This window comes from Paenibacillus sp. PL91 (genome assembly GCF_012935325.2).
Classification (GTDB): Bacteria; Bacillota; Bacilli; order Paenibacillales; family Paenibacillaceae; genus Pristimantibacillus.
Genome location: NZ_JABBYG020000001.1, coordinates 346,029 through 461,371, shown reverse-complemented (window position 1 = coordinate 461,371; position 115,343 = coordinate 346,029). Strand labels below are relative to the sequence as shown.

Here is a 115,343-nt window from a genome sequence, read left to right as displayed (position 1 = left end):
CTTTGAGAGGATCCTTACTATCACGATCTGCCTGATTATCTAGCTGAAGGCTATTAAGCCTTGATTGCTCTGCTAATTCATATAACTCGTCGATGTCTTCTTTTGACAATAAGTTTCTGACAATTAAGTAGCCTTCTCTGTGATAGTGGGAATAATCCTTCACGCTTACTAAATATCTGTTATCCCTCGCACGTGATTTAGGTACATAAAACTTCCCCATAACCAGTTCACTCCCTCGATTTATATGCCTACCCCTAATTGTAGCGTGATGAAGCAGCACTCTCCATAGTCTAAAACCGGCAAATGATGTGTTTATTTGACCAAGGAATTCACCAAAATATTTCGATTTAAAAGATAAGGCGTGTACGGGTCCAATACGGATACCGTATGGCGAAATAAGGGATCCTGGCACCTTTTTATGTAATCCGATGCCGTTATTCCACGCATCGGGAAACCCGTTTTTTTATGATCGGTTTATCCTTTTATGCCGGACAGCGTTACCCCTTCAATAATATAACGCTGTCCGATCATGTAAACGACCAGTACCGGGAGCAGAGCGATTGAAGCACCAGCCATCATCAGCGTCCAGTCCGTCGCATACATGCCGCGGTATAGATTCAGCATCATAGGTACCGTAAATTGCTCCGGGCTGTTGAGAAAGATAAGCGGATAAAAGAAATTGTTCCACATGCCCAGAAACGTGAATATGCCGAGCGCTGAAAGCGCAGGCTTGACAAGCGGAAGCATGATGCGCGTATAGATCGTAAATCGATTGGCACCATCCACAATGGCTGCTTCTTCCATTTCCTTCGGGATGCCTCTAAAAAATTGGCGGAGCAGAAAAACGCCAAAGGCATTTAATAAGGCAGCAGGCACGATGATCGACTGATGCGTATCGAGCCAACCGAAATTTTTCATCATCAAGTACAGCGGGATGATTGTCACTTGTCCGGGCACCATCATCGTTGCAAGAAACAATATGAACAACGGTTCCCGGAATGGGAACCGGATTTTGGCGAAAGCGTATGCAGCCATGGAGCATGTTATCAGCTGCGCGAATACGACGATGACATTAATATAGAAGCTGTTGAAGTAAGCTCGCCCGAAAGGCAAGGCCGTTAACGAAGCTTTGAAATTGGACCATACGAACGGTTCTGGAATCCATTTAGGCGGAACGACGAATACTTGGGACAAATCCTTTAGCGCGCTGAGTATCATCCATAGGAATGGCAGCCCCATGACGCAGGCCCCAATGATCAGCACGACATGAAGCACTATCGTAGAGGGGTGAAGCTTTTTCGAATTCATGAGTTTTTCTCCTTCCCGGTCATCCTTATTCTTCGTAATGAACCCAACGTTTGGATATTTTCATCTGCAGCAAGGTCAGCGTCAAAATCATCGCAAACAGCGTGACAGCGGCCGATGTGCTTGTACCGAAGGTAAAATCAACAAATGCCGAGTCATAAATGTGGTATACAAGTGTATAACTGGCTTTTGCCGGTCCACCCGAGGTCATGACAAAGGATTGATCAAACACCTGGAAAGATCCGATCACGGACATGATGGTGACAAAAAAAGTAGTCGATGACAACAAAGGAACCGTAATATGCCGCAGCTGCTGCCATTTGCTGGCGCCGTCAATTTGTGCAGCCTCGTAATATGTCGCCGATATTCCCTGTAATCCGGCAAGAAAAAGCACCATACTGCCTCCAAGCCCCATCCATATGCTAAGAAGCGCAATGGAAGGCATTACGAACCGCGTGTCTGTCAGCCAACGGGGACCTTCAATGCCGAACCAATCTTTTAAGTATAAATTAATCAGCCCGAAATCCGCGTTAAAGAGCCACATGAAAACGACTGCTACCGCTACGGACATCGTAATGTTAGGCATAAAATAAATGAGCCGGTAAAGTACCTTTCCTTTTACTTTATTTAAGCCAATAGCAACAAGCATAGCCAGAATGATGCCGGTCGGTACGGTGAGAACGGTATAATACAGCGTGTTAACAAGCGCGGTCCTGAAATCGGGATCTTTAAACTGCCTCACGAAATTGTCCAGTCCGACAAAGGTCCGTTCACCGAAGCCGTCCCAGCTCATTAGACTGATGGCAAAAGCCAATATAAGCGGAGTCAACGAAAAGATAACCAAACCGACCATTTGCGGAAAGATGAAAAAATATCCCCAAAGGTTGTCCATCGTCTTCGTCCTCATGAAATGACGTTTCGTATCTGTTTGGTCTATTGACGGGGAGGGCCCATTATTAACGGCCGTTTTCATATCCATGTACGCCACGCCACCCTTCCTCTATTATAGTAAGAAGGAAGGGATTTCCGAATGTTCGGAAGCCCCTTCCATTTCCTTGTGAAAGGACTGCTGCCTGCTTATTTTTTTCCTTTGTATTCCTCAATCTTCTTGTTCGCCAACTTCTCGATTTCCTTCATTGCTGTATCCAAATCCTCATTTTTCAGCCAAAGCGCCTCAAAACGGGAGTTGATGTCATTACTCAGACCGGGAATACTCGCTTCAAACGGGGTTAATGCATAGCCGATTTCACGGGCATCCAGGAAAAACTGCGCATGCTCGGGAAGGTTCCCTTCAAGCACCACTTCGTCTGCTCCCGATACCGAAGGAACTGCATTGCCGCCTCCTTGAAGACGGTATGTTTGACCTTCCTTATTGACGAATTCCGACAAGAAGGTGTAAGCCGCCTCTTTATGCTTGGTAGTCTTATTCAGTACCATATAGGCTGTCGGGATACCTGCGGGCTCGATTTTGTTGCCGGTATTTGTCGGCCACGTGACGATATCGTACTCGAGGCTAGCGTTTTTCTTGAACAGCGGCAGGTACCAGCGTCCTGCGCCGACAAAGCCAACCTGATTGGACATAAACATCGCATCGCCGCCTTGTCCTTTTGGAAGCGTGCCGGCAAATGTAATGTTTTTACTCTGGACGTTATCATATAAGAATCGGAATGCTTCGACCGCTTTCGGATCCGTGTAGCCGATATATTTGCCGTTGTCGTCATAAACCTTTCCGCCGTTAGAGGTTACCCAACTGTGTGTGCTGTTCCATGCATTATCAAGTACGTAACCATATTTGCCGCTTTCGCGGATTTTATCGGTCATTTCCTTAAAAGCGTCCCAGTTCCACTGACCATTTATCTGCAAATCGGCGGGCATTTCAGTAATGCCTGCATCCTTTAACACCTTCTTGTTATACCAAAGCACCATCGGGTTATTGTCTACCGTGGCCCCGTATATTTTACCGTCGCGCTCAGCGGCTCCCCATAGGCCCGGGAAGAAATCCTCCTTCTTAACCGCGCTTCTTGCATCATCCATTAACGGTGTGAGCTCCTCGATGCTGCCGTTTTCAATCAGTTTTACAATAAAAGCGTCACCGGCATAGAAAATGTCTGGGGCCGTTCCGCCACTCAATTGCGTTAAGATTTTTTGATCGTACTCCCCCGGGATCGGGATTAACTCCGCTTCAATTTCAGGATGCTTCTTATTAAAATCATTTGTGAAATCTTGAAACCTTGTTAATTCTCCCGGATTTCCCCATGTAGCCCACTTGATTTTTACTTTCCCCTCTTTTGGACCGTTTGTTCCGGCTTCTTCCCCATTAGACACCCCGTTGTTGCCGCCGCTGCTCGTTCCGCAGGCTTGAATCAAAGCAGACACAGCAATAATCATGATGAGTAGAGACCATTTGAGCTTTTTCATTCTCTTTTTTCCTCCCTCAAGATATCTATTTTTCAATCAAAAGCTTTTGTAAACGCTTTAATTATAGTACTTTGTCAAAGCGGGTTTGAACGGTTTATGTTCCGAAAGAGTGTCTTGTTTTCCGCAATTTGCGTTATTTTATTTTCGCAATAAACCTTGATATTCGGCTGGAGATAATCCTACGATCTTTTTAAATTGCTTGCTAAAATATTTTACGTCGTTAAAACCGGACTGCTCGGCTACCTCATACACCTTGAGCGATGATCCTTGCAGCAGCTCCTTCGCTTTCTTTACGCGCAAGGCGATCAGGTGATCGATGAATTTCTCTCCTGTCACACGTTTGAACATTTCGCTGAAATAATTCCTGCTTACATTTACCGCATCAGCCACTTCCTGCAGGGAGATCGATTCCCTATAATGGTTCTTGATATAGGCAGCGGCCTCCATTACGATCCTTTGGTGCAATGTTTTATCCGGCCGCGGAAAGTCTTCACCGCCCACGATTGTTTGGTAGCCATCTTTCACATGTTGAATGACCTCAGTGACATAACCCAGCCTGCCGAGCTCCCGAATTTTCCGGATGATGGAAGAATCCGCGTCTTTGAATACGGCAAACAGGCTAAGCAATTCCTCAGCCTCCTGCAGCACTTCCTCTTTCGATCGATATTGCGGTAACCAATGATTCATGATTTCATTTATCATTTGTTCCGATCTGGAATGAAAGCCCATCGTTAGCGACTCTTTGAGTTCGTGTAAGGCTGCCGCAAAAGGATAGGGCGATGCCGAAATGGAATCCGTTTGCTCCTCAGCAGCAAGCAAGCGGCACGGTCCTCGGAAGAAACCGACCGCGAGCACTTTTTCCGCCTCCATGCAGGCATTCTGAAGGTCAAGATAATTCTCATACACGACGCTGAGTCCTATGGATACGTGCAATAGGTTCGACTCCGTATGCTGCGAAAACTGCTCGATAAGCTCATAAAACGTGACATGCGGGTTTGGGTGTACAGGAAGAGCAGCCAAAAGCAAGTCCGGACGAAGCATGACAGACACAAAGGAACCAAAGGCTTGATAGAGAACCTGTTTGAGCACTTCTCCCAGCTCCGTTAGGAGATCATTCCTTTCAGCATCCGTTTTGCCAAATACGTTGATCCCCAAAGCGGCAATACGGTAGCTTTCTTCCGGGCATTCTGTCTTTATTCGTTCGATAGCAGCCGGGTCACCGCATAGCGCCTTGCAGAATGTCTTCTCGAGCATTTTTAGCTTATTAGCAAGCTGTTGGTCTTCAAACTGCTGAACGATTTGTCTGTTCTCGCTTTCATCCTGAAGCTTTTTTTTCATTTGATTCAGAACCGTTATGAGCGAATCCGAGTTAAGTGTCGGCTTCAAGATGTAATCGCTGGCCCCTAACCGGATTCCTTCCCGTACATATTCGAAATCATTATGGCAGCTGAGCAGCAACACCTTGACCCAAGGACATAATTCTTTGGTCTTGCGCGTGAGCTCGAGTCCATCCATCACAGGCATAGCAATGTCAGTGATCAATATATCAATCTCTTGATTCTGAATCCATTTCATTGCATTTTGCCCGTTTGACGCTTCACCAACCAATGTAAATCCGTGTCTCTCCCAATCAAAAGTGGTACGAAGCCCGATTCGCGCTATCTTCTCGTCATCAACCAATAGCACTCTGTACATAGGTTTCCTCCTTTGAATCGGCAATCGTAATAAGCACGCGTGTCCCTTCGTTTTTGATGCTTGAGATGCTGAGGCCGTATGTATTTCCGTAATATAACTGGATGGTCTGATGAACATGATTCAGTCCGATATTGGTCATCCCTTTATTGCTGCGTTCTTTATCGTTCATCTGCAGTTGATGAAGCCTTCCCTCATCTATTCCGATACCGTCGTCGGTTATTTTGACCAGGATATTTTGTCCGTTTTGTTCGACTTCGATATCAATCGATCCATCTGAATCCTTTGGAGCTATCCCATGGAAAATGGCGTTCTCGACGATGGGCTGAAGCAGCATTCGTGGAATTTGTATTTTTTTGAGCTCCTCCCGGCAATGGATATTTAAGCTGATTTTGTTATCATAGCGGTATTCCTGAATGATCATATATTTCTGGAGCAGTTCAAGCTCCTCCCCGAGCGGAATGAAAACGCCATTCCGTTCAAGACTGCCTTCCAATATTTGAACCAGCGTAGTGACAGCGTTGTCTACATCATTGGTCCGGTTCAATTTAGCCATCCACCTTATCGAGTTCAGCGTATTATAAAGAAAGTGAGGGTTAATTTGATAGCGAAGCGCTCGTACCTCCGCCTTTTTTTTCTCCGATTCCTCCTTGGCGATTCGGGCGATTAACAGATCGATCTGTTTGATCATTTTATTAAAGCTGCGGCCCAGCTGCCCAATCTCGTTCCGGCCGACGCTCTTGCTCCGGACGCTCAGGTCGCCGTTCTCGCCTTTACGCATCAATCGGCTCAAATTAACTAACGGATTACCGATTTTACGGGTAACGAAATACCCCATGCCCATTGCAGAAAGGATGCAGAAAAGTGCAATCCACATCGTGAATTTCCGGATACTGGCCGAATCGGCTGTCAGTTCCTCGAGAGGTACAACCCCAACCACATCCCAGCCGTTATACAGGCGTTCAGGAATCACCAGCGTGCTTTTGTTGTCTTTGTTATATTCCGTCGCTTGCGAAGGAAGGATGAGCTTGGACTCTTTTCCATACTGCTTGGAATCCGGATGATAGAAATAACGGTTCTTGTCATTGGTGACGTAGATGTAACCCGTATCCCCAAATTGAACGCGGTTAAGCTCATCGATCAGAACCTCGCCCATAATCTCAAAGAACATCACGCCGATAATGTCGCCGGTTTCCCAGCTTCGTATGGCGCGGCCAAGGCCGAATACAGGAAACCCCATTTCCGTTTTCTTTAAATAAGAGTTTTGAGAGAGTCCGAACCAAACGCTATTACCGTTTGCTTCCAATATCGCTTTATACCAGTCGGAATCCCATTGATCCAGAGACACCAAGGAGTCCGAGCTTAATACCGAATTGTTGCGGTTCACATCGAATATGTAGATATCGAGGATTTCTGACGAATTAATCATGATGGATGTTAGGATGTCTTGTCCATCTTGAATCTTGAGCGTGGTTTCATACAACTTCTCTTTCGATTGTTCCTTCAAAATATTGTGGATGACCTTACTGTTTAACACCATCATGGACGAATCATCAAGCTTTTTGAAATAAAGGTTCAGCTTGTCACTCACCTGTGTAATAGTAAGCGAGGCTACCTTACTGACTTGTTCCTCTACGATAGAGGACGATTTATGATAAGACAAAAAACCCATGACCAGAACGGGAAGCGTCATGCCGATAAAGCAGAACCAAAAGAGTTGGACTACAATGGAATGAAAATGACGGAAACGCATGGTCGTTCCTCCTTTATAATCAACATTAGTTAGCTGAATCTCTATATTACTTAAACTATAACAGCGCTTACAATAGTTCATATTAAAAAAATATATTATCTTCTACTCTTTCTCTTTTTTTATGAATGAGCATTTTGCAATAATCAAAGCCCTTGAACCACAAGGTTTTCTGAGCATAATAAAGAGACTTCACCCTGACTTGGAGAAGTTTTCAAGTAACCAAACAACTACGCGAAAAATGGTTAACAGATATCACCTATATTCCTACCATTGAAGGTTGGCTATACCTCGCGGGAGTTATGCACATCTGCATGGCCGCGCTATCGTAGGGTGGGCAATGGACAGCCGTATGAAGACCGAGCTAGTCTCTTCTGCATTAAAACAGGCCATATGGCGCGCAGGCGCATCAAAAGGTTTAATCGTCCATTCTGATCGTGGCGTCCAATATGCTAGCAAGAAAAATCAACGACTTCTGAAGAAACATGACTTCGCCTGCAGCATGAGTCGAAAAGCAATTGATACGACAACGCGCAGATTGAGACCGGTTAGAAATCCCGGGAACGAAAAGATCAGCGAGTAATTATTGAACGTCAGGTGGCGGGGAAATAACGTACAAATTGTCACCAGGAGGACGACCGCATAGGCAAAAAATTACCGAAAACCCGGTCCGGCAAGCTCGTTCTTATTGGGCTCTGTTTGCCCATCTAACATATTCTCCTTACATGATACTTTCTTTCGTCATTTTCTTAAAATGCCGTTCGAAACAAAGAGTAGGATTAAACTGATAAGGGAGTTGAGAATATTGATTGCTGTCCCGAAGGAGTAGAGTCCAATACCGAGACCGTGATTTAATGCGTAAAGATCGAGCACCTCGAACTTCTCAGCGACCAGACTGTTTCCGAGAAGTAATTGCTTCTCGAAGCCGATACTGAGCAAGTGTCCGATCGACATGATCAGTAAAATAATGATGGTCGGACGAATCCCCGGCAGCGTAATGTGCCAGATCTGCCGAATCCGGCCGGCCGCGTCTACACGAGCCGCTTCGTATAAATCGGCGCTGACGCCTGTTATTGCAGCCAGATAAATGATCGCGTTCCAGCCCGTCTCTTTCCAGACATCCGCGCTGGTGACGACATATCACAATAGATTCTCACTGGCCATGAACTGTATGCGTTAATCGATAATGTTCCAGCCGACCATAACAGCTCCCTGTTGGAAGGAACCGGGATATCGTCCCAACGGGACGCGTCATATTCCGGATGATAGAACGCATTGGTTACAACATCCGGAGGCGAAAAAATTTTAAATTTCCACGAGCCGTTTAAGCATTACGTATTTTGACTTTCTGCGGTCACCGCTTTGCTCTTCCTTCATCCAAAAAATTCAATTTTTATCTGATTTTTAAGTCATTTTTTGTTGTATGATCAGGAACTTCACACAGTTATAATTTAAAATGTTACCGCTTACAACAAATATTCATAAAGGAGATGCATGAAAACAACATTGAAGAACTGTCTCAAGTATCGCTGTAAGCCGATTTACTCGAAAGACAGCAAGGCGGTGTTATTAAAAAGCAAAGGAGATTTTTCATGCGCACAAAAAGATCATATCTGTCCGTCTTAGTGGTCGTTGCCCTGCTGATGGCGTTGTTTTCATCCGTCGGTTCGGCCGCTGCTTCCCCGAAAGAAAGCAAAATGCAGTCTTATGTCAGTGCAATGCAGCCCGGATGGAACCTGGGCAATACATTTGATTCATTTGATATGAATGAACCAAATAATGGTGACGAGACATCCTGGGGCAACCCGATCGTGACCAAAGAATTCCTTACGGAAATTAGGAAGCAGGGCTTCAAAAGCATCCGTATTCCGATTACATGGAACGGGCGGATGGGCGGCGCACCGGACTATACGATCGATCCGGCCTGGATGGACCGGGTTCAGCAAGTCGTCGATTGGTCGCTCGAAGAGGGTCTGTATGTCATGATCAACGTTCACCACGACGCTTGGATGTGGGTCAGAACGATGCCAACGGATCATGACGAAGTAATGGCCCGATATACCGCGTTATGGACGCAGATCTCCGACCGCTTCAAGAATCATCCCGACAAACTGATGTTCGAAAGCATCAACGAACCGGAATTTTTAAACGTTGATATCACGACGCAGCTCGAATTTCTTGATGAGATCAACACAACCTTCGTGCATATTGTAAGAGAGTCTGGAGGCGCTAATGCCGATCGTCCGCTTGTGCTGCCGACGTTATACTGCAATCACGAGAAAGTGCGTGTGGATTCGCTTGCAAGCACGATTGCCAAGCTGAACGATCCGAATTTAATCGTGACCATTCATTTTTACGGCTTCTGGCCGTTCAGCGTAAACATTGCGGGCTACCCGAAGCTTGAGGCCGATACGCTTAAGGATGTCGATACATTGATTGACAATGTATCTAATGAGTTTGTATCAAAAGGAATTCCCGTTATCGTAGGCGAATACGGACTGCTAGGCTGGGATGCCAGTGAAGGTGTGCCCGAGCATGGCGAGATGTTGAAGTTTATCGAGTATTTCACCTCTAAATCCGTAGAGAACAAACTTGCCCTTATGCTGTGGGACAACGGCGGGCGTTTTGACCGCGGAACGCTTCAGTGGAACGATCCGGAGCTTTACAATCAGATCATGGCCAGCTTGAAAGGCCGCTCTTCCACTGGCGAATCCGATCTGATCTTTGTCAGGAAAGACGCGTCGGCTCAGGACACTTTAGTGCCCTTGCACTTGAACGGCAATAAGCTGACCGGCATCCGGGCCGGAGACTATAAGTTGAAAAAGGGCAAAGATTATGAGTTGAACGGCGAAGACCTGACCCTCAAAGCAAGTTTTACCGCCAAGCTGACTGAATCGGCCGCACTCGGCGAGGTAGCCGTATTGAAAGTCCAATTTAACAAAGGCGCCGATTGGACCTTCCATGTCTTGTACAATGACACCCCGGTGCTTCAAAACGCGGAAGGCACCACCGCAAATTTCGCGATTCCGACTGCCTTCAACGGCGACCGTATTGCCACGATGGAGGCCGTATATGTTGAAGGGGGCAATGCCGGTCCGCATAACTGGACTTCGTTCAAGGAGTACGGCCGGACTTTCAAACCATCTTATGCTACGAATGAAATCGCTCTTACACAGAGCTTCTTTAACGAAGTGAACGACGGAACGGTGATTCTGAAGTTCCACTTCTGGAGCGGCGACATCATCGAGTACACGATTACGAAGAACGGCACGAACATCACGGGCACAGCACCGTAGAACTGAAATCGTTTCGGTAAAAAAGGAGTCCTGCCATGCGCCCGTGCGCTGGGGCAGTACTCCTCTGCTTTCATCCGGCATGAAAGCCGCCTATGGGGCTAGGGCTGACAAATGCCATGACGACAATCGGTTACCTAAACATGAGGAGTTCATTTGTTTCTGCGCTCAACGGCCAATAGTTATATCATGACAAACGTTGAACTTTTTTATTGCAGCTTCATCTTCTATTTGACGATGGCTTTCCCCTGTAGTCCCCGCGGTCATTGTTCAGCACGTTTCCTGTCTGTCCACCGGGCCCTGCCTGTTGCTCCAAAGGGAAAGGTGAGTCATTGTCTACAACTGGCTTGAGGAGGATGAAACGTTCAAGCTTAAAGCAACAAATTTAATATAATTTATAAAAAAAGCAACCTGACTGCTGAACTGCAGCCCGGTTGCTTTACTGGAACGCGTTGTTCTGGTAGGCGCTAAGTGCGTCGTCTTTGGCATTCTCATCTCTTCCTCGAGATTGCTCGATGGCCTCTTTTGTATCCCCAAGACCTCCGCTTTGGGGAAACCATTCCTGCTTCAACGGCGGATTGACCAAGCACGAGTGCGCCGACGGTAGATATCGCTTGTCCGGTAGTTCGTGGCATGCGAATTCCGGCTTCGCGCAATAATTCAAACGTGATCTCCATCATCAACGCTTCGACAAAGGTCGGAAAAGGGATTCCCTCTCTCTGCGAGGGCAATTTTCAAGATGTCTAGGAACATCCAATATTAATCTCTCGGCTCATAGTCGAACCAATCAAAGAGCGCCGACGAACCCTGCCCCGTATCACAAACGGCATACATCGCAATGAGTATTCCCGTAAAGCCGCCCGCAACTTCCGTTGAGAGCAGATGAGTTTCTCCCGAGCCCAATTCAAGAACACTGGATCCCTCTTGCTGAATGGCAAAACCAAATGATTCCGGACGAGCCTCAATCTGGAGTACGACATTACCCTCTGCGCAGTCCAGCGTGCGCTCCGTTCTCAATGACCCCACCGTGCGCCGGAGTACAATTACTTTACGTCCTTCTTTACACGTTACGGACAGATCATAATGATACCTTTCGTTCATAAATACGGTAAGTCCGGCTTCCTCACCATCGTTTACCGGCTCGAAATTTAAAAGGGCGGCAATGTTGCATGACATATGGCTCAGGCGGCGCCCCACAAAGGCGGGTGCGCTGGCATCGTCGAGCGACGTCTTGTTTCCACGAAGCGCAAGATGCCCCGGACATTCGCGAAGTGACCAGCTGTCCGGCGCCGGATTACGCAGGAAGACCCAGTCGAAGCCTAGCATTGTATCGTCAAAATCATCTCTGATTGCCTTAGGCGGCCACCGGACTTCAGTTAACTGCGGTGCCTCCATAACGGACTCGATCCTGCCGCCATCACCGATGATCGGCCAGCCATCAGATGTCCATGACACGGGCGCCAGAAACGTCTCCCGACCCAGATGATGCCGGTAGGGATAGGAGACAGGCCTGATGCCCAGGAACACCGCCCACCAGCTTCCGTCATGCGCCTGTACCAGATCCGCATGCCCGGTTGCGTGTATGCTGCTGTTCAAGCTTCTGTGAGACAAGATCGGATTCTCGGGACATGGTTCAAAAGGACCGTAGGGATCGCCGCTTCTCGCAATCGTCACCATATGCCCGTATTCCGTGCCTCCTTCGGCAATCATTAAATAATAAAGTCCGTTGATCTTGTAAAGGTGAGGAGCCTCCGGGTACGCTCCGCCCGTTCCCTTCCAGAGTAGACGGCTCTCAGTCAGCATGCTTCCGGTCGATATGTCGATCTCGCATTGATAAATGCCGTAGCCTTCATTGCCTTTACAATTGGATTGAAAGTATACGCGGCCGTCCTCATCGAAGAACAGAGAAGGATCAATACCGCCCTGCACGATAGGTACCGGATCGGACCATGGACCGGTCGGCTGCTTACTGCGGACAAAGAAGTTGCCGAACCCGCTCACATTCGTCGTCACCATATAGAACCAGCCGTCGCTATAGCGTATCGTCGGAGCGTAGATCCCTCCCGAGATCCAAGTGTTTGCCAGCGGCAACTGCCGCTCGGTTGTGAGACAATGTCCGATCTGGCGCCAATTGACAAGATCCTTGCTGTGAAACATAGGGACGCCAGGAAAATAGGCAAAAGTGCTTGTCACCAGATAATAATCATCATCGACCCGGCAGATACTCGGGTCGGGATAACATCCAGGAATTATGGGATTGGTATACGTCACAATGCTGCACTCCTAATCGTTCAAAAGTTTTCATACGTTTCAAAAAGAGAATCACTTTTGGTGATCTCTCTTCATTTTCGATTATATAACACCGATTCACACCTTGATTATTAGGTTAGTGAATAGCATGATATAGACATCTGTCCGATTATGGATGATTCATTCCACAAAAATACCCACAAACCATTGCGGTTTGAGGTATATAAAGCTTGAGTGCATGCTGAGCATGAACGAATCAGCGAATCGCCAGCTGACTATTTTGAACGACCGACAACCATTCGCGGGCTATAAGCTCATGACCGGCTGCCGTCGGATGAACGCCGTCCCATAACCAATAAGCGGCATCCTTGCCTGACGCTGCCTTGTCGAACGCCGCCTGCAGAGGAACGAACACTGCATTAAATTCCTCGGATAACCGGCGCGATATGCCGCTATATTCATCAAGCTGTTTTTGCCACAGCTCCCATTTCTCCACCGTACAGCCCGTTTTTAAAGCAAACGGCTCGCATATGACCAGCCCGGTATGCGGCAGCACCTCTTTGGTCTCCTCAAGCAAATGCCGATACGCTCTTTCGAATCGGTCGGTAGCGCCGCTTGGCAGCCCTTCAACAATTCGCCAGGCATCGTTCACTCCGATCAGCATGCTGATCAGGTCCGGTTTCAGGCTGATTGCGTCCTCGTTCCAACGCGCGTACAAATCCGATACCCGATTACCGCTGATGCCTCTGTTGATAAAATGCGGCCTCTCTCCTGCCAGTTCATATCCAAGCTTCCCTGCCAGGATAAAGACGTAGCTGTGACCCAATATATGATTGGGATCTTCGTTGCGGCCCCGACTACCGTCGGTAATGGAATCGCCTTGAAATAAAATCGTTCTGGATTGCTGGTTCATTGAGAAAGCCTCCTATTTTATACAAAAGACGTCGTCTTCAACAAGCTTGACGATTTCCACCGCATACGGGTCCAAGTCTATAGCAGGACCAACCGACTCCTCTCGCAGAAGGCTCAAATACGCGCCCCCCAACTTGACAGTCTGTTTCTTCCGCGTGAGATTCAATACGAATAAATAACGCGCCGTTCCCTTCCGGCGTATCGAAATCTGAACCCCCTCCGGCAAACCGGTAAATCGGGTTAGACCGGCCTCATCGGCAGCCTTCCCGAATAAATCCAGGTAGAAGCTTTCCTCGGCAACGGTGCCTATATAGTACACTTTGCCCTCACCCCATGCATGAACCGTTACAGCCGGTTTCCCCGCGAAGAAATCGTTCTCATACCAAGCAATCGTCTCGGCGCCAGCAGGTTCCAGAATATCGCACCACTGACTGCAGGTATGCGTTTTCCCATCTGTCATCCGGATAGTATGAACGTCGTTGCCGACCGGATCGTATTCGGTTACGGTTACCCCTGCCGCCTCGGCCAACTGACCAGGCAGCGGATGAATCCAACATACGTTATTCAGGTTTTTCACGCCGGTACGATTCGTCAAGATTAAGATGGCTCCGTTCTTCACGCAATTCTTCAGCTTATCCGCCAGGTTTTCATCCAATAAATAGAGTGACGGCGCAATAATAAGGCGATACCTGTCAAGATCGTCCGTTGTATTCACAACATCCGTCAGAATGCCCGATTTGGTCAGAGCCCGATGATAAAGCTTCAGATTATCGAAATAATCCATTCCTTCTGCCTGAGGCTGAATCGCGAACGCATTGTACAAGTCGTGCGAATGGAGAACGGCAGCCTCGCCAAGCACCTCCGAACCCGCCAAGACAGGAGAAAGCCGGTTCACTTCATCGCATAACATCCGATATTCCTCGAATCGTCTGCCGGGTACATTGCTGTGGTCGATTAATCCGTGCCAAAATTGCTCAGCGCCGAACGGAGCGCTTCGCCACCGGAAATGAACGAGCGTGTCGGCACCGCGGGCAATGCACTGCCATGCATATGCGCGAATGAACCCCGGCTGAGGCGTCCGCCACATCGGAAACCAGCAGCCGGGCGGCCCGCTGATCGTTTCCATGATCCAGAAAGGGCTTCTCTTGATTCCGCGTGTCAAATCAAGTGTCAACGCGCCGCTGTAACCGCTCGAAACGGCTTTCTCCGGACTCGTGTTCGGGTAATAATCGAGGGAGGCAAAATCCAGCCGCTTGCAGAGCTTGTAATAATCCAGCGACATCGGATAGCTCCATATATTATGTGTCACAAAATGTCCCGGACAATATTGCCGCAATATATTGCCCTGCAGCTGTTGGAATTCGACGACGGAGTCGGTTTCGAACCGTTTATAGTCGAGCAGATACGATGGATTCTTGTATGCCGTTCCGCCAAGTGGGGTCGTAATCTGGTCCCAGCTGCTGTATTCGCCGCTCCACACGACCGTCCCCCAGGCCTCGTTAATGGCATCAAGCGAACCGTATTTGTCCGAAAGCCATCGACGAAATTGCTGATTGCAGCTCTCGCAATGACATTCGTTCAGGCTGAACTCGTTGTCAATCTGCCAGCTGATAACGGCCGGATGATTGGAATAGTGCATGGCAAGCTTCTCTACAATTCGCTCTGAAAATAATCGCATGGACGGACTATTGTAGCAGCGATGTCCCCGTATCCCGGGATAGCGTGGATGAAGTACCGCATCTACAGGAATCACATCGGAAAACCGATTCACGAGCCAATTCGGCGGTGTACAAGTCGGCGTGCCGATAACGACCTTGATCCCCTGGCGATCGAAGACGTCTATCGCTTCATCCAACCACGAGAAATCATAGCCTCCTTCTTCCGGCTCCAGGCGTGACCAAGCAAACTCGGCTACCCGAACAAGGCTTACGCCTGTCTCGCGCATCAATTTGGCGTCCTGTTCCCACATGGTTTGCTCCCAATGCTCGGGATAATAATCGACTCCCATTTTCATGTAAAAACAACCTCCGATTTTAAGCGATTGTCATTCGTTTTGGGCGGCTTTGCCTTGAAACGAGACGGTTTTTCTTTTGTAACGGGACGGTTTTTCCCCTAAATATTTTTTGAATTTCATATGGAAGTAGTCGACGTTGGAGATTCCTACCCGGGAAGCAGCCTGGTGGACCTTGAGACCGCTCTCAAGCAAAACTTTGGCATTTCGTATTCGCACTTTATCCAGATAGGTGCGGAAAGTGTCGCCTGTAGCATTTCTAAATAATCGGCCCAAGTATGCGCTATTATAATGAAACAGCTCTCCGAGCGTTTCCAACTTCAAATTCTCGGCGTAATGACGTTCCACAAAGTTCAATACTTGCTTGATGACCGGGTCCCTGCAATCTGATCCTATCCGATCGAGAAGAAGCATCAGCCTGTCTTCGAGCAACCGCTGTAGTGTCCGGTAATCGGGCTGCTCATAAATGTCCGAAGTCATAGGCAAAGCGTCTTGTACGAAGAGATATGCAATTTCATTTGTTTTCGACAGCTTGGTGAGCGCGAGCGAAATCCACTGTGAGGTCACCGTTTTGATAGCCTGCTCTGCTCCGTCGTATTGTGCGATCGCAAGCAGCCCTTCCTCAAGCACACGACAAAGCAAGGATCGATTCCCGATATCAATGGCATAACACAGTTTGTCCGATAATGTACCGATATCAGGCACCTCTTGCGGCATAATCTTTGCGTTGCTGTCGATAATTCTCCTCTCCCCCCGGTACAAAAACTCTTTCTTTAACAGCTCTGCAGCTTCGGAATAAGATTTCCCGATTTCCGTGATCGCTTCGACGGCTCCCCCCGCGACGGCAATAAATGGTGTATTCACTGCATCAAGCGCATCCTCTATCTCGTCAAATAAACGTACTGCATCAAATTCCTCCCCCACTTCTCGTAGAACTATTCCTACTTTCGAGTCAATGATGAATACTAGCCCCTTCTCACGCTCTTCAAGATGGCTCACTATTTTCCGCTTCATGATTTCGATTAAACCACTACTGTTGCCCTCCGGAGAATTCGGCTTTACAAGCAGTATCCGGTACCTCGGCCAATTGAACAACCGAAGCGAGTCAGCCAGATTGCCTTCTCCATGAGCAACAAGCAGCGAGACCATTTCGCGCTCCCGTGACTCTCTTGGATACAGCCTGAAGCACCTTTGCATTCGTATTCCGATTCGCGTCAATTCCTTCTCGATCTCATTTGTATCTGCCGGTTTCAACAAATATGCGGCTACCCCCAATGAAATCGCACTCTTGGCATGGTAGAAATCAGCATGGCTGCTCAAGATGATGATTTGGCACTCCAAGTCGGTCTGACGAATGGTTTCAATGACTTGCAAGCCATCCATTTCAGGCATGCTGATTTCGACAACCATAAGATCAGGACGTAATTCAGCATGCAAGAGCAAAGCCTCCCTGCCATTTCCTGCTTCACCAATGACTTCGAAACCGTGACGTTTCCAATCGACCGTCTCTTGCAATTGTTGACGTATTCTCTCTTCAGGATTAACGAGAATGACCTTATGCAATGAGAATCCCCCTCTCCTTCAAATTGGAAGAAAAGTAAAGGACGCTGCCCATGCCATCGCTCGGGCAACGTCCTTCATATTTCCACTCAAACAGCCAACTTGATAGGAATCGCCATATACTAAATCGCCGGATTATAATCGAACCAATCAAAGCGTGCCAGCGTACCTTGCCCCGTTAGCTCACGGCATACATCGCGATCATGTTTCCTGTAAAGCCGCCCGCTACCTCCGTTGAGATAAAATGAGTTTCTCCCGATCCCAATTCAAGGTCGCCGAATCAGCAAGGCAGCTATGCTGCATGGCAAATGGTACAGTCGGCGGCCGACAAAAGCGGAGGCGCCAGCGTCGTGTCAAGCGACGTCTTATTCCCGCCCAGCACAAGATTCCCCGGACTCTCGTGAAGCGACCAGCTTTCCGGCGCCGGATTTCGCAAGAAGTTTCAGTCGAAACCCAGCAGAGCCGGTTTTATATGTTCCTTATATGCCCATTTTCTCCCTGTTCTTCTTCCATACCTCAGTCTCATGCGCAATCAGATCCATGTAGCCTGAGGCGTTCAAAGCATCTTCATATTGCTTGAATACGGAATCGAACTCCGCTTGGTCTTTCGCAAAAACAAGCTTCGCGTCGTAATCCTTAACGATCTGCTTCATCCGCGCAAAGTCGATTCCCAGCTTGGACTTGGAGTCAATATTCATAATTCCATTGAATTGATCGTTATTCGTTTTGACGAATTTACCATAGAACAAACTTGCTACAACATCCCATTCGGCCTTCCCAGGGTCCTGCTTAACCCGTGCTGCCCCAATCTTATGGAATTGCCAAGTGCCGAGCGGATTCCAACCAAGCTTGAGGTTGGCTTTCTCTTCCATAGTCATTGTCTTGCTCTTCTCGTTGTCGATCGGTGCGCCGTTCTCGTCAAAAGTGTCCCACAATATTCCCGGAGGCCCATATGTTGAAATTCGTTGACCTTCTGCGCTAGCCCACCAGTCGAAGAATTGGAAGATTCGCTCCGATTCCTTGGCACTAGTCGTAATTACCGTTTGGTTCCAGCCCAACTTACCAAAGCCGATAGGCGCTACTGTAGCCGGATCCACGCCATCATCGTATAGGTAGGGGATAAAATCATAACCTGCCGCAGGGTCCTTCGCCTGCAAAATGTTGTTCGCTGCTCGCCCTATTGAAGTTATGCTGTTAGCGGTTTGTACGGCAATTCGACCAGAGTTAAGCTTTTCGGTTGCTTGCTCGCCGCTTTGAGTGAGGAAATCCTGCGAGACCAGTCCTTCTTGATATAACTTGTTTGTCATTTCCTTCATTTTCTTGAAGGCCGGATCCGTGAATATGGATTCGATCGCGTTCGTCTTGAAGTTCACATACACTGGAACTTCTTTAAGAGAATCCGACCAGCGCAAATCGCCGTAGCCGCCGTAAATCATCATTTCCGATGGATCTTGCATCGGTATGATATCCGGATACTTATCTTTGACGAGCTTCAAATACGCATACAAATCATCTAACGTCTCAAGCTTCGGCTTACCTAGCTCGGCATAGATCTTACGGTTGACAATCCAGCCGAAGCTGGCCATTTGATTTTCATTCCTGGAACTGCCGAACCAACTAGGCATACCGTAGACATGGCCGTCGGTAGCTCGCATCATATCCATCGTATCCGGATCGATCAAATCTTTAAGGTTCGGATACTTATCATAGTATGCATCCAATGGAACGATCTTTTTGTTTTTCACCAAGTTTTCGAATTCCGGCGTGTTCGGGTCCAAAGCTATAACGTCTGGCAGTGTATCCGACGCAACCATCGTCCCGAATTTCTGCTTTGCATTGCCATTGGAGCCAATTTCAATCAAATTCATTTTTTTCTCTTCTTTTAACCATTTGGTAACCGCATCATTGGTACCATAACCACTTGGAGAAGCCCAGTCATAATTCATATAGTAGCTGAACTCTAATGGCTGTTCCCCAAATGCAGGCAGCGCCTCTACAGTCACTTCCGGCGTGTTTGTTCCTGTGCTGTTCCCCGGGTCGTTACTATTGCTGCTGCAAGCACTCAGAACCAAACTGCAGGCGAGGATAAGAGATAATCCCCCAAACAGCCGCTTTCTTATTTTTTTCAACACATGATAACCCCTCTCTAGCTTGTTTTATATATTTAAAGGCACGTGGCCTCTAAATCATTCCTTCAACGAACCAATCATGACACCTTTGACAAAATACTTTTGCAGGAACGGATACACCATGATGATGGGCAGAGTGACCACCATAACGGCCGTCATCTGAAGCGATTTTGGCGTGACCGTCTGAGTCACCACATTGACCCCGTTGCCCATTTGGCTAAGCATCTCCGCGGTCGAGCTGGTATTGATCATGTTCATCAAATAGTTTTGAACAGGAAGCAGCTCTGCATTATTGATGAAAATACCGGCATTAAACCATTCGTTCCATAAACCGACCGCCGTGAAAAGAGACAATGTGGCGAATACAGGTCCCGATACGGGCAGCACGATCCGAAAGAAAAGACCATAGTAATTGCAGCCGTCCAGCTTGGCCGATTCTTCAAGCTCATCCGGCAGCCCCTGGAAAAAGGTGCGGAACACGATCATATTCCAGATGCTAAGGATCCCGGGGATAATCAATACCCAGAAGTTATTGAACAACCCGATCTCACGCAGCCACAGGTAAGTCGGAATTAGCCCGCCTTGAAAGTACATCGTAATGATGCCGGCAATCATGTAGAACCGCTTGCCCTTAAGCTCTTTTTTCGCTAGCGCAAAGGCCATTAAAGCCGTAATCAGAACAGAGAGGAACGTGCCGGATACTGTTCTTGCAATGGATATCCCCATCGCTCGGAAGAAGCGTTCATCGCTGAATATCACTTCGTAATTCGAAATAGTAAATTCGCGAGGCCAAAAGGTCAGCCCCCCCATGGAGGTGTCCTTTCCTTCATTCAGAGACATGACGAGCGTATTCCAGAATGGGTATATGGCCGTAAAAGAGAGCACCGCTAACAGCGTATAGATGATCATGTCGAAGATGCGGTCATTCCAGCTGTTTCTTACCATAGGGAATTACCCCCTACTCTCTTGGCTATCGTATTTGCAGCGACCAATAATACAATGTTAATGATGGATTTGAACAAACCGACCGCCGTTGCGAACGAGTACCTCTGCTCGCTTAGACCCACACGATAGACGTACGTATCGAGCACTTCCGCCACATTGGTCAAGGTCCCGTTCTTGCCGTTATTGGTTAGCGTTAAGATGTCTTCAAAACCGGCGCTTAGCAGGTTGCCAATCGACAGGATTAGGAAGATGATAACGACAGGTGCGATACAGGGCAGCGTAACACTGAACATCTTGCGGAATCTGCCGGCTCCGTCTATCTCCGCGGCTTCGTACAAGCTGGGGTTAATACCGGCTATGGCAGCCAGGTAGACGATGGAGCTGAACCCGATTTCTTTCCACATACTAGCACTGAGCAGAATACTGTAGAAATATTTCGGCAAAGATAACCAGTTAATCGGCTTATCAATGATCCCAAGCTTCTCAAGAAGATAATTCAAGCTGCCGCTTTCCACCGACAGGAGGGAGAATACTAATCCTGAAACGATAACCCAGGAAATAAAATGCGGCAGATAGGTTGCCGTTTGAATGAAGCGCTTGAACCCGTTATGCCTGATCTCATTAAGCAGGAGCGCCAACATGATCGGAGCGGGGAAAATCAAGACCAGCTTCAATGTCGAGATGATGATCGTGTTTCTCATGACCATATTCAGCTCGGGAGATTCAAAAAATAGATTAAAATGATAGAAACCAACCCAGGGACTCGCCCCTATTCCCTGAAATATGTCAAATTCCTTAAATGCTATAATGACTCCATACATCGGAATATAGCTGAAAAGAATTAGACAAATGAACCCCGGCAAAACCATTGACTGGAGATCCCATTGTCGTATTATGCCTCGTAATCCGTAACCGGATCGGGGTGTTCTTACTTTGCGTATGTCCGCCTTTAATGCGATATGTTCTTTCATTGCGATAGGTTGATCCTCCCTCTTTTTCTTAATGATAACTATTAAGGGATGATCATGGGATTGAGGTGAGCAACGAAAACTTTACTTTTTCAACGATTTCAAACGTAAACGGCTGTCGTTTCGCACGAACATTTAGCGATTTTGGAGTTGTAAGCGACAAAGGAGCGTTCCTTCATATAGTTTGTTAAACGGCTCCTTACCGCTTATTTGGTGTGGCTACGTTAGTAGATATCCCGCACGCTACCTATTAATCGAAGCAATGAAAACCCTCCCTTGAAATTGTTAATCAACTTGAATCTTAATTGACAGTATCTTTTTGGTTATTTTTCAATCAGACCTCGTGTTTGTCCTTGTTATCGCATCATTCCAGCATTCTCGAGTAGTTTCAAGAATATCGAAAACAGTTCCAAATTTCCAAGAGTACACTGAAATCGTATGAAAAATACATTGGAAAGTTGTTCTTAGAGAGGCACGGTGTTTTAGATCTCTCCCAAATAACGCATTCTGGATACACCAACATTTTCGCTGGCTATTCATCCGCAACCAGCCATAATTCTCTTTCTGCACTCCGCGTGGTTCAATGATCTGTATAAGTGATAGTCCGGGATAGCATGTTATTTGCAATATATAAATTACATAGAAGAGTAGGTATTCGAAATTCAGCAAGCTGTGGAAGAGTACATTTACTTTTCTAACTACCAGCGGTTTCAAGCCAAACTAAAACAGCGCGCACCAATTGAATACCGATGCGCGCTCATTGCATAGCTTTTTTCTAATATCTGCTTGACAGGAGTATGACCATTATAGTAAAAACCACAGCTTTTTCTTTTAGATTGGGGTTTCACATAATATATTGTTAAATACTGAGCCGCTTTCGGTATTCGCCGGGCGACATGCCCGTTACCTGTTTGAACTGGCGGTTGAAATAAACAATATTCTTATAGCCAATGCTTTCGGATATTTCATAAATTTTGACCTTCGGGTTTTGCAGAAGTTGGCAAGCCTTCTTGATTCGCAGTTCATTAATATATGCGCTAAAGTGCTGTCCTGTCTCTTGCTTGTACACATACCCCAAGTAATTAGTGGAAAAACCAAAGTAATCCGCTGCTTTCTTGAGCGTAATTTTCCTGTCAATCTGCTCCTCCACATATTGCATGATTTCAAGTATTAGTTTTCTCTTCTGATTTTGTTTCTTGAGGTACCATTTTTCTGAGAATGCAAAAAACTTTCGTCTCAGCCAGGACTTCATATCCAGTACGGTTTCAAACCCCAGCAGATTGTTCGGAAAGGGGGTTTCCCACTCCATCAATTCGTCAAAGTTCTCGTTCAATGTCGAAAATTGCTCGCTCAATTTGATAATGGAATGGACAAGGTGCTGGAAGACCGTGCTTTTGGTTTCCAACGGCTGCAACTGATGAAAGATCAGCTCGATCCAATCATCGATCGCCTTTAAATTGTAATCCGCAAGCGCCTGCACGATTTCTGGCCATTGCTCGTCCGGATTATGCGCAAACGTATTTATCGGCCCACCGCTATCACCAGAAGTAAGTGTCTTATTCTTACCTGCATGCCACTTAGTACCAAGTGCTTTTTTGGCCGCTTCATAAGACTGGGGGAGCTCCAATTGATCATCCGTGTGAAAGCCGAGTCCGATCGAAATCGTTAGCGGAAACAGCTTGCCCACTACTGCAATAAGCTCATCCATCCTTGTGCTGTGCGTATGCTCATCCCCGAATAGAAGCAGCGTCCGGCGCTGATGTTCTCCCTGAATACAATACCCCCATCCCCGTTCCTCTACATACTCCTCGACAAACCGGGTGATCTGTTGATATGAAGTTTGCCAATCGCTCACGTCATCCTTCCCCGTCCGCCAATCTACTTGATCAACCTCAACTACCGCAGCAGCCGTTCCGTAAGCTTGCACTTCCTCTTCAAGTACGGATGCAGCCTTTGCAATCAGCTGCAGGTTATCACCTTCCAGCCATCTGAAAAGCATCTCCTGCTTTACAAGCGAGAACGTCTCTTTTAACTGCAGCGTCTCTTCATTGCGTTCCCGCTCCTTGTCCAAATCAGCGATAACAGCATCCAGCTTATCTGACAACTCCTTATCCTCCACCGGCTTCAGGAGATAACCAAAGGCATTGAAATCAACAGCCTGCTTCGCATATTCGAACTCCTTATGACCGCTGACGAACATAACTCTGATATGCGGGCGGGATTGCTTCACCTTCCGGATAAGTTCCATTCCCGTCATAATCGGCATCTGTATGTCCGAAAGTATAATATCAATCTGCTCTTCCTTGACGACGTCCAGAGCGGCATATACGTTATCCACAGCTGCAGCTACCTCAAGCCGTTTGCCGCTGCTTTGTATCCTTCTTCTCATCCACTCTAAATCCACCGATTCATCATCGACAATTAATATCCGATAGGTCATGCCTCTTCCCCCCGCATCTTTCGTATATCTTTTATGCCCGTCTTCGGTTGCTCATAGGGGAGAATAAGTAAAACCGTGGTGCCCCCTCCATAGAAGCTTGATACCTTAACTCCGTAATCACCGCCGTATCTCAGCTTGATCCGGTCATTCACGTTGCTGATCCCGCAACTTGAAATCATCGGCTGATTGCTGTTAATCTCGCGTATCCGGTCTCGATGTATGCCGATTCCGTTATCAATAACCGATATGAAGATATGATCGCCCACTCGTCTCCCAACAATTTTGACGGTTAGACGATCAACATGCCAAGCATATTTTAATGCATTCTCGACAAAAGGCTGCAAAATAAGTTTTATGACCTCGCATTCGAGCAATTCCGGCTCAACCTCTATATATGTATCGAAGCGGTTGGCATATTTGATCTTCTGAATTTCGATATAGGACTTCACCTGTTCCAGCTCATTGACTAGCGGTATCATGATACGTCCATCATTAAGCGTCAACCTGTAGAATTTCGCCAAACCGGTTACCATGGCGCTGACCTTGTCCGTTTCCCCCATGTTGGCAAGACTATTAATCGAGGAAAGCGTATTATACAGAAAATGAGGACTAATCTGGGCCTGCAGAGCTTCCAACTCTGCTTCCTTCACATTAATTTTTTGCAAATATACAGTTTGAATTAAATGATCAATATTGGAGGCTGTTTGGTTAAAAGCGACCGCGATTTGTGCAAATTCATCATGACCTGAAATAAGGATACGTTTGCGAAACTCGCCGGATCGTAGTGAACGGACGTACGAAATGATTTTCTTCATCTTCCTATTAGACAAACGGGCCACAAGAATGCCGATGAATAGCATAATGAGGAAACTGGCGATACATACGGTTAGGGTGACATTTCGAATATCTTGAGCATCCTTGAGGAAATATTGATCTGAAACCAATATTTCCAAGCCGTAACGAGTCCCCGGTATGTCCTGCTTGACGGTTAAGTAGGATTCGTTGATCTTCTCTTCACCGCTTGTATTTACTTGGTATAAAATGTTGCTCGTCGTTTTATCCCTCACCTGAACGATTGAATGCTCTCCAACCCTAATGCTATTCAAAGATTGAAACAATTCCTCCAAGCGAATGGATATTCGCAAGTAACCTATTTCTGTTTGATAATCGTTAAACGAGATCAGCTTTCGAATAAGAGAAATGTTATGTTGCTCTAAATCGGTATCCACCTGTAGCCATTGATTATCTAGATTTTTTACGGTTAGCTGTTTAAACCATTCTTCATTTTCAATACGCGAGAAATAGAGCAGATTGTATGCTTTCTCTTGAATGTTGCCTTTCAAATCCTTGAAAACCTCTTGATACTTCTCATTTTTGACATACAGCATGATTTGAATATTGTTTCTCGTCGATTGCAAAGGAGCAGCAAGAAGGGGGAGCAATTGATCTCTTGTAATTATGTAAATATCAAAGGGGTCTTCTTCTGAATCCAAATATTTTTGAATTTAAGTTGACTGGAACAGTGAATCCGATATTTGCTGTACGTCTTGTAACTGATACAAGATATTGTTCGTGATTTGCTGAAACGTCATCTTCATATTCATTTCCGTTAATACAGAGCTTGAATTCGAAAGTCTCGTATAGGTATAGGATCCGATGAAAATTTCGGTAAGCATGATGAGCAGCAAATAAGGAATCATGATCTTATAGGAAAACGGCACATAAGTTCTCGATTGATTCATCAAGCTTCCTCCTTAGCCACAAAAAAAAGCAAACCCCACCACTATTTGTAATGCGGTTCAGCGTATTATTCTAACAGTGAATTTTTAGAGTTATTCCTATACCTTGCCGGGGGAATCCGATTCCATTTGCGAAACATTTTTCCAAAATGCTGCTCATCGGAAAATCCGCAGGCATCAGCGATGGATTTCATAGGCTCGACAGTGAACGTCAAATACTTCTTCGCATGTTCATTACGAACTTGGTTCAAGTACTCCTTGGGCGGGATTCCCAGTTCCCTTAGAAACCAACCGCGAAGATGCGATGTAGAAATACCGAATCGATTGGCAAGCTCGACAATTTTCAAATCCTCGCTATAATTTGTATCGATCCATTTTCGAACACCCCTATAGGCTTCTTGGAAACTGTCCGTGATTTGAGCGAAGCCTGACATCCTTGTGATAAGGGATGACACTTCGTATTGCATTTCAACTTTATGATCCGATTGGCTTTGTGTCCAGTTGCGGGCAATATATCGTATTCTTTCATTAATTTGCTTTTCTTGCTCCGGTGAAAATAATTGGACATACGGCAAGTCCAACCTCGCAACCATCTCCGTTTTATAGTGCATACCGTTATCATCGGAAGAGATTCTCACGACAAACGGACATGGTAACTGATTATAAAATGACCAATAAGGAGCTGTCAATCACGCATCGTTCTTTTTCAGGAGCATTTAATCCTTAAGGAACGGCAGCTCTTTGTTCCACCTGCTGGATTAATGAAATGGGAGTATACAATTATCAGGGAGCCGCCTGTTATCGTACCTATATTCGTACCTATCTCGAAGCAACTCATCTGCGCATCATTTGCCACGGGGGTTTGCATCACGGAGACGTATACTTAAACGGCGTTCATCTTGGATACCATTTCAGTGGGTTCACTCCCTTCTCTTTGACAATTCCATCTGTACCCAAGGGCCGTCACGAATTGGTCATAAGAGCAGACAGCACAGTTGATTGGCTAACGCTTCCTACGGATATAGCAGATTGGTTTCTTACGGGGGCATTTACCGTTCGGTGGAGATTCAACAATTACCCGAGGCCTGCATTGACCAAATGAAAATACGTTATTCTCTAATCAGAAAACAACACTAACGTTCATATTTAAGTCGATTTAGCTTCCTTCAGCGATGAAGGAAGAGAGTTTTCGTTTACCGTTCTCTTTGAGGACTACCTCTTCGGCAAAGCACAAGTGTGGCTGACGGCAGCCCAATCGGTTATTTGCTCTCTTGACGGTATAATCCCTAATATCAAACAATCGTTTTTTAAACATTAGGCAGCCACTCTTATCTTTCAAGATTCAGACATAGCTTATCTTATGTATCGAATAAAACCACAGCCTTTTAAGGAGTGGTCTATATTGGGGTACAATTTTGGCGCCGGCGTACACTTTCCCGTTTCGGAAACGCCATACATCGCGATGAATATCCTCATAAAACCGCCTACCACCTCTGTGAACCTGCCAAGTCATGCGATCCATAAAATATATACCCTGTTTTCTAATACTCTAGGTTCACCATCAGGTATATAATCCCAATTTCGCAAGAATGGATCTACTATAATCATTCTCCCCTTTGTTCTAGTTCGTTGGCAATTTTCTCATTTGTGACAACCAATGGCGGACCCGACTAATCACGGATATAACGTCCCGGAGAAATTCCTTCCGATTTCGTAAATTGTTTGGTAAAGGAATAAATATCTCCGTAACCAAGGCTAACGGCTACGTGTTTGATGGGGAGACCAGAGAGCAGCATCATTTTTGCCTGCTTCATGATCTGTTCAATATGATACCGCTTAGGGGACAACCCGGTTGTTTCTTTAAATAACTTTCTGAAATTCTCGTAGCCCATATTTACGACTGCTGCCGCTTGTTTAATGTCATAATGAATATTACTGGAACCGCCGATTAGCTGGCAGGCCTTCGTTATCTTACTTTCATTTTGCTCGCTCTGAGTATTATTAATGCTTCCGTGCAATCGGATAATGAGCTCCTGTGCCCTCATCAGCAGATAGGGCAGCTTTTCATCCGTCGCGCCTTTGAGGGTGTTTAGCAAGGCAACAAAATCATAAATAAAATCGGTTGTAAGCTGGGCCGCTTGCACCTCTTTATCGGAAATTATTATTCCAAGCTCCCTCAAGTAATGATAGACAGGATACCCAACGCTGATGTAAAACTCTAGCCATCCCCCATTTGGCTCAATTTCTGTGGAGTGTAAGCGGTCGGGCAAACGTTGAACCAGATCGCCTGCTTGCATAAGAGTAACGGTACCGTCCTTAGATATAAAACGTCCATTGCCCTGCAGGATCAAAAAACAGCTGTAATAGCCTATCTTAAAGTCATATTGAGAACGCTCCGCCGTTCTTTTTCTCATAAAGCCGCATGACAAAATGCCTTGGTCGAAATTGTCGCCAATACACCGGTATATGACATCATTTTCCTTAATATCTTCATAATTCATATCGTCGCCACTCCTACCAAAATGGATAAATGAAATACCAGTCTAACCATTTCACATAAAGAATTATCCTTATATTATAACGGTGTCGTTATTTTAATCACAACCAATTAGAACAATGGATGGGAGTGTTACTCATACGTATGAAGCTGAACAGAGACTGGGAGAATCCGCACGTCACTCAAGTAAACCGTTACCCCATGCATGAGCCGTACGGCGTTTACGAATCCGTGGAACAGGCGTTAAGCGGCGATCGCAGAAAGTCAAAATTTGTACACTGTCTAAACGGTACATGGAAGTTCAAATTGTTTTCGAGACCTGAAGCCGTAACCGATGAATTCTTTCATCCTGATTATGATGTATCCCGGTGGGATGACACCTTGGTCCCTTCAAACTGGGAACTCTCCGGATATGGAAAACCTGTGTATACAAATATTTTGTATCCCTTTCGTCGGGAGGGGGCGGGCTCCTATCACGAAATCCAGTTAAAAAATGATGAATATGTCTTGAATCCGCCATTTGTGCCGGATGATAATTTAACCGGGTGTTATGTAATCTCCTTCGACATCCCCGAACATTTTGACAGCCGCGATGTCTACATTGATTTTGCCGGAGTGGAATCCTGTTTTTATCTGTGGTTAAACGGCAAGTTCGTGGGCTATTCCCAGGATAGCAAGCTTAACGCTTCTTTCGAAATTTCGGATTACATCCAAAGTGGACAGAACAGTTTGGCTGTTCAGGTGATGCGATTTGGCGCCGGAACTTATCTGGAGGATCAGGACTACTGGCATCTATCGGGTATCTACAGGGACGTTCTGATTTATGCGAAACCTCGTATGCGCATCCATGATTATAAAATCGAAACGCAATTCGCCGGGAATTATGAGAATGCCGAATTAGCTGTGACGGTTTATCCTAATAAACAAGCGAGTTGTTACGGGGAAGCTTATGTACGCCTTTCTCTATATGATAGCGGTCAAAAACTGGTCACTCAGTTTGAAACGCCGAAGTTTGCGGATTGCGTATCCTATTTACAAGACAATTATGTGGCGAAGGTTAAAAAAACCATCACAAACCCCCAATTGTGGAGCGACGAAAAGCCTTATCTTTATAAATTGGTATTGGAAATGATCGATCCAGCTGGGAATGTCGTCGATATCGAGAGCGCGAATGTCGGCTTCCGTGAAGTCAGCATCGATCAAAAAGGGATTTTGAGAATCAACGGCAAACGACTTATCATTCGCGGAGTCAATCTTCATGCTTTCTGCCCTGAAACAGGGCGCGTGGTATCTACGGAGTATATGCGCGAGCAAATCAAGATCATGAAATCGCTAAATATCAATGCGGTAAGAACAAGTCATTATCCCCACGCAGTCGAATGGTACGACCTATGTGATGAACTGGGCATTTATTTGGTGGATGAGGCCAATCTTGAAACGCACGGCATCGGCGGCCAGTTAAGCTCATCTCCCGAATGGACACATGCCTATATGGAACGGGCAACGCGGATGGTGCTGCGAGACAAGAATCATCCTTCGATCATTCTCTGGTCTCTGGGAAATGAATCCGGATTCGGAGTGAATCATGCCGCAATGTATGGCTGGATCAAGGAATATGACAAGACAAGGTATGTTCAGTATGAGTCTCTGAATCCTCCGGCGAATATTTCCGATATTATTGCGCCCATGTATCCCCAAAAGGGTTGGATCCTGGATGTCATGGCCAACAGCGAGGACTTGCGGCCGTTTATTTTGTGTGAATACGCGTATGCAAAAAGCAACAGCAACGGTAATTTCAAGGAATTTTGGGACTTGATTTATAAGTTCCCGCGGTTTCAGGGCGGATTTATTTGGGATTTCCAGGATAAAGCACTCGTCAAGTATGATAAAAAAGGGAACAAAAAATTTGTCTATGGCGGCGCCTTCGATGAAGATATCATAGATTCTGCGCCCGATATGTGCCTGAATGGCATTGTATTCCCGGATTTAACGCCGAAGCCGGCTGCAAATGAAATCAAATATGTGCAATCGCCCGTCCAAATCGAATACTTTGAAATGCCTTACGATCCTGGAAGGAAAGGTTATCAAATTTATAATCATTATACGCATCGAGATTTAAGCCACCTGGATATCTGCTGGGAGTTGCTTTGCGATGGATGTGTTGTTGAAGGCGGCAAATTACACAAATTAACCACACCGGCCGGATCCAGCGATAGTATTCATATGCCTTACAATCCATCCAAGGTCTATGGGGAAGCGCACCTTAATTTCTATGCATATCAGGACGAGGACACCTTTTATGCGAAAAAGGGAACCTGTATTTATGCATGTCAGATAGAAATTAAAGATTCTGTCTATTATTTGCACTCTGGAGACATTGAAAATGATTCCTTGGAGTATGAAGAAACACCGAATCAAATTCATATCTATAATGAAACTACAGATATTGTCTTCTCGAAAGAAACTGCAGAATTCATCTCTGTGAAATACAATGATCAGTATTATTTTACGGGCGGAGCAAACAACTTCTATCGTCCGCCAACGGGGATAGACTCCGGTGTGCATCTTGAGTCGCCAAACTATGCAGATGAATGGAGAGCCCTCGGGCTGAGTGCCAATCAGAAGGAGATCAAGAAAATACGGGTATATGCAGTGCCTGCTTCCATCATCATTCAAGTTCATTGCCTATATCATGGATGCATTGAAACACGAACAAACTATGCCGTAGGAGGGAAAGGCATCGAAATCACGAATACAGTCGTGAACAATGCCATGGTCGATTCCATTCCGAGAATCGGTCTAAGCTTTACATTCTCTGATGCATGGAAGAATATCAAGTGGTATGGACGCGGACCTTGGGAGAACTATGCAGACCGTAAGACGTCGGCGTTCGTCGGGATCTATGAAAGTTCAGTAGAACAGCAACACGCGCCTTACATCGTGCCAGTCGAATGCGGCGGCAAGGAGGATGTCCGTTATTTAAATTTATCCACCGACGACGAACGCAAAGTAAAAATTACCGCAGCGGGCAACTTCCATTTCGATATTCATCATCATAGCATAGAGGAATATGACAATGCCGCCTATGCTGACGAGCTTAGCCCTTCTGATGCCGTTTATCTGAATATCGACCACAAGCACGCTGGTCTTGGCGGAGACAACGGTTGGTCCAAAAACATTCACGATGAATATAAAATTGTTAAAGGTATCTATGTTTACAAGATAACCTTAGAGGTCATGAATTAAACAGCAGCTCGGCGAAACCGGTCAGTTAAGACCTACTCGTGGTTCCCATCGGAATCAAAAAATCCACTGCCATTCCCAGTTAAACGCGGCAGGAAGAACCCAAGCCCTCTACCTATTAAAGGCGAGGGCTTGTACCGATATACGAATATCTGTTGAAGAAACATATCTGCTAGGCGGCATCATCTAAAGCGTTTTCATATTTATGTCCTTCTTTGGATGGTCTTGCCTTATAGTAAGAGGGGGCTTCCCAAAAGTATTTTTTAAATTTCATGTGGAAATAGTTGACGTTGGAGATTCCTACCCGAGTGGCGGCTTGATGAACCTTAAGACCATTCTCAAGCAACATTTTAGCTTTGCGGATTCGCACTTTATCCAGAACGTCCGGAACGTATCACCCGTGTAGCACTTAAATAATTTCCCTAGATAAGCACTTTTGAAATGAAACAGGCTACCAAACGTTTCTAGCTTCAAGTTCTCGGAGTAATGCTGTTCCACATATGCCAAAACCTGCTTTATTACCGTGTCCCTGCAGTGCATTTCTAACCGGTCAAACAAACGTAGTCATGTATAACTGTCCGGTAGCTTAATAAAATGAGCAGGCCACTGCGGTTCCTGATCATCCATGTGTTTTATTGAACTATCGTTCCCCGTTAGCCATCCATGACGCTCACGCGACACCACAGGTTATTGAAGTAATTGCGTTCTTCCATGGGAGTTTAACGATCGAAATAGAACTTGATTCAGATTAATCGGGCCAAGAATCTCCTTCTCTTCTGCATACCCAATCATAATGCATACCTGATTCATATGGTTCAACTGCCATACTAATCCCATGATTGAAACTCATCCTTTAGTATAGAGTACATTTTTAAATCCTGATGTTTCCCTTTTATGAAGAGCCCCTTCCTAATAATTCCTTCAAATGACATTTCCGCCTTTTCCATGACTCGTGCAGAACCGATATTTTCTAAATAGCATTTTGCTTGAATACGTACCAAGTCCATATTGGTAAAACCGAATTTAATAACTTTTCTTGCGGCTTCCGTTGCGACACCCTTTCCCCAATAATCCGGTGATAAGGCATATCCAATTTCGGCAATTTTATGCTGTCTATCCCAAGTGGCGAACTCTATTGTACCAATCAACCTACTATTTTCTTTATATTCAATACCCCAATGAACCAAGCTCTTATTATTCCACTGGATAAGTACTCGCTCAATCACCTCTTTTGTTTCTGTGATTGTTTTGTGAGGATTCCAAGAAGCGTACTTCGGTACTTCCTCATTAGAACAGTAATAATACATATCCTCTGCATCTTCTAATGTTATCTTTCTTAGTTTAAGTCGATTGGTCTCTAAGACTGGTAGCGCATTGAACACATCTTTCATATGAACACCCACCTAGTTTTGTATACATTGGTTATAAGGGGATAGGCCAAGTCCTCCTAAGATAATATTTAAATAAATTCCAGATCGGGTCTGTGTTTTCCTTCCTGAACAAGTTCGCACTAAACTGCCCGTTAGCTCAACGAGGTACGAGATTGTTTCCAGAAATGATACTGCTACTTCCGAAGGTTTCTCCACCTTGTTATTTAGTGGCTCAATACTTGGAAACTCTGCCCACCCCGCCGGCGCAGCAAATTGAGTGCCTCCCGATTGTCCCCTCCCCTCTCCCGCACAATCGCGTTTAGCAGGAAGCATCGGGCAAGCCGAAAGCGCTGGATTATATTTTATATTCGAGGTTGTCCTAAGTATCACTAGCAGAGCGCGGTGAGTGAACAGAACCACCGGCACTCTGTTTTTTTAGTGCTCAGAAAGGGGTAGGAATCGGAGGACACGATACGGCATCGATGACTCGCGGATCGATACCATAGAAGTACCAGTATGATCCGCTCCATCTATACCCTGCAACACCGTCCATATCGACATATGTCGGATAAAACCAGAAGTTCTCGCCAGACCTAAGCCAAACATAGGTGTACTGGTAAACGCAGTCGACGATATAAGAAACAGCGGGTTTCGGCGGGATGAATGCGGGAGGAGGGGACTGCGGCGGTTGTCTCATCGGTCCTTTATTTCGCATATGAGCCATAACATCACTCCTATCGGAAGATATTCATGATTTTACATGAAAGTGTAACTTATACTACGTAGGTGAATAGCCACTTGACTGTACGCATGCCTAGTCATAACCATTTTGCACGCTGCAATTTCTGTCCTGAAGCTTAAACTCCACGGACTAGCTGTTAATTATGTGTACGAATGCCATTTCACCAGGGTAGTTGCACTGATATTATTCTTTAGAGCAACGCCTGCTCGACTGACTTCTCCTGACTCTAGCTCCTGCACAATGGCGAGTTTCTCTGAAGCGTTGTATTCATTCTTTTTTTACAAAAAAAGCTCCCCTTCAAGTAGCGGTTTATTTATTAAACCTGTCTAGATAAAGGAGAGCATGATTGGCAGCCTGTTCTTTGTTGTGATATCGTATCCGTTGAACAAACCCAACTTTATAATCTCTTTTACTGATTCAGTACTTTGCTTATAAAGATAGTGGACTCTTTCTGATCAGGTGCAATTTTAACCTCTTGTTTTTCTTTATCAACCCAGACAAAATAAGATTTTATTGCATTATTCTTCACTGTGGCGGGGTTATAATAAATTTGTAAGAAATAGTCTTCATCAGGAGTTCGATTCGGGCTAGTAGGATTTAAAAATTCCTCAAACTATTGGCTGAACTCTCCTGCCAGTTAGTTGAGAAACGGCAGCCATTAGGTTGGCTGCCATTGAGCTATCCTTCCCCCATTAGCTCAACAAATCATCGTGCAGGCTCGCTCACTCCCTCGTAAAAACAGTTTTCAAAATCATTAAGACGAAGACACTGATCAGTAAGGAAACTCCGCCCCATAATAAAAAGTTAATTGAGAAGGCGAACTCAAAATCATCATCGAATCGCATAATTTTAAAAGTAATGAACATTAGGATTATTCCAGTCAAATAAAAAAGCAATAGTGTCAGAGCGGATATATTCAGTATTCGTTTAATTTTATGTGTATTCATTAGCTCACCTCGCTCGCATTCTTTATATGATCGGTTCCCTCTGATGGTCCTATCCAAACTAAACTGCCCGTTTGCTTAATACAATGAGCAGGCCGCCGCAGCGCCTGCTCATTAATGTTTGTTATTCAACTATCGTTTCCCGTTAGTTCAACAAGAATCGTTATAAAGCGAATCTATTTTTTATGGTTTCAGCAACTTCACGAGCGTTGATTTTCGTATTGCTTATTCTCAAATAGTTTTCTTTTTTTATTTCTCCCTCTAACGAGTTCAATCGATGTTGCTCCATTGTCTGTTTTAGATCCTGTTCAGAGCGTGTGATATCTCTCTTTGTTGGTTTATGTTCAAGCCTATTGGGAGTCTTGTTACGCTCTATTCTCTCCTCAAGATCGGCTTCAAGCTCAACAAAATAGACATCCGCACCTTGATCCTCAAATATTTTACAAATTTTATCGACGTAATCCCAATCGCACTGCAAATCGAATCCCCATACATATGTGAATATCATTCCATACATATCACTGGCGGCGGCCGCTTCAAATATGTCCTGACGGAATTTATTCGTTAATCCCCACATTTCACGACTGAAGCCAAAATAAGGAGCTAGCAATTCTATCGTCATATGGTTGTGGAACAATTTTAAATCAGATATCATTTCCAGTTCATGCCCCACTGTCATTTTACCTACTGCCTGCGGACCAAATATCAAAACAAATTTCATGATATCACCACTTTAGGAAGTTATTTTAATAATAGTACCACGATTGAGCCAATTCTCATTATATTCAACCAGTCCGTATAGAGGGAAGTCTGTTAGATTCTCGCAGACGAGATGACCATGTTCAGTTCGAACGCGATTCTTGACTCCCTCAACGAATTTCACCCGATGCAGTCCTCTCCGCGCCTTATGTTTTTCGCAATGTTTACTACCGGGTTGAACAGAGCGATGACATTGTTTGCATTTTTTCATTTGATATCACCACACCGATCACTTATCACTAATCTTGAGAAGGTAGCACATTGAAATACCTGCCACTTATTGAACTAACGTACCCGATACTTAGAACGGAGATTGAACGAATGGCTGTATCATCACCTATTTTCTTGGCCAAATGCAGCGTGCAGGCATTCCAACTAAAGGAATCACTTTCCCTCAGCTCGACCGAGTCTTCTCCCTGTTCAGCGTAGATCGCCTCTTTGATGACCAAATGCACTTCCTCGCCTTCATGCGCAAAAGGAATTGGGCCGGTTGAGGAGCCAGGAGGAAGTTTCCACAATCCGCATTTTAATATTCTTCGTGGAGCTTAAATGTGTTGCTCGAAGTGCATCGCTGTAGCATGTGGTGACCTTGCGTTCATCCTTCCGCACTACCTGCATGCGTTCCTTCTTTTCAAGTAAGCCAGAGAGACCTTTAGGACAGTCGCAATATTTTCTAAGATGGTGGATATGGTAGGAACGTTTCCCGGCCAAGGTGATGATTGGGGGATATCCGAAAGGTCGAATCCCAAGAAACACAGCCCACCAAGTGCCGTCCGGCGCCCGGACCAAATCGGCGTGCCCCGTCGCATGAATCGATTTCAACAAGCTTCGATGCGACAATATTGGATTATACGGGCAACTCTCGAACGGACCGTCTGGCCTCTTGCTCCGCGCTACGGTAACCATGTGGCCGTACTCCGTTCCGCCTTCGGAGATCATGAGATAATACCAATAGCCGATCCGATAAAGGTGCGGACCTTCTGGATATTGGCCGCTTATCCCCTTCCACACCAATGTAATGTCTGAAAGCCTCTTCCCTGTTTTTATATCGATTCGGCTTTTATATGCCCCTTGTCCCATGGCGTCATGTGAGGTCGAGTAATAGACCTCTCCTTCTTCGTCAAAGAACAAATCGGGATCGATACCAGGCTGATCCACATAGATCGGATCGAAGACATGTATGTACATTATCATGAGGATTTCTCCGAGCTAGTTATTGTTTTACATGGCGACGCTACACATGTCGTCAATTCCGAAGAAACTTTTATCAAGAAGGGGGACGTATTCGTTATTAACGGAACAACCTCGCATGGATATAAAGATCCTCATGGATTTCGTATTTGCAATATCATGTATAAGCCTGAGCTGCTGGAATCGGCAGGTCCAGAGCTCAGAAAAGCTAACGGATATCAGGCGCTTTTCGTTTTGGAATCGTATCACCGTAATATTAACCATTCCTTAAGCAAAATGAGCCTGCCGATATCAAGCCTGGATTGCGTAATTTCCTTGGTCGCCTTCATGATCGAGGAATATACGAACAAGCTGCAGGTGTATCAGACCATTCTGCGTTCGCGTTTTTTAGAGCTTGTCGTTCAATTGTCGAGACAATATGAGAGTCAGAACGGCAAAGGATCCAAAACAATCTGTTGCATTTAGCCAAAGCCATTTCCTTTATGGAGGATAACTATCTGCAGCCGCTATCGCGTGTAGAAATCGCAGCAAAATCCAATATTTCGGTCAGGCACTTGAATCGAATTTTCCAATCCTATTACGAAACGACGCCTTTCAACTAACTCCAGCAGCTCCGTTTGGAACACGCATGCAGACCACCGAAATTGACAATCCTTCCCATTTCGGAAATTTCATATAAAAGCGGATTCAACGACAGCAACTATTTTACTCGCCAGTTTGCCAAAATCTTAGGCGTGTCCCCCAAGACGTACCGGAGAAATCGGTAAGCAGGCTCTTCTCGGAAGAGAGTCGTGCCCTAACTGTCACTAAGATGTACGCGAATCATAATATCTTGATCATGATTGCCGAATCCCGAGCCATAGAGCGTCAATCCCCCTATGTTAACGGCCTCCTCGTCTACAGTGAAACGAAGCGTCCAGAAAGGTTCCCTTAGCTTGATATCCGCGACGGTCACGTTCGACATCCGCTCCCCATCCATATACGTACCTACGTCATCAATGCGGATCGTCTTCAATAATCCGTATTGATTCACATTTCGATGCCACCACTCCGGCGTATATCTTCCGCGTGCAGCTCTTCCGAAGTCAGCCGGGCTTGTCCAGGTACCTAGGGAAATGCCATTAAACGTGAACCGGATATCCGATGGCCAATGATCCCTCAATCCAGGCGCTTCAGAAGCTATTTCCATCGAAATTTCGATGGCGTCGACTGATTGTTCGGGAAGCAAATAGTTAGGTGTTTTGTATTCCACGTAGCCCCTCCCAAACCAGAGGATGGCGGCATGAACGCGCTCGGGATCGAGAAAGTAGCGTGGGTCGTCCCAAATTCCGATTTCTTTCTCGCGCGTTCCAAGCCCGCAGGTAGGATGGATTTCAAAAGCGGTATAATGCCCCACCGATATCGTCTGCTCTATAATTCTTTGGGCCCAGCTGGCGGATGGCAACTCGATCTCGATGTTTTTTTCTGTGAGGAAACACATTTTATGTGTCCCTCCATTTAGGCGTATTCTGCGACTCCCGATCAGTTCGGCTTGCTCAAGTTTTCGTATGTGCATGGTGACAATGGAGGGACTAAGTCCTAACGTAGCCGCAATGTCCTTGACATTCATTTCGTTGTCGGCAATCAAGTCCATAATTCTCCATCTGACCTCGCTTGCCAGCGCTTCGTATAACGGCAAAAATCGAAGTTCCCCGTTCGCTTTGATCATTATCCCAATCTCCTGACTTCAACTGTTAAAATCACATATTTATTAATTTAATGAATTTAACTAAATCCTTCAACCCTTCTCCATTGCAAGTGTTTGTTGGATAGTGTTTAATTTCCTTATTAGCTTTTTTTAGAATTAGATTCTTATATTTATGAATTATAGATTATGAGGTGGAACAATGAAATACAATAATCCGATCATTAAAGGATTCTATCCGGATCCAAGCATCTGCAAGGTGAATGGCACCTATTATTTGGTTTGCAGTTCCTTTCAGTATTTCCCGGGCGTCCCGATTTTTGAAAGCAAAGATCTGATTAATTGGACACAAATCGGTCATTGCCTAACTCGTAAAAGCCAGATTTATCTGGACACCGTAAATAGCTCCGGCGGCGTGTTCGCGCCTACCATTCGGTACAATAACGGGCGGTTCTATATGACGACAACCAACGATTCAACTCGTCAGAATTTCTATATATGGACCGACGATATTTACGGGGAATGGTCCGATCCGGTCTATGTAGATCAAGGAGGTATCGATCCGGATTTGTATTTTGAAGACGGGAAGACTTTCTTTATAAGTAATGGGACAGACGATAATGGTGTTGGCGGAATCGTTCAGTGTGAAATTGACATAGAAACAGGTCACAAACTGACTCCGAGCCGTTCGGTATGGCAAGGATCAGGCGGACGTTATTTGGAAAGCCCTCATTTGTATAAAATAAATGGACGTTATTACCTGTTGGCAGCTGAAGGGGGAACCGAATATGGCCATATGGTTATTTATGCGCGGGGCGATTCCCCTTCTGGCCCGTTCGAAGCGTATCCGAAGAATCCCGTACTGACAAATCGAAATTTGGGCGGGTACGAGCTGCAGGGGGTTGGTCATGGCGACCTAATTCAGGATCACGAAGGAAATTGGTGGCTCTTTCATTTGGGATTCCGTCAAATTGGACAATGGCTTACCTATCATCACCTTGGCCGCGAAGTATTCCTTACGCCGGTTACCTTTGGCGAGGACGGTTGGTTTACGGCAGGACATAATGGCACTACGTTAACGAGTTTCGAGACCGATCGTATCTCTGATATGGTGATTCAGCAGGAGAAGAAGATTTATACATTCGATAACACGGATTGGAACTTGGACTGGTGTTATCTTCGTCAACCTGCCACGGATAATTATAGGTTGGAACGAGGCAAGGCAACGCTGAAAGGAACCGAGGTGACGCTCGATGTTCCGGCGTCCCCAACCTTTATCGGCCTACGCCAAATTGACTTTGGCGCAACGATCGTTTGCGATGTCAGCCTTACGAGCGGAGAGGCCGGCATCACGCTCTATATGGATGAAGATCACCATTATGATTTGGCTATTCGCAAAGAGGAGAACGGGTATAAAGTTATCGAGCGCCTAGCTATCGGGGATATCCGATCTATCGAAAATGTAGTGGATCTGGGAAGTGCTAACCACGCCATACTGATTATTAGAGCTACCCATGAACGATACAGCTTCCATACTTATGTAGATGGCGAGGATATCCTCTTGGGCTCGGCACAAACGAAATACCTATCTTCGGAAGTTGCCGGGGGCTTCACAGGTGTAATGATTGGTTTATATGCCTATGGTGATGACTCTTTGGCTGAGTTTTCTAATTTTAAGTGCGAGTATGTTTGAAATCTACAATGTTTAACTGAACGACATAGACTTTAATTGTTTCCATGTTATTCAACAGAGATTGTCTCTTCTATTCATTAATTTATTCAAACTATTCTCCCGCTGGCATAATGACAAGTCCTTAATGTTGACGAACTATTGGACTGTTGGAAAGCCTGATGTCCTCACAATTCGGCTATGGATATAGGTTCTTGTTCTCGACTTTGAACAAGAACTTATATCCATAAAACAAAAAAACGCGATTTACCGGTTTCTAATCTATGAAGATACCAAAGGCCACTTGTACTCATCCCTAACAATACCAAACCATTAAATAGATTATTTCTTATTAGATCGGACAATGAACAACAAGACAAAAATCAAGGAAAGAATACCTATAACCGTACTAGCCGTGAGTGCAGCCGAGATGCGATGAGCGAACAGATCACACTTGTGAAGGCATGCAGCTTCAGCAGCGGCAAAGATGGTATCAAGGATACCAAGCCCTAAAGGACCCCTTGAGTGAGATTCTCTAAGGGAGAAATGGAGACGTACAGGTTCATCTTCTAAAATAATTTGCTAAAAGTGCAATCCTGCGAATTCATGAGTCTTGGTGCCAAGTGTTGTTCCTAAGTTGGCGGATGTTAAAAATAATCCATTTGCAAACTCAGGAGCCTCTGGAGCTGCTGACGCAATCCAGTATTGGCTCAAATTACCTCCGATACCAGCTAATACACCCACAACAAAATAATCAAGGCCATTTGCACGCTAAAATTTCCAATTAAGAACAATATGATGTAAACCGCTCTTAATGCAAAAGGAAAAATCACTACGGACTTGCCGATACAACTATCTTCTGCCACTAAAACCTGCCTACCAAGCCACTTCCTAATCAACTTCAAGATTCGTCGATCAATTATTCGCATAGCTACCAGCTTCATTAGCTTCTCTTGGTTGATGTTGTCGAAGTAGTATTGAAAATCGCAATTCCCTTTGCGGTTGCATGCTTTACGGATTCTTTCCAATGCTTGTTTAGCACCCCGTTTCGGACGGAAACCGAATGAGGTTTCTTGAAAATCCACTACAAAGATTGGCTCAATGACAATCTTAGTTGCCATTTGCACGACACGATCTCTAATGGTTGGAATGCCGAGCGGGCTTTGTTTTCCATCCTTCTTGGGGATGTACTTCCGTCGTACAGGCGAAGGATGGTACTTTCCTTCCTTTAGCATGCGGTAACACTCCTCAATGAACTGAAATTCACCTTGCTTCTCAATGTCCGCAAGCGTTAGCTCATCCACACCGGCTGCTCCCCCGTTCGCTCGAACCCTCCGCCACGCTTCCCACAGAATATCCCTTCTGTATACCTTGTCATACAAAGCATGGAATCTTCGCTTCTTGTTTTCCTTGGCCGCATGACCTAGCTTCTCTTGGAGTTGTTGAACGTTTTTCTTTGGTGTTGTTAGCCCTTGGGCATTCACTGACTCGTACCTCCTTAAGAAACATGAACAAAGCAGGGCTCCCTCCCTGCTGCAGGTTGTGTTATCCTGCAGTTCCTCAGTACTATAAGTCCCTCGGACTCCCTTCCTGCAAGTAGATCATTTCATCTCTTGGACTTATAGATCACTTCGTTACGGAAAAAAAATTTCCGTGCAGGGGAGGGTCTCCCCCAGTCACTGCATCCTCTTTCATACCATGCCGATCCCCTTACGCCGGAGGATTCTTCACTGCCGCTCCAAGTTCTTAGCAATTTCCGTGGCCTTCACCCATTAAAAAGGTTCGGCTTCCCCTTTTCCCTCTTGCGAGGCCGTACGCAGGTATCCTAGCTACATGTGGGCTTGGCCCCTCCCATGGCTGGACTTTCACCGGCTAGAAGATGCGTGCCTCTGGGCAAGCGTTTAATAAAACGAGCAGGCATCTGTAGTGCCTGCTCATCCATGTGTTATTCAACTATCGTTCCCCGTTAGTTCAATGCACTATTTCCCCTAAAGTATGCATTGACAGGAATATTCCTACATGGTTATATTTGATGTATGAGCAAAAAAATATTCCAACTGGAGGGAAACGAAAGAATGAATCAGGAAGTTACAGCCTATATTGAAAATTTGCCAAAATGGCAGTCCAACATCAGCTCCACACTACGCAATCTAGTGCATGAGACAATTCCGGCGGTAGAAGAACGGATTCAGTATAAGAAGCCACATTTTCTGAAAAATGGACATTATGCTGCCGTTATTTCGCCTTCTAAAGATGCGATTGCATTTATGATTATGAATGCAAACGGCATAGAATTTCCAAAAACATTCGATGGTCCTGCCGAACGAAAGTGGATCAAATTACGGGAAGGCGATTCTGCGGATCTTTCAATGTTGTCGGAGCTTCTGAAACAAGCTTCCGACACGCTGTAAAAGCCATAATCGGGAGGGAACCATGAATACGACAACCTTGAACGCACTTGCGGAACCCACCCGATTGAATAATGGAACTTTCCTGCCAATTAACGTAACAAAGCTGCCGATCATACGCCGGCAGCTTCATTCAGTTTTGACTATTCAACTAACGTCTCCCGTTAGGGTTCCTGTAGAGCGTTAATTTTGCGCTTTGCATAAAAATGAGCGACTCCGGTACGATGGGGTAGTCACGGGTCATAGCCCTTTAGCCATCTTAAGGAGGTCGCTCAATCTTGAATTTTAAAGCTCAAGCCAAACAAAATCAACTGCTCGAACGCATTTCAACCCAGCACCTTGTCGTCGGCATCGACATCGCCAAGCAGTCCCATGTTGCTCGCGCTGTCAACTTCCGTGGAATCACGCTCGGCACTCCGCTTCACTTCTCCAACAACGATGCCGGCTTTAGCCAACTGCTGCAGTGGATGAAAGATATGCAGGAAACGCACCAACTAAACGACACCATCATCGGTATGGAACCAACCGGCCACTACTGGCTCAGCCTCGCTGCCTGGCTCAAAGACCGGAGCCTCGAGGTCATGTTGGTAAACCCTCATCTCGTAAAAAGAACAAGGAAAACCGCGATAATACTCCCTCCAAAAGCGACATCAAGGATGCCTTGGTTATCGCCGACATGGTGAAAAACGGCTACTACACTGTCATTAAAGAAACTAGTGAAGTGTTCATAGAACTGCGAGTGCTCATGGCGAACCGGGAGACAATCGTCCATCGTCTTGTTAGCGCCAAGAACCAGATCCATCCCTGGGTCGACATTGTGTTTCCAGAGCTGAGGCAGGTATACAAGCGCCTCATTGGCTCCGGTTCGCTCGCAACACTGCGTCTCTTTCCAACGCCTGCTGATCTTCAAAAGCTCACCGTTCGCCAGGTAATCGACGGCTGGAAAACAGTCATGAAACGGCACAGCGGTGAACGAAGAGCTGGTGAGCTGCTGGCGCTGGCAGCTCGCTCGATCGGCGCAAAGCATGCCGAGAAAGCCTATAAGCTTCATATACAACAACTGCTGGCCGAATATGATCTGGCTATGGAGCAGCTACAGGTAATCGAAGATGAAGTGTCGACTGCCCTGGTCCGTATTCCGCTGGCCAAGCCGCTGCTCGCAATGAAGGGGATGAGCATCTTGTCTGTCGCCGGCATTCTGGGTGAAGCTGGCGATCTCAGCGGCTATGCACATGGCAATGCGTTTGGCAATGCGTTGTTGCGGCATGCCGGTCTCAACCTAGCTGAAGCAAGCTCAGGCAAGTGGAAGGGCCAGATGTCCATCAGCAAACGTGGCCGACCAAGACTTCGGAATGCCCTAATCATGGCAACCATGGGTCTCATTATGAACGATGAAACGTTTAAACGACAGCACGAAGTGGATTGTAAAGACGAAAAGCATGAAGCCAATGCGCTCAGTGATGAATCTCTGCGGCAAGCTGGCTCGCATTCTGGTTGCCATAGCACGCAGCGGTGAAGCTTACGAACCGGATCGAGCTCTTCGTATGAAACAGGCTGCTTAATCGCTTCACGATCAGCACGAAAACTGGCTTATTCGCAGGATTTCAAGATTGCACGGAGTACCGGATTGCATTAAACAAAAGGGCATCGACCCGTCGAGAAATGGGAGTGAAAGCCTCCGGAGGTACGTGGAGTAGCGTGCAGCAGATCAACAAAAAAGGAGCGAAAACTCGCCCCTTCTGTTCCCGCATGCGCGTCTGTTGCCCATTTTGGCGGCTCTCGTCCCATTCAATCCGAGTTACGATTCATCCTCTGGTGAAATCCTGCGAATAAGCGAGCATTCGTGAGAAAACTGCACCGTACCGAGGGAGCTTAATGACCTAATTTATTTTATGGTACGGCTTCTCCGCGCTTTTAGAGCCACCCTCTTACTAGATCACGTATGCGTAAAAGAATCGATTCATAGTCCAACAGAATTAATTGTCACAAAAACAGTATCCTATATATGACACAAATCTATTTAAGCTGTACTAAAGATAAAAAAGACAAACAACCATAAATCCATGATTGAAATATCAGTTGTTATGCGTTATGCCAATAGAACGTATAATGTGAATGCTGTTGAAAGCCTAATGACTTGTAAAAAGAACTATCAGAAATAACATATGCTTTTTCAGCACCTAAGGAGCGGCCTCTTTTCAAGGCTTCTAAAACCACTGCTTTTCCAAGTCCCTTCTGCCGATACTCCGGAATTGTACATACAGGTTCAACATAAACATAATCCGTTTTCTGACTATACCATAAGCCGCAGTATGCAACATATTCCCCATTTTCATTTTCCGCGACAATGTGTATCCATGAATTCAAATGAGGTGCTGACAACATTACTCTTTGCTTACTCATAGTAGCTTCATCAACAGGTACAGGTCCTTCGTTGTCAAATGCCTTCCATAGCAAATGATGAAGCTTATATAAGTCATTATTTATATCAATATTCTTTACTATTACGCCTTCAGGAGTTATATAATCAAGGCTAACATTCTTTAGTGTAAGTTCAAGTATGTTTTCAGTTAGGTCATTCTCCAGAAATTTCTTACTGCTCAATAAATCTAGAGTGTGAGTATCCTTGTCATTCACCGCAATCCCAAGGCCATTTTCATTACTGAAAGTAGTAGTGGCATAATCTAATATATCTTTTTCTAATTCTCTAAACCCTTGTTTAGTTGCAAAAAATGCTTCCCCGAAATAGTGGTCATAGGTTGTCATACCTACTAACTCGTCATTACAATACCATAAGCCAATCTTATCCATTAAGTCTCTATTAAATTCAGGATGAAAAAACATCCACTCCCACCTTGCCCAATTCCAATTTATATGATTACGGTCATACTTTGATAGTTCAATCAAGAAATCGCAAACTTTTTCATAACGAGAATCATCGAACCTTCTAAAAATAATCTTCATTTCAATCCCCCAGAAAATACAACTAATATTTATGACAAAAACCTTAAATAAACTATATCCCCTGCTCCAATAGTTCCTTGGTAAAGATAGATCAATTACAAATGAAGGGGTTCACTCCATTGTCGTGTAAGTAAAAAGGTATTGCTGATTGAAACAACCTCGTTATAGTTCATACCTTCTCCTTTTCATATGTATTCTTTTTCTTGTTACATTACAATAAGAACATACCAAAATAGCCGCATCCTCAATGAACTTTTTTGATCATTTTAAGTTTGCTTCACTCTGATGGGCGCAAGCCATTCCATTTGACAATACTGGCCATCGTAAGCATCCGTATCAATTTTTTCGAAAAAGAATTCGCTATCCTGAAGCTCATATCTCCCTTTGTGCTCCTCTGCAAGTCTATCAATAGCATGATATAGCGCCTCTGCGCGTATCCCGTCAATCTCCTCGTAATGATGGTTCCCAATATAGCGAAAGCCAACACATAAGGAAGTAGGAACGGTGTCGTCTGTAAAGCCATCAGGAATATCTGTCAGATTCTTTACACGCATAGAGGGTAAATAATTCGTCCAACTAAGCGATGGATCAAGTGTCCTAGTTAGACCGTAATAGATATTGGGTTCTACTGGATCAGGCACTTTATGCCGTTTGTTCCACCAAAACTGCTTAGCAGCTTCTGGCGCTTTTGTCACCGATTCAGCGAACTCAATTTGATACTTACGGCCGATCAAATGAAAGGATGGAACCATGATCATATCCGGCCCATACACCACATTACCGAAAACATTGTTCTTTGGAAAAAGATGAAGAGGAGGTGTTACATGAATGTTTCTGCCCGAATGTCTGCATTCGCCAGGCGTAAACCCATATTCGCGTTTAAACGCACGTATGTAGGTTTGCTCATGTTCATAACCGAATTCGATTGCAATATCGAGGATTCGTTTCTCGGTTAACATTAAATTCTCCAAGCTGTTTGCTAACTTTCGAGAACGAATATAGCTTTGTAATGGGACACCGAAAGCAAATCTGAAGAGTCGACGCAAATGAACTATGGAGATAGGGAGATCAGCCCAATATTCTGTATTCCTAGTACCAGAAATATTTTCTTCTATTCGTGTTAAGAGCTCAGTTAAAAGCTTGTATGTCTCCATAATTCACCCCACATGTCTTAGATATAATTGATTCGTATGTAAACACTCTTTATCACTTCCTACTATCAACATGATACTATAGTTACATCTTTGGTTACCATCTGCTTTCCTCCTAATAAAGCCGCTCGTTATGAGCGACTCTTCTGTAATTAGATGTAGATATCTGCTCAACTGCGGAATTATTAGACTTCGGCTCACCTACAGGAAGATTGGTAGCAAATATATTAGTTAACTTTAATGAATACTATAGTGATAATCTGAGTGACATTACAAATGATAATATAAAAACGAATGCTGAAAAGGGACGTTGGAATGGTGGCCCTGCTCCCTTTGGCTTAAAAAAGAATTTTGAGGACGTTTTTGTTGCAGATGGATATAAAGCAGCAGCCGTAATACAGTCATTTAAAATGGCTAAAGACGGAAAAGGGCCATATGTTATTTCAAAATGGCTTAACAAAGAATCTATACATACAGAAACAAATATAGAATGGACACCAAGAAGAGGTATCTTCTATCCATTAATTAATTTTTTGAAAGCTTAGTAAGCTTGGAAGATTTTCTCTACATTCAAAGTACATTATTTAGTAAAGAAAAAGTCTGGCGAGAAAAAGAACGACAATTATTATCTGCTATCCTTCAATGTCCCACTTGTGGCGGAAAAATGTATTCAAGACAAACAGGAAGTAAGAAAACACGAAGGTATGTATGTAGTAATAAAAATACACATGGAAATTGTAATAGCCCCGCAATAGACCTACCCTCGTTAAACGATGCCGTTCTGAAAAAAATAGTTGATATCAGTAACGGCCGGTATAGCAAAGAACAAATATCAAGTAAACTAGCAGTCGAGAATGATGAATCTCAGAGATACATTTCAAATGGGGGGAAATAGCGGTGATTCATTTTACTAAGTCCTTGTATAGGAATAATGAGGTTTTGTTTTTCAAAAAAAAAACCACCCCGAAGGGTGGCCCGCACTCATGATGAGTACTATAGGATTTGGATAGGAGTGGAGAGAAACCATACTGTACCTTTATTATATGTATACGCTTCCAATTTGTCAATAAGCGTTTTCATTTTTGTTTTAATTAATTTGTAAGCGCTTATATGTAAAAAAACGTACACCTGGTTAAAGGTGCACGTCATAGCCTTTTGCCGAAAGCACGACAACTGCCTGGTCCAAATACTCCTGGCTGCGGAACGAAAGCCGTAATACGCCCGGCACGTCTTCCCTGCTTTCGATAATATGGATATTGCTGAGATTGATTAGGCTGTTGCCTAGCTCGCTCGTTATTTTACCGATGATCCCAGGGTGATCCGGAATATCGACATAACAGTCAAAGGCGGATTGAATCATCCCTTTGCGGCGCTCAGGCATTTTGCTGCGGAATTCGCCCGCTGTTTCGAATGCAGCTGCTATTGCATCTCCATCGACACTCTCCAGCATCGTAACAAACTTTTCGGTTTCCTTGCTCCAATCGCGGAGCAGCTCAAGCACGACCTTGCGATTATTAATTAAAATGTCGCGCCATATAATAGGATCGCCTGATGCGATACGTGTAATATCACGGAAGCCCCCTGCCGCTAGTGATTCATAAAGCCCATTTTCTTCATTATAGCCACGTATTTGGTTTACAAGCGAAACGGCAATGATATGCGGAAGATGGCTGATTGCGCCTGCAATTTCATCATGCTCCTTCGCGTCTACCTTTACAATATTCGCTTTCGTATGGCTAAGAAGCTCAACTAACCGTCCAACTGCTTCCTCTGGCGTATGCTGATCTGGCGTCAATACGTAGAAGGCATTCTCATATAAATGCGAGGATGCGGCTTCAACGCCAGTACGCTCCGAACCGGCCATCGGATGTCCGCCAATAAATATAGCTTCGCCAAAATCAAGCGATTTGGCACGAGCCATAACAGAAGCTTTCGTACTGCCTGCATCCGTAACAATGCAGCCCGGCTTTAAGTCGAAAGCGCTCAGCTTCTCCATATATTCCTCGATATTCCCTACCGGCACGCATACAAAAATAAAGTCGGCTTGCTCCGCCGCCTCTTGCATGGATGTTGTCGCATAGTCAACAACGCCGCGCTGCACATACTTCTCAACTTGAGACTGTCGATTCGAATGGCCAATTACGGTTATATCTGGTTTTCCCTTAAAGCAAAGGGCGATCGAACCTCCGATCAGCCCTACCCCAAAAATCGCTACAGTAGTCATAACTTTATCCTTGCACCGCCGCTTCCTGCAAAACCTGTTCAAGCGCCGAAATAAACTTTTCATTTTGCTCTTGTGTACCTACCGTAATCCGAATATGATTCGGATAATACGTCCAGCGAGGTCTTGATATGATTCCTCTGCGCAGCAATCCGTCAAATACTTCGGGCGATGGGCGCTTCGTATCTACCATAACGAAGTTTCCGTATGCTGGGAAGTAGGTTAAGCCAAGGCGGTCAAATTGCTCGGACAAATAGGCAATACCTTGCTTGTTTTGCTCGCGGCAGTAGGAAATAAATGATTTATCCGCTAGTGCTGCTTTCGCTGCTGCTTGCGCTGCACGTGACGTGTTGAACGGCTCGCGCACTTGATTCGTGAAACGAATAACATCAGGATGGCCGACTCCGTAGCCAATACGGAGTGCCGCCAAGCCAAATATTTTCGAAAAAGTTCGTAAAACGATTAAGTTGCGGTACTCTTTAAGCAGCTGGACGCCATCTGGGAATGAAGGATCATCTATATATTCACCATAAGCTTCATCAAGCACAACCAATACATTCGAAGGAACCTGCTTTAAAAATGCGGACAATTCCGGCAGCGTTACAATTGTTCCTGTCGGATTGTTCGGATTGCAAATCCAAATGATTTTTGTACGGCTATTCACTTTAGCTAGCATCGCAGGCAAATCGTGCTTGCCTTCTTTGAGAGGAACCTCTACGATACGAGCGTTCTCGATTTCTGCGTTATGCTTGTATTGAGGAAATGTTTCATCCGCCATAATCGTTTCATCGCCAGGCACGATAAACGCTCTATTAATCATAAGTATGATTTCGCTGGAGCCTGTTCCAAAAATAATTTGATTCGACTCCACGCCAAGCTCTTCTGCCAGCGCAGCAGTCAGCTCAACGCTCGCTCCGTCGGGATAAATATTTAAATTAGATAATTCTTCAATAATGGCAGTTTTAGCCTGTTCGGAGCAACCGAACGGATTTTCATTAGATGCAAGCTTAATGACTTCCTTTAATCCCAGCTCCCTCTTAACATCCTCAACCGGCTTTCCTGGCTGATAAACGGGAAGATGGACGATATTACCTTTGGGCTGCATGAGCCGCTCACCTCTTTTATTATGGACTAGTCTAATTACTTGATACATTGTCTCATATCTGTTTAAGGTTTTAAAGTTTTTTTACGCAAGAAAAGCCCCACGCAACATGCAAGAGGCTCTTCTCCTAATATTCTAATCCTCAACCCTTAAGCTGAGCGACAAAATCACCGATTTGCTTAAGCCCTTCATCACGTCTGTTAGCATCTTGCAGCAGCGGAATGGCTTCCTCAATCTTACGTACGATGGCGCTGCCTACAATGACGCCGTCGCATTGCTTCTCGAAGCGTGATACCTGCTCGCGGCTTGAAATGCCAAAACCAACGGCAATCGGCAAATCAGTCGCCTCACGAACCGTAGCAAGAAACTCATCAATTCCCGTATGAAAATCAGCTCTTACGCCCGTTACGCCAAGTGATGACACGCAGTAAACGAAGCCTCTAGCTTTGCGCGAAATACGAGTAACTCGATCCTTCGAGGTTGGAGCCACCAGGGGGATGAGATGAACATCGGCAGCTTCCGCAAGCTGCCGCACTTCCTCATCCTCCTCGATCGGCAAATCAGGTATGATGAGACCGCTGATCCCTTTGCTTTGGACGAGCTCGAAGAAAGCCTTCAATCCAAACTGGAATACAGGATTATAGTAAGTGAACAATATAAAAGGAATAGTGACGCCGGCTTCGCGAGCCCGCTCTGCAACATGGATGCAGTCCTTTAATGTGATGCTGTTATGGAGCAAGGCGCGCTCGGAAGCACGTTGGATAACGGGACCATCAGCAAGCGGATCGGAATAAGGAACGCCAAGCTCGATCATATCGGCGCCAGCTTTCTCCAGCGTTTGAATGATCGCGACAGACGTTTCCAGATCAGGGTCTCCCATCGTTAAAAAAGGAATAAGCGCCGTCTTGCCTTCGGCTTTCAAGCGTGCAAACGCCGTATCAATGTGATTCATGCTTCTCTACCCCCAAATAACCCATAATCGCCTCTACGTCCTTGTCTCCGCGGCCTGACAAGCTAACGACGATAACCTTGTCTTTATCCAGCGTCGGAGCAAGCTTCATCGTCTGAGCAATGGCATGCGCAGATTCGAGAGCCGGAATAATGCCCTCGGTGCGTGACAGCAGCTGAAGCGCTTCGAGTGCCTCTGCATCGGTTACTGGCACATATTCGGCGCGTCCAGAATCTTTCAAATATGCATGCTCCGGTCCGATACCTGGATAATCAAGCCCCGCGGATATCGAATGTGCAGGCTGAACCTGTCCATGCTCGTCTTGCAGGACGTAGCTCATAGAGCCTTGGAATATGCCGTGGCGTCCTTTAGTCATCGTTGCAGCATGTTCTATCGTATCGACTCCGCGGCCTGCCGCTTCAACGCCAAGCAGCTTTACACTGTCATCGTTAACGAATGGATAGAAGATGCCCATCGCGTTGCTTCCGCCGCCTACTGCAGCTACAACGTAATCCGGCAATCTGCCTTCATCAGTCAAAATCTGCTGACGAGCCTCATCCCCGATAATACGTTGGAAATCGCGAACCATCATCGGATAAGGATGTGGACCTGTAACCGAGCCTAAAATATAATACGTATCGTCAACGTTACTAACCCAGTAGCGAAGCGTTTCATTGCAGGCATCCTTAAGCGTTCTTGTACCGGATAATACGGGTACTACCTCGGAACCGAGAAGCTGCATGCGGAACACGTTGAGCTGCTGCCGCTTCATGTCCTCCTCGCCCATAAAAACTTTGCATTCAAGGCCAAGCAAAGCGGCGATTGTTGCAGATGCAACACCGTGCTGCCCAGCTCCGGTTTCGGCAATAATTTTCGGTTTGCCCATCCGTTTGGCAAGAACACCTTGACCAATCGTATTGTTGATTTTATGTGCGCCTGTATGGTTCAGGTCTTCACGTTTTAAGTATATTTTGGCTCCGCCAAGTTGCTCGGTTAGACGCTCTGCATAATACAACGAAGTTGGTCTTCCCGAATATTTGTGCAACAAATAACGAACCTCGTCCTGAAAGGCTTGATCCTTCGAATAATGAGCATACGCTTCCTCCAGCTCAAGCAATGCTGTCATTAATGTTTCCGGTACATATCTTCCGCCAAAAGCTCCAAAGCGTCCATTTTCATCTGGTACATGTGTCATGCTTCCATCACCCTTCTTACAAATAATCGGATCTTGTCGATATCCTTGCGACCATCCGTCTCAACCCCGCTTGATACATCAATACCGCCAGGAGCGTATGTTCTAAGCAGCTCCTGCACATTGCCCTCATGCAATCCGCCGGCTACATACAGCGTTAAGCCAAGCTCTTCCGCCGCTTTATTATAGTCTTCTATCGCTTCCCAGTTGAACGTTTGGCCCGTTCCTCCGCCTGGTGCATCAATTAGCGCCGCATCTATGGCTCCTTTGTAGGGCGACAAACGCTCAATAGCAGAATCGAGCTCGTTCCCATCAGCATCACGCTTAACGGAAAATACTTTCCATACCTGCACCTTCAGCTTCTCGCGCACCGCCCTGCAAAACTCGGCCGATTCACTGCCATGCAGCTGAATGACGTCAAGCGGTGCTTCAGCTACAATCTCTTGCAGATTATCGAGCGTTTCATTCACGAACACGCCTACCGTCCTCGGACGTTCCCCGCCTGCCGCTTGCAATTGAGCAACTGCATCAATAAGCTGCGCCGCTGTCGCCTTGTCTACCTGCCGCTTGCTCGGGGCAAACACGAAGCCGATCTCATGAATAGGCAAGCCATCCATCGCTTCGATGGTTTGGACATCCTTTAGCCCGCATATTTTGATACGCGGCAGCGGCTTCATCGAGCCCCTACCGCGCCCATCAGGTCGTCTACCGCTTGTCCCACATTATCGTGGCGCATAAAATGCTCGCCAATCAGCACGCCGTGAGCGCCTATGGATTGCAAGTAATCCATATCGGATTTTCCAGCAATGCCGCTTTCGCTAATTACGGTCACATTTTGGGGCATATGTCCAATAAGAGTCTCGGTTGTTTTCAAATCGGTTACGAATGATTTCAGGTCACGATTATTGATGCCGATCAGCGTAGCCTTATTAAGCGCCAGCACGCCTTCAAGCTCCTCTAGGTTATGAACCTCTACGAGCACATCCAATCCGATAGACTTAGCAAGATCATGAAACTCGCCAAGCTGCGCAGGCGTCAATATGGCTGCAATAAGCAAAATCGCATCCGCGCCGATTAACCGCGCCTCATAAATTTGACGGTGGTCGATCGTAAAATCCTTGCGCAAAAGAGGAACCTTAACCGTCTCGCGTACGGCGCTCAAAAAAGCATTCGATCCCTGGAAATAGTCGCGATCAGTCAATACAGAAATGCAATCCGCTCCAGCGGCTTCATAAGCTGCAGCAAGCGTAGTCGGCTCAAAATCGCTGCGGATCAAGCCTTTGGAAGGCGATGCCTTCTTAACCTCCGCGATAAGACCCATGCTTCTGTTGCGGCCTGCGCTCGAAAGCGCACGCTCAAAGCCTTTACAAGCATCCATAGCTGCAATTTGCTTCTCAACCTCTGCTAGCTCAAAGCGAGCAGCGAGCTCCTCAACCTCTGCCCTTTTTGTTGCTACAATTTTATCTAGAAACATGTGCCAACTCTCCTGTCGTTTGAATAAGGCTAACAAGCTTTTGCTGCGCCTCTCCAGAATCGATTACTTTGGCTGCAATCGTTACACCTTCGCTAAGTGAAGCAGCCAGCCCGCCTACATAGATGCAGGCACCCGCGTTCGCAAGCACAATATCACGATAGGCTCCTTGCTGTTCACCGGAGAAGATCGCGCGAATCAGTGCTGCGTTCACTTCCGGCTCACCGCCCATCACATCCGCGATCGGCCAGCGTGTAAGCCCCAGCTCCTCAGGGGTTATATCATAAGTGCGCACCTTGCCATTTAACAATTCTGAAATTTGAGTTGGCGCCGAAATACTTATCTCGTCGAGTCCATCATGGCTGCTCACGACCAGCGCCCGCTTCAATCCGAGCTCCCCCAGCACCTCAGCAACGGTCGAGGTTCGAGCACGGTCGTACAAGCCAAGAAGCTGTCTGTCTGCTCCTGCCGGATTCGTAAGCGGCCCAAGCATATTAAAGATCGTCCGAATGCCAAGCTCGCGGCGAGGGACAGCCGCATGTCGAAGCGAAGGATGGTACAGCTGCGCGAACATAAAGCAAATTCCGATATCGTTCAAGCATTGCGCTGCTTGCTCCGGTGAAATCGTGATTTGAACGCCAAGCGCTTCCAGCACATCTGCACTGCCTGTTTTGCCCGACATGGCACGATTGCCATGCTTGGCTACACGAATGCCGGCAGCTGCAGCGATAATGGAGGATGCCGTAGAAATGTTGAATTTATGAATACCCGATCCACCGGTTCCGCATGTATCCAGCAATCCCTCCTGCTCCGTATGGAGATGGCTCGAATGCGCGCGCATCGCCTCTGCGAAACCTGTTATTTCATCTTTCGTCTCGCCCTTCATGCGCATTGCCGTTACGACGCCGGCAATTTGAGCTGCTGTCGCTTCCCCGCTCATGATGATGTTCATGACCGCATTTGCTTGCTCTCTTGTGAGATCCGATCCGCCAATTAGCTGACTAAGCGCGCGCTGCATCGTTATCGCTTCAATCGCTTGCATTATTGACCAAGCCCCTCTCCGGCCTTGACGTAATAATCCATATTAATGGTGTTGAAACTCTCTTGCGAGCTCTTCGGCTGTCCGAAGATCGCTTCCGCAGCGCGGATCGCTTTAAGCATCCCTTTTGCCTTGTTCACCGTCTCCAAGTATTCGCTCTCCGGCACGGAATCCCAAACGATGCCCGCTCCGGCCTGTACGTAAGCTTTGCCGTGTTTGAAAATAATCGTCCGAATCGTAATGCAGGTATCCATCGATCCACCGAAGCCTAAGTATCCGATTGCTCCCGCATACGCGCCGCGCGCTTCATTTTCCAGCTCCGCAATAATTTCCATCGCTCTGAGCTTAGGCGCGCCCGAGACGGTGCCGGCAGGCAGACAGGATACAAATGCATCAAAGAAGTCCTTGTCCTTATGGAGCTTTCCTGAAACGTTGGAAACGATGTGCATGACATGCGAGTATCTTTCAATTTCCATAAACGAATCGCATTTAACGGTTCCAAACTCCGATACGCGACCTATATCATTACGTCCGAGGTCCACAAGCATCAAATGCTCTGCGCGCTCCTTCTCATCTGCAAGCAGCTCGAGCTCTAGCGCTTTATCCTCTTCCGGGGTTTTGCCGCGAGGCCTAGTTCCAGCAATCGGCCGAGTCTCCACGCGATCGCCGTTCACCTTCACGAGCGCTTCAGGCGACGTGCCCACAATGACCTCTACGCCCATTTTTAAATAATACATATAAGGTGATGGATTCATTGTTCGAAGCACCCGGTACACATGCAAGGGATCAATGTCGGTATCGATGTTGAAGCGCTGGGACAGCACCACCTGGAAGATGTCGCCGGCACGAATGTACTGCTTCGCCTGCTCGATGTTCGAGATGAACTGTTCCTTCGTCACATTAGATTGAATATCGCCAAGCTCTTGATCAAATTGAATGGATCCGCCTGCCGTTACAGGAATCGCAACAGGCTGCTGCAATCGCTCAATCGTCGCTTCAATTTTGGCAACCGCCGCATCGTAGCTTCGTGCAATATCAGCATCGGTTGATCCATCAGCGATATGAACGTTGCCGACAATTTGCAGCTGCTGCTTGAAATGGTCAAATACGATGACTTGATCACAGAACATGAATTGCATATCATTCATTTTCAAGTCGTCGATTCGGTGTGCAGGAAGCTTCTCGTAGTATTGCAGCAAATCGTAGCCGAAAAACCCAATCGCTCCGCCTGTGAAGGGCGGAAGCTCTGGAAGCGATGGACTGCGGAAGGAACGCAAATGAGCTTTGAGCAGCTCAATCGGCTTATCGTTAAGCACATGCTTCTCGCCTCTGTGCTCCAGCACCATCTCGCCATTTTTACCATAAAGCATCATGAACGGATCTGTTCCGATGAACGAATATCTCGCCCATTTCGCGCCGCCCTCCACGCTCTCCAGCAGAAAGGCATGATCCTCCTTCGCAAAATGCTGGAACAGCCGAATTGGTGTTTCCGTGTCCGCCATCATGTAACGAACAATCGGAATTAAATTGTATTGACTGGCAAGACGTGTTACCTGCTGCAGCTCATTTGACATTCCGCACAACCCCCTGTTTTATAAATCTAGCCATTAATATGCACAAAAAAAGCTCCTGCCTGAGCAGGAGCGTTGGTTTAGATGATGACGGAAGTGTGTAAGCGGAAAAAGATACAATTGTAGGTACGGCGAAACAGCACTTTTACAATTTTTTGCGCCTAGACACAAAAAACCGTTCAGCTCTTTCCATCTTTCCCGTACAAATAACTGCTCTACTCTGCTTCTCTCAACTAGTCTATACTCATCTCAACTAAACTCATTAATCTGCTCAGCTACTCTCACTTACGTTACTAAATATACAACAACGAACGGCCGTGCGTCAACATAGGGATTTAATTGATGATGAGCTTATGAGTCCTTAAGCCTTGGACAAGTCAGGACGAAGCGCTTTCGCGCCGCTTAAATAGACATGGCGAATTTCCGCTTGTGTTTTGTCTGTATTAATCAACACCATCAGTCTGATGCATCGCTCCAGGCTGCCTTTGACCGGCACCTCCAGCGCGCACATTAGCGGCACGAGCTCCCAGCCGTTCATTTGACGAATAGCACGAGCCGGAAACGTCTCGTCAAGATCGCTGGTAACCGTCACGAAAACACTGCAAATATCGTCCGGCACGATCTCATTGTCAGCTACAATCGCATTCAGCATTTCAATGGTCGCATTCAAAATCGGCTGCTCTTCGTTAGCATCTACCGTAATCGCACCGCGAATTCCTCTTACACTCATTACAGCTCCGCCTCCTGTTTTAATTGCTCCACAATTTCTCGTACCCATTCCACGGGAACATTAGGTTTTATTTCGACAACGCCGATTGCTGTTGGGACTACAAAAACCATCGTACCCTCTGCAAATTTCTTGTCATGCATCATCGCTTCCATAATCTTATCGACGTCAATATGCTCTGGCAATCGTACAGGAAGCCCGCATTTCGCAAGAACCCGCTTTGTTACTGTATATACTTCTTCCGGGGCGCCATAGCGGAGGCCGAGCTTAGCTGAGCCAATCATTCCGATTGAAATCGCTTCGCCATGCGTGAACTCGCCATAACCGGCAACCGCTTCGATTGCATGCCCTATCGTATGGCCTAAATTCAAGATCGCTCTCAAATCATTTTCTCTCTCGTCCCTCGAAACGACAGCCGCCTTCACGCTGCAGCCTTTGTAGAGCCCATAGCCCAGCGCCTCTGGATCAAGCGCCAACAGCTTCTCCGCATTCTCCTCGCACCAAGCTGCAAATTGCTGATCCCATATGAGACCATGCTTCACCATCTCTGCCAAGCCGCCGCTCACATCTCTTGGAGGCAGCGTTTGAAGCGTATGCAAATCATATAAGACAAGCTCAGGCTGATGGAACGCTCCGATAATATTTTTGGCAAGCGGATGGTTGACTGCTACTTTGCCGCCTACGCTGCTGTCATGCGCCAGAATCGTAGTAGGAACCTGTACAAATTTTATGCCGCGCATGTAAGATGCCGCTGCAAAACCGGCAAGGTCGCCTACAACGCCGCCGCCAAGCGCAACGATCGCCGATTTGCGGTCCAGTCCTTCCTCCAATGCTTTGGTAACAAGCGACTCCAGCATCGAAAGCGACTTCGAGCTCTCCCCTGCGGGAACGACTATGCTCGATGTCTGGAATCCAGCGCCTCTCAGTTCCGATTCAAGCGTATGCAAATGATAATCGGCAACATGGCTATCCGTAATGATCAAGAGGGGCGATTTTTTACTTATTCCATGCTTGACGAAATAGGAGGAAGCCTCCTTCAGAAGCCCTTCCCCGATATAAATAGGATAAGAACGGTCACCTAATTCGACTGTAAGCTCACGCATCCTTAGTACCGCCCTAGCTGTTCAAGGTAATTGTTCAAGTTAGCGCGAATTTCCTCAATGGAATCGCCGCCGAACTTCTCAAGGAACGCTTTGGCCACTTCCCATGCGACTACATGCTCCATCACGACGCTTGCAGCAGGCACAGCACAGCTGTCTGAACGCTCAACCTGAGCCGTAAACGGTTCCTTCGTATCGATATCAACGCTGCGTAGCGGTTTGTAGAGCGTCGGAATCGGCTTCATTACGCCTCGAACGACAATTTGCTCGCCATTGGTCATGCCGCCCTCAAAGCCGCCTAAACGATTCGTTGCCCGATGATAGCCGCGTTCCGCCTCATACATGATTTCATCATGCACCTGCGAGCCGCGGAGCTTAGCCGCTTCAAAGCCTATGCCGATCTCGCAGCCTTTGAATGCATTGATGGAAACGACCGCTTGCGCAATGCGTCCATCAAGCTTGCGATCCCACTGAACGTGGCTGCCAAGTCCGATCGGCACGCCCTCGATAATGCACTCCACGATTCCGCCGATGGAATCGCCCTCAGCTTTAATTTGATCGATATAGTCCGTCATCTTCTGCTCGGTTTCCTTGTCTACGACACGAACGGATGACTCCTCGGTCAATCGGATCAATTCATCGACAGGAAGCTGATTAGCAGGTGCTTCAATCTCGCCGATTCGAATAACTTGCCCAGCTACTTTAATGCCGAACTCCGCCAGCAATTGACGCGCAACTGCACCAACTGCTACACGCGCTGCCGTCTCACGAGCGCTTGAGCGCTCCAATACGTTGCGCAAATCCTTCAGATCATATTTCAAGCCGCCGTTCAGATCCGCATGACCTGGACGCGGGCGATGGACGCGGCGCTTCTCTTCGTCGCTGCCTTCGATTGGCTCAATATTCATAACGGAGGTCCAGTGCTTCCAGTCATTGTTCGCAACGATAAGCGCTACCGGAGCGCCAGTCGTCCTGCCGTGACGTACGCCTCCAACAATGTTAGCGGTGTCTTTCTCGATTTGCATCCGGCGTCCACGGCCATGACCCTTCTGGCGGCGGTGCAGCTGGAAATTCAGTTCCTCAAAATCAATAGTCAAATTACTTGGAAGACCTTCAATAATAGCCGTTAGTTGGGGGCCATGCGTCTCGCCCGCTGTCAAATATCTTAAACTCAAGTCAAAGCTCCTCCTTCTAGGCAAGCCTATAAGCGCCTGCTATGCTTTACAGCACTAAACATCTTTGCTCATTATAGTACAGCCCTTCCGGTTTGACAAGAATTTGAGCCCCGCAGAAGCTGAAGCCGCAGCACAAAAACAGGCTGCAGAAATTGTCCTCATGATAGACAATTCCTGCAGCCTGCTTTGCTTGCCGCTTATTAACTATTTACCGATTTTTTCTCGAGCAGCGACGCACCGTCATTCGTAAGCATCGGGTCATTTACAAGCCTAGTCATTTGTCCGCTGTCAACTCCGATAATTTGCGCGCATTCTTGAATCGAAATAAAACCTCGCCTATAGGCAGCAATTACTTTACGCTTATCCATCGGTTGCTTCATCCTCCAAGTCGTACACCTTACATCTAGTATAGGAGAAGATGGAAAACGGTATACATGCCCCTTACACGCGACGGTAAAAAAAGGTATCCGCAGTTTCGAAGCCGTACTGTGCAGGCGAGAAAATTTGTTCGGTGCTTCCAACAAAAAGCAGTCCGCCCGGCTTAAGCGCCTTAGAAAACTTATGGTACAGCTGATGCTTTGCCTCTTCCGTAAAATAAATCATAACGTTTCGGCAGACGATTAAATCAAACGAGGTGTCGAATGTATCGTGGAGCAAATTTTGCTGCTTGAATTGTATGAATTGCTTTAATGAGTCCGAGATGAGATAAGCGCCGTCCGCTTGCTTAAAATATTTTTCCCGGCATGCCGGCGGAACGTCGCGCAGCGAGCGCTCCAAGTAACTGCCTTCCTTCGCCTTCTGCAGCACATTTGTATCCAAATCCGTCGCAAGCAGCGAGGAGCGCTGCAGTGCGCCAAGCTCCGATAAAATCATAGCTAGCGTATAAGGCTCTTCTCCCGTCGAGCATGCCGCGCTCCACACCTTAACGCGATTAGAGGCGCTTAGCATCTCAGGGAAAAATCGTTTTTGCAAAACCTCCCACCGGGATGGGTTTCTCCAAAATTCGGATACATTGATCGTCATGCGGTCCAAAAACTCATTCAGCATGCTGCGATTTTGTTCGATCGCTTTCCAATATTCCTCAAACGTTTGAAAACCGTGCTTCATTCGCAGTGTAGTCAACCTGCGCTTCATTTGGGCTTCCTTATACTGCGACAAATCGATGTCGGTCTTTTGCTTTATCCGAGCAATAAACTGTGCAAAATCACGATCCTCAAGCATAGATGCCTCCATCGTTAAGCGGTCAAATTAGACCCACCGTTGAATAGTATGTTCGTAATTAACAAGCTCTGAAGGCGAGAAGTAAAGGCCGATCTCCCGTTCAGCATTGGCTGCCGAATCCGAGCCATGAATAAGATTAAAATTCGTATGTACGGCAAAGTCAGACCGGATCGTACCAGGCAAAGCTTCGAGAGCATCGGTCTTGCCTATGAGCGCACGAGTGAGCGCGATAACGTTATCGCCTTGCCACACCATAGCAAACACCGGACCGGATGCGATAAATTCAAGCAGGGGCTCATAAAATCCTTTGCCCTTATGTTCTTCATAGTGACTCTCCGCAAGCTCCTGATCGATCACCATAAATTTGGCTGCTGATAGCTGCAGTCCCTTTCTTTCAAACCTTGAAATGATTTCGCCAATCAAGCCCCGCTGAACGCCATCGGGTTTAATCATCAGAAAAGTTCTTTCCATCTACATCCATTCCTTTCGAATTCGCATATTTAATAATTACGTTTGCCTATAAAGTGAGCAAGATCGATCAAGTTCTTTTTCGCTGCGACATTCGGTAATCCCTCTAATGCTTGGAGAGCTTTTTTAATATACCGACTCGCAAGCTGGTCTGCAAGCTCACCGCCATCGCTTTTTCGTATTAACTCAATGGCGCGCCCCGCGTCCTTTTTGCCCCCATGCTCTCGAATGGATGCAATCTCTTTTAACAGAGAATCCCGAATGCCAGGGTCTTGCAGAGCAAGCAAAACGGGAAGCGTGATATTGCCTTGACGCATATCAGAGCCTGGCGGCTTTCCGATTTGTTTCTCGGTTCCATAGAGATCGAGCAAGTCGTCTCCGATCTGAAATGCCATGCCTACATTGTAGCCGTATCGATACAACTGATTCGCAGTCTTGCTATCGGCGTTTGACGCTACTGCTCCAAGCTGACAGCTGATCGCGATCAGCAAAGCCGTTTTGCGTCTTATCCGAAGCAGATAGTTCCGTATCGATTGCTCGGTATTAAAAAAATCGCGGATTTGCTCCATTTCGCCAATACACATCTGTACGAGCGCATTTGATAAAATTTGATGGATCTGTGGATTGGGCAGCTGAGCTGCAATCGTTAACGCTTTTCCGTGAATGAAATCACCCGTGTACATCGCAATGCGATTGTCCCACTTGGATTTCACGGTAAGCTGGCCGCGCCTTGTTTCCGCATCGTCAATGACATCATCGTGTACGAGTGAAGCCATATGTATAAGTTCAAGAGGTACTGCAACCCGCTTCATCACATCAAGCCGATAATCGCCAAACTTGCCCGCAAGCAGGACGAAAACGGGTCTGATCCGTTTTCCGCCGGCTTTGAGCAAGTGTAAAGAAGCCTCACCGAGCAGCAAATGGTCATCTGATACGCTCCGCTCCAGCTCCTGCTCGATCTGATTTAGGTCGCCTTTCATCTTTGCATACAAGTCTAGTAGTTTCATTCTTTCACCTATTGGGCAGATTGGTCTTCAAAAAAAGTAAGCTCCACGTCATTCGACAGCAATCCTAACTGCTTTGAATAATTGAAATATAACTTAAGTCCTTCTTGCAGCTTGCTCCCAAAATCATATTGAAGCGAATGAAAGTACATCTCCCAGTATGTCCATACTCCCCCAAGCTGTGAACAGGCTTGTTCAATTAGTGGACCAAGATGAGCCTTATTATACTGTTTGCTCGCAATTAGCGTCTTATATACAGCATGAACAGCTTCCGGTGCAGATAAAGCGGCTTCCTTGCGTGCCGCAACTACGGCATAAGTCATGCCAAGCCCCGTCCACTCATTCCACAATTGCCCCAAGTCAATGACATGAAGCCCGTGATCTCGCCAAGAGGCTTGGATGGCCGGGTCGCCGATAATAAGCGCTGCATCGGCTGTCTCCAGCATACGATCAAGCTCGGGTGCTGCGGTAAAATAAGCTGGATTGCACTCAAAATGCAAAGCCATCATAATTTTCAACAAATTGACTGAAGTAGCCGAAGTGGTCGTTACGGCAATTCGTTCAGGCCGTTTACGCTCAATGGGCTCCTTCAAGAACAAAAGGATCGAGTTTACCGCTCCAACAGAGCCTACCGATAATTCCGGCAAAAGTACATAGTCATTCGCGTTTTGTCCATAGGAGAAGGACGAAATCGCCGATATATCCAGTTCACCAACCTGAAGCATCCGGTTTAACTCAGAAGGTACACGCTTAATCACTTCAAAGCTATTCCGATCAGCTCGCTCTTCGAACTGATGGAATAGCGGCCAAGCATTCGCGTAATCAATTCTTCCAATGGTGATTGGGCGATTACTCATGCCCATTATGCTCATCTCCCCATCTTCTGTACAAATCATGGTCGATTGCCATATTATCCAGCACCTTGCCGACCAAAAAATCAATCATTTCATCCATCGACTGCGGTTTGTAATAAAAAGCCGGCATTGCCGGAATAATTCTAACGCCAAGTCGCGCGAGCGTCAGCATGTTCTCAAGATGAATCGCATGAAGCGGCGTTTCTCTTGGCACGATTAACAGCTTCCGATTCTCTTTAATCATCACATCCGCCGCTCTAGTCATCAAATCATCGGAAATGCCGTGCGAGATTGAGGCAAGCGTCCCCATCGAGCACGGCACAATAACCATTCCTTGTACGCGGTAAGAGCCGCTTGCAATGCTTGCGCCGATATCCGCATTCGGATGGAACACAAGCCTGTTTGTCGACATAGCATCGCCAAAGCGCGCCTCAAGAGCTGCGGAGCGACGTGTTGTCTCCCAGCCAAGCTCTTCCTTCAGCACTCTCCAGCCTGCTTCTGTTACGACGAGATGAACCTCGTAATTCATTTGCAGCAGCACCTCGATAAGCCTAATGCCATAAATCGAGCCGCTAGCCCCTGTAATGCCGACCACCCATCGTTTCGTCCAGTTCGATGGGCTTGAAGCCATAGTTCCTTCTACCATTCGTGAATAACCAGCAAATCAACGATTGTAAACAAGAACAGCACGACGCTAAGGGTCCCGTTCATACCGAAAAACGCGGTTTGGACTCGTGACAGATCGTTTGGACGAACGAGCCAGTGCTGATAGAACAATAAGGAAATCGAAATTAACGTCCCAAGCAGATACATCCAGCTTAAGTCCGTGAGCCAGAATAAGGTAACAAAGCCGATTGCCGTCACGATATGCAGGCCACGCGCAATCCAAAGGGCGCCAGCGATGCCAAAGCGAGCTGGAATCGAATGTAAGCCGGCGCCCCGATCATACTCAAAATCTTGCGTTGCATAGATGATGTCAAAGCCGGCGATCCACAAAGCTACCGTTATATACAAAAGCCAAGCAGCCGAATCGAATCCGCCGGTAATTGCAACCCAGCCGCCAAGCGGCGACAGCGCGATCGTAAAGCCAAGGAAAATATGGCATAACCATGTGAAACGCTTCGTATAAGAATAAAGGACAAGCATCACTACGGCAATAGGCATTAGCTTAAGTGCAATAGGCTCCAAATTCGCGCTTGCCACAAAGAGTAGAACGAATGAAACGATAATAAACAGCAAAACCTCTGCGGATTTTAACAATCCAGCCGGAAGCGCCCGCTTCTCCGTTCTCGGGTTGCGCAGGTCAATCGCTTTATCGATAAGCCGGTTGAGGCTCATTGCCGCGCTGCGTGCCCCGAACATTGCAAGCGTAATCCATCCGATCTCGCTCCAAGAAGGAAGACGCTGCTCCATCATCACGGCACCTAGAATGGCCCCCATAAAGGCGAAGGGCAATGCAAAAACGGTATGCTCAAACTTAATCATTTCTAAAATAATGCGTAATTTGCGAATCATTGCTATTTCTTCTCCTTTGTCCCCATATGCAGCGCAGCTACTCCGCCGGTCAGAGGATATGCCTTCACCTGATCAAGACCCGCATCTTCAAACAGCTCAGCAAGCTGTTGTCGACCGGGGAACATTTTGAGCGATTCGGGAAGCCATTTGTATTCTTGAAAGCTCTTGGCTACAAGCTTGCCCATTTGCGGCAAAATGCGCTCGAAATATAGGTTGTACATCGCTTTGAATGGCTGCCAGGTAGGCTTTGATACTTCTAAGCATACAACATGTCCGCCAGGCTTCACGACACGCTGCATTTCCTTTAACACCTGCAAATAGTCCGGCACATTGCGAAGCCCGAAGCCGATCGTCACGTAATCGAAGGTACTGTCTGCGAAGGGAAGGCTCATCGCATTGCCTTGGACTAATTTAATTTGCTTATTCAAGCCAAGCTTTTCGATTTTGATGGCTCCGACATCGAGCATATTTTGGCTGAAATCAAGGCCAACAACTTCCCCGGTGCCGCTTGCTTCCGCGAGCGCGATCGTCCAATCACAGGTTCCGCAGCATAAATCCAGCGCAGTTTGTCCAGGCGATACGTTCATTTTCTTCATCGTAAACTTCCGCCAAGCTTTATGCCTTCGAAAGCTGATTAGATCGTTCATCAAATCATATTTTGGAGCAATCTTCTCAAATACGCCATGTACATGGCTTTTGGAGTTCGTATCCATCCCTCAAGTCACCTCGTCTCGTTGAGTGCAGGCGTGTAACCGGGCTTTTCGTTTAACAGAGCATCGACGATAGATGTCAATTCACCGAGCAACTTGTCCGATTCCAGCTTTCCAGCTAAAGCCTTTACGTCATCAGCTGACTGCTTTAGCTTAGTCATAAGCTTGCTGCGCACCTTATATTTTTCTGTCAAACTTTGAATGAATGCAGGCTCCTGCATGCGCTGGGAGAGCTGCTGCCGCTCATCGTCGGTTCCCTCCTGCAAGAGATGCCAGTAGGCCCAGCTCTTATCGAACCGAGCCGAACCTTCACTGCGTGCTATCTCATCCCGTACAACCTCGCAACGGCTTACGCCCATCAAAATCTCTGACCAGGCTTGTGCGAGCGTTCCTTCGAGCACTTCAGTAAAAATGTGAAACAATGTGCTTCTAATCTGCACCGTGCAGCTCAGCAATTCCTCAGCGGTCATTTTGAGCTGCCTCATCCGAACGTATAAATTCACTTTCAGCCTGTTAACCTCGGAAACCGCGCCGCTGATTTTGGATATCATATCAATTTGGCCGGCTTGCGAGAGCAATTGATAAAAAGTCGCGCTAAAGTAATCCCCTGCGAGCACTTTGAGCTGTCTTGACCGCATCTCCGGCTCAGTACGCTGCTCTAGGTCCGTATCGATTAAATCATGCGTATCCATTCCTAATTGAACGAGGGATACGACAAGCGTGTAGAGCTCGCTGTTTGGCCTAAGCGACTGCTGCTCGTTCAGGAAGGCATGAAGCAATCGCAGCCTTGCGTCCGGTAATTCAGGTAGCGCCGTATGCGCTTTAATCATGTCATATTCTACATACTTTTGAGCTATTTCAGGTATACGGTACGTTTTCATGGGGGAAGCCTCCGAACAGAGAAGCGCAAATCGCCGCTCAATAATCTAAACTATTATAGCACAACTTTTTCTAAAGAGCATACGATTCAGCCTGCTTGTTCAACAAATTGCAACATCCATGCCATCTATCGCTGCGAAATGGACGAAGGCTTTACTGTAAACCCAGATACTGGTCCGAACCTCTCTTCCCAAGTCGAGGTAAAGCTTACCCTAAGCCTATTTCGCCATAGCTCGTCATGGACGGGATCAGCTTGAGCAAGGCCATCTATCTCGTGGATGAGCCATTCATCCGTTTTCCTCACATCGACAGCTGCAAGCAGCGCTTCACCGCTTTGCCCTTCCTCAACCATTCGGATGAGCACCCGCTTCACATTTTCAAGCTGCAGAAACGATACACGCAACAACTTCTCTACATCTGCAAACCAGACGGCAGGCCTCCCCTTGCTCGCACTGACTTGCATGTCAACTAACAAAATCCCATTGCTCCACTCAGCCCTACTCAATCGTTCATTTAGCTGAGCGGCAATAAGAACATCAACTAGATTGCTGTTTGTAAGCCGAACGGCCGGCGTGGTGCGAAAAACGGCTATCTCATGCCCATCCGCTGAACGCTTCGATGCCAGATGCGGCAGCCAAGTCAATAATAAAGTAACAGCTAGCGCAGTCACGCATGCGGTTAAGAGTGGTTTTCCGATGTTCACCCTGCACCTCCAAATAATAGCCCATCCACAGAAAAAAGACTCATACTTCATTGTACGAGCGTTCGTGCATGTTTATTCGGACAGCAACGGGCAAAAAAAAAGCAGGCATCGCCTGCCTTGCACGTTTGTTGCTACTGATCGGTTTCCATCGTCCCATATTTCGTCATGACGACCGCTTTACCCCGTATTTTAATAGCTGAAGTATGATCAGTAAATTGGCAAATCAAGATTTCGTTTTTGTCCAGCTTTTCCGTATGATGAAATTTTGTGTCCAGTCCGCGTGTTAAACCGATGACTTGAACGCCTTGATCCTTTGCTTTTATAACAATATACTCGCTTTGTGTAGGCTCCACCGTTATCCCTCCGCTTCCGAAATTCCAAACTATCCATGTGAATTATAGTGGAAGTACGACGTTTGTGCAATCTCTTCCTGCTTGCGGAGCAGCAAAAGACGCCCGAACGGCAAACCGTCCGAGCGTCTCATGTTCAAAATATAACCATTTATAAGGTTAACCCTTATCGATTGCTTATATTTCGATGTGCAGCGTGCCTTTGCCGCCGATGCCCGGCAGCATCAGCCGTTTACGCTTTCCTATGCTTAATTGGATACAAGGTCCTTAAGTGATTTTCCTGGTTTGAAAGCAGGCGTTTTGCTTGCTGCAATCTCGATTGGGTCTCCCGTTTGCGGGTTGCGGCCTTTACGGGCTTGACGCTCGCGAACTTCGAAGTTTCCAAATCCAACTAACTGCACTTTATCTCCGCTTTGCAAGGCATCGGAAATAGCATCAAAAACAGCATCAACCGCTTTTGTTGCATCTTTCTTCGAAAGATCAGTCAATTCAGCTACTTTGCTAATCAAATCTGTTTTGTTCATTGTTTCACCTCCTCCAAAGTGCTGTATAGCATCATTTTGCTGTAAGCATATAAACTCTCATCTTATCCCTCTTATTAACGGAAATCTTCAAAAATATACCTTTTGACCGAACAAACCTATAGTAATACAGCCGTTTGCCAATTTCAAGTACTAACCGGCAATTCCTCCAAAACAAATAAGCCGCTCCCTGTTTGGCGGCGGCTTATTCGATATGCTAGATTCGTTTACTTACAGGATGATCGCAATCAAACCGCCAGAGCCCTCGTTGATGATGCGTCCGAGCGTCTCTTGGAGCTTGTAGCGCGCGTTGTCCGGCATCATCGCAATTTTCCCTTGAATGCCCTCTCGTACGATGGAATGCAGGGAACGACCGAATATATCAGACTCCCAAATTTTGATTGGATCATTCTCAAAGTCTTGCATTAAGTATCTAACTAGCTCTTCGCTTTGCTTCTCCGTGCCGATGATCGGAGCAAATTCCGATTCCACATCGACGCGGATCATATGGATGGACGGTGCTGTAGCCTTCAGTCGGACCCCAAAGCGCGAGCCTTGGCGGATGAGTTCCGGCTCATCGAGCGCCATTTCCGCAAGGGACGGTGCCGCAATGCCGTATCCGGTCGTTTTGACCATTTCCAGCGCCTCTGCAAAACGGTCATACTCCCTTTTGGCATGGGAGAAGTCCTGCATGAGCTGCAATAAATGGTCTTTGCCCCGAATCTCGACACCAACAACCTCCATGAGGATGCGGTCGTACAGCTCATCTGGAGCGTACAAGTCGATTTCCGCTACACCCTGCCCCATATTCATGCCGCTGAGTCCTGCCCGGGCAATGAAATCATATTCCATGAACTGGGTAACTACGCGATCGACGTCCCGCAGTCTTCGAATGTCTTTAACCGTATCGCGTACTGAGCTTTCATAGTTGCTGCGAAGCCAGTGATTGTCGTTCAGCACCATAACCCAGCTTGGCAGGTTGACATTCACCTCATGTACAGGGAACTCGTAGAGGACTTCCCGCAGAACGGAGATGACTTCCTCTTCCCCCATCGTCGCTACGCTTAGCGTCATAACTGGAATATCGTATTTCGCCTGAAGCTCGCTGCGCAGTTGAAGCGCTTCTTCACTCTTAGGGCGAGTGGAGTTGATGACGAGCACAAATGGCTTGCCGACTTCCTTCAGCTCGTTGATGACACGCTCTTCAGCAACAACATAAGAGTTGCGCGGAATTTCTGCGATAGAGCCGTCTGTTGTGACTACAACACCGAGTGTAGAATGCTCTTGGATAACTTTACGCGTTCCAATCTCAGCCGCTTCTTGGAAAGGAATCGGCTCATCGAACCATGGAGTCGTAATCATGCGCGGACCGTTTTCGTCCTCATAGCCTTTCGCGCCTTCAACTGCATAACCTACACAATCGACCAGTCTCACGTTTACCTCAAGTCCATCGGTAACCCTGAGCTGTACCGCTTGATTCGGAACAAATTTAGGCTCTGTTGTCATAATCGTCTTGCCTGCGGCACTTTGAGGAAGCTCGTCAATAGCTCTTACGCGATCTGATTCGTTAGCGATGTTCGGAAGAACAACCGTCTCCATAAACCGTTTAATGAATGTTGATTTGCCCGTCCGGACAGCCCCGACAACCCCGAGGTAAATATCCCCGCCGGTTCTTTCGGCTATGTCCTTGAAAATATCTACTTTCTCCACTGAATATCCCCTCCCAATTGATTTTTCCGGTTCGCCGCCATCCACCGGTCAATAGGGCAGGCCAGCGACGCAACTCGTACATGCTTTGTGGACTAGTAACATCTTATGTGCCGGCTTTCCGATTATGCCGATTCCTTCTGCGAAATCTTTTTTTATTCGTCTGCGAGCTTCCCTTCCAAGATTGAAATATATGAGAATAAGAGCATATCTATGACCCCAATAGGCAAAAAAAATCCTCTCCGAGACGAATAGTCTAGGAAAGGAAATGGGATAAGGATAGATATAATCTGGCTAGTCCTATTGCTTCACGGCCTGTGGCTCATTGTTGACCAATCGATAGGACGGCGCTTTAACCGGCACAAAATCCGATCCATCGACCAGCAATGTCCGCAAATCAAAATCAGCATCGTAATCGAATTTGCCGCTTTTTTGAACGAATTGCATAATATCTATGCCATAATCAGAGTAAACAACACCGTTATCATCTACTACGGCTTGAATAGTTTGACCTGAGAACACGCTGCGGATAACCGGCGATTCCTTCTTCATGGCTTTGTAATCGATCTGATAGAAGCCTGGATACATTTGCTCCCCCTTCGGAAGCACGCTATTCGTTTGCACGTAGGTTGTAACCCAGCCCTGGATGTCATTGATCTTCTGGAAAGCTAAAATATCAAGCAGCTTCACGCGCGGCTTCGTCTCTTCATCGATGACGAGAAAACTAAAGTTCCCGCCGTTCTCAAATGCTGCTGTCGGAATATCGGTTAGATAGCCTGTCCGGCCGAGTTTAGCGAAATCAACGTAAAATTTCTCATATTTCGGTGTTTCTGCTGTACTATTTTTGATCGGCAGCATGCCCGTCTCCGCTTGATATTGATCAATCGCACTCTGCACATTGCGTACGGCCTCTTTGGGTACGACTTGGTTTTGCTTGAGCTGGTCCCTCGGATATAGGCATCCAGACAAAGAAAACAACGTGATGAATAAAGCAACAAACGCCGCCGTTTGACGTGTATGACGGCGCAGATCCCTCTTAATAAAGCGATTCATTTCTTTCCTCCTCACCGTTACCATAAACGATCGTCTTCCTCCGCTTGACGCGCGAGTTGTCGCGCGACAGCAGCACGCAGCGGATCAAGCGGAATCTCCACATCAACCTTGCCTGCCACTCTCGCTTGACAGGACAGCCTGATATGATCGCCGTCCAAGCCCGAGAGCTTCCGTCTCTCATTGTCTTCTATCGGCTGCAGCTCGCTTCCAGGCCTCACTGTGACCTTGCACATGAAGCAGGCAGCTTTGCCCCCGCAGCGCGTGCGAATCGGTATATTGGCGCGTCTGGCGGCGTCTAGCAGCGTCGTGCCTGGTTTAACCTTAATTTTACGGCCAGAAGGCCAAAACGTAACCTCACCGTCCATTACAAGCCACCAGCCTCTCGAACCGACATCAAATGATGCAGGCTCCGCTTCGCTTCTAAAGTTAATGCATTGCTTGCTTCAATGGCAAGAAGCGCAGCCTCATGTCTAGCGGGTGCTTCCGCAAAAGCTTGAATTATAAGCTCTACCCGGTCCATTCGGTCGCGAAGAAAATTAAACCACAGCTCATGCGCAAGAGGAGCGATAAATGCTGGATTTACCCGTTCAGCCCATTGCATTTGTTCAGCATGCGGAATAAGCAGCTCGCGGACCATTGTCTCATAATGATTGCCCCCAGCAAACACATGAAATCCTCCGACCAGCTCAACCTGTACGTCATGTATGAGATAACGGCTCAAATTGGAGCGGTACATATCCGTAATGCTCAACTTCGGCTCCTCAATCGCAAAAGGCTTGAGCGATTCATATATGGATGCAACATCCACGTCATCGCAATAAATGTCCAAGTCTCGCGGCTCTGCGGATAATGGCAGCCCACGAAGCATCAAGCTTGCGCTCCCGCCTACAATCCATTTCGCCTTGCTTGATTCCGTGGCTTTCATGACGGCAGCCAGCGCCCTATGAATGCGATCATGTTCTGTCATCGCCGGCACATCCTTTTTATTCAAGCGTAATATTCCATTAAAAATAAGGCTTGTTAGCTGCGGCTATCGTTGCATCAGCCTGTTTGACAATCGCTTGGCAGCCGAGGCGGTAGCCCTCTTCGAACTCCTCCGGCTCAAGCCGATCCCATTCCTCGTCCGTAATGCCTTCCAGCTGGTCTGCTCCTTCGGTTATCAAGCAGCGACAGCGAGCGCAGGTTCCCCTAGCGCATGAAAAGCTCCAATCGACGTTATGCTTTAGTGCAAGATCAAGCAGCGACAAGCCTGCTTCCCCTTCTACTATTGCTGTTTTGGTCCGACCTTTTAATTCAATCATTATATGTCAAAGTCTCCCTTTCTGTTAGCTTCTTCGTACCCTCGTATGTATGTTGAACTAAATAATGGAAATAAGGCCGCAAATAAAACCGATTATAAGCACGATAAATGCAATCAACGAAAGGACAAATTTCAATACACCCTTCGTTTTCAAGCGAGCAAACGTAATTAAAAGGGCCGCAATCGCCATCATCCCAATGCCGAATAGCGAAACCCACATTTTTGTCATTGCATCCATAGTAATTCCATTCTCCTAATCTGTATCATAATGAATTCTCACCCATTATAACATCGCACAAAAAAAAGGACAAAAGCTGACAAGGTACATCACCGAATGCGAAAATTCGGAAGCACCCCTAGCTTTTGCCGATAATCTTTATTTTTTGATCATCATTTTCATGAGAGCTTCCATATTGCTTGCGCTCATGCCGCTGGCTTTAACAGCTTTAACGATATCGTTGACCGTCGATTCGGTAACCTTAACCTTAGCCATATCCGACACTTGCTTGATCAGCTTGCGCAGCTCGGCTTCATCCTGCATCGTCTCTGCAGTAACTCCACTGGCAAGCTTTTTGACCGAGCTTTCCGTTATGCTCTTGCCGGTTTTTTTATTGATCGAACTTAAAATGTCTTTGGAAAAATCCTTCGCCATGCCCTACACCTCCAGGATGCGCTAGTGTCTTGCTCCATGCATCATATGAGGTGGACGTAGGTTTGGTGTAGGCGCTGGTCCTTAGCCTATTTCTTCGATTTCATGCGTGCGAAGCCGCCCCATCAAATGCTCAACAGCCGTTCGTGGTGACTTATTCGCAAATAAAACCTCGTAGAGCTGGAACGTAATCGGCATTTCTACCTCATACTGCTTCGCCAGATCAAACGCGGCGCGCGTCGTTCTCACGCCTTCAACAACCATTCCCATACGAGTGAGCACCTCATCTAAAGGTGTTCCATCTGCCAGCATATAGCCTGCGCGCCAATTACGGCTATGCTTGCTCGTACATGTTACGACAAGGTCGCCAACGCCTGCGAGACCTGCGAAGGTGAGTGGATTCGCTCCCATTGCTGCACCCAATCTGCCGATCTCAGCCAATCCTCGGGTAAGGAGAGCTGCCTTGGCATTATCGCCAAATTGAAGGCCGTCCGACAAGCCCGCTCCAAGCGCAATGATGTTTTTGATCGCCCCAGCTACCTCCACGCCAACGACATCATTATTCGTATAAACCCGGAAATGCGTATTCATGAGCGCATCCTGCGCTTGCTCAGCCGCTTGAATATCAGTTGATGCAACAACGACTGTAGTAGGCTGCTTTAAAATCACTTCTTCCGCATGACTTGGACCAGACAGCACGACAAGCTGATCGATCGGTCGAGCCAGCTCTTCAGATAGAACAGTCGTCATCCTTTTCAGCGTATCCGATTCAAAGCCCTTAGTCGCATGCACGACAAGCGTGTCGCTGCGCAGAAATGGTGCTGCTTGCTTGGCTACCTCGCGCATTGCGCCAGATGGCGCAACGAACAAAGCGAGCTCGGCATCCTGCAGCGCATGCTTCATAACCGTCGTTGCTTGCAAAAGCTCTGGCAGCTTTACGCCTGGCAAAAACTTGCTGTTCTCGTGGTTTTGATTGATGCCTTCCGCCTGCTCCGCACTTCGTGTCCACAGCTTAACCTGATAGCCATTGTTCGCGAGTACAGAAGCAAGCGCCGTTCCCCAGCTTCCTGCAACTAACACAGCCGCAATTTTCGTTGTTGATGGGTTGCTCAATGTCATGCGACGCTCACTATCCTTTCTTAGCACCTAGCTTGTTTTCCGTTCCTTGGAACAGCTTAACAATATTCGTCCGATGGCGTACGAAAGCAAATATGCAGATCAGAAGACTTGCACAAAGTAAAGGCACTGAAAAATAGAAGATAGATATGAATAATGGCGTTAAAGCAGCAAATAGTAAAGAGCCGAGTGAAACATACCTCGTTAAAGCAATCGTTGCAATAGCAACAATACCGGCACATAGCGCAGGCAAAAAAGCTAGCGTAGCAACAACGCCTACCGTTGTGGCAATTCCCTTGCCGCCCTTAAAGCGGAACCAAATGGGCCAGTTATGTCCTATTATGGCTGCAAGACCGCATAGAACGGGAATCCAATCGTTCTCGCCAAGAACACGTCCGATGAATACGGCTGCTACGCCTTTGGCGATATCAAGTACAAATACGAGTATGCCCGGCCCTTTGCCGAGCACCCGCAATGTATTTGTCGCGCCAGCATTGCCGCTGCCATGCTGACGGATATCGATACCCTTTACCCATTTGGCAATAACGATGCTGAATGATACTGAACCTAACAAATAGCTTAAAGCAACCGCGATTACTCCGTATAACAAGCTACTTCTCCCCTAATCTTCTTCGGACTTACGACGTGAGAATATTCGTATTGGTGTCCCCTCAAAATTAAATGCAGCACGAATCTTATTTTCCAAATAGCGCTCATACGAGAAATGCATGATTTCCGGATCGTTAACAAAAACAACGATCGTCGGCGGCTTGGTAGCTACCTGCGTAACGTAGTTGATGCGCAGACGTTTGCCTTTGTCAGAAGGCGGCGGGTTGATCGCCACGGCATCGGAAACAACATCATTAAGCAGATGCGTCTGAATACGCATCGCATGCTGCTCGGATACATGCTTAACGACAGGCAGCAGCTTTTGTAAGCGCTGTTTCGTCAAGGCAGATAGATAAACGATTGGCGCATAGGACATAAACAAGAAGTGATCGCGGATATTTTGCGAGAAGTTTTGCATCGTTTTCTCGTCCTTATCGACGATATCCCACTTGTTCACAACAAATATCGATGCTTTCCCTGCTTCATGCGCATAACCTGCGATATGCTTGTCCTGCTCGATAATGCCTTCTTCTCCATTAATAAGAACAAGAACGACATCTGCACGCTCGATCGCTTTCATCGCACGCATGACGCTGTACTTTTCAGTTGATTCGTACACCTTGCCGCGTTTGCGCATACCAGCCGTATCGATCAGAACATAACGCTGTCCATCGCGTTCGAAAGGCGTATCGATAGCGTCGCGCGTCGTGCCTGCAACGTTGCTTACGATAACGCGATCCTCGCCAAGCAATGCATTGACAAGCGAGGACTTTCCGACGTTCGGACGTCCAATAAGGGCAACACGTATGACATCCTCATCGTAGCCGTCATCTGTCAGCTCAGGCAGAAGCTCAACTGCAGCATCAAGCAAATCGCCGATTCCAAGCCCATGCGAGCCGGATATTGCGATAGGCTGGCCAAAGCCTAGACCATAGAACTCATAAACCTCGTCCATACGGCCTTCATTATCCACTTTATTAACTGCCAGTACAACAGGCTTGCCTGAACGAAACAGCATTTGAGCAACTTCATCATCCGCATGCGTCAAGCCTGTTTTCGCATCGGCCATGAAGATAATCACATCTGCCTCTTCAATGGCAAGCTCGGCCTGCATACGAACAGATTTCATAATTTCATCTTCGCCATCAATTTCAATACCGCCGGTATCAATGATGCTGAACGATTTTCCATTCCATTCTCCGGTGCCATAAAGCCTGTCACGAGTGACTCCCGGTTTATCCTCAACAATTGCTAGACGGTCGCCGATAACCCGATTAAATATGGTGGACTTACCCACATTCGGACGACCGACGATAGCGATAACGGGTCTTGCCATAGTTTGTTTTCCACTCCTTCAAAAATACTCACGATAACCATCATAGCAAAAAAGTACGTTCTTGGCTAACTTTTCATATTATCGGTGATCGACCAGTATGATTGTGCCATTCTTTAAATCATGCGCGCTCGCATCCAAAATCTTCTCTAAAAGAAAGGATGTCTCCTCTAATTTATTTTCATTTTCCGCGATAAAAATAGGCGCCCCTCCCCCAACCAACTCCGCTTTCAAGGATACGACAGCTACGATTTTAGCCATTCTCGCCAGCCTCCTTCTTGTTTACGGATGCTTCTGACGGCATACGAACGGCGGATTCCAATATCGGCACGCGCAAAATAACTTGCTTGCCTTTATCCGAATCAAGCTCCTGCGGCAAAATGAACACCGCTAACCGCCCGTCCTTTATGTCAAGCTTGGCCATCGGTATGAGTGCAGGTTCACCGTCGTCCCGATATACGCCGAGAATAGTAGCCAAATCGTACAGGATCGCTTGACGTTGACCCAGATTGCTCAATGTGACCTTCCCATTTGAATTGTTGGGAGTCAATATGTACCCCATCCCTCGTTCTGCAATAATGTCTTGGTTTGATTTCAAGCCCACATTCATAATGTACACGTCTCCGACGAACAAATCCGGCCCGTCGATCTTTACCTGAGCCGCTTGCACAGCAGCTATATGAGATACGGATTTTCCTGATTTTAGTTTCTCAACAATAACGAGCGACAAAATCCCTGCCAATATCCCAATCCAAATATTCACTAATATAGCAAATAAGCTAGTAAGCAATGCTGTCATTATGACTAAGTAATTTCGTCCCTCAAACACCATCGCAATACCCTCAATATAAGTTGAGCCTCGCCCTACAAGCTCCATGCTGTCAATCTTGGTTAATGTCTCGCGCTCCATCTTTCGGACATCTCTAAACTGCTGCGCAGCAAGCGTCAAGAAAGTTATGGCCGTATAGTCCTTATTGAATAAAGCAGGCACTGCAACTGCACCAAGCGCCGCTGCAATTACGCCTAAGGATATATGGATAATCTGGCCGTGCGGATAGGTTGGATACTGTCGATAATCCGTCCTCAGCATAAGCAAGCGCGAGATGATGCCAAAGGCGATACCCAGAAGCACGCCTATCAAATATTTATTTTCGACCAGATAATGCTGCATTAGGATGGACGTCCTCCTTTCATTTGCCATAGCATAACGCTTAGCTTTGCAGTACCTATCCGAATCGACTTGAGCAGTAAGCTGAACACTCTGGCTGCAGCCAGGGCAATCCAAAAGCTGTCCCACCAAGTTAATGATCCTAGCTGAGTTGCGTACATCCCGGATTGTAGTAGCACGTTTAACGTCTCTCCAAGCACCGCACCCCAAACGATCATTCCGAATTGATGCTTCACTTGGGATGTAAATGCGCCACAAAATATTCCGGTAAGCAAGGGCCCATCCCAGCTTGGATCTATCCAATAAAAGACAGGATCAAAGCTATACATTTTCCGAATGAAGCCCCATATGACAGCGATCATCAGCGTACACAAAATCAAATACCCGATATAGCTCCATTCCTCAGAACCTTTATAAGCTACCAAGCTGGAAACGATAAGGAAACAAACACTCACATGTACCTCGACCTGAAGATGTTCTGAAAATGGCGACCACCAAATCGACATGTTTAGCAGCAATGCCATCGCTATTCCAAAAATCGCCAGCGTACGACGGCTTATTTCTGGAATCAGATAAGACTTCCAGCCTGTTGCAATCAGGATGAATAAAATAAGAACAATCCACAACGTAATAAATCCAGGATTCACGTTATCTCACCTCTTGTAACCCCTATTATGCACCAAAAAAAAGGAGCTATTCCTGCGATGATCGCAGGAATAGCTCCTTCGTGTATGAATAAAAATTTATTTAAGGTTTTTAAGCTTATCGCCGAAACGCTCTGCAAGCGAGTAGCTCATGCTCTCGTTGCTCAAGCTTACGTTCGGGTTGTCGATTTTCTCGATTTTTGGCGAACGTGGAGCTCTTTCCGGTCTAGCGCTAGGAGCAGGTTGCTCAGGCGCTTCTTCTGTTTCTTTGATGCTTAGGCTAACACGTTTTTCAGATGGGTTGAAGTCAAGAACTTTCGCTTGAACCTCTTGCCCTTCTTGAAGAACTTCGTTAGGAGTTGCAATATGGCGGTGTGCGATTTGCGAAATGTGAACAAGGCCTTCAACGCCAGGAGCGATTTCAACAAAAGCTCCAAAAGGAACGATACGGCGAACAGTACCTGTTACGATATCGCCAATTGCGAATTGGCTGCCAGCAGAATCCCAAGGACCCGGTTGAGCGGCTTTCAAGCTAAGGCTGATTTTGCCAGCTGCCGGATCAACTTTAAGTACTTTTACGCGAACTGCTTGACCTTCAGCTACAACATCCTTCGGATGTGCAACATGCTGCCACGAAAGCTCCGATACGTGCACAAGGCCGTCGATGCCGCCGATATCAACGAAAGCGCCGAATGGCGTAAGGCGTTGAACCGTACCGTCAAGCTCTTGACCAACTTCAAGTGCAGCGATTACTTGCTTCTTGCTTTGCTCGAATTCAGCGTCAAGCACTTCTTTTTGGGACAAGATCACTTTGTTGTTTTCGCGATCGATTTCTTTAACCTTCACGCGAAGCGTGCGGCCTTTGTAATCGGAGAAATCTTCAACAAAGTGGCGCTCGACCATAGAAGCCGGAATAAATCCGCGTACGCCTACGTCAGCCACTAGTCCGCCTTTTACAACGTCAGCAACGGCAACTTCAAATACTTCGCCGCTCTCAAAACGTTGTTGAAGCGTATCCCATGCTTTTTCGCCATCGACTTGACGTTTGGAGAGAACAAGCTTCTCTTTCTCGTCGTCGATGCTTACAACTTTAAGCTCAACCTCTTGACCGATTTGAACAGCGTCCGTAGCGTTGTCAATCTGCACGGCAGAAAGCTCACGAATAGGAATAACACCGTCATATTTATATCCAAGGCTTACATAAGCTTGGTTATCTTCGATTTTGACGATCGTACCTTTAACGGAATCGCCTTTTTTCAAAGACACGAAATTATCCAAAGCGTCTTGGCTTACTTCTTCCGCCACGGATTCTTGCACATTAGTTTCTTCTGACATTGAAATAACCTCCTCAGTTCTAACCCCAACTTTATTTAAATCCGCAATCGCCTAGAGCGAAAGCAGCATTTAAAACATAATTTTAACGATTGCTTGCAGCTAGCTCACGAATGCGAAGCATAATAGCGTCTGTTACTTGTTCAAGCATATCTGGCGATGATTCTTCAATAATTGCGGTAAGATCAATAGGCTTGCCATAACAAACAACGATTTTGCTGAACGGTCTATACTTCCCGATTATCGCAACGGGAACGATCGCCGCGCCGCTTCGAATAGCAATCATCGCAGCGCCCTTCTTAGCTGCTCCTGATTGATTGTTGCGCGAGCCCTCTGGAAAAATGCCCATCACATTGCCTTCCTTCAGCATCGTGATTGAGGACTTGATCGCATCCTTGCTCACGCCGCCGCGCTTGACCGGAAATGCGCCAAACGAACGTAGGAGGGGACCGAAGACGGGAATTTTGAACAATTCCTCTTTTGCCATAAAATGCACCTTGCGTTTTACCTTGACACCTACAGTAGGCGGATCAAAGTTGCTCAGGTGATTCGAGGCGAGTACGACTGGGCCAGCAGATGGAATATTTTCCGTGCCTCTAGCTTCTAATCGGAATAACAGCGTGTATAGAACACGCAGAATAAAGCGGAAAAACAGATATGACATAGTTTACTTCGCCTCCGCCAATTTGGTTCGGCTTAATTTCACAATTGCGGCAATTACTTCGTCAATTGTCATGGCGGTGCTGTCGAGAACTACCGCGTCAGAAGCGCAGATCAGCGGTGAAATGTCGCGTTGCTCGTCCAAGCGATCACGTTGTGCAATCTCAGCTTCCAATTGCGAGAGGCTAATAGTCTGGCTGTCCACTATTTCACGGTAACGGCGAAGTGCCCGTTCCTTAACGGATGCGGTCAGAAAAATTTTCAATTCCGCATTAGGCAGTACGTGCGAACCAATATCCCGGCCATCCATGACAACGCCCTTGCGTTCCGCAAGCTTGCGCTGCAAGTGACCGAGTACTTCACGTACCGTTTCATTCGCTGCAAAATAAGACACCTGAAGCGTCACCTCGCGCGAGCGAATCAATGCGGTTACATTTTCTCCATTCACGAATACCGACTGGCCTTGCTCGCCTGGCGCAAGCTCAATCTCTAAGGATCTTACTAGTTCAGCTAGTTTGGCAGTCTGCTTTACCGACACGCCTGCTCGCTGCGCGCTAAGTGTTACCGCGCGATACATAGCGCCCGTATCGATATACACATATCCTAGCTGCTCGGCGACTTTTCGTGCTACCGTACTTTTGCCCGCGCCTGCCGGCCCGTCAATGGCAATGTTCATACGGTCGCTGTCACCTTCGTGATGCACCACCTAAGGTCAACCCCCTTTTAGTAGAGACGGCTGGCCGAATGCACGTAAGAATGCGACGCAAACCTCTCAAGAAAAAAGCAGGCTTTGCCTGCGAACGTGAAAATTATACCACACTATAGACGCAGATGCAAAAGCCGAGCGTCAGTTCAAGCGGGTTCCTTCCCACTGATCCACGCCCGTTAACCAATGCCGAACAGTATTATTTTGCAAAGCTGCTTGTGAAAATATTAATAAAATGATGAAGCCAATAATGATTTTCCGCAGCACATTGCTGACTTCCTCCGTTAGATTCAGCATTTGCTTGCGGCTTCTTTTTTTACGAAACAACCGTTGCAGCACATGACTCGCTCCCTTCCTATTTCAGGGTAGTTTTCCATGTTTCACAACATTTATTCATCGATTGCGATATTCAAGCTGCTTCTCAAAGCAATATCGGATAATCTTCTGCCGTTCAGAGTCATTGATGCTGGCATATTTGATCATCGCCTGCTTCTTGCCGGACTTGAGCTCGACAACCCGTACAATCTCTCCTTGGAAAAAAGCATGTTCAATCGCACCGTTCTTAAAAGGAACAAGCAGCCAGCAATCCAGTACCTGCTCGGGCACCAGCTGCCATTTGCTATCGCAAATCAATGATATTCCTCCGCCGCCAACATCATCGGTTTCACAGACGAACCTTACGTGATTAGACATTTTAACCGCGATTTCAAGTTCGGCCGATACTCGGAGGAAACTCCGACGCTGTACCTTCGTAATGCGGTCTGGTTCTGGCCTACGGATTTTGACAAGCTTGATGCCGTCCTCTAAAAATCCAACGACATGAGAATCAAAATAATTTTTAATCCCATCAGAAGAAATAAAATAAACGGAAAGCTCGTCACCTAGAAATAGTCGTTTATAACGTCCTGTTTTCTCATTGATTGGTATCTCTATAAACAAGCCGTCCTCTTGCTCGTCGGCTATTCGCGACTTATATTCTATCGATGCTTCCTCTTCGTCCGAAGAAGCGATTTGAAAATGCAGCATTTGGTTTAATTTAGGCAACAAATTGGCTCCCCCCCATTTACATGCATTATAACACGTCGAATTGTGGGGAGCCATATCGTTATTTGTCGGATGCTGCCTTTGAATCGTAAGTAGACATTTCCTCAATCGATTCTTCTACGCCAGTCTGTGAATTTATATAGACGCGGTAGATAGAACCATTGATTTTACCCATGTACTCGTAACATAGCACTTCTTCACCCAAATCATTGTCAATCAGCGCCAGCTGTTCATTTTGTATTTTCATTTCCGGATTTAATGCTTTGCGCGCTTCGGCTTTCGATAGAATCGGACTAGGCAGCTTGCGCTTGTGATGCTCATAAACATAATCGTTGGCCTGCAAGCCTACCGTTTCGCCATTATCGAGCGCGACCTTAACCGTTAGCTTATCGGGGTAAATCAAAACGCCGCTCTGCACATTGACATAGGTGAAGGCACCCATATTTTTGAACATATCGTAGCTGACCGCCTTCATATTATTGAAGCCGTGGTTCTTTAGGAAGGAATCAGCCGATGCTTGTGCCTTCGTAAAATCAACCTTTTTCTCTCCAATATCGCGTGGATTCATAAACCAAATGAGCTGTCCGCCCTTTTTCGTAAAATCCATTTGCAGCTTTTTGTTTTGGCCCATGTTTACTGTTGCGGAATACGAGGCATACTCCGTTCCATTCGCATTTTCTACGACGCGGATCTCTGCGCCCTTCGCATCCGTAAATTTTGCGGCAAGCTTTTTAATATCCTCTGCGGTTACCATTTTGCCGCCAAGCATGTTGATCGTACGCTTCTGATACATGCTGCTGACCGATGGACCCCAGTTGATTTCTGGATACTCGCCGACCTTCTTGTCCACTGTCTTGAAGCCGTCAATGATGACATTGTCATTGTTCGACTTCTCTGAGGCAAGCGCAATCTCAACGTCCATCCAGCGCAAATTGTTTGCCAGCACTTCTTTCTGCATACCAGCCAAACTTTTAGAAATTTGCTCGGAATTTGCATAGAGCGTCTTCATCGTCTTGAATTCATCAGGCGTAAGCGGCTGCTTCGTCAAATCGCGAACAGCTGTCTTGTACGAAAAATTAGCGATTCTCGACAAGAAATCTCCAGCTTCATTGAATGGTAGCAGCGTGAGCGGAAGCTGGTTGATTTCATTTTGAGCCTCGCTTGTTAAACGCCAGACGTTAACAAGCCCTTTACGATGATAACTTTGCGAGGTGGAATTGACAGCAAGCGTATTACCAAGCTGTTGATGCAGCTGCTCGACATGATAGGTTAAGTCGTGGAACGCACGTTGATACTGGTTTTCGGCTTTTATCAATATCGAGTTTTTTTCTTGATGCTCTTGATAGCCCCAGTAAATAGCGCCGAGAAAAAGCAGGGACATAACCGGAAACAGGATCGAGCTGAGTCGATGGTACATAATACAAAAGCTCCTTTCTTGTGCAAAACCTGGTTTTAGTTTGGTTTGCCCAAGGGAGCTTTATGCATCCATCTATTTAATTGTAATAAAGCTTTCATTTTGTTCAAAATACGCTGTGCTCTTCGATATCGAGATCATTTGCGTTATTGCAAATGCATTGCTTGAAACCAGTATCAATCGAGTCTTTGTCTCTGCGTCCGCGCAGAACAAATTTTTCCCCGCAAACATTGCACCGGATCGTAACCTTAATCCTTGCAGCCTCCATATGCCCCTCCTCAGCCATTATTCGAATGCCGTCGTTTCAGGCATTTCTATATAATGTAAGTATGGACGGATCAGCTACAGTTTAATCTCATCCTCGCGGACAAGAAAACGAAAGGGAGAACGGGAATTCGCATGATTCATTTTGCGCAGACCCCATATCCATAGAACGATCATGAACGGTATGATGAACCACATCCAATTGGTGCGTACCGTTATCATAATCCAGTCATAAGTGCCATGCAGTAATACCGGAAGCACAAGCGATATCGCTATAAAATACTTGCTCAAATGCTTAGGGGCAAACTTCGCTTTGCCTAAGTAGTAGCCCATCATGATGCCGAACAAGGCATGGCCTGACACCGGAAGCAGCGCTCTTACAAGAAGCGTACCGAAAGTGGCCGGCGAGTAAATCGCATAAAGAACATTTTCGAGCGTGGCGAAACCGAGCGAAATCGAAGCGGCATACACGATGCCGTCGTATGGCTCATCAAACTCGGTATGGTTGTATATGACGTGATACAACACAAACCACTTTACAAATTCCTCAACGCCTGCCGATTCGCCAAATGCAAACCAAACCGAATGGTCTCCCAGCCATAGCTGCAACCCGCGTTGAATAACCATAATAGGCACGACAACCAGTATGCCGAGCACAAACATTCGGGCAACCATATGAATCGGCTCCGCTTCATAGCGGTCCCTCAAATATAAATAAGTAAGCAGCGAAACGCCTGGCGCAACGGCCGCAGTCAAAACGGAAAACAAAAGCATTTCGTCCCTACTTTCTTACACCCAGCCACGATACCGAACGGCCTCGGCCATTTTGCGCACGCCAGCCATATAAGCGGCAAGACGCATATCGACCTTTCGGGTGCGGTGTATTTCGTACACGTGGTTGAAGCCGCGGATCATCATAAGCTTCAGCTTATCATCCACCTCTTGTTCATCCCAGTAATAGCCTTGATTATTTTGCACCCATTCAAAATAGGACACGATAACGCCGCCGCTGCTCGCTAGCACGTCGGGTATCAGCAGCACGCCTCTTTCGGATAAAATGCGCGTTGCTTCCAGCGTAGTAGGTCCATTCGCAGCCTCTACGATGATGGATGCACGAATAAGCGAAGCATTTAGCTCCGTTATTTGATTCTCAATTGCCGCGGGTACAAGTACATCGCAATCAAGCTCTAACAGCTCTGAATTCGTTATCGTCTTAGGAAATAAATTCGTCACATTGCCAAAGGAATCTCGTCGATCGAGCAAATATTCTATATCGAGCCCTTCTTCATTATACAATGCTCCGTTCACATCGGAAATACCTATTACCCTCGCACCGGCCTCATGCATAAATTTGGCAAGGTAGCTTCCCGCATTTCCAAAGCCTTGAATAACGATTCGCGCATTTTTCAGCTCAATCCCTTTGAGGCGCAGCGCCTCATGAATCATGATTACGACGCCGCGCGCCGTCGCGGTCTCTCTTCCCTTGGAGCCTCCAAGCACAAGCGGCTTGCCAGTAATAAAGCCCGGGGAATCAAATTCACGGATACGGCTGTACTCGTCCATCATCCATGCCATAATTTGCGAATTCGTCATGACATCCGGCGCAGGTATATCTTTACTTGGGCCTACGATTTGGCTGACAGCTCGTACATAACCTCTGCTTAATCGCTCCACTTCGCGGAAAGACATCGTCCTCGGATCGCAAATGACGCCCCCCTTGCCGCCGCCATAAGGCAGGTCAGCGATTCCGCATTTCAAGCTCATCCATATGGATAAAGCTTTAACCTCATTTTCCGAGACGGCTGGATGAAAGCGCACCCCGCCCTTCGTTGGTCCAACGGCATCATTATGCTGAGAGCGATATCCCGTGAAAACTTTAGTTGTGCCATCATCCATTCTTACCGGAATACGTACAGTCAGCAGCCTCATCGGCTCCTTCAATAGGTCAATCATATCTTGATCATAGCCAAGTCTTCGCAGCGCTTGCTCAATTACGATTTGAGTAGATTTCAGCACATCATTTGCTTCTTTATCACTCATTACATCCACCGCCTTTGTCTACATCTAATATGGGCGCCTTTACTCTACTGTATTCCCTTTTTAATCTAAGTTAACATACAAGAAGAGCATCATGCAGACAAGATTCAGCCTGCAGATGCTCTTAGCATGTTGTTCGCTTAAAATTTAAAATGATTACATATTTCCCGTACCGCCGACTCGGGCATAATCACTTTCCCATATTCTTCAAGCATCGCGTAGGTTACTGAAGTTGCTTCACCATACTCTGCAAGCAACGCGATAACAGCGTTGTGCCTGGAAGCATCGATCAAAGCAGGCTCTAACGCTAATATATACTTGCCATTATAGGAATACAAACGTCCATCCTCGGTGAGAGTGGAGCTTTGCAATTGCTTGCATACCGAAATGACATCCTCGAATTCTCGGAAGGAGTACATCACGACATCGCTCTGCTCAAGCGTAACTTCCATCTCATATATTTCGTCTTCCGTGTCGTCATCTTCGGTTGCCCGATCAACTGCATGACTGTTCATTTTGCCACGGGTGACAATCACTACCATACCTTGAGCGGGGAGGGCAAACACTTCGACCGCTAATGGGCCGCTGGCATCGAATCCAAGTTCACTATATGCTTGATCCATCATTTCACTGAATAGTTCGTGTACTTTTGGAATTTCGCGCCACATGTCGTCCTTCTGGATCCCCCGTTCCAGCAGGTCGTCGAACGTCAGGAAAATCCGTATCTTATCCTGGCTCAGTCGTTCGATCTTCATGACAGGATCCTCCTCTGCAGCATCTGTTGTAATAACGTATGAATTTTTTAGAAAGATGTGATCAAATTGACCAAATCATGCTATGTAACTACTTTATCATTTCTTTTCCTCGAATGCACTAATATTGAATGAAAAAAAAGAATCGTTTGGCCGCTTCGCATCACTGCTTAACGTCCAACGATTCAGCTATCTTGCTCTGTTTTTAATGGGCAACCGCAGACGATTCCGCCTTGATCTTATCCGTCTCACGCTTTAGGGCGGGGTCACTATTCACGATTGCTTCAATTTGTCCCCAAGCGGCTTCGGATTTTACGCCGGTATCGTCTGAATGCTTTGGGGCTAGATTAACCGCCTCCTCTTTAAACGATTTGCTCATGATTTTCGAGACCGATTTGCGAGCCACCGACGAGCAAGCATCCGACAACGCGTTTGCAGCCCATGCCACTGCTCCAGGCTTCCTGCGCGAGACATATACGGTAGCAGCCGCACCAATTAATCCTCCGACCAAAAAACCACTCATCTTCATGATCGCGAACACCTCTTTCCTAGATCATCTTGTGTATTCAGGTGTTAGTTTGACCGCCGGAACAGACCCTCATTCCATATAAAATAAGGAAATCATTCTAGCCCTACGATTAGGCAAATATGATACAATAATGTCGATTTAGCTTAAATGACAACTTGGCTATGGAGGTTCTTCACAATGAAGCGAATCACACTACCGATCGGTATCCTGCTTATTGGAGCCATGCTGGCATCCTGCACTTCACAGCCTGACGAGAATCTTCCTGCTTCAGGAGAAGCCGAAGCTACGGCGCAGCTTGCCGCTTCGCCAACTCCTACAACGCTTGATAATAATGAAAATACAACGGAAACGACACAGCCTGCCGAAACGGAAGCTCCTGTCAGCAAGGAGGAGACGGCGAAGGCTCCTTTATACCGGATGAGCGAAGCCTACCGCTTTGTACCGATCGTGGAAGGCGCAGAGAGCAAGGTCGTATTGCTTACCTTCGATGACGGGCCGAAAGATGAAGCGGTATTGACAAGCATTCTCGACACGCTTGATAAGCATAAGGCGAAAGCCATTTTTTTCGTCAACGGCTATCGGATCAAGCAAAACCCTGAGCTTCTGAAGCTGATCAAAAAGCGAGAACAGACTATCGGGAACCACTCATGGGACCATATTAATTTAAAAGAAGAAAGCAAAGCTGTCGTTGAAAAACAAATCGGGGACGTTCAATCTGATATTGATGCCTTAATCGGACAAAAGCCATTATTTTTCAGACCGCCCTACGGCTCAGGCGGAGCAGTCGTGAAGGAAACGGCAAAAAACCACGGCATGCTCTACATGACGTGGTCAAATGGTTCCCTTGATTGGGATAAAACGGCTAAGGATAAGCCGGAAGTGGTCATCAAAAACGTGCTCGAGCAGCTCCATCCCGGAGCCAATATTTTGATGCATGAGCTGCAATGGACAGCCGATGCGCTTGAGGAATTGTTGACGGCACTAGAGAGCAAAGGCTACGGATTTATTGATCCGGCTACTATCGAGCTTATTCGCTGAATTTCAGACCGTACCAGAATAAGCCCCCCACCAAACAAACGAACAATAAAAATAAAAGATTATAATACCATTTGTTTACTTTATTAAAGCTGGAAGGATGTTTTCTTCGCCTTGGCGGCAGAGCCCCACCTTCATTGGAACCCGTTCCGGTGATGGACGGCTCTGCCGTCATTTCATGCTGTCTTGTTCCCCTCGAGCTTCCAAATTTCTCTTTCCTGCTCATGACTCCCTCCTGAATCGTATAATTAACCCCATTATGAAATCAATTAGAAAATGAGCGATAATCGGCGCCAATATAGAGCCTGATTGCATATAGATCCAACCTAGGCCGTAGCTGATCGAGAAAACGAGACCCGTTGGAATCCAATGCTTTAAATACCTTACATGTATCGTAGCAAAAATGATGCTTGTCCAATAGGGACCAATGGCATGCTGCAGCGCCCCGCGAAAGAGAAGTTCCTCGCATACCGCGACTACGAATGAAAGAACAGCAATATGCCAGACTGGACGCGTTCGGAAGATTCGGTCGTTCACGCCACCGTCGTCAGCCGCTTCTTCAGGAACAAACCGGGAAATCAGAAGATCTACAACGATAACGGCGGCAGCGAGTCCAAGTCCCCAGTATACAAAGGCAAGCTCCTTCGGAGGCGTAAATAATCGAATCACATTTTGATGCTGAAATAAAATCCATATCAAACCGATAATAAAAGTAACCGCTTGAGTTGTGTATAAATTAATAAGGAGCATACGGTCATCGAGATCATCAACGGACACCTTGCGAATGCGAATTTTTCGAATATCAAATTTCTTCATAGCTTCCCGCCTGTCTGAATCATTCATATTTTCTTTTACGACCTTTTCACCTATACTGGTAGAACAATTCGACAGCATAATTTTTTTTACATAGAAGGAGATAAAGAAAGAAATGGAAAAAAGATTAACGACCACCGCAATGCTATTTAGTGTAGGATTTGTTTTTATGCTTGTTTGTACGGTTGGAGCATTCTTTTACGGCATCAAAATCGGTACGGAAAAGACAGAAGCAAAATATGTGACCGAGGATGTTGGCTCTAAGAAGTCGACCGCATCGGTAACCCCTTACCAGCAGCAAGATCTTGTTTCTTTCTATCATACTGTATTTTTGCCTTATCGTGAATTTCAAAACGAATGGTTCGCAGCCATGAATAAATTGTCGCAAGGAAAAACAAGCGAAGCCACTTCCATGTTCAAGGATTTAGCCAAACTTGCCGAAGAGAAAGCTAAGGATGCCAGTTCGATCGACATGCAAAAGTCTCCACTGCTTGGACAATCACAGGTTAGCTATATTCGAAGCCTGAAGCTGTTTGAAGAAGCAGCAGACAAAGCGGCAATCAGCGCAAAAACATTATCGTTCAATGAGCTTAAGAAAAATGTTGAGCAGGAGAAAACGTATCTCTCCGCCTCTCAATTTGCGCTTAGCGCGCAGCAAGCCTATTATTCAGCTATGCTAAAGTGGTCAGCAACCGTTGATCTTGACATTCCAGGGGATTTCAAATCACCTGCGCTTCTAGAGCTAAAGCAATGGAAAGCTCTTCCCATTACGATCAAAAACAAGCTGATAGCCGATCAGCTCATGTCGCGCAAAAAGCTTACTTCCTACTATCCGCAAGACTTGACCAGCCGTGTTGACGATTTCGTCCTATCCGGTCAAGCTGCAAAGATGAAGATACACACCTTATCCGCGGTCGTAGATCTCCTTATTAATACTGAGGCCGTCCGCTCTGGCGATTTTACGGAAAGCAAATCACGACTGTACCAGCAAGCCCTTCTGCCTCAGCTTCCGTTTTTCTATCCTGAAACCGATTAGCCAACATAACCGATGCAACAACTAATCGTATTGAAATCCATTTAACGAGGCTATAGCAGCCATCCCACCGGTAACGTTGTGGAGGCCGCTGTAGCCTTGTTCTTCTAAGTAGTTGCAAACCGCAGCACTTCGTACGCCATGCGCGCAAATGATGTATATAGGCTTAGAATCATCAATTTCACCCATACGTGTAGGGATCGAATTCATTGGGATCAACACCGAAGGCTCTAAATGATAAAAATCCCATTCAAACGCTTCTCTCACATCTATGATTTGTTTCCTATCAATCTGTCCATTCTCCAGCAATTCAAGCAGCTGTTGAGGAGTCATATCTTGCCAATTATTCATGAATGATGGTCCCCTTTGTCGTAATATGTAGCTAATGATGCTTGAATCATAACGAAATTTTCACAATTCAGCAAGTTTGAGGATTGCTTTTGTCCACTGCCTTGCATTAAAATAGTAAAGTCTAAGATCGATGATCAAACTCTCGTCCCGCTGCTGCATATCGGTGCCGGGAAGAGGGTTTTTCTGTTCATATTAAGCGAGGCGTTACAGCTTCGCCCCAATTTAGGAGGCATACTTCACATGTTTAAAGTGTTAGTTTCCGATCCAATCAGCGATTTGGGCATTCAGCAGCTTGTTGATGCGTCAGATGTCGCAGTCGACAAAAAACCTGGACTGAGCGAAGACGAATTGATCGCCATAATCGGCGAATACGATGCGTTGCTTGTTCGCAGCCAAACGCGCGTAACACCAAAAATTATGGAAGCTGGCAAACAGCTCAAAGTTGTTGGACGTGCAGGCGTCGGCGTCGATAACATCGACCTTGAAGCCGCAACACAGCGCGGTATTATCGTAATCAATGCGCCAGACGGAAATACCATTACAACTTGCGAGCATACTTTTGCCATGATGATGGCGGTTGCCCGTCACATCCCGCAAGCTTACATGAAAACCGTTAACGGGACTTGGGATCGCAAATCGTTCCTGGGCGTAGAGCTTCGCGGCAAAACGCTTGGCGTACTCGGCATGGGCCGTATCGGCAGCGAAGTTGCAAAACGCGCAAAAGCTTTCGGTATGGATATTATGGGCTACGACCCGTTTATGACGGAAGAAAGAGCGGAAAAAATTGGCGTGAAGCTGGCTAGCGTGGACGAGATCGTTCGCAACGCTGATTTCATGACGGTGCATACACCGTTAACGCCTGAAACTCGTCACATGATCGGCAAAGCGCAATTTGAAGTTATGAAGCCAGGCATGCGTATCGTAAACTGCGCGCGCGGCGGCATCATTGATGAAATCGCCTTGGTTGACGCTGTTGATGCTGGAATTGTTGCTGGCGCCGCTTTTGACGTATTTGAAGTAGAGCCTCCTGCTGAGGATCACCCTTTCCTTACACATCCGAAAATAATCGTTACACCACATCTTGGCGCGTCTACAGTAGAAGCGCAAGAGAACGTCGCGATTGACGTATCGGAGCAGGTGCTGCACATCCTTCGCAACGAGCCGTTTATCAATGCGGTGAACATGCCTCCGATTCCGGCAAATCTGCAAAGCATTCTTCAGCCATACTTTACGCTTGGCGAGAAGCTTGGCAGCTTCATTGCTCAATCGACTGAGGGCGCAGTAACTGAAATCGTTGTTGGGTATTCAGGTGAGCTTGCAGAGGTTGATACACAGCCGCTTACGCGCCATATCGTTCGCGGAGTGCTGGCTCATCACCTAGGCTCCGAGAATGTCAATGTCGTCAACTCGCTGCATCTTGCGAAGGTGCGCGACGTTAATATCGTCATTCAAAAGTCGCACGCGTCAAAAGACTTCACTAACCTAGTAACGGTATCTCTACGCACGAAGAAAGAAGAACGCGTTGTATCGGGTACATTGCTGACGGGCTACGGTCCTCGCATCGTTCAGATCGACAAGTTCCCTGTCGACGTTACGCCAGAAGGAAACCTTATTCTTATCTCGCATAACGATAAACCGGGTATTATCGGACGCGTAGGAACACTGCTTGGCAATAATGACGTTAACATCGCTACGATGCAAGTAGGTCGTCAGCTTGTTGGCGGATCTGCCATTATGGTGCTGAGAGTCGACAAAGCTACGCCTAAAAATGTGCTTGAGCAGCTTACAAGCATGCCTGAGCTGAACACAGCTAAAGAAATTACCCTGTTTTAATTATTACAGGTAACGAAATGCGACAAAGAGCCAATCGGGGTAACCGATTGGCTCTTTTTGTTTCACGAGCAACAAGAATTATCTGCTGTATTCTACAAAAAAAGCGTTCCCGAAGGAACGCCATGACAACTATTGATGTGCTTCGACAGGAAGCAGAAGCATAAACGATGTTCCCGAACCAGCACTGCTTTCGACAACGATACGTCCGTGATGGAGATCTATTAAGTTTTTGACGATTGCAAGTCCTAGTCCAGTGCCGCTTGAAGCTCCCCTTTTGCGCGCTTTATCTGCCTTGTAGAAGCGTTCAAATATATAAGGTACATCTTCGCTAGGTATGCCCTGTCCTTCGTCTCTAACACTCAGCTGAACATACAGGCTGCCATTTACATTTTCAAGCTGGCCAGCAAGTGTAATGGACTTTCCAGAGGGCGTATGGCGCAAGGCATTATCGAGTAAGTTAGTCAGAACCTGCTCAAGCCGGTCCTCATCAGCTTCCTTGACGATAAGAGGCTCGCGCGGCAGATTTGCCACCAGCTTAACGTCGCGCTCCTTCGCATACACTTGGAACTTCCGATGCACCCGCTTTAAAACATGCTTCAAATCCACCTCTTGAAAATTCATGTCCACATGGCCGGCTTCCATCCGAGCGATATCCAGAAAATCATTGACAAGCCTGCCCATTCGAAGCGATTCATCATAAATGACTTGAACGAGCTCCTTGCGGTCTTCCTCGGATACAACAATGTCGTCAAGAAGCGCTTCACTGTACCCTTGCAGCATGGACAGAGGCGTCCTAATCTCATGTGAGATGTTCGCAACAAAATCACGTCTAAGCTTCTCCAGCTTATGCTCCTCCGTTACGTTCCGAATAACAGCAACGGCTCCCCGAACGACACCTTTGGATTGCAATGGAGCCATAACAACGGACCATACATTGCTTAGCACATGGATTTTATCCGTCGCATCGCGCCCCTCTTCCATAACGCACTGAAACAAATCGCGCAGCGGCATCGGAACTTCCGAATTGGAGGAATTGCTGTCATACAAATCCTCTTGCCAAGCAAGCTCTACACCTGACCATTGATTGTTCAGCAAATGCCCGCTTGGATTCGTAAGAATAACCTTTCCATCCGCATCGAATGTAATAACCGAATCTCCCATACTCCGTAAAATGCTGGCAAGATGGTTTTTCTCATGATTCAGGTCGTGAATAAGCTTATCAAGCTGCTCAGTCATGTGGTTAAACGTATTCGCAAGCTCTCCGATCTCATCGCTGGAGCGAATGTTCACTCTGGTCGAATAATTTCCTTGTGAGATCGAAACAGCAGCGTCCTTGAGCTGCAAGAGCGGCTGCTGGATCTTTTTGGATAAGAAGAAAGCAAAAAATGTCGATAATAGAAAACCAACGATCGCTGTAAGAACGAATAACACTTTTACTTGATGAGAGCTATCATGTGAATTATCATCAAACCAAATATCGACATACTGGAGAAGAAAAACACCTACTATAAGCAATACGACTGCAACGAGCAGCATAATTGTCGCCCAGAGCTTCCCAACCACACTGTGCCACAGCTTTCCGATTAAGCGATGCCACAACTTCATTTACTTAGGCACCTCAAGCTTGTAGCCGACACCCCATACCGTCGTTATCATCGATGCTGCATCGGGCGATACTTTGTTCAGCTTCTCGCGAAGCCGCTTCACATGCGTGTCGACTGTTCGCAAGTCGCCAAAAAACTCATAGTTCCAAACATCCTTGAGCAGCTCCTCGCGCGAGAAAACCTTATCCGGCGATACTGCCAAGTAATGTAGCAGCTCATATTCCTTTGGCGTTAAGCTCACTTCCTGGCCGCCTGCTGTTACGCGGTGAGCATCATGCTCGATGACAAGATGCGGAAATACAATGTTGTTGCTCGAATTAATTTCTTTAGTAAGGAACGCTGTAGCCGAAGAGCGTCTCAATATCGCTTTCACGCGGTAGATGACCTCGCGGGGGCTAAACGGCTTCACGACATAATCATCCGCTCCAACCTCAAAGCCCTGCACCCGGTTCATCTCTTCGCCTTTTGCGGTTAGCATAATGACAGGAGTTGCCTTCACTTGGCGCAGACGCGAGCACACCTCTACCCCATCGATTCCCGGAAGCATCACATCCAGCAAAATGAGCGCATAATCGGTATTTGAGGCAAGCCTTAGCGCGGTTTCTCCGTCTTCTGCCTCGTCGATCGTGTAGCCTTCCTTCTCTAAATACATTTTGAGCAAACGACGAATACGTTCTTCATCGTCTACGACCAAAATACGGCTTGAATAATCAGACATAGGGCAATTCTCCTCTCAATCTATATCCTAAACACCAGAATATGAATGTAACCCTGCTATCACGAGGTTGACCCCGACAAGCGTAAACAATACAACGACAAAACCGATTACCGCAAGCCAAGCGGACCGATGGCCCTGCCAGCCGCGCGATAAGCGGAAATGCAAATATGCGCTGTAATATAGCCAAGTAATAAGCGCCCATACTTCCTTCGGATCCCAGCCCCAGAAGCGGCCCCATGCAATATTAGCCCAGATCATCGCGAAAATTAAGGCACCTAGCGTAAAGATCGGGAAGCCAATGGCAATCGAACGGTAGCTGATTTCATCCAAATCCTCCGGATCAATGCCTTCCATAACGGGGTGAATAACTGCACCCAGCGGCTTGCGGAATACGAGACGCAGCAAACCATAAAGCAAGGTCCCAGCAATGATGGACCACACGACTGTATTAAGCTTTCGGCCGGAATTTGCGCCTGTCATCCAATATGGAGCTTCGAAAATCGGCTCCTTCATGCCAAGGAACGAATCAAATTTCACGATTTCGCTGTTATATGGCTTAACGATTGCCGGCAGCGTATAAACAACGGTCTCCGTCGTCGTTGATTCAACGCCCTTCGCGTCAATGTTCGATTTCTCTTGAACGAATTGCGCTTCGTAGCCCATTCCGCGGAACGCAAACACGGCTACGATAAAACCTACGATAAGGATAATGGAGTATAACGAAAATTCGACCCAAAACTGCGATCTCTTCGCTTCCTTCGTTTTCCCTTTAAAATCGACTACGCGCAAAAGGTACATAAGTCCTGCAGCAAATCCTACTGCAAAGAAGGCTTCACCTAGAGCTGCTGTCGTGACATGCACCTTAAGCCAATAGTTGTTGAGAGCCGGTATTAACGGCTGCACCTCTTGTGGGAATACAGAGGCATATGCAACGATAATAACAGTCAACGGCAATGAGAACATGCCGAGCAATGGTTTTCTATAGATGCTGTAAACGATAGTGAACGCAATCATAATCGCCATGCCGAGGAACGTCATAAATTCATACATATTGCTTGTTGGAATTTGTCCGCTTCCTGCCCAGCGGGTGAAGAAGAAGGTCATATGCGCCGCTAATCCTAGGCTGGATGTGATAAACGCGATTCGACCCCATCGTTTCTCATGCTGCTTGGGGTCGCGATTGCTCCATTTCTTGCCCGCAATCGCAATCACATAGAACATAAATGCAAAACAGTAAAGAAAAAATGCGACGATAAAAGCGTCGCTGCTAAAATCAACTAAACTCACGCGTTGTTCCCTCCGTTATCAAGCGACTTCGGATCTACGGTTATCCCTATTTTTTGAAGCGCTCCCGCAACATCTGAACGCATACCGTACCAGTTCTTATTTGTATGTGCGCCTAATGAAAGCTCATTGTCATCAACACGCAGCCATATGCGGCGGTGCTGCCAATACGATCCCATTAAGAGGCCGACCATAGAGAAGGCTGCTCCAACCCATACATAAGGCAGCGCCTTATCCATACGGACATTTAAGTAAGTGGATGCTTCGGAAAAGTCTACGTTTTCCATCCCGTCGACCCGGATTTCAATTTTATCCGCAATGGCATGATTGATGGCATCCTGCGAAAATTTTACCTTATCCTTCTGCATTGGGAAATACATATACGGCTCGCCGTCTGCCGCGAGTCCCGGCCCTTTAACTGTAAATACGAATGCTGGTGCAATCGGATCACGAGATAAGGTAGTCGGCTCTCCATTGTCGCCAATTGCGAACTCCATGTAATTGGCATATAAGTCCAGCGTATATGGTCCAAGCTTGTGCTGAAGCGCCGAGTCCTTCATCGGAAGATCGAACGGACCATATTTTTCACCTGTTTGTTTATTTACGAGAACGGGATGGACCGCGTTCAAACGAGGTGTCGTATCAAAATCGAATTGGTACAGCTTTAGCCCTTTGTACTTCAGCGGCTCGTTCACGATAATATCGTGCCGCATCACTTCCTTGAGCTCCGGCTTTTTCGATTGGTCGCTGCAGCTGCTTACGCATTCATATAATACCGCTTTCGTTTCGAAGAGCTTGGCACGAGCTGTTCCTTTAAGCTTATCAGGCAGTTCCTCGTCCTTATAATACTCAACGGTAAACTTTTCATTTTTGACAAAATAATTGGTATCCGCAATTTGTACAGTGTCACCATCGGGAACTGTAATGTAGCTATCCATTTGCCAGCTCGGTATGCTTCTTGCCAATATCGCCAGCAGAAACAGGATAAGACCGATATGATTGATGTAAGGTCCCCATCGGCTAAAACGGTTCTTCTCGGCAAGTAGAGCTGAGCCGTCGCGATGAATACGGTAGCCCTTGCGTTTTAGCTGCGTGCCGAATTTCTCTACCCACTCCTCAGAGTCGCCTTCAATCGTATGCTTGTACACCGTTTTTTGGCGATGGATGAACTGCAAATGCTTCCGGATTTGCTGCTTGCTCAGTGCCCGGTAAAGCGGCAGCACCCGGTCAAGACTACAAATAACGAGCGACGTGCCTATCATCACAAGCAGTCCGATAAACCACCAGGTTTCGTAGGTGTGGGACAAGCCGAACAAATAATACAATTTGCCGGGCAAGCCGTAAGTTTCCTCATAATAAACAGATGGATCAAAGTTATTTACAAACGTGTTTTCTTGGGGATATATCGTTCCCAGCATCGCAGTCAAAAAAGTAATAACGATCAAGTAAATCGCAATTTTGACGGACGAGAAAAAATTCCAAATCTTATCGATGTAGTTCGGATTGCTTTTTTGCGATCTGCGAGCTACCCCGTCATATCGCATTTCAAGTGGCAGATCCGATACATCATTGTTTTCGAGCGGCTTGCCGCAGCTCTCGCAAAGCACGGTGCCGACCGAGTTTTGATGTCCGCACTCGCATTTTGTGTTTTCAACCACCAACACAGTAAAACCTCCTACAGCTGAAGAAGCCGTTCAATCCGCTCGTCAATTTCAACCTCGGTCATGCCGCCTACTTTTATTTCCATAATCGAACCGTCCGGTTTTATGAAAAAAGTAGTAGGATATGACTTTAGCCCATAGCTGCGTTCTGTTTTGCGGTTCACATCGCGCAATATGGGATAATTCAAATCAAAACGGCGAACAAAATTGTTCACGGTTAACGTATCCTCGCTTAAATTAATCGCCAAAATTACGAGGCCTTGATCTTTCCATTTCGCATATTGTCGTTCAAATTCCGGCATTTCCTTCACGCAAGGCGGACAGAACGTGCCCCAAAAATTGACGACGACAGCTTTACCCTCATAATCGGATAATTGCTGCGTTTTCCCTTCCAAATCAACAAGCTCAAATGCCGGCGGCTTGCTGCCTTCCTTCAGAGGGCCTTTCTCGTCCGCGGCAAATAAGGTAGATCCTATCGCATACCCGCCTATAATCAAGACAGCAATCAATATGACGATTTGTACCGTCTTGCGCGATTTTCCCATAAAATAATTCACCACCAGCTTCTTTCTATACAGCCACGAATATTACCATTATAACGAAAAGTCGACGGCAATTACTGCCGCCGTCGATTACTTTTTATGAACTTTATGTGTCTTGTTTTGCGCTATTGCTAGCAGTTCTTTGATTTCCTGCGGCGTCAAATGGCGATACTTGCCTCTTCCTAGATTCTCTAGTCCAACCTCGCCAAATCGAATGCGCTTCAGCCTAATCACCTTATGTCCAATCGCTTCAAACATACGGCGAACCTGACGGTTGCGGCCTTCAAAAATCGTAATCGTAATCGTCGCTTCATTACCTTCCGTATCCACATCATGATACTCTACCTCGGCAGGAGCGGTCATGCCGTCCTCCAGCTTAATCCCCTTCTGAAGCTGCTCTAAAGCCGTTCCATGCGGAACACCTTTGACAGTAGCGCGATAGGTTTTCGGTACGTGATGGCTCGGATGTGTCAACAAATTGGCGAATTCGCCGTCATTTGTTAGAATGAGAAGTCCTTCCGTATCGTAATCCAATCGACCGACGGGATATACTCTCTCTTTGATGCCTGGCAAGAAATCAGATACCACTTTGCGTCCTTGCGGATCTTTGGCGCTTGTGATGACTCCTTTGGATTTGTTAAGCATGAGATAGAGCTTCTTCTCGCTCCGGATCGGTTTGCCGTTAACCGTAATCGTATCGACAGCAGGATCTGCTTTGACGCCAAGCGTCGTAACCTTCTCACCATTAACCTCAATCATGCCAGCCAAAATCATTTCTTCACATTTGCGACGGGATGCGACTCCCGCAGCGGCTAATATCTTCTGTAAACGTTCCAATGCTTTCACCTCAACCTCCATCATAACGATATGAAGAACAAAGTACAAGCTTCACTATCCGAATATGTATAGGCAAATGAAAATCGCTGCAAAAAAACCGACCAAATCCGAAAATAATCCTACTTTTAAAGCATAACGCGTTCGACGAATGCCTATAGCTCCAAAATAAACGGTGAGCACATACAAGGTGGTGTCTGTGCTGCCTTGAATGGTTGAGGCGATTCTGCCAATCATGGAATCCGGACCGAACGTCTGGATGAGATCCGTCGTGAACGCAAGAGAGCCTGCGCCGGTAAGCGGGCGAAGGATGCCGAGCGGCAGCACTTCGCTTGGAATGCCAACATAATCAAATAAAGGCCTTACTGCTGAAAGCATTAACTCTAATGCACCTGACGCGCGAAACATGCTGATGGCGACCATCATGCCTACCAAGTGCGGAATAATGTTAATGGCTGTTCCAAAGCCGTCCTTGGCGCCTTCGACAAACGTTTCGTACACTGGCACTTTGCGCCTTAGCGCTGCATAAAGCGGAATAAATACAATAATGGCAGGAATCATCCACGCAGATAAGCTTGTGACCATACTATACAACAGGCTCACCTCCAGCAGCAGGGATTGCCCCATTCATTTTAGCGGGCCCTGATAAAGTAGGTGTAATCGGTGGCGGCGGAGATTTTCTTCTGTACCAGCGGTCGGCAAGGATCGCTGCGGTCGTCGCAACAAAAGTTGCTGCCAGCGTCGTGCCGATAATTTCGGCTGGATTAGCTGAACCATAATTCATACGAATGGCTATTAGTGTGGTCGGAATGATCGTTATGCTCGATGTATTAAGGGCTAACAGCGTACACATTGCTGGAGTTGCTGTGGAGGGATCCGGATTTAGCTTTTGCAGCTCTTGCATCGCTTTTATCCCCATTGGCGTGGCAGCATTCCCGAGTCCAAATAAATTAGCACTCAAATTACTCATGATGTAACCTATTGCCGGATGATTGCGGGGAACGTCAGGAAATAGCATGCGCACGACGGGTCCCAGCATGCGAGCCAATTTTTGAAGCAATCCAGCGTCCTCCGCAATTCTCATCATTCCAAGCCAAAATACCATGATGCTGATTAAGCCAAAGCTCACAGTGACACCTGATTTGGCTCCCTCGAAGGCAGCTTGCGTCACCGCATCCATCTTGCCGGTTGCCGCAGCTACAACTACGCTCGCTACGATGAAAAACAACCAAATCCAGTTTACCATCTATGCCGCCTCCCCATTTGCAACATTCCTTTTATAGGCATTAAGCGTCTCCCTCGCCGTCATGCCCTAATGATCAAATAATGCGTCCAATACCTTCGATATAGATTGAGTCAATTTTCCACGGTCATCAAGTAAAGAAGCTTTTTTGAAATCCGCTAACGATCGCATCGCATTTAATGATTTTGTCGGAAGCTCAAGCCTGCTGCTTGAAACTTCATACACCGGAACAGCACCAATTCGAATATCATTCATATACCACTCCAAAATACCCCGTTCACCGAGCATATAGCGCGTCGAGTCCGCGTTGTGCAGCACCAATCGCGATTGGAGCGCATCTGACTCATTCTCAGCAACCGGGTACTTGAACGATTGACCAATTGCATAAGGATAACCTGCGATCGATTGTCCTTTAGTGGCAATTTCCTGAAGCGGATAATGGCCAAAGCCCCAGTCGAGCATTTTTCGATGATCTGACCAATCATCGCTATCGTTGATCGTTACGGCAGCAAGCTGCTGGCCATGCCTTGTTGCCGAACTTACTAAACAGCGCAGCGATTTTTTGGTATAGCCGGTCTTCACGCCGTCTGCACCCTCATACATCGTCAGCATTTTATTTTTGTTCGTGTAGCTGTATTCCCACTTTTCATGAGGGTTTGGCACCTTTTTCACTTTTGTGCTTACGATTTCTGCGAACACATCATTTTTTAGAGCATAGGCAGTAAGCTTGGCCAAATCATTTGCAGAGGAAAAATGCCCATCCTCATCAAGTCCATGCGGGTTTTTAAATTGCGTTTGCTTCAGACCAAGAAAGGTCGCCTTTTCATTCATTAAATGAACGAAGCCCTCCTCAGACCCGCCTACATGCTCAGCTATCGCGGTCGCTGCGTCATTGCCGGATCTTAACATAAGCCCGTACAGCATGTTGAGAAGGCTCATTTCCTCGCCAAGCTGAAGATAGATCGAGGAACCTTCCTTACCCACTGCACGCTTGCTCGTCTTCACCATATCCGTCAGCTTTCCATGATCGATAGCCACGATTGCTGTCATTATTTTTGTTAAGCTTGCAATTCTCATCGACTTATCGCCATTGCTGCTGTACAGCAATCTACCCGACTCGACATCAATTAGCGCTGAAGCTCTCGCATTCGTATGCAACGGACTGGGATTGGCGCTTACAGCCGTCACTTGGCTTGTCCCAACCACTAGGATCGCCAATAAAACGATCATGGCAATCCGCTGTAGCTTTTTGAAATACATGTGTTAACTTGCCCCTCTCGCAGCGTTAGTGGATAAAGCATCTGCTTGTATATTCCAGTATATGCCTGTACACGTTGCTCTAGACGAATTTCAGCTAACTAAAAATGAAAAACTGCCCTCTCGGGCAGTTCTGTCATAAGAGGTGATCGTTGGCTTCGACACGTCCGCTGATTATAGACGGGTCATTGTATGCTGATGTGTTAGCTGGCTGCTTCATCATCGATTGAAGCTTTTCGAAGACATGCGGAGCAGAATCGATAACCCGCTCGAGCAGATGCGTTTGATTATCGAGCGGAACAATTTTCACTCCGTGAGTGCCTACGACCAGAAACGCGATTGGCGTAATCGATACGCCGCCGCCGCTGCCGCCGCCAAACGGCAAGGATACGGAAGCATGCTGTGCATCAGAATTTGCCTTATGATCGGCATCATCTAATCGAATGTCGCTTCCCCCTGCCACAAATCCAAAGCCTACTTTGGAGATCGGCATAATAATGCTGCCATCAGGCGTTTGAACAGGATCGCCTACGATTGTATTGACGTCAACCATCTCTTTAATATTTTCCATTGCGGTTTGCATTAAGCCTTGAATAGGATGTTCTGCCATGCTTTGACGCCTCCTTTCCATTTCCTCATCCGAACTAAAAGCTGTAGCCCGGCAAGAATAGCATAACCGAAGCGGATTTGAGCTATGCATGACCACTCGGTTCGAAAGGCGGAACCTTGATAAATTGGCTGAACAATCATTTTAGGCTCAGCTTTCAGCTTAACCATTTGAGACAAAACGCCGATGATCGACGTTTTCACAGACCATACCGCACCCGTTGTCATGGCTGTCCACATCGCGTCTCCCGTCCCGATCTCTGTTGTCCAATTCCATTCAATAAGTCTAACCTTCATTAGTGTCTGCCTTACCCAACCCTTTAGATTACGGGTCATTTCCAAAACTTGCTTGAATTTATCGATCATACTCATAACTTTATCTGCATCGATATTCTCGTAATATTGCGACCAGGTGTTCGCTGAAGCAGTCGTTTTTGAAACTTGTTCCTTCAGTTGGACAGATGTACCGGTAAATTGAATAATAGGCACCTTGAATCGGTATCGGATTATTCCGTATAGTGCTTTTACATTCAATTCAACATCATCATTGTCACCCAGCCTCCTCAGATGCCCTATTATAACAACCTGAGAGCTTAGGATAACCATTAAAATGAGCAAAAAAAAGAGACCGGCCGCCGTAATCCAACCGTAAGGGTAACTGAGCATCATAAAGCTTCCTCCGTTTCCCTCATATGGGTTGAATATAGTATGACCCGGCGGTCAAATCTCATTCTTTAATTTCTTCAATTGTCATCTGCCGACCGTCTAAACGCTCGAACAGCAGCTGCGTTTGCTCCTCAAGCGCATCATCAAGATCGACATTTCCTGGTTCAGGAAGCTCCTTGATTGAAGGCAAACCGAAATAATCTAAAAATGATTTCGTTGTACCGTATAATATCGGACGACCGATCTGCTCAGCGCGTCCGACCTCCTCGATCAAATCCTTGGATACTAGAGATTGTATCGCTCTGTCGCTCTTTACACCGCGGATTTCTTCGATCGATATTCTTGTAATCGGCTGACGATATGCGACAATGGACAACGTCTCGAGCGCTGCCTGCGAGAGCTGTGAACGGGTTGGCGTATAAGCCATTCGCTCAAAATAAGGCGCATGCTCCAAATGCGTCGTCAGCCGATATGAAGCGGCAACCTCGGCAATTTGAATGCCGCGTTCTTCGCGCTCCAAGTCACGCTGCAAATCATAAACCAAATCGGAGGCAAGCTCGGCATCCAGCTCTAAAATATCGGCGAGCTGCCGCTTCGTCAGCCCCTCATCGCCTGCCATGAACAGCAGGCCCTCAATAATCGTCTTCAACTTCTGATAATCCAATTTCTGACGACTCTCCTCTCCAGTGAATGACGATGTCGTCAAACAGCTGATGCTGGAAACAACGAATATGCTTCATCTTCATTAGCTCCAATATCGCTAGAAAAGTGACCACGATTTCATGCCTGTCCATATTCTCGCGAATGAGCTTCGAGAAACGCACCGTTTCAAATTGCTTCAATACAACGACAATATCCCGTATCCGGTCCTTGACCGAAATCTCGTCGCGCTGCACCGTCGCAACTACATTTCGCCTTGAGGCTCTTCGAAGCGCTTTTTGGAAGGCGACGATAAGATCCGATAAATGCAAGCCCTCCACCGGATTAACCTTTTCTTCCTTCATGAAAGGCGACATATCCTCTGGCTCTCTTGAATAGACAAGGCTGCGCTCGAATTCCTTCTCGCGCAGCTGTTCGGCAATTTGCTTGAATTTCCGGTATTCGACGAGCTTCTGGATGAGCTCATCGCGCGGATCCAGTCCGTCATCTGGCCAATCCTCGTAATCATCCTCAAATACCGGAGGCTTAGGGAGAAGCTGCTTGCTTTTTATCGCCAAAAGGGTTGCCGCCATGACTAGAAACTCACTTGTAACCTCGAGCTCCAGCTCCTTCATCGCATGCAAGTAATCCATATATTGAATCGTAATCTCGCTGATAGACACTTCATGGATATCGATCTCGGCTTTGTCGATCAAGTGAAGCAATAGATCAAGCGGTCCCTCAAATGAATCCAGCTTATAAAGCACCGACACTTACATTTCCTCCCGCCTAGCCTTAAACTTTGCTGCTTAGCCTTGCAATTGCTTTGTCAAATTCGCCATTTCAATTGCGCTAGTTGCAGCTTCATAGCCTTTGTTGCCTGCTTTCGTACCTGCACGCTCAATGGCTTGCTCAATAGAATCAACTGTCAGTACGCCGAAAATAGTCGGAATTCCTGTTTTCAATGCAATTGCCGCTACGCCTTTAGCTGCTTCGTTGCATACAAAATCAAAATGCGGAGTTGAACCGCGAATGACTGCGCCAAGCGTGATAACGGCGTCATACTTGCCGCTTTCAGCCATTTTTTGCGCGATTAGCGGAATTTCGAATGCTCCCGGCACCCATGCTACTTCAACGTCGGAATCCTGTGCGCCATGGCGCTTGAATGCATCTAGAGCCCCGCCAAGCAGCTTGCTTGAAATAAACTCATTGAAACGGCCTACTACTACTCCATATTTTAAACCTTCTGATACTAAATGTCCCTCATAAATTCGTGTCATTTGTCATCTTCCTTCCGTTATTTTAAATGATATAGTCAATATCTTCAAAGCTTAACAAGTGGCCAAGCTTCGTTTTCTTCGTGCGGAGATAACTTTTGTTATCTTCTTTTTCGTCCATTTGAATAGGGACGCGCTCTACAACCTCGAGTCCATAGCCCTCTAGTCCTTTAATTTTGCGAGGATTATTCGTCAGCAGGCGCATTTGGCGAACGCCAAGATCCTTCAAAATTTGCGCTCCTATCCCATAATCGCGCAAATCGGCCGGAAAGCCAAGCTTTAAATTAGCATCAACCGTATCAAATCCTTGTTCCTGCAGCTCATAGGCCTTCAATTTGTTGATCAAGCCAATGCCTCTTCCCTCTTGCCGCATGTAGAGAAGGACGCCGCTGCCCGCTTCCTCAATCTGCTTCAGCGCTGCTTCAAGCTGCGGACCGCAATCGCAGCGATGCGAATGAAATACATCGCCGGTGAGGCATTCGGAATGTACACGCACCAGCAGTGGCCGCTCAGGATCTATGTCGCCTTTAACGAGTGCGATATGTTCTTTATTGTCCAAGAAGTTCGTGTAAGCAATTGCCCGGAAGGTGCCAAAATCAGTCGGCAGCTTCACATCAACCGCCCGTTCAACAAGCTTCTCCTTTGCATTGCGGTACTGGATCAGCTCTTGAATCGTAATGAGCTTCAGATCATGCTTTTCCTTAAAGACAAGCAGGTCAGGCAGACGAGCCATCGTGCCGTCTTCGTTGATGATTTCGCAAATAGCTGCAGCCGGTGCAGAATCGCACATGACCGCAAGATCAATTGCCGCCTCAGTATGACCTGCGCGACGGAGCACGCCTCCCGATTTTGCAATCAGCGGGAAAATGTGTCCCGGCCGGCGGAAATCCGCTGCCTTTGTCGTTGGGTCGATAAGCGCTTTGACCGTTTGCGAACGCTCATACGCCGAGATTCCTGTCGTCGTTCCGATATAATCGACCGATACGGTAAAAGCCGTACCATGGTAATCGGTATTATGCGAAACCATCGGCGGAAGATCAAGCTGTTCCGCACGTTCCTGCGTAATCGGAACACATACAAGGCCACGAGCCTCCGTTATCATAAAATTGATAACTTCCGGCGTCGTTTTATCCGCGAGAGCAATGAGGTCGCCCTCGTTTTCTCGATCTTCGTCATCCACCACGATAATCGGCTTGCCAAGCTTTAGATCAGCCAACGCCTCTTCGATTTTATTAAATGTAATTTTATCTGTTTGTTCCATATGGGTTTCCCTCCTTTGTGACAACCATTGTGAGAACCAAACCTTTATAAGGCTTCTACCAAACCTTCAAAGGCTTTTAACCAAACCTTCAAAGGCTTTTAACCAAACCTTTAAAGGCTTTAAAACCAATACCAAACCTTTAAAGGCTTTAAAACCAATACCAAACCTTAAAGGCTTTTCGAACCCACCCAAACCCTCCCTTCCAAGGGAGGGCCCCAAGGACTGCGTCCTCTGGACACCTGCAATTGGACTAACGTTGGAGCTCAACATGTGCTCGCGAGTCACGTTAGCGGGTGGATCGCTTTCGTCCCTGCGGGACACGCTTTACTTGTGGTGGATCTACCAAATCCTCAAAGTCTATAACACCTGAATAACTTTTGAGCTGCTGAGTTGATATGCTGATAGGTTAAACCTATGCTCGCTTTCGTCCCAGCGGGACACGCTTTCTGCTCTTACAAGACATTTGTTACTGGAAAAACTCCATCTAATTTTCTTGTTTATTAGCTTATTTGTTGTTTAGATAGAATTTCTCCTTCTAATTTGGCGCATAAGACGAGAAACAAGCATATTTCGCATTATTACATGGAGCTTATCCTGTTAAATGCGTTTGGTTAAGACATTTTCACTAATTAACGTGAGTTTTTACCGTTAATATCTAAAGCGGGTCAATAATATTATCAATTTTTGACTAAATCGCATTTTGACTATAAAACGATTAAAACTTTCTCACCTTAAAAATTATAAGAATCCATTTTCCATAAGGAATGATGTGGTGAGCTTGGAGCTTGCTTTTGCAGCTTCTGGCTGTCTGAAATGGAGCAGGTGATCAACGTATTTGCCTATTACATCACACTCTATATTGACAGAGTCTCCTGCGTACTTGCTCTGCAGGGCTGTTTCGCCAAGGGTGTGCGGGATGATCGACACGGTAAACGAATTCGCAGTTGTATCAACCACAGTCAGACTAATGCCGTCAATCGTAATGGAACCTTTCGGTATAACGTAACGCAGCATATCTGAATCATCTAGCTGCACTTTGTACACTACCGCATTAGCATCTGTTTCGCGATTGAGTATCTTACCCGTACCGTCGATATGTCCTTGCACGATATGGCCGCCAAACCGTCCGCCCGCCTGCATCGCGCGTTCTAAATTCACTCGCTCGCCGGCACGTAGCTGGTGGAGGTTGGATTTGCGATACGTTTCTGGCATCACATCTGCTGAGAATGAAGACTCGTCAAATGACGTCACGGTAAGACATACGCCGTTAACCGAAATGCTGTCTCCAAGCATAACCCCCTTCGTCACTAGAGTTGCACCGACGACAAGGCGCATCGTTTCCCCCTGCTTCGTGATCCCTTTCATTTTTCCCACTTCTTCCACTAATCCGGTAAACATGGGGTTCCTCCTCAAACACCTTAATAAACGGGATAACCTGAGATGCAAATATCTTCTCCTGCCATCTCCACGCTCACCTGCTCAAGCTGTATGGCATCTGCCATTTTCTCGATTCCGGCGAAGGTGAAGGTTCCAGGAGCATCTGGTCCTCCAATAATTTTGGCTGCATAATAGAGTACAATTTTATCGATAAGGCCTGCCTCAAGCATCGCACCGTTTAATTGGCCGCCGCCCTCGAGCAGGATCGAACCGATCTCGAGCTCTCCGAGCTTTTTCATTCCTTCGCCCAAATCCACCTTCGACCCTGTTCCGCAAATGACAACTTCAACACCAGCTGCTTCTAAAGCTTGGCGTTGTTCCACACTTGCTTCACTAGAAGCCAATACGATGGTGCGGATAGAGCGATCGGTTACTACTCTTGCATCAAGCGGCAAACGCAGCTTTGAATCTACTATGATGCGTACCGGGTCGATGGCTGGGACAGAAGCTCGTGTATTCAATAAAGGATCGTCCGCAAGCACCGTGCCAATTCCGACCATAATCGCTTCATGCTGATGACGAAGTGTATGAACCTGCTCGCGGGCCGCTGCTCCCGTTACCCATCTGCTGTCGCCTGTACGCGATGCGATTTTGCCATCAAGCGTGCTAGCGGTTTTCAAAGTGACGAAAGGCAATCTTGTCGTAATATACTTATTGAACTTTTCGTTCATTTGTTGAGATTGCTGCTCCATGACACCCACGGTAACATCAATTCCTTCTTCTCGCAGCCTAGCGATACCGCGTCCCGATACCTCAGGATTGGGATCACCGCTGGCGACAACGACCCTCGCCGCTTTCGCAGCGATGATCCGCTCGCAGCAAGGAGGCGTTTTGCCAAAATGACTGCATGGCTCTAGCGTTACATAAACGGTGGCGCCTTCCGCCTCATCTCCAGCCATCTGGAGGGCATGCACCTCAGCATGGCCGGTACCGCGCTTTAGATGCGTTCCGATTCCAACAATGCGGCCATCCTTCACGACGACGCATCCGACAACAGGATTAATTCCCGTCTGGCCGGAAGCTTTTGACGCCATGTCGAGCGCTAAACCCATATAATACTCATCGTTTAACACGTCCATATACAAAAATCACCCCTATCGGCAATCAATCCGACAGGGGTGATGAGTGAGTAATCTGAGAACTACGACAAAACCGATAGGCGTTGTCGGCTTTAGTGTCCGACTTCATCCTTTTCCGCAAAATTTCGCGATGACGGTTTGTAAAATACGCTAAAAAACAACCTACTATGTATGTGAAATAAAACACACACATAAATAAGCTGATGTTATAGCTGTCGAAGCATCCCCTTCTCCCATCCAGACTATACTGTCGGTCCCGGATTTACACCAGGTCCACCGTTCCAATCAGCTTTGCAGCCGGATAATTCCGAAAACAAAGCGTCTTAGACCGGGTCACGGACTGACGACAAGCACAGAAGTTCAGTTAACCGATCCTCCTGTACCCGCCGATCACCGCCGGTTAGGAATTTCACCCTACCCCGAAGGAAAGCTGCACTTACATAATTATAGTTAGTATCTTAACACTAAATTGTTTCAACTTCAACCTTTTCCATTTTGTCTCCGCCTTTAAAAGCGTCAACAAATTCCATACCCTTCGAAACTTTGCCGAATACAGTATGTCCGCCATCCAAATGCGGCTGTGGAGCGTAACCGATGTAGAACTGGCTGCCACCAGTGTTACGGCCAGCATGTGCCATAGCTAATGTACCGCGCTCATGCTTATTCGGGTTGATTTCACAATTGATGGTGTAACCAGGACCGCCTGTACCAGTTCCGTTCGGGCAACCGCCTTGTGCAACGAAACCTGGGATAACACGGTGGAAAGTAAGACCATTGTAGAAGCCTTCGTTAGCAAGCTTCTCGAAGTTTGCTACTGTGTTTGGCGCGTCTTGATCGAATAGATCGATTAGAACTTCTCCGCCATTTGCTAGTGTGATTTTTGCTTGTTTTGCCATTGCTGCATCTACCTTTCTTTTATCCAGATAAGACTACGTTACCAATATCGCCCTTATTTCGCAAGCGGTGATTTTTGAAGTCTTGCCGGAATGACGTCATTGCATACGATATTATCAAGCGATTCACGCTTAACAGCAAGGTCAGCCTGCCCGTCTTTGACAAAAACGACTGCCGGGCGACGAATGCGGTTATAGTTGCTCGCCATTGCATAATTATAAGCACCTGTACAGAAAACAGCAAGCAGGTCGCCATTTTCGGCTTTAGGCAATTCCAAATCCCAAATCAGCATATCTCCGCTTTCGCAGCATTTGCCCGCAATAGAAACCGTCTCTTCTGTTGGATCATTCGCACGATTAGCAAGCACAGCCTCATACTTCGATTGATAGAGCGCTGGGCGAGGGTTGTCCGTCATTCCGCCGTCAACGGCAATGTATTTGCGTACGCCTGGGATATTTTTGCTCGTACCAACTGTATACAATGTCGTTCCTGCATCGCCAACCATGCTGCGGCCCGGCTCTACCCAAATTTCAGGGAGTGGGAACTCAGCCTTTGTGAAATTCGTAATAATGGCGCCCGTAATAGCCGCTACATATTCGCTGATTGGAAGCGGAGTATCGCCCTCAACATAACGGATGCCAAAGCCGCCGCCAAGATTGATGACTTTAAACGTAAGGCCAAGCTCGTTGCGAATGGCAACCGCGAAATCTGCAACCTTGTCCACAGCCATGCGGAAGCCTTCCACTTCAAAAATTTGCGAACCAATATGGGAGTGAACGCCCAAAATAACGAGGTTAGTCAAAGCAAGCGCTTCTTGAATCGCTTGTTTCGCTGCGCCATTGCCAAGGTCAAAGCCGAACTTTGAATCCTGCTGGCCAGTTGAGATGTAATCATGCGTATGCGCTTCTACACCTGGTGTAATGCGAAGCAAAATATTCACTTTTTTGCCTTTGTCGCCAGCAAGTGCATTCAGCAGCTCTAGCTCCATGAAGTTGTCTACTACGAAGCAGCCGATGCCTGCATCAAGCGCCATGTTGATTTCTTCAGGTGTTTTGTTATTTCCGTGGAAGTGAATGCGCTCCGGCGGGAAACCCGCTTGCATGGCTGTATACAGTTCGCCGTCGGACACGACATCAAGCGATAGCCCCTCTTGCTCTGCAATCGCGCACATAGCCATTACGCTGAAAGCTTTGCTGGCGTAAGCGACTTGGAAACGAAGACCGGATGCCTTGAAAGCTTCAACATACTCGCTTGCACGCTGGCGTACGAGAGCTTCGTCCACAATATATAGCGGCGTACCAAACTGTGCAGCCAAATCAGCTACATCGCAGCCGCCAATTTCCAAATGTCCTTGAGTGTTAATTTTACTAGTTCCATGCAGGTACATAATTTCCCCTCAGCTTTCTTCTATCTGCAGGCAGATAGAACGGATAGAATTTGCATCAATAGCATCAGTATAACGCAATCTACCCTTACTGCGAAATGGATAAATCCACATTTCATTTGCATTTTATGAATTTACTCGGTGCTCGGCATCTTATCGCGCTGCTGTGCTCTTAGATTATTTGGACGCGTCCGATTGTACAGAACTGGCTGGCGGATGAGAATGCTCCAGAGCGCCTTCAAGTCAAAGGGGATGAATGGCCACATGTACGGACGGTTGAACGAACGCTCCATCGTCAGCATCAGGATAATGGCTGTCGTCGCAATGACGAAGCCGGGCACACTGAAGGCAGACACGGAAATGATTAGGACCAGCCTCACGATTCGGTTCGCAAGTCCCAGCTCGTAGCTTGGCGTTGCGAACATGCCGATAGCCGCTACGGCCATGTACAAAATAACCTCATTGACAAATATACCTGTCTGCACCGCAATATCGCCGATCAAAATCGCGGCCACCAGCGACATGGCCGTGGCGAGAGAGGTCGGCGTATGCACGGATGCCATCCGCAGCAGGTCGACGCCAATCTCAGCTAGAAGAAACTGTACAACTAACGGCAGCTTGGCCGTTTTATTGGGACCGAGAAATTCAAGAGCAGGCGGCTTCAATTCAGGATGCATAACGAACAGCAGCCAAAGCGGCAGCATGAACAACGAAGCGAAAATGCCAATGAATCTTACCCATCTCAAATAAGTACCGATAAATGGGGTTTGACGATTTTCCTCCGCATGCTGCATGAGATCCGCATACGTGGTCGGCAGGGTCATGACGCTTGGCGAGGTATCAACGAAAACCGCCACATAGCCTTCAAGCAAGTGAGCTGCCACCGTATCGGGCCTCTCCGAGTATCGAACCATTGGAAAAGGATTCCATCCTCGCTTTACCGTAGCCTCCTCAAGCTGCTTGTCCGCAAGCGGCAAGCCGTCAATCTTCACCATAGAAATCTTGTCTTTAATCGATTTGAGAAGCTCCTTGTCGACTAAATCATCTATATAAGCGATACACACATCCGTTTGCGTTCTCTCGCCCACTTTTACGATCTCATATCGCAGCTGCGGGTCGCGCAATCGTCTGCGAACAAGCGAAACGTTAACCATCAACGTTTCTACAAAGCCGTCCCTGCTGCCGCGAACAACCTTCTCAAGCGAAGGCTCCTCGGGTCCCCGTGCTGGAAAAGCCTTCGCATCTATCATGATGACACATGATTCACCGTCAATAAAAAAGGCAGTGCCGCCGGACATCACGCCCGTCAGCATACTGTTCCAATCCTCTTCCTTTGTCGCCTGCGCGGCAGGCACATACAAATCGAGGAACGAATGAAAGGCATGCACCGACAGATCCTCTGGCTGCAGATAAGTCAACCGTTTAAGCACTTCTGTCAGTAAGGTGTCCTTCACCAATCCGTTCATGCAAAGCATAGCTGTTCGCCGTTCGCCAAACGTCATTTCCCTTACGACTACATCAAAGCTTGTTTTATAACCAATTTCGTGCTCCAAACGGGACAGCACTTCATCCAGCTGATCTGGAATCGGCGTTTTTTCCTTTTCTCCTACTCGATGCGAAGCAGAGCTCCCTATCCTCGGTTTCTTTCTCGAATGTGAAATGGATGCTTCATCTACAGCTGAACCCGACTCCTCCTGCTGCTGCTGTTCCCCGGAATGGACTGCATAAGACACTACTTGGCTATCCCTGTCTTCATGTCCTTGCTCTGAATGATGATCCTTCATTTTCCCTCACCTCGTCGTTAATAAGCTACCATTGAAAAACAAGCCAATCGAATAAAGAGCCGAGCGTTTTCCCAAGCACCATCGCCATTACTAGCCCAACCATATAGGCAGACAAATTCATTCGCTTGGCCAAAATAGGCAGCACGTTCATAACCTCCGTCAATGCGGCTGCCAGCATCCCAACAAACATGCCATCGATCAATCCCGCAGCGCTCAAAAATAGATTGGAAGGCAGCATTAATCGCCAATTCATAAAATCAGCGAACGTCCAGTACAACGAGCCGCATATGACGGCGGTCTCAAACCATATGGACATACGGTAGGCATTGGCAACTTGTGCCAAACGCGGAATAAGGTCAAGTACGATTAGCAGAGCGACCAATCCGCTGCCAACCGCAAGCCCGCCCGCCAAGCCAAGCAGAGCTACAAAAACGTTAGCAAGCGAATTAATCATGCTTGTTACCGTTCGTCTGGTCGTAATCCGATTTTTTGCGCATTTCATCCGCAATGACGTAGGCATTCACATTTTCCTGATACATATATAGTTCAACCTCAAGCGGGTTCGGCTCCTCATTGAACCGTTTGCGGAATAAGTGATTGAAGAACAATACCATTCCTAGCCCGATTCCGAGCGAATAAGGGATTTGAAACCACAGCGGATGCTCCGTTTTCTTTCCGGTAATCAGCTCTACAATCCGAATATGAACCTCCTTCATGCTGACATCCGTATGAAAGTTCATAATGGCGAGACCCGCTCCAAAAAACAAAAGCAGCCACGCTAGAATGAGAACCGAAATACGCGGCTTAACCGGCTTCTCAGCAACCATGACCAGCACCTGAGGATCTCCATAGGCTTCTACCGCCATATCCGGCTCCAGCTGCCGTATGGCTCTGACGATCTGCAGCAGATCGATGACGACGCGATTGCCGTCCGCACTCTTGTGCTCGTACAGGACAAGCTCCTTCAGCCGCCTCTCAAGCGCATCGTCCTCAGCGAGCAGCCTCGCCGCTTGCCCCAAGGAGACCTGCTGATTCGGCTTCGTGTAAATTCGTTTTTTCAAACGCAGATAGAGGACCGAATGCTTGGATGTTGCCATCTGTCAGCTTCCCTTCTGCTTATGCTTTGGTGTTTGTTTCCCTTTTAGTATGAGAAAAGGAGGATACGGATACTCATACAAAATGAGGTAAAAAATAGAAAAAACCAAATCGCCTCAAAGGGCGATTTGGTCTCTAATTAATTGTAATATTTTTTTCTCAAGCCGTGATACTTGCACTTGTGATATTCCCAGCCTGCTGGCTACCTCGGATTGCGTCTTGTCTCGGTAATAACGCAAATATACGATTAACCGTTCGCGCTCGCTCAGTCCTTCAATGGCTTCAACCAGTGCTAGCTTGTCAAACCACCGATCCTGAGATTCATCCGCTATTTGATCCATCAGTGTGATAGGGTCGCCGTCATTCTCAAACACCGTTTCGTGAATGGATGTCGGTGGCTTATTCGCTTCCTGAGCAAAAACTACCTCCTCAGGGGTAATGCCAAGCCGCTCCGCAACCTCGCTAATGGTGGGCAAGCGACCTAACGTTTTGGATAGCTCATCCTTCATTTTACGCACCTTATTGGCGGTTTCCTTGAGGGATCTGCTAACCTTCAACGTACCATCATCGCGCAAAAATCGTTGGATTTCCCCTATGATCATCGGAACTGCATACGTAGAAAACTTCACGTCGTAGGACAAATCGAATTTGTCTACTGATTTTAGCAATCCGATACAGCCGATTTGGAACAAATCCTCAGGCTCATAACCACGATTAATAAACCGCTGCACGACCGACCAGACAAGCCGAATATTGCACTGAACGAGTGTATCCCTTGCAAGCGTATCGCCGGACTGACTTAACGCAATGAGCCGCTTTACTTCTGCGTCATCCAAATATGGCTGGGCCGTCTGCTTTAGATTGACATCCATGAGGTTCAACCCCTATACGCTAATTGTAGAGCGCTTTTTTCGATTCGATTCGTTTCAGCATCGCCACGCGAGTTCCGCCATCTACCATACTTGAAACCTCAAAATGGTCCATAAAATTTTCCATAATCGTAAAGCCCATGCCTGAGCGCTCTAGCTCCGGCTTCGACGTATAGAGCGGCTGACGCGCCAGCTCAAGATCTTCAATGCCCTTGCCGCTATCTGATACGGTGATGGAGACGGAATCGCCCTCGATTTTCGCCTCGATCGTGACCTTGCAAGAAGAATCGCTTTCATAGCCATGTATGATCGCGTTAGTGACCGCCTCGGACACAGCCGTCTTCAAATCGTTCAGCTCCTCGAGCGTCGGATCAAGCTGAGACACAAACGCAGCGACCGCAATTCGTGCGAAGGCTTCGTTCTCCGACCGGGCGCTGAAGGAAAGCGCCATTTCATTCGATCCGTTCATGACACCACCTCCAAACTGGAAATTGCGGAACGTTCATTCTCGTGAATGGTCAATATTTTGAATAGGCCCGACATCTCGAATAGGCGATGAACATTCGGATTTACGTCGCAGACGACCATTTTGCCGCCCTTGCTCTTCACTTGCTTGTACCTGCCTAGAATAACGCCAAGACCGGAGCTGTCCATAAATTGCAGCTCCTTCAAGCTGAGGATGACATGCTCGCTGCTGCCGCGAAGGAGCGCCTCTTCCATCTTATAGCGCACAACATCGGCTGTATGGTGATCCAGCTCTCCCCTTAGCCTTACGATCAGCACATTGCGGTATTGCTCCAGTTCTGCTTGCAGACTCATTATGCTGTTCATCTCCTTCAGGTTTTTTCAAACATAAGAAAGAATAAGCGAAGCCATTTATCCCTTCCTTACATTTTCACCGTGTAACGCGCGATGATCAAATGACGATCAGAGTCAAACGTTTACACTTGCCGAGATAGAACTAGCAATTCTCCGCTGCGGCGACCATTTCCTGCATGCCGACAAAACTAGAAGCATACCGCTAACAGCTGACAAAATACGAGCAAGAAAACAGAGGCAAATGCGCTGTGAATCGCTCTATGCAAATAATCCTGAGAAGGACCGCTTCAGCAATTTCCACCAGCCTGCCCGTTCAACCGAGAGCGGCGCATCTACATCGAACTCCTTCAGCACCTGATCGCCTTGATAGACAACAAGCTTGCCGATAGGCTGACCAATTTGGACAGGCGCCTTTAGAGGACCGTTAATTTTCAGCTCATAACGAATATCCTTCGTTTGGCTTCCTTTTTTGAGAAGTACGCTATAGGCATGCTTGGCGACGAGCGGAAGCTCGGGAGCAGTGCCCTTCTCTATTTTGAGCGTTCCCATCGATTCGCCTTCTTTGATAATCGAGTGGTTCATATATTGCGCGAACGTGTAGTCAAACATTTGCGATACTTCTGCGTTTCTAGTCTTTGTGTCCGGCTCACCCATTACGACTGCGATGACTCGCATGTTATCACGCTTAGCTGTCGCCGATAAGCAGTATTTCGCTTCACTCGTAAAGCCTGTTTTCAGACCGTCCGCCCCGCTGTAGAATCGCACCAGCTTATTCGTGTTTACGAGCCAGAATGGCTTCTCTGACGTTTTGCGCAAATAATCCTGATAAAGCCCTGTATATTTCGTTACTTCGGAATGCTTGAGCAGCTCTCTCGACATCACTGCAATGTCATGTGCCGATGAGAAATGATTGGCTACAGGCAAGCCGTTCGGATTGGAAAACTGCGTATCGTTCATGCCGAGCTGCTGCGCGCGCTCATTCATCATCGCTACGAATTGCTGCTCCGTGCCAGCCAGCTTCTCTGCCATTGCCACAGAGGCATCGTTGCCTGATGCAAGCGCAATCCCTTTGATCATGTCGTCAACGCTCATCTCTTCTCCCGGCTCAAGGAAGATTTGGGACCCGCCCATAGAAGCAGCATACTCGCTTGTCTGTACTTTATCTTCCAGCTTTATCTTGCCGTCATCAAGCGCCTCCATGATGAGAAGCAATGTCATAATTTTGGTAATGCTTGCAGGGGGGAGCTTATCATGGCTATTTTTTTCATAAATAACCGTTCCGCTATCTGCATCCATTAGAATGGCGGAACGAGCCGACGCCGCCAAGTTGACAGCTGGCGCTTGATTAGGAGCCGCCTGCTTCTGACTTGGAGCAGGTGTTGGCTCCACTGCGGCAAACGCCGCGGATGGCAGCGCAATCACTAATGCGAGAATAAATAAACATAGCTTGATAGAACGATTTTTCAACTAGATCTCCTCCTGAAAGTTTATTGCGGCATAATTCGCTTATATTTCTCTTTTCAGTGTTGACTCTTAAGTTGGAAATTATTCCATTAGCTAGAGCTAATTGCACAACAAAAAAATCCGTCCCTTCGTTCGGGACGGATTTCGTAATTCGTATTCATTAATTGTAGCGCGTAATCCCATCGGCCGTTATGACAGATAGCAATAACGGACGAGGCTCAGGCCGATCTGCACGAATCGTATACGCAAGACGTACCCGTTCAGCGACTTCTTGCGCCGACGCGTCTTCTTCTCTAACATGAAGAAGCGCAAGCGTCTCGCCTGCCTCCACAGCATCGCCAACCTTCTTGCGAAGCGTGACGCCAACCGCATAGTCAATCGTTGCGTCTTTTGTGGCCCTTCCCGCTCCAAGCAGCATGGCAGCAAGGCCTAGCTGCTCAGCCTCAATTACATTTACAAACCCTGAAGCCGTGGCTGTCACTTCAATGATAGCAGGTGCTTGCGGGAGTTTGGAGTAATCGTCCACAACCTCTGCATCACCGCCCTGAGCAGCAAGAAAAGCTTTGAACTTCGCTAAGGCAGCCCCGTTTGCAAGCTGATCTCGCAGCAGTTGCTTCGCTTCTTCCACCGTTTTAGACTTTCCGCCTAATACAACCATATGAGCGCCTAGCGTTAAGCAAAGCTCCGTAAGATCATCTGGGCCATTGCCCTTGAGCGTTTCAATCGATTCCTGAACCT

The 115,343-nt window shown here is 46.8% G+C and carries 118 protein-coding genes, 6 pseudogenes and 1 riboswitch (2 of these 125 cut by a window edge); of the genes and pseudogenes, 14 read left to right on the top strand and 110 right to left on the bottom strand.

The window, feature by feature from the left end:
- The 6 genes from HI950_RS02320 to HI950_RS02295 form a co-directional block, all read right to left on the bottom strand.
- Positions 1 to 220: the beginning of a phytanoyl-CoA dioxygenase family protein gene (locus tag HI950_RS02320; protein ID WP_169081772.1), read on the bottom strand. The gene continues 779 nt to the left of window position 1, outside the view; 220 of the gene's 999 nt are visible here — the first part of the coding sequence; the start codon lies at positions 218 to 220; its stop codon lies off the left edge, out of view.
- Positions 221 to 474: 254 nt separating this feature from the next.
- Positions 475 to 1,308, bottom strand: coding sequence for a carbohydrate ABC transporter permease (locus tag HI950_RS02315; protein WP_169081773.1), 834 nt, complete (start codon positions 1,306 to 1,308; stop codon positions 475 to 477).
- Between the two features lie 25 nt (positions 1,309 to 1,333).
- Positions 1,334 to 2,212 carry a carbohydrate ABC transporter permease gene (locus HI950_RS02310; RefSeq protein WP_411268065.1) on the bottom strand — a complete coding sequence of 293 codons (879 nt, stop codon included), beginning with the start codon at positions 2,210 to 2,212 and terminating at the stop codon, positions 1,334 to 1,336.
- A gap of 170 nt (positions 2,213 to 2,382) precedes the next feature.
- Positions 2,383 to 3,723 carry an ABC transporter substrate-binding protein gene (locus tag HI950_RS02305; protein ID WP_169081775.1) on the bottom strand — a complete coding sequence of 447 codons (1,341 nt, stop codon included), beginning with the start codon at positions 3,721 to 3,723 and terminating at the stop codon, positions 2,383 to 2,385.
- Between the two features lie 138 nt (positions 3,724 to 3,861).
- A complete protein-coding gene (locus HI950_RS02300) occupies positions 3,862 to 5,418 on the bottom strand; it encodes a response regulator transcription factor (RefSeq protein WP_169081776.1) in 1,557 nt (518 codons plus the stop codon).
- Positions 5,396 to 7,168, bottom strand: coding sequence for a cache domain-containing sensor histidine kinase (locus HI950_RS02295; RefSeq protein WP_169081777.1), 1,773 nt, complete (start codon positions 7,166 to 7,168; stop codon positions 5,396 to 5,398). The genes HI950_RS02300 and HI950_RS02295 overlap by 23 nt, the downstream gene beginning before the upstream one ends.
- Positions 7,169 to 7,445: 277 nt before the next feature.
- On the opposite strand from HI950_RS02295, the gene HI950_RS35540 reads away from it, so the two are divergent.
- Complete coding sequence (locus HI950_RS35540; RefSeq protein WP_411268055.1) at positions 7,446 to 7,748, top strand: DDE-type integrase/transposase/recombinase; 303 nt, start codon at positions 7,446 to 7,448, stop codon at positions 7,746 to 7,748.
- Positions 7,749 to 7,886: 138 nt separating this feature from the next.
- Here the strand turns inward: HI950_RS35540 and HI950_RS02285 are convergent.
- Positions 7,887 to 8,338, bottom strand: a pseudogene (locus tag HI950_RS02285) (ABC transporter permease subunit); the annotation flags it as partial.
- Between the two features lie 419 nt (positions 8,339 to 8,757).
- On the opposite strand from HI950_RS02285, the gene HI950_RS02280 reads away from it, so the two are divergent.
- Positions 8,758 to 10,461: a cellulase family glycosylhydrolase gene (locus tag HI950_RS02280; RefSeq protein WP_169081779.1), complete on the top strand. Its 1,704-nt coding sequence runs from the start codon at positions 8,758 to 8,760 to the stop codon at positions 10,459 to 10,461.
- Between the two features lie 436 nt (positions 10,462 to 10,897).
- On the opposite strand, the gene HI950_RS02275 is transcribed toward HI950_RS02280, so the two are convergent.
- The 9 genes and pseudogenes from HI950_RS02275 to HI950_RS02230 all read right to left on the bottom strand — a co-directional run bounded on the left by HI950_RS02275 (position 10,898) and on the right by HI950_RS02230 (position 21,134).
- Positions 10,898 to 11,044 carry a hypothetical protein gene (locus HI950_RS02275; RefSeq protein ID WP_187768034.1) on the bottom strand — a complete coding sequence of 49 codons (147 nt, stop codon included), beginning with the start codon at positions 11,042 to 11,044 and terminating at the stop codon, positions 10,898 to 10,900.
- Positions 11,010 to 11,189: pseudogene (locus tag HI950_RS02270) on the bottom strand (spore germination protein); the annotation flags it as partial. The gene HI950_RS02275 and the pseudogene HI950_RS02270, both read right to left, overlap by 35 nt.
- 28 nt (positions 11,190 to 11,217) lie before the next feature.
- Complete coding sequence (locus tag HI950_RS02265) at positions 11,218 to 12,729, bottom strand: glycoside hydrolase family 43 protein (protein ID WP_169081780.1); 1,512 nt, start codon at positions 12,727 to 12,729, stop codon at positions 11,218 to 11,220.
- A gap of 235 nt (positions 12,730 to 12,964) precedes the next feature.
- Positions 12,965 to 13,621, bottom strand: coding sequence for an SGNH/GDSL hydrolase family protein (locus HI950_RS02260; RefSeq protein ID WP_169081781.1), 657 nt, complete (start codon positions 13,619 to 13,621; stop codon positions 12,965 to 12,967).
- A 12-nt stretch (positions 13,622 to 13,633) separates the two neighbouring features.
- Entirely contained in the window at positions 13,634 to 15,634 is a 2,001-nt protein-coding gene (locus HI950_RS02255; RefSeq protein ID WP_169081782.1) for a beta-galactosidase, read from the bottom strand.
- A 30-nt stretch (positions 15,635 to 15,664) separates the two neighbouring features.
- Entirely contained in the window at positions 15,665 to 17,194 is a 1,530-nt protein-coding gene (locus tag HI950_RS02250; RefSeq protein WP_169081783.1) for a response regulator, read from the bottom strand.
- Between the two features lie 476 nt (positions 17,195 to 17,670).
- Entirely contained in the window at positions 17,671 to 19,320 is a 1,650-nt protein-coding gene (locus HI950_RS02240; RefSeq protein WP_169081784.1) for an extracellular solute-binding protein, read from the bottom strand.
- Between the two features lie 57 nt (positions 19,321 to 19,377).
- Complete coding sequence (locus tag HI950_RS02235; RefSeq protein WP_169081785.1) at positions 19,378 to 20,265, bottom strand: carbohydrate ABC transporter permease; 888 nt, start codon at positions 20,263 to 20,265, stop codon at positions 19,378 to 19,380.
- The gene (locus tag HI950_RS02230; protein ID WP_223285109.1) at positions 20,259 to 21,134 is read right to left on the bottom strand and encodes an ABC transporter permease; all 876 of its coding nucleotides are present in this window, start codon (positions 21,132 to 21,134) and stop codon (positions 20,259 to 20,261) included. The genes HI950_RS02235 and HI950_RS02230 overlap by 7 nt, the downstream gene beginning before the upstream one ends.
- 759 nt (positions 21,135 to 21,893) lie before the next feature.
- Between HI950_RS02230 and HI950_RS36915 the strand changes: the two genes are divergently transcribed.
- Positions 21,894 to 22,001, top strand: coding sequence for an IS3 family transposase (locus tag HI950_RS36915; RefSeq protein ID WP_411268064.1), 108 nt, complete (start codon positions 21,894 to 21,896; stop codon positions 21,999 to 22,001).
- 91 nt (positions 22,002 to 22,092) lie between these two features.
- On the opposite strand, the gene HI950_RS02220 is transcribed toward HI950_RS36915, so the two are convergent.
- The 5 genes from HI950_RS02220 to HI950_RS02200 all read right to left on the bottom strand — a co-directional run bounded on the left by HI950_RS02220 (position 22,093) and on the right by HI950_RS02200 (position 27,913).
- Positions 22,093 to 23,673: a response regulator transcription factor gene (locus HI950_RS02220; protein ID WP_169081788.1), complete on the bottom strand. Its 1,581-nt coding sequence runs from the start codon at positions 23,671 to 23,673 to the stop codon at positions 22,093 to 22,095.
- Entirely contained in the window at positions 23,670 to 25,016 is a 1,347-nt protein-coding gene (locus tag HI950_RS02215; protein ID WP_169081789.1) for a sensor histidine kinase, read from the bottom strand. Before HI950_RS02215 ends, HI950_RS02220 begins: the two co-directional genes overlap by 4 nt.
- Before the next feature lie 162 nt (positions 25,017 to 25,178).
- A complete protein-coding gene (locus HI950_RS02210; RefSeq protein ID WP_169081790.1) occupies positions 25,179 to 25,415 on the bottom strand; it encodes a hypothetical protein in 237 nt (78 codons plus the stop codon).
- A gap of 65 nt (positions 25,416 to 25,480) precedes the next feature.
- Positions 25,481 to 26,023 (bottom strand): helix-turn-helix transcriptional regulator, encoded by a 543-nt coding sequence (locus tag HI950_RS02205; protein WP_169081791.1) that lies wholly within the window; start codon positions 26,021 to 26,023, stop codon positions 25,481 to 25,483.
- Between the two features lie 1,059 nt (positions 26,024 to 27,082).
- Positions 27,083 to 27,913 carry a helix-turn-helix domain-containing protein gene (locus tag HI950_RS02200; RefSeq protein ID WP_169081792.1) on the bottom strand — a complete coding sequence of 277 codons (831 nt, stop codon included), beginning with the start codon at positions 27,911 to 27,913 and terminating at the stop codon, positions 27,083 to 27,085.
- 140 nt (positions 27,914 to 28,053) lie between these two features.
- Here HI950_RS02200 and HI950_RS02195 point away from each other — a divergent pair, with 140 nt between their 5' ends.
- Positions 28,054 to 31,155 (top strand): glycoside hydrolase family 2 TIM barrel-domain containing protein, encoded by a 3,102-nt coding sequence (locus HI950_RS02195; protein ID WP_169081793.1) that lies wholly within the window; start codon positions 28,054 to 28,056, stop codon positions 31,153 to 31,155.
- 169 nt (positions 31,156 to 31,324) lie between these two features.
- Here the strand turns inward: HI950_RS02195 and HI950_RS35530 are convergent, their stop codons facing one another.
- The 7 genes and pseudogenes from HI950_RS35530 to HI950_RS02160 form a co-directional block, all read right to left on the bottom strand.
- Positions 31,325 to 31,501, bottom strand: coding sequence for a helix-turn-helix transcriptional regulator (locus HI950_RS35530; RefSeq protein ID WP_262985660.1), 177 nt, complete (start codon positions 31,499 to 31,501; stop codon positions 31,325 to 31,327).
- 399 nt (positions 31,502 to 31,900) lie between these two features.
- The gene (locus HI950_RS36605; protein WP_317618298.1) at positions 31,901 to 31,951 is read right to left on the bottom strand and encodes a DUF6547 family protein; all 51 of its coding nucleotides are present in this window, start codon (positions 31,949 to 31,951) and stop codon (positions 31,901 to 31,903) included.
- A 28-nt stretch (positions 31,952 to 31,979) separates the two neighbouring features.
- Positions 31,980 to 32,543 (bottom strand): GNAT family N-acetyltransferase, encoded by a 564-nt coding sequence (locus tag HI950_RS02180; protein ID WP_169081795.1) that lies wholly within the window; start codon positions 32,541 to 32,543, stop codon positions 31,980 to 31,982.
- 421 nt (positions 32,544 to 32,964) lie between these two features.
- Positions 32,965 to 33,246 carry a transporter gene (locus tag HI950_RS02175; protein ID WP_223285066.1) on the bottom strand — a complete coding sequence of 94 codons (282 nt, stop codon included), beginning with the start codon at positions 33,244 to 33,246 and terminating at the stop codon, positions 32,965 to 32,967.
- A gap of 158 nt (positions 33,247 to 33,404) precedes the next feature.
- Entirely contained in the window at positions 33,405 to 33,506 is a 102-nt protein-coding gene (locus tag HI950_RS02170; protein WP_317618297.1) for a hypothetical protein, read from the bottom strand.
- Positions 33,507 to 34,371: 865 nt separating this feature from the next.
- Positions 34,372 to 34,929 (bottom strand): AAA family ATPase, encoded by a 558-nt coding sequence (locus HI950_RS02165; RefSeq protein WP_169081796.1) that lies wholly within the window; start codon positions 34,927 to 34,929, stop codon positions 34,372 to 34,374.
- A 729-nt stretch (positions 34,930 to 35,658) separates the two neighbouring features.
- Positions 35,659 to 36,137: pseudogene (locus tag HI950_RS02160) on the bottom strand (family 43 glycosylhydrolase); the annotation flags it as partial.
- Here HI950_RS02160 and HI950_RS02155 point away from each other — a divergent pair.
- Positions 36,138 to 36,925: pseudogene (locus HI950_RS02155) on the top strand (helix-turn-helix domain-containing protein); the annotation flags it as partial.
- 29 nt (positions 36,926 to 36,954) lie between these two features.
- Here HI950_RS02155 and HI950_RS02150 read toward each other — a convergent pair.
- A complete protein-coding gene (locus HI950_RS02150; protein ID WP_169081797.1) occupies positions 36,955 to 37,866 on the bottom strand; it encodes an ArsR/SmtB family transcription factor in 912 nt (303 codons plus the stop codon).
- A 178-nt stretch (positions 37,867 to 38,044) separates the two neighbouring features.
- Here HI950_RS02150 and HI950_RS02145 point away from each other — a divergent pair, with 178 nt between their 5' ends.
- The gene (locus HI950_RS02145; protein ID WP_169081798.1) at positions 38,045 to 39,535 is read left to right on the top strand and encodes a glycoside hydrolase family 43 protein; all 1,491 of its coding nucleotides are present in this window, start codon (positions 38,045 to 38,047) and stop codon (positions 39,533 to 39,535) included.
- A gap of 591 nt (positions 39,536 to 40,126) precedes the next feature.
- Here HI950_RS02145 and HI950_RS36910 read toward each other — a convergent pair.
- Together HI950_RS36910 and HI950_RS36905 are read right to left on the bottom strand one after the other, a co-directional pair.
- Positions 40,127 to 40,353, bottom strand: a pseudogene (locus tag HI950_RS36910) (MFS transporter); the annotation flags it as partial.
- 42 nt (positions 40,354 to 40,395) lie between these two features.
- Positions 40,396 to 40,746, bottom strand: a pseudogene (locus HI950_RS36905) (reverse transcriptase domain-containing protein); the annotation flags it as partial.
- Positions 40,747 to 41,586: 840 nt separating this feature from the next.
- Here HI950_RS36905 and HI950_RS02135 point away from each other — a divergent pair.
- The 3 genes from HI950_RS02135 (at position 41,587) to HI950_RS02130 (ending at position 43,435) form a co-directional block, all read left to right on the top strand.
- Positions 41,587 to 41,922, top strand: coding sequence for a DUF1801 domain-containing protein (locus HI950_RS02135; RefSeq protein WP_169081800.1), 336 nt, complete (start codon positions 41,587 to 41,589; stop codon positions 41,920 to 41,922).
- A gap of 275 nt (positions 41,923 to 42,197) precedes the next feature.
- Positions 42,198 to 42,602, top strand: coding sequence for an IS110 family transposase (locus HI950_RS36330; RefSeq protein WP_262985648.1), 405 nt, complete (start codon positions 42,198 to 42,200; stop codon positions 42,600 to 42,602).
- Positions 42,581 to 43,435 (top strand): transposase, encoded by an 855-nt coding sequence (locus tag HI950_RS02130; protein WP_262985647.1) that lies wholly within the window; start codon positions 42,581 to 42,583, stop codon positions 43,433 to 43,435. Before HI950_RS36330 ends, HI950_RS02130 begins: the two co-directional genes overlap by 22 nt.
- Positions 43,436 to 44,001: 566 nt before the next feature.
- Here HI950_RS02130 and HI950_RS02125 read toward each other — a convergent pair.
- Positions 44,002 to 44,883 (bottom strand): GNAT family N-acetyltransferase, encoded by an 882-nt coding sequence (locus tag HI950_RS02125; protein WP_169081801.1) that lies wholly within the window; start codon positions 44,881 to 44,883, stop codon positions 44,002 to 44,004.
- Positions 44,884 to 45,149: 266 nt separating this feature from the next.
- On the bottom strand, positions 45,150 to 46,037 hold the full coding sequence (locus HI950_RS02120; RefSeq protein WP_169081802.1) for a helix-turn-helix domain-containing protein: 888 nt from the start codon (positions 46,035 to 46,037) through the stop codon (positions 45,150 to 45,152).
- A gap of 209 nt (positions 46,038 to 46,246) precedes the next feature.
- Between HI950_RS02120 and HI950_RS02115 the strand changes: the two genes are divergently transcribed.
- Positions 46,247 to 46,579, top strand: coding sequence for a serine integrase family protein (locus tag HI950_RS02115; RefSeq protein WP_169081803.1), 333 nt, complete (start codon positions 46,247 to 46,249; stop codon positions 46,577 to 46,579).
- Between the two features lie 5 nt (positions 46,580 to 46,584).
- Positions 46,585 to 46,929: a recombinase zinc ribbon domain-containing protein gene (locus HI950_RS36900; protein WP_169081804.1), complete on the top strand. Its 345-nt coding sequence runs from the start codon at positions 46,585 to 46,587 to the stop codon at positions 46,927 to 46,929.
- A gap of 237 nt (positions 46,930 to 47,166) precedes the next feature.
- Here HI950_RS36900 and HI950_RS02105 read toward each other — a convergent pair whose 3' ends face one another.
- The 47 genes from HI950_RS02105 to HI950_RS01875 all read right to left on the bottom strand — a co-directional run bounded on the left by HI950_RS02105 (position 47,167) and on the right by HI950_RS01875 (position 85,123).
- Positions 47,167 to 48,258 carry a prephenate dehydrogenase gene (locus tag HI950_RS02105; protein WP_169081805.1) on the bottom strand — a complete coding sequence of 364 codons (1,092 nt, stop codon included), beginning with the start codon at positions 48,256 to 48,258 and terminating at the stop codon, positions 47,167 to 47,169.
- A 4-nt stretch (positions 48,259 to 48,262) separates the two neighbouring features.
- A complete protein-coding gene (gene hisC / locus HI950_RS02100; RefSeq protein ID WP_169081806.1) occupies positions 48,263 to 49,360 on the bottom strand; it encodes a histidinol-phosphate transaminase in 1,098 nt (365 codons plus the stop codon).
- A 139-nt stretch (positions 49,361 to 49,499) separates the two neighbouring features.
- Positions 49,500 to 50,309, bottom strand: coding sequence for a tryptophan synthase subunit alpha (gene trpA / locus HI950_RS02095; protein WP_169081807.1), 810 nt, complete (start codon positions 50,307 to 50,309; stop codon positions 49,500 to 49,502).
- Positions 50,296 to 51,501: a tryptophan synthase subunit beta gene (gene trpB / locus HI950_RS02090; RefSeq protein WP_169081808.1), complete on the bottom strand. Its 1,206-nt coding sequence runs from the start codon at positions 51,499 to 51,501 to the stop codon at positions 50,296 to 50,298. The genes trpA and trpB overlap by 14 nt, the downstream gene beginning before the upstream one ends.
- Positions 51,498 to 52,175, bottom strand: coding sequence for a phosphoribosylanthranilate isomerase (locus HI950_RS02085; protein ID WP_187768014.1), 678 nt, complete (start codon positions 52,173 to 52,175; stop codon positions 51,498 to 51,500). Before HI950_RS02085 ends, trpB begins: the two co-directional genes overlap by 4 nt.
- Entirely contained in the window at positions 52,172 to 52,972 is an 801-nt protein-coding gene (gene trpC, locus HI950_RS02080) for an indole-3-glycerol phosphate synthase TrpC (protein WP_169081809.1), read from the bottom strand. Before trpC ends, HI950_RS02085 begins: the two co-directional genes overlap by 4 nt.
- The gene (gene trpD, locus HI950_RS02075; RefSeq protein ID WP_169081810.1) at positions 52,959 to 54,011 is read right to left on the bottom strand and encodes an anthranilate phosphoribosyltransferase; all 1,053 of its coding nucleotides are present in this window, start codon (positions 54,009 to 54,011) and stop codon (positions 52,959 to 52,961) included. Before trpD ends, trpC begins: the two co-directional genes overlap by 14 nt.
- Entirely contained in the window at positions 54,011 to 55,582 is a 1,572-nt protein-coding gene (gene trpE / locus HI950_RS02070; protein ID WP_169081811.1) for an anthranilate synthase component I, read from the bottom strand. The genes trpD and trpE overlap by 1 nt, the downstream gene beginning before the upstream one ends.
- A gap of 358 nt (positions 55,583 to 55,940) precedes the next feature.
- Complete coding sequence (aroH, locus tag HI950_RS02065; RefSeq protein WP_169081812.1) at positions 55,941 to 56,309, bottom strand: chorismate mutase; 369 nt, start codon at positions 56,307 to 56,309, stop codon at positions 55,941 to 55,943.
- Positions 56,309 to 57,409 (bottom strand): 3-dehydroquinate synthase, encoded by a 1,101-nt coding sequence (aroB, locus tag HI950_RS02060; protein WP_169081813.1) that lies wholly within the window; start codon positions 57,407 to 57,409, stop codon positions 56,309 to 56,311. Before aroB ends, aroH begins: the two co-directional genes overlap by 1 nt.
- A 2-nt stretch (positions 57,410 to 57,411) precedes the next feature.
- Positions 57,412 to 58,581 (bottom strand): chorismate synthase, encoded by a 1,170-nt coding sequence (gene aroC / locus HI950_RS02055; RefSeq protein WP_169081814.1) that lies wholly within the window; start codon positions 58,579 to 58,581, stop codon positions 57,412 to 57,414.
- Positions 58,582 to 58,781: 200 nt separating this feature from the next.
- Positions 58,782 to 58,949 carry a hypothetical protein gene (locus HI950_RS02050; RefSeq protein WP_169081815.1) on the bottom strand — a complete coding sequence of 56 codons (168 nt, stop codon included), beginning with the start codon at positions 58,947 to 58,949 and terminating at the stop codon, positions 58,782 to 58,784.
- A gap of 73 nt (positions 58,950 to 59,022) precedes the next feature.
- On the bottom strand, positions 59,023 to 59,802 hold the full coding sequence (locus HI950_RS02045) for a CheR family methyltransferase (RefSeq protein ID WP_169081816.1): 780 nt from the start codon (positions 59,800 to 59,802) through the stop codon (positions 59,023 to 59,025).
- A gap of 27 nt (positions 59,803 to 59,829) precedes the next feature.
- Complete coding sequence (gene ndk, locus HI950_RS02040) at positions 59,830 to 60,273, bottom strand: nucleoside-diphosphate kinase (protein WP_169081817.1); 444 nt, start codon at positions 60,271 to 60,273, stop codon at positions 59,830 to 59,832.
- A 29-nt stretch (positions 60,274 to 60,302) separates the two neighbouring features.
- Positions 60,303 to 61,277 (bottom strand): polyprenyl synthetase family protein, encoded by a 975-nt coding sequence (locus HI950_RS02035; RefSeq protein ID WP_169081818.1) that lies wholly within the window; start codon positions 61,275 to 61,277, stop codon positions 60,303 to 60,305.
- A gap of 8 nt (positions 61,278 to 61,285) precedes the next feature.
- A complete protein-coding gene (locus tag HI950_RS02030; protein ID WP_223285065.1) occupies positions 61,286 to 62,137 on the bottom strand; it encodes a menaquinone biosynthesis protein in 852 nt (283 codons plus the stop codon).
- Positions 62,124 to 62,759, bottom strand: a complete 636-nt coding sequence (locus HI950_RS02025) for a UbiX family flavin prenyltransferase (RefSeq protein ID WP_169082234.1) — start codon at positions 62,757 to 62,759, stop codon at positions 62,124 to 62,126. Before HI950_RS02025 ends, HI950_RS02030 begins: the two co-directional genes overlap by 14 nt.
- An 8-nt stretch (positions 62,760 to 62,767) precedes the next feature.
- The gene (locus tag HI950_RS02020; protein ID WP_169081819.1) at positions 62,768 to 63,643 is read right to left on the bottom strand and encodes a UbiA-like polyprenyltransferase; all 876 of its coding nucleotides are present in this window, start codon (positions 63,641 to 63,643) and stop codon (positions 62,768 to 62,770) included.
- Positions 63,644 to 63,645: 2 nt separating this feature from the next.
- Positions 63,646 to 64,356, bottom strand: coding sequence for a demethylmenaquinone methyltransferase (locus HI950_RS02015; protein WP_169081820.1), 711 nt, complete (start codon positions 64,354 to 64,356; stop codon positions 63,646 to 63,648).
- Positions 64,357 to 64,364: 8 nt separating this feature from the next.
- Positions 64,365 to 65,234 carry a heptaprenyl diphosphate synthase component 1 gene (locus HI950_RS02010; protein ID WP_169081821.1) on the bottom strand — a complete coding sequence of 290 codons (870 nt, stop codon included), beginning with the start codon at positions 65,232 to 65,234 and terminating at the stop codon, positions 64,365 to 64,367.
- Between the two features lie 125 nt (positions 65,235 to 65,359).
- Positions 65,360 to 65,935 carry a hypothetical protein gene (locus HI950_RS02005; RefSeq protein WP_169081822.1) on the bottom strand — a complete coding sequence of 192 codons (576 nt, stop codon included), beginning with the start codon at positions 65,933 to 65,935 and terminating at the stop codon, positions 65,360 to 65,362.
- 131 nt (positions 65,936 to 66,066) lie between these two features.
- Positions 66,067 to 66,288, bottom strand: coding sequence for a trp RNA-binding attenuation protein MtrB (gene mtrB / locus HI950_RS02000; RefSeq protein WP_169081823.1), 222 nt, complete (start codon positions 66,286 to 66,288; stop codon positions 66,067 to 66,069).
- A 245-nt stretch (positions 66,289 to 66,533) separates the two neighbouring features.
- The gene (locus HI950_RS01995) at positions 66,534 to 66,809 is read right to left on the bottom strand and encodes an HU family DNA-binding protein (protein ID WP_056627940.1); all 276 of its coding nucleotides are present in this window, start codon (positions 66,807 to 66,809) and stop codon (positions 66,534 to 66,536) included.
- A gap of 228 nt (positions 66,810 to 67,037) precedes the next feature.
- Positions 67,038 to 68,516: a stage IV sporulation protein A gene (gene spoIVA, locus HI950_RS01990; RefSeq protein ID WP_169081824.1), complete on the bottom strand. Its 1,479-nt coding sequence runs from the start codon at positions 68,514 to 68,516 to the stop codon at positions 67,038 to 67,040.
- Positions 68,517 to 68,813: 297 nt separating this feature from the next.
- On the bottom strand, positions 68,814 to 69,566 hold the full coding sequence (locus tag HI950_RS01985; RefSeq protein WP_169081825.1) for a hypothetical protein: 753 nt from the start codon (positions 69,564 to 69,566) through the stop codon (positions 68,814 to 68,816).
- A gap of 17 nt (positions 69,567 to 69,583) precedes the next feature.
- A complete protein-coding gene (locus tag HI950_RS01980; protein ID WP_169081826.1) occupies positions 69,584 to 69,931 on the bottom strand; it encodes a 2Fe-2S iron-sulfur cluster-binding protein in 348 nt (115 codons plus the stop codon).
- On the bottom strand, positions 69,931 to 70,533 hold the full coding sequence (locus tag HI950_RS01975; protein ID WP_169081827.1) for a nucleotidyltransferase family protein: 603 nt from the start codon (positions 70,531 to 70,533) through the stop codon (positions 69,931 to 69,933). Before HI950_RS01975 ends, HI950_RS01980 begins: the two co-directional genes overlap by 1 nt.
- 37 nt (positions 70,534 to 70,570) lie before the next feature.
- Positions 70,571 to 70,867 (bottom strand): 2Fe-2S iron-sulfur cluster-binding protein, encoded by a 297-nt coding sequence (locus HI950_RS01970; protein WP_169081828.1) that lies wholly within the window; start codon positions 70,865 to 70,867, stop codon positions 70,571 to 70,573.
- Positions 70,868 to 70,924: 57 nt separating this feature from the next.
- The gene (locus HI950_RS01965; RefSeq protein ID WP_053376675.1) at positions 70,925 to 71,104 is read right to left on the bottom strand and encodes a DUF2768 family protein; all 180 of its coding nucleotides are present in this window, start codon (positions 71,102 to 71,104) and stop codon (positions 70,925 to 70,927) included.
- Positions 71,105 to 71,242: 138 nt separating this feature from the next.
- Complete coding sequence (locus HI950_RS01960; protein WP_169081829.1) at positions 71,243 to 71,518, bottom strand: stage VI sporulation protein F; 276 nt, start codon at positions 71,516 to 71,518, stop codon at positions 71,243 to 71,245.
- A gap of 81 nt (positions 71,519 to 71,599) precedes the next feature.
- Positions 71,600 to 72,634: an NAD(P)H-dependent glycerol-3-phosphate dehydrogenase gene (locus HI950_RS01955; RefSeq protein ID WP_169081830.1), complete on the bottom strand. Its 1,035-nt coding sequence runs from the start codon at positions 72,632 to 72,634 to the stop codon at positions 71,600 to 71,602.
- 10 nt (positions 72,635 to 72,644) lie between these two features.
- Positions 72,645 to 73,241: a glycerol-3-phosphate 1-O-acyltransferase PlsY gene (plsY, locus tag HI950_RS01950; RefSeq protein ID WP_169081831.1), complete on the bottom strand. Its 597-nt coding sequence runs from the start codon at positions 73,239 to 73,241 to the stop codon at positions 72,645 to 72,647.
- A gap of 12 nt (positions 73,242 to 73,253) precedes the next feature.
- The gene (gene der / locus HI950_RS01945; RefSeq protein ID WP_169081832.1) at positions 73,254 to 74,576 is read right to left on the bottom strand and encodes a ribosome biogenesis GTPase Der; all 1,323 of its coding nucleotides are present in this window, start codon (positions 74,574 to 74,576) and stop codon (positions 73,254 to 73,256) included.
- 78 nt (positions 74,577 to 74,654) lie between these two features.
- A complete protein-coding gene (locus tag HI950_RS01940; protein WP_169081833.1) occupies positions 74,655 to 74,834 on the bottom strand; it encodes a capping complex subunit for YIEGIA in 180 nt (59 codons plus the stop codon).
- Positions 74,827 to 75,744 carry a YIEGIA family protein gene (locus tag HI950_RS01935; protein WP_169081834.1) on the bottom strand — a complete coding sequence of 306 codons (918 nt, stop codon included), beginning with the start codon at positions 75,742 to 75,744 and terminating at the stop codon, positions 74,827 to 74,829. Before HI950_RS01935 ends, HI950_RS01940 begins: the two co-directional genes overlap by 8 nt.
- On the bottom strand, positions 75,744 to 76,388 hold the full coding sequence (locus tag HI950_RS01930) for a YphA family membrane protein (RefSeq protein ID WP_169081835.1): 645 nt from the start codon (positions 76,386 to 76,388) through the stop codon (positions 75,744 to 75,746). Before HI950_RS01930 ends, HI950_RS01935 begins: the two co-directional genes overlap by 1 nt.
- Before the next feature lie 96 nt (positions 76,389 to 76,484).
- Positions 76,485 to 77,720 carry a 30S ribosomal protein S1 gene (gene rpsA / locus HI950_RS01925; protein WP_169081836.1) on the bottom strand — a complete coding sequence of 412 codons (1,236 nt, stop codon included), beginning with the start codon at positions 77,718 to 77,720 and terminating at the stop codon, positions 76,485 to 76,487.
- An 82-nt stretch (positions 77,721 to 77,802) separates the two neighbouring features.
- Positions 77,803 to 78,381, bottom strand: coding sequence for a lysophospholipid acyltransferase family protein (locus HI950_RS01920; RefSeq protein WP_169081837.1), 579 nt, complete (start codon positions 78,379 to 78,381; stop codon positions 77,803 to 77,805).
- Between the two features lie 3 nt (positions 78,382 to 78,384).
- Positions 78,385 to 79,053, bottom strand: a complete 669-nt coding sequence (gene cmk / locus HI950_RS01915) for a (d)CMP kinase (protein ID WP_169082236.1) — start codon at positions 79,051 to 79,053, stop codon at positions 78,385 to 78,387.
- Between the two features lie 171 nt (positions 79,054 to 79,224).
- Positions 79,225 to 79,422 (bottom strand): hypothetical protein, encoded by a 198-nt coding sequence (locus HI950_RS01910; RefSeq protein ID WP_169081838.1) that lies wholly within the window; start codon positions 79,420 to 79,422, stop codon positions 79,225 to 79,227.
- Positions 79,423 to 79,476: 54 nt separating this feature from the next.
- Positions 79,477 to 80,127: a flagellar brake protein gene (locus HI950_RS01905; protein WP_317618281.1), complete on the bottom strand. Its 651-nt coding sequence runs from the start codon at positions 80,125 to 80,127 to the stop codon at positions 79,477 to 79,479.
- A 61-nt stretch (positions 80,128 to 80,188) separates the two neighbouring features.
- On the bottom strand, positions 80,189 to 81,544 hold the full coding sequence (ypeB, locus tag HI950_RS01900; RefSeq protein ID WP_169081840.1) for a germination protein YpeB: 1,356 nt from the start codon (positions 81,542 to 81,544) through the stop codon (positions 80,189 to 80,191).
- Between the two features lie 103 nt (positions 81,545 to 81,647).
- Entirely contained in the window at positions 81,648 to 81,809 is a 162-nt protein-coding gene (locus HI950_RS01895) for a hypothetical protein (protein ID WP_169081841.1), read from the bottom strand.
- A gap of 74 nt (positions 81,810 to 81,883) precedes the next feature.
- A complete protein-coding gene (gene prsW, locus HI950_RS01890; protein ID WP_169081842.1) occupies positions 81,884 to 82,579 on the bottom strand; it encodes a glutamic-type intramembrane protease PrsW in 696 nt (231 codons plus the stop codon).
- Positions 82,580 to 82,594: 15 nt separating this feature from the next.
- Positions 82,595 to 83,845: a Glu/Leu/Phe/Val family dehydrogenase gene (locus HI950_RS01885; protein WP_169081843.1), complete on the bottom strand. Its 1,251-nt coding sequence runs from the start codon at positions 83,843 to 83,845 to the stop codon at positions 82,595 to 82,597.
- Positions 83,846 to 83,982: 137 nt separating this feature from the next.
- Positions 83,983 to 84,597, bottom strand: a complete 615-nt coding sequence (locus HI950_RS01880) for a genetic competence negative regulator (RefSeq protein WP_169081844.1) — start codon at positions 84,595 to 84,597, stop codon at positions 83,983 to 83,985.
- Positions 84,598 to 84,799: 202 nt separating this feature from the next.
- The gene (locus HI950_RS01875; protein ID WP_169081845.1) at positions 84,800 to 85,123 is read right to left on the bottom strand and encodes a hypothetical protein; all 324 of its coding nucleotides are present in this window, start codon (positions 85,121 to 85,123) and stop codon (positions 84,800 to 84,802) included.
- 177 nt (positions 85,124 to 85,300) lie between these two features.
- Between HI950_RS01875 and HI950_RS01870 the strand changes: the two genes are divergently transcribed.
- Complete coding sequence (locus HI950_RS01870) at positions 85,301 to 86,161, top strand: polysaccharide deacetylase family protein (protein ID WP_169081846.1); 861 nt, start codon at positions 85,301 to 85,303, stop codon at positions 86,159 to 86,161.
- Here HI950_RS01870 and HI950_RS01865 read toward each other — a convergent pair.
- Together HI950_RS01865 and HI950_RS01860 are read right to left on the bottom strand one after the other, a co-directional pair.
- On the bottom strand, positions 86,151 to 86,384 hold the full coding sequence (locus tag HI950_RS01865) for a hypothetical protein (protein WP_169081847.1): 234 nt from the start codon (positions 86,382 to 86,384) through the stop codon (positions 86,151 to 86,153). The two genes, HI950_RS01870 and HI950_RS01865, sit on opposite strands and share 11 nt — an antisense overlap.
- Entirely contained in the window at positions 86,381 to 86,974 is a 594-nt protein-coding gene (locus HI950_RS01860) for a CPBP family intramembrane glutamic endopeptidase (protein ID WP_169081848.1), read from the bottom strand. Before HI950_RS01860 ends, HI950_RS01865 begins: the two co-directional genes overlap by 4 nt.
- A 112-nt stretch (positions 86,975 to 87,086) precedes the next feature.
- Between HI950_RS01860 and HI950_RS01855 the strand changes: the two genes are divergently transcribed.
- On the top strand, positions 87,087 to 88,007 hold the full coding sequence (locus HI950_RS01855) for a hypothetical protein (RefSeq protein WP_169081849.1): 921 nt from the start codon (positions 87,087 to 87,089) through the stop codon (positions 88,005 to 88,007).
- A 21-nt stretch (positions 88,008 to 88,028) separates the two neighbouring features.
- On the opposite strand, the gene HI950_RS01850 is transcribed toward HI950_RS01855, so the two are convergent.
- Positions 88,029 to 88,355, bottom strand: a complete 327-nt coding sequence (locus tag HI950_RS01850; RefSeq protein WP_169081850.1) for a rhodanese-like domain-containing protein — start codon at positions 88,353 to 88,355, stop codon at positions 88,029 to 88,031.
- A 240-nt stretch (positions 88,356 to 88,595) separates the two neighbouring features.
- Between HI950_RS01850 and serA the strand changes: the two genes are divergently transcribed.
- Positions 88,596 to 90,188, top strand: coding sequence for a phosphoglycerate dehydrogenase (gene serA / locus HI950_RS01845; protein ID WP_169081851.1), 1,593 nt, complete (start codon positions 88,596 to 88,598; stop codon positions 90,186 to 90,188).
- 129 nt (positions 90,189 to 90,317) lie between these two features.
- Here the strand turns inward: serA and HI950_RS01840 are convergent, their stop codons facing one another.
- The 27 genes from HI950_RS01840 to HI950_RS01710 all read right to left on the bottom strand — a co-directional run.
- A complete protein-coding gene (locus tag HI950_RS01840; RefSeq protein ID WP_169081852.1) occupies positions 90,318 to 91,793 on the bottom strand; it encodes a HAMP domain-containing sensor histidine kinase in 1,476 nt (491 codons plus the stop codon).
- Positions 91,794 to 92,510, bottom strand: coding sequence for a response regulator transcription factor (locus HI950_RS01835; protein WP_053376699.1), 717 nt, complete (start codon positions 92,508 to 92,510; stop codon positions 91,794 to 91,796).
- Between the two features lie 27 nt (positions 92,511 to 92,537).
- Complete coding sequence (gene ccsA, locus HI950_RS01830) at positions 92,538 to 93,797, bottom strand: cytochrome c biogenesis protein CcsA (protein WP_187768012.1); 1,260 nt, start codon at positions 93,795 to 93,797, stop codon at positions 92,538 to 92,540.
- On the bottom strand, positions 93,794 to 95,452 hold the full coding sequence (gene resB / locus HI950_RS01825) for a cytochrome c biogenesis protein ResB (RefSeq protein ID WP_169082238.1): 1,659 nt from the start codon (positions 95,450 to 95,452) through the stop codon (positions 93,794 to 93,796). The genes ccsA and resB overlap by 4 nt, the downstream gene beginning before the upstream one ends.
- Before the next feature lie 17 nt (positions 95,453 to 95,469).
- Positions 95,470 to 96,000 (bottom strand): redoxin domain-containing protein, encoded by a 531-nt coding sequence (locus HI950_RS01820; protein ID WP_169081853.1) that lies wholly within the window; start codon positions 95,998 to 96,000, stop codon positions 95,470 to 95,472.
- 87 nt (positions 96,001 to 96,087) lie between these two features.
- Complete coding sequence (locus HI950_RS01815) at positions 96,088 to 96,834, bottom strand: pseudouridine synthase (RefSeq protein ID WP_169082239.1); 747 nt, start codon at positions 96,832 to 96,834, stop codon at positions 96,088 to 96,090.
- A gap of 54 nt (positions 96,835 to 96,888) precedes the next feature.
- Positions 96,889 to 97,416, bottom strand: a complete 528-nt coding sequence (locus HI950_RS01810; protein WP_169082240.1) for a spore maturation protein — start codon at positions 97,414 to 97,416, stop codon at positions 96,889 to 96,891.
- Between the two features lies 1 nt (position 97,417).
- On the bottom strand, positions 97,418 to 98,077 hold the full coding sequence (locus HI950_RS01805) for a nucleoside recognition domain-containing protein (RefSeq protein ID WP_169081854.1): 660 nt from the start codon (positions 98,075 to 98,077) through the stop codon (positions 97,418 to 97,420).
- A gap of 66 nt (positions 98,078 to 98,143) precedes the next feature.
- Complete coding sequence (locus HI950_RS01800) at positions 98,144 to 99,334, bottom strand: D-alanyl-D-alanine carboxypeptidase family protein (RefSeq protein WP_169081855.1); 1,191 nt, start codon at positions 99,332 to 99,334, stop codon at positions 98,144 to 98,146.
- Between the two features lie 133 nt (positions 99,335 to 99,467).
- Entirely contained in the window at positions 99,468 to 99,941 is a 474-nt protein-coding gene (gene ytfJ, locus HI950_RS01795; protein WP_169081856.1) for a GerW family sporulation protein, read from the bottom strand.
- Complete coding sequence (locus tag HI950_RS01790; RefSeq protein ID WP_169081857.1) at positions 99,914 to 100,606, bottom strand: DUF2953 domain-containing protein; 693 nt, start codon at positions 100,604 to 100,606, stop codon at positions 99,914 to 99,916. Before HI950_RS01790 ends, ytfJ begins: the two co-directional genes overlap by 28 nt.
- Positions 100,607 to 100,664: 58 nt before the next feature.
- Positions 100,665 to 101,267 (bottom strand): SMC-Scp complex subunit ScpB, encoded by a 603-nt coding sequence (scpB, locus tag HI950_RS01785; protein ID WP_169081858.1) that lies wholly within the window; start codon positions 101,265 to 101,267, stop codon positions 100,665 to 100,667.
- Entirely contained in the window at positions 101,236 to 102,015 is a 780-nt protein-coding gene (locus HI950_RS01780; RefSeq protein WP_053376707.1) for a segregation and condensation protein A, read from the bottom strand. Before HI950_RS01780 ends, scpB begins: the two co-directional genes overlap by 32 nt.
- A gap of 36 nt (positions 102,016 to 102,051) precedes the next feature.
- Complete coding sequence (ribH, locus tag HI950_RS01775; RefSeq protein WP_053376708.1) at positions 102,052 to 102,522, bottom strand: 6,7-dimethyl-8-ribityllumazine synthase; 471 nt, start codon at positions 102,520 to 102,522, stop codon at positions 102,052 to 102,054.
- A 22-nt stretch (positions 102,523 to 102,544) separates the two neighbouring features.
- On the bottom strand, positions 102,545 to 103,780 hold the full coding sequence (locus HI950_RS01770; protein WP_169081859.1) for a bifunctional 3,4-dihydroxy-2-butanone-4-phosphate synthase/GTP cyclohydrolase II: 1,236 nt from the start codon (positions 103,778 to 103,780) through the stop codon (positions 102,545 to 102,547).
- A gap of 738 nt (positions 103,781 to 104,518) precedes the next feature.
- A complete protein-coding gene (gene ribE, locus HI950_RS01765) occupies positions 104,519 to 105,178 on the bottom strand; it encodes a riboflavin synthase (protein ID WP_169081860.1) in 660 nt (219 codons plus the stop codon).
- Positions 105,179 to 105,198: 20 nt separating this feature from the next.
- On the bottom strand, positions 105,199 to 106,296 hold the full coding sequence (gene ribD / locus HI950_RS01760; RefSeq protein WP_169081861.1) for a bifunctional diaminohydroxyphosphoribosylaminopyrimidine deaminase/5-amino-6-(5-phosphoribosylamino)uracil reductase RibD: 1,098 nt from the start codon (positions 106,294 to 106,296) through the stop codon (positions 105,199 to 105,201).
- Between the two features lie 221 nt (positions 106,297 to 106,517).
- Positions 106,518 to 106,727: riboswitch (FMN riboswitch) on the bottom strand.
- A 33-nt stretch (positions 106,728 to 106,760) separates the two neighbouring features.
- Positions 106,761 to 107,192: a peptidylprolyl isomerase gene (locus tag HI950_RS01755; RefSeq protein WP_053376712.1), complete on the bottom strand. Its 432-nt coding sequence runs from the start codon at positions 107,190 to 107,192 to the stop codon at positions 106,761 to 106,763.
- A 53-nt stretch (positions 107,193 to 107,245) separates the two neighbouring features.
- Positions 107,246 to 108,577 carry a diaminopimelate decarboxylase gene (gene lysA, locus HI950_RS01750; protein ID WP_169081862.1) on the bottom strand — a complete coding sequence of 444 codons (1,332 nt, stop codon included), beginning with the start codon at positions 108,575 to 108,577 and terminating at the stop codon, positions 107,246 to 107,248.
- 131 nt (positions 108,578 to 108,708) lie between these two features.
- Positions 108,709 to 110,358, bottom strand: coding sequence for a spore germination protein (locus tag HI950_RS01745; RefSeq protein ID WP_169081863.1), 1,650 nt, complete (start codon positions 110,356 to 110,358; stop codon positions 108,709 to 108,711).
- Positions 110,359 to 110,383: 25 nt separating this feature from the next.
- On the bottom strand, positions 110,384 to 110,812 hold the full coding sequence (locus tag HI950_RS01740; protein WP_169081864.1) for a stage V sporulation protein AB: 429 nt from the start codon (positions 110,810 to 110,812) through the stop codon (positions 110,384 to 110,386).
- A complete protein-coding gene (locus tag HI950_RS01735) occupies positions 110,805 to 111,455 on the bottom strand; it encodes a stage V sporulation protein AA (protein WP_169081865.1) in 651 nt (216 codons plus the stop codon). Before HI950_RS01735 ends, HI950_RS01740 begins: the two co-directional genes overlap by 8 nt.
- Before the next feature lie 114 nt (positions 111,456 to 111,569).
- The gene (gene sigF / locus HI950_RS01730; protein ID WP_169081866.1) at positions 111,570 to 112,325 is read right to left on the bottom strand and encodes an RNA polymerase sporulation sigma factor SigF; all 756 of its coding nucleotides are present in this window, start codon (positions 112,323 to 112,325) and stop codon (positions 111,570 to 111,572) included.
- 19 nt (positions 112,326 to 112,344) lie between these two features.
- Positions 112,345 to 112,791, bottom strand: a complete 447-nt coding sequence (gene spoIIAB, locus HI950_RS01725) for an anti-sigma F factor (RefSeq protein ID WP_169081867.1) — start codon at positions 112,789 to 112,791, stop codon at positions 112,345 to 112,347.
- Positions 112,788 to 113,141 (bottom strand): anti-sigma F factor antagonist, encoded by a 354-nt coding sequence (spoIIAA, locus tag HI950_RS01720; protein WP_169081868.1) that lies wholly within the window; start codon positions 113,139 to 113,141, stop codon positions 112,788 to 112,790. Before spoIIAA ends, spoIIAB begins: the two co-directional genes overlap by 4 nt.
- Before the next feature lie 258 nt (positions 113,142 to 113,399).
- Positions 113,400 to 114,608, bottom strand: a complete 1,209-nt coding sequence (locus HI950_RS01715; RefSeq protein WP_187768011.1) for a D-alanyl-D-alanine carboxypeptidase family protein — start codon at positions 114,606 to 114,608, stop codon at positions 113,400 to 113,402.
- A gap of 157 nt (positions 114,609 to 114,765) precedes the next feature.
- Positions 114,766 to 115,343 carry the 3' portion of a pyrimidine-nucleoside phosphorylase gene (locus HI950_RS01710; protein ID WP_169081869.1) on the bottom strand. The gene runs 754 nt beyond the window's last position, so 578 of the gene's 1,332 nt are visible here — the last part of the coding sequence; the start codon falls outside the window, past its right edge; it ends in the stop codon at positions 114,766 to 114,768.

What these genes read in the sequence shown, in the direction of transcription:
- spoIIAB (WP_169081867.1), bottom strand. Translation starts at nt 112,791, where the DNA reads ATGAACGGATCGAATGAAATGGCGCTTTCCTTCAGCGCCCGGTCGGAG.
- HI950_RS02045 (WP_169081816.1), bottom strand. Translation starts at nt 59,802, where the DNA reads ATGCTTGAGGATCGTGATTTTGCACAGTTTATTGCTCGGATAAAGCAA.
- HI950_RS01985 (WP_169081825.1), bottom strand. Translation starts at nt 69,566, where the DNA reads ATGAATCGCTTTATTAAGAGGGATCTGCGCCGTCATACACGTCAAACG.
- HI950_RS02050 (WP_169081815.1), bottom strand. Translation starts at nt 58,949, where the DNA reads ATGGATAAGCGTAAAGTAATTGCTGCCTATAGGCGAGGTTTTATTTCG.
- HI950_RS02015 (WP_169081820.1), bottom strand. Translation starts at nt 64,356, where the DNA reads ATGGATACGAACTCCAAAAGCCATGTACATGGCGTATTTGAGAAGATT.
- aroH (WP_169081812.1), bottom strand. Translation starts at nt 56,309, where the DNA reads ATGAGTGTAAGAGGAATTCGCGGTGCGATTACGGTAGATGCTAACGAA.
- HI950_RS02210 (WP_169081790.1), bottom strand. Translation starts at nt 25,415, where the DNA reads ATGAATCAATCGAGAACTTATGTGCCGTTTTCCTATAAGATCATGATT.
- HI950_RS01875 (WP_169081845.1), bottom strand. Translation starts at nt 85,123, where the DNA reads ATGAAGATGAGTGGTTTTTTGGTCGGAGGATTAATTGGTGCGGCTGCT.
- HI950_RS01835 (WP_053376699.1), bottom strand. Translation starts at nt 92,510, where the DNA reads ATGTCTGATTATTCAAGCCGTATTTTGGTCGTAGACGATGAAGAACGT.
- HI950_RS01920 (WP_169081837.1), bottom strand. Translation starts at nt 78,381, where the DNA reads ATGTCATATCTGTTTTTCCGCTTTATTCTGCGTGTTCTATACACGCTG.
- HI950_RS01940 (WP_169081833.1), bottom strand. Translation starts at nt 74,834, where the DNA reads ATGGCTAAAATCGTAGCTGTCGTATCCTTGAAAGCGGAGTTGGTTGGG.
- HI950_RS01790 (WP_169081857.1), bottom strand. Translation starts at nt 100,606, where the DNA reads ATGATGCTCAGTTACCCTTACGGTTGGATTACGGCGGCCGGTCTCTTT.
- trpD (WP_169081810.1), bottom strand. Translation starts at nt 54,011, where the DNA reads ATGCAAGCGATTGAAGCGATAACGATGCAGCGCGCGCTTAGTCAGCTA.
- HI950_RS01870 (WP_169081846.1), top strand. Translation starts at nt 85,301, where the DNA reads ATGAAGCGAATCACACTACCGATCGGTATCCTGCTTATTGGAGCCATG.
- ribE (WP_169081860.1), bottom strand. Translation starts at nt 105,178, where the DNA reads ATGTTTACCGGATTAGTGGAAGAAGTGGGAAAAATGAAAGGGATCACG.
- HI950_RS02305 (WP_169081775.1), bottom strand. Translation starts at nt 3,723, where the DNA reads ATGAAAAAGCTCAAATGGTCTCTACTCATCATGATTATTGCTGTGTCT.
- HI950_RS01800 (WP_169081855.1), bottom strand. Translation starts at nt 99,334, where the DNA reads ATGTATTTCAAAAAGCTACAGCGGATTGCCATGATCGTTTTATTGGCG.
- ribD (WP_169081861.1), bottom strand. Translation starts at nt 106,296, where the DNA reads ATGGACGTGTTAAACGATGAGTATTATATGGGTTTAGCGCTCGACATG.
- HI950_RS02295 (WP_169081777.1), bottom strand. Translation starts at nt 7,168, where the DNA reads ATGCGTTTCCGTCATTTTCATTCCATTGTAGTCCAACTCTTTTGGTTC.
- HI950_RS01855 (WP_169081849.1), top strand. Translation starts at nt 87,087, where the DNA reads ATGGAAAAAAGATTAACGACCACCGCAATGCTATTTAGTGTAGGATTT.
- HI950_RS02195 (WP_169081793.1), top strand. Translation starts at nt 28,054, where the DNA reads ATGAAGCTGAACAGAGACTGGGAGAATCCGCACGTCACTCAAGTAAAC.
- HI950_RS01885 (WP_169081843.1), bottom strand. Translation starts at nt 83,845, where the DNA reads ATGAGTGATAAAGAAGCAAATGATGTGCTGAAATCTACTCAAATCGTA.
- aroB (WP_169081813.1), bottom strand. Translation starts at nt 57,409, where the DNA reads ATGCGTGAGCTTACAGTCGAATTAGGTGACCGTTCTTATCCTATTTAT.
- HI950_RS01810 (WP_169082240.1), bottom strand. Translation starts at nt 97,416, where the DNA reads ATGGTCACAAGCTTATCTGCGTGGATGATTCCTGCCATTATTGTATTT.
- HI950_RS02260 (WP_169081781.1), bottom strand. Translation starts at nt 13,621, where the DNA reads ATGAACCAGCAATCCAGAACGATTTTATTTCAAGGCGATTCCATTACC.
- hisC (WP_169081806.1), bottom strand. Translation starts at nt 49,360, where the DNA reads ATGCAGCCCAAAGGTAATATCGTCCATCTTCCCGTTTATCAGCCAGGA.
- HI950_RS01850 (WP_169081850.1), bottom strand. Translation starts at nt 88,355, where the DNA reads ATGAATAATTGGCAAGATATGACTCCTCAACAGCTGCTTGAATTGCTG.
- serA (WP_169081851.1), top strand. Translation starts at nt 88,596, where the DNA reads ATGTTTAAAGTGTTAGTTTCCGATCCAATCAGCGATTTGGGCATTCAG.
- cmk (WP_169082236.1), bottom strand. Translation starts at nt 79,053, where the DNA reads ATGAACATTGCCATTGACGGGCCGGCAGGCGCGGGCAAAAGTACGGTA.
- rpsA (WP_169081836.1), bottom strand. Translation starts at nt 77,720, where the DNA reads ATGTCAGAAGAAACTAATGTGCAAGAATCCGTGGCGGAAGAAGTAAGC.
- trpC (WP_169081809.1), bottom strand. Translation starts at nt 52,972, where the DNA reads ATGTTTCTAGATAAAATTGTAGCAACAAAAAGGGCAGAGGTTGAGGAG.
- HI950_RS02175 (WP_223285066.1), bottom strand. Translation starts at nt 33,246, where the DNA reads ATGGCTCATATGCGAAATAAAGGACCGATGAGACAACCGCCGCAGTCC.
- HI950_RS01770 (WP_169081859.1), bottom strand. Translation starts at nt 103,780, where the DNA reads ATGGAACAAACAGATAAAATTACATTTAATAAAATCGAAGAGGCGTTG.
- ypeB (WP_169081840.1), bottom strand. Translation starts at nt 81,544, where the DNA reads ATGTACCATCGACTCAGCTCGATCCTGTTTCCGGTTATGTCCCTGCTT.
- HI950_RS02310 (WP_411268065.1), bottom strand. Translation starts at nt 2,212, where the DNA reads ATGAGGACGAAGACGATGGACAACCTTTGGGGATATTTTTTCATCTTT.
- ytfJ (WP_169081856.1), bottom strand. Translation starts at nt 99,941, where the DNA reads ATGGCAGAACATCCTATTCAAGGCTTAATGCAAACCGCAATGGAAAAT.
- HI950_RS02230 (WP_223285109.1), bottom strand. Translation starts at nt 21,134, where the DNA reads ATGGTTTTGCCGGGGTTCATTTGTCTAATTCTTTTCAGCTATATTCCG.
- HI950_RS02165 (WP_169081796.1), bottom strand. Translation starts at nt 34,929, where the DNA reads ATGAAATTTGTTTTGATATTTGGTCCGCAGGCAGTAGGTAAAATGACA.
- HI950_RS02200 (WP_169081792.1), bottom strand. Translation starts at nt 27,913, where the DNA reads ATGAATTATGAAGATATTAAGGAAAATGATGTCATATACCGGTGTATT.
- HI950_RS02205 (WP_169081791.1), bottom strand. Translation starts at nt 26,023, where the DNA reads ATGCACTATAAAACGGAGATGGTTGCGAGGTTGGACTTGCCGTATGTC.
- der (WP_169081832.1), bottom strand. Translation starts at nt 74,576, where the DNA reads ATGGCAAGACCCGTTATCGCTATCGTCGGTCGTCCGAATGTGGGTAAG.
- prsW (WP_169081842.1), bottom strand. Translation starts at nt 82,579, where the DNA reads ATGCTTTTGTTTTCCGTTTTGACTGCGGCCGTTGCGCCAGGCGTTTCG.
- HI950_RS01735 (WP_169081865.1), bottom strand. Translation starts at nt 111,455, where the DNA reads ATGGCAACATCCAAGCATTCGGTCCTCTATCTGCGTTTGAAAAAACGA.
- HI950_RS02315 (WP_169081773.1), bottom strand. Translation starts at nt 1,308, where the DNA reads ATGAATTCGAAAAAGCTTCACCCCTCTACGATAGTGCTTCATGTCGTG.
- HI950_RS02030 (WP_223285065.1), bottom strand. Translation starts at nt 62,137, where the DNA reads ATGGGCATGAGTAATCGCCCAATCACCATTGGAAGAATTGATTACGCG.
- HI950_RS01955 (WP_169081830.1), bottom strand. Translation starts at nt 72,634, where the DNA reads ATGACATTGAGCAACCCATCAACAACGAAAATTGCGGCTGTGTTAGTT.
- HI950_RS02010 (WP_169081821.1), bottom strand. Translation starts at nt 65,234, where the DNA reads ATGAAAACGTACCGTATACCTGAAATAGCTCAAAAGTATGTAGAATAT.
- HI950_RS02145 (WP_169081798.1), top strand. Translation starts at nt 38,045, where the DNA reads ATGAAATACAATAATCCGATCATTAAAGGATTCTATCCGGATCCAAGC.
- HI950_RS01995 (WP_056627940.1), bottom strand. Translation starts at nt 66,809, where the DNA reads ATGAACAAAACAGATTTGATTAGCAAAGTAGCTGAATTGACTGATCTT.
- ribH (WP_053376708.1), bottom strand. Translation starts at nt 102,522, where the DNA reads ATGACACGAATTTATGAGGGACATTTAGTATCAGAAGGTTTAAAATAT.
- HI950_RS02105 (WP_169081805.1), bottom strand. Translation starts at nt 48,258, where the DNA reads ATGACTACTGTAGCGATTTTTGGGGTAGGGCTGATCGGAGGTTCGATC.
- ndk (WP_169081817.1), bottom strand. Translation starts at nt 60,273, where the DNA reads ATGGAAAGAACTTTTCTGATGATTAAACCCGATGGCGTTCAGCGGGGC.
- trpB (WP_169081808.1), bottom strand. Translation starts at nt 51,501, where the DNA reads ATGACACATGTACCAGATGAAAATGGACGCTTTGGAGCTTTTGGCGGA.
- HI950_RS01965 (WP_053376675.1), bottom strand. Translation starts at nt 71,104, where the DNA reads ATGGATGCAATGACAAAAATGTGGGTTTCGCTATTCGGCATTGGGATG.
- HI950_RS01745 (WP_169081863.1), bottom strand. Translation starts at nt 110,358, where the DNA reads ATGAAGGATCATCATTCAGAGCAAGGACATGAAGACAGGGATAGCCAA.
- HI950_RS01840 (WP_169081852.1), bottom strand. Translation starts at nt 91,793, where the DNA reads ATGAAGTTGTGGCATCGCTTAATCGGAAAGCTGTGGCACAGTGTGGTT.
- HI950_RS02025 (WP_169082234.1), bottom strand. Translation starts at nt 62,759, where the DNA reads ATGGCTTCAAGCCCATCGAACTGGACGAAACGATGGGTGGTCGGCATT.
- HI950_RS02255 (WP_169081782.1), bottom strand. Translation starts at nt 15,634, where the DNA reads ATGAAAATGGGAGTCGATTATTATCCCGAGCATTGGGAGCAAACCATG.
- HI950_RS02125 (WP_169081801.1), bottom strand. Translation starts at nt 44,883, where the DNA reads ATGAAGATTATTTTTAGAAGGTTCGATGATTCTCGTTATGAAAAAGTT.
- HI950_RS35530 (WP_262985660.1), bottom strand. Translation starts at nt 31,501, where the DNA reads ATGTTGCTTGAGAATGGTCTTAAGGTTCATCAAGCCGCCACTCGGGTA.
- spoIIAA (WP_169081868.1), bottom strand. Translation starts at nt 113,141, where the DNA reads ATGAGTCTGCAAGCAGAACTGGAGCAATACCGCAATGTGCTGATCGTA.
- HI950_RS01970 (WP_169081828.1), bottom strand. Translation starts at nt 70,867, where the DNA reads ATGATTGAATTAAAAGGTCGGACCAAAACAGCAATAGTAGAAGGGGAA.
- trpA (WP_169081807.1), bottom strand. Translation starts at nt 50,309, where the DNA reads ATGAATCACATTGATACGGCGTTTGCACGCTTGAAAGCCGAAGGCAAG.
- HI950_RS02120 (WP_169081802.1), bottom strand. Translation starts at nt 46,037, where the DNA reads ATGGAGACATACAAGCTTTTAACTGAGCTCTTAACACGAATAGAAGAA.
- HI950_RS02150 (WP_169081797.1), bottom strand. Translation starts at nt 37,866, where the DNA reads ATGATCAAAGCGAACGGGGAACTTCGATTTTTGCCGTTATACGAAGCG.
- HI950_RS02035 (WP_169081818.1), bottom strand. Translation starts at nt 61,277, where the DNA reads ATGAAACTACTAGACTTGTATGCAAAGATGAAAGGCGACCTAAATCAG.
- HI950_RS01755 (WP_053376712.1), bottom strand. Translation starts at nt 107,192, where the DNA reads ATGGCAAAACAAGCAAAAATCACACTAGCAAATGGCGGAGAAGTTCTA.
- HI950_RS02180 (WP_169081795.1), bottom strand. Translation starts at nt 32,543, where the DNA reads ATGAAAGATGTGTTCAATGCGCTACCAGTCTTAGAGACCAATCGACTT.
- HI950_RS02135 (WP_169081800.1), top strand. Translation starts at nt 41,587, where the DNA reads ATGAATCAGGAAGTTACAGCCTATATTGAAAATTTGCCAAAATGGCAG.
- HI950_RS01865 (WP_169081847.1), bottom strand. Translation starts at nt 86,384, where the DNA reads ATGAGCAGGAAAGAGAAATTTGGAAGCTCGAGGGGAACAAGACAGCAT.
- lysA (WP_169081862.1), bottom strand. Translation starts at nt 108,577, where the DNA reads ATGTACCTGCATGGAACTAGTAAAATTAACACTCAAGGACATTTGGAA.
- HI950_RS01960 (WP_169081829.1), bottom strand. Translation starts at nt 71,518, where the DNA reads ATGGCGAAGGATTTTTCCAAAGACATTTTAAGTTCGATCAATAAAAAA.
- HI950_RS01975 (WP_169081827.1), bottom strand. Translation starts at nt 70,533, where the DNA reads ATGACAGAACATGATCGCATTCATAGGGCGCTGGCTGCCGTCATGAAA.
- HI950_RS01980 (WP_169081826.1), bottom strand. Translation starts at nt 69,931, where the DNA reads ATGGACGGTGAGGTTACGTTTTGGCCTTCTGGCCGTAAAATTAAGGTT.
- HI950_RS02085 (WP_187768014.1), bottom strand. Translation starts at nt 52,175, where the DNA reads ATGAAGCCGCTGCCGCGTATCAAAATATGCGGGCTAAAGGATGTCCAA.
- HI950_RS02300 (WP_169081776.1), bottom strand. Translation starts at nt 5,418, where the DNA reads ATGTACAGAGTGCTATTGGTTGATGACGAGAAGATAGCGCGAATCGGG.
- HI950_RS02280 (WP_169081779.1), top strand. Translation starts at nt 8,758, where the DNA reads ATGCGCACAAAAAGATCATATCTGTCCGTCTTAGTGGTCGTTGCCCTG.
- sigF (WP_169081866.1), bottom strand. Translation starts at nt 112,325, where the DNA reads ATGGATGTCAATCTAAAGCAGACGGCCCAGCCATATTTGGATGACGCA.
- HI950_RS01740 (WP_169081864.1), bottom strand. Translation starts at nt 110,812, where the DNA reads ATGATTAATTCGCTTGCTAACGTTTTTGTAGCTCTGCTTGGCTTGGCG.
- HI950_RS01860 (WP_169081848.1), bottom strand. Translation starts at nt 86,974, where the DNA reads ATGAAGAAATTTGATATTCGAAAAATTCGCATTCGCAAGGTGTCCGTT.
- trpE (WP_169081811.1), bottom strand. Translation starts at nt 55,582, where the DNA reads ATGTCAAATGAGCTGCAGCAGGTAACACGTCTTGCCAGTCAATACAAT.
- HI950_RS01895 (WP_169081841.1), bottom strand. Translation starts at nt 81,809, where the DNA reads ATGGAGGCTGCAAGGATTAAGGTTACGATCCGGTGCAATGTTTGCGGG.
- HI950_RS01880 (WP_169081844.1), bottom strand. Translation starts at nt 84,597, where the DNA reads ATGAAGATCGAACGACTGAGCCAGGATAAGATACGGATTTTCCTGACG.
- HI950_RS01805 (WP_169081854.1), bottom strand. Translation starts at nt 98,077, where the DNA reads ATGGTAAACTGGATTTGGTTGTTTTTCATCGTAGCGAGCGTAGTTGTA.
- HI950_RS02020 (WP_169081819.1), bottom strand. Translation starts at nt 63,643, where the DNA reads ATGATTCGCAAATTACGCATTATTTTAGAAATGATTAAGTTTGAGCAT.
- HI950_RS01820 (WP_169081853.1), bottom strand. Translation starts at nt 96,000, where the DNA reads ATGGGAAAATCGCGCAAGACGGTACAAATCGTCATATTGATTGCTGTC.
- HI950_RS02235 (WP_169081785.1), bottom strand. Translation starts at nt 20,265, where the DNA reads ATGGTAAGAAACAGCTGGAATGACCGCATCTTCGACATGATCATCTAT.
- HI950_RS02220 (WP_169081788.1), bottom strand. Translation starts at nt 23,673, where the DNA reads ATGACCTATCGGATATTAATTGTCGATGATGAATCGGTGGATTTAGAG.
- HI950_RS01935 (WP_169081834.1), bottom strand. Translation starts at nt 75,744, where the DNA reads ATGCAGCATTATCTGGTCGAAAATAAATATTTGATAGGCGTGCTTCTG.